Origin of the sequence: Bradyrhizobium sp. IC4060, assembly GCF_020193715.1 — a bacterium.
Lineage (GTDB): Bacteria > Pseudomonadota > Alphaproteobacteria > Rhizobiales > Xanthobacteraceae > Bradyrhizobium > Bradyrhizobium yuanmingense.
This window is the reverse complement of the sequence record NZ_JADYVJ010000002.1, coordinates 282,107-397,449: the sequence shown is the minus strand read 5'-3', so window position 1 is coordinate 397,449 and position 115,343 is coordinate 282,107. Positions and strand designations below refer to the sequence as shown.

Here is a 115,343-nt window from a genome sequence, read left to right as displayed (position 1 = left end):
CGAGCGTGGTCTGGTCGGCGGCCGAGTCGGTCAGCGCGGAGATGTTGATCGTGTCGACCGAGGCGCTGCCGGCCACGGTATCCAGAATGCCGGTCTGCGTCGTCGAGTAGAGCGTGTAATTGGCGGTTGTCACCGTGATCGAGCCGATGGTGGGCGTACCGCCGACGCGGGAGTAGGACGACACGAGGTTGAAGCTCGTCGGGGTGGTACCCGTCGTCGTGCTCAGCCAGTTGATGCCGTTGAAGGTCGCCGAGTTGGCCTTCAGCTTCATGTCCTGCTGGATCTGGGTGATGTCCGCCTGGATCTTGGTGCGGTCGATACCCGCGGTCTTGGCTTCGACCAGCAGCGCCTGGAGCTTGGTCAGACCGGATTCCTTGTCGCCGATCACCGAGGTCAGAGCGGTATATTCGGTGTCCACGGTGGCAGCCGACAGGCCGAGCGAGTCGGAGACAGCGGACAGCGCGGCGTTGTCGGAGCGCATCGAGGTCGCAATCGACCAATAGGCGGCGTTGTCCGAGGCGGTGGACACGCGCTGACCGGTGGAAATCCGGTTCTGCGTGGTGGCGAGTTGCGTGCTGACAGACCGCAGGGTCTGCAACGCGGTCATGGCCGAGGAGTTGGTGAGAAGACTAGAACCCATTTTGATGTCCCTTTGAAGATTGACTTGAGTTGGGGACATACCGGGCTTGCACCGGTACGACAGGGCGGCGTCATGCCTTTGGGCGTGCCGCAAACGCGGGTTCAAGGCCCAATCTGTCGTAGCGGCGAGGTTAGCGAGCGAAGCTTGTGCGGGGCTTGTGGCCCTGTGTTCCGGCCGCAACAGTCGGCCGGACTTGGGCGCGCGTGGCCATGCCCAAACGAAAGGGCCGCGCTTCGCGAGAAGCGCGGCCCTCCTCCGATGACTTCCGCCTTAGCGGAACAGCGACAGGATGCTCTGGCTGCTGTTGTTGGCGATCGAGAGCGCCTGCACGCCGAGCTGCTGCTGGACCTGAAGGGCGGCCAGGCGGGTGGATTCCGCGTTCATGTCGGCGTCGACGAGCTGACCGACACCGCGGTCAACCGAGTCCATCAGCGACTTCACGAAGTTCGTGTTGGTCGAGATACGGTTCTTGACGGCACCGAGATTGGCGGCGGCCGAGGCCACCGAGTTGATCGCAGTCGTGACCTGCGCGATGTAGCCATCGAGCGTGGTCTGGTCGGCCGCCGAGTCGGTCAGCGCGGCGATGTTGATCGTGTCGACCGACGCACTGCCGGCCACGGTATCCAGAATGCCGGTCTGCGTGGTCGAGTAGAGCGTGTAGTTGGCGGTCGTCACCGTGATCGAGCCGATGGTGGGCGTGCCGCCGACGCGAGAGTAGGATGACACGAGGCTGAAGCTCGTCGGGGTGGTACCCGTCGTGGTGCTCAGCCAGTTGATGCCGTTGAAAGTCGCCGAGTTGGCCTTCAGCTTCATGTCCTGCTGGATCTGGGTGATGTCCGCCTGGATCTTGGTGCGATCGATACCTGCGGTCTTGGACTGGACCAGCAGCGCCTGGAGCTTGGTCAGACCCGAGTCCTTGTCGCCGATCACCGAGGTCAGAGCGGTATATTCGGTGTCGACGGTCGCGGCCGACAGGCCGAGCGAGTCGGACACCGCCGAGAGCGCAGCGTTGTCGGAGCGCATCGACGTTGCGATCGACCAATAGGCGGCGTTGTCCGACGCGGTGGACACGCGCTGGCCGGTCGAGATCCGGTTCTGCGTGGTGGAGAGTTGCGAACCCACAGACCGCAGGGTCTGGAGTGCGGTCATGGCAGTCGAGTTCGTAAGCAGGCTTGACATTGCGAATGTCCCTTTATGTACGCGTTTACATTTTCACGAGGGGACATACCGGGCTTGCACCGGTACGGAAGGGCGGCATCATGCCTTTGGACCGATCTGTGTGGGTCCAACCCGCCGTATCGTGTTGCTAGCACGCCGAATCTTGCTTCCGCATTAAGACGAGCTTGAATTCCGCAGCAAAATCATATGGTTAAAATTACGCGCCGCTAACCATATCCAGCGCGTTTCGTTTAACCATAATCGGCCGGCGGGCGCTCGCGGCGCTCACGAGAACGAGCGGACCAGCCCGGAGGCCAGCAGATTCCAGCCGTCGATCAGCACGAAGAACAGCATCTTGAACGGCAGCGCGAGGATCGTCGGCGGCATCATCATCATGCCCATCGACATGGTCAGCGTCGCCACGATCATGTCGATCACCAGGAACGGCAGGATGATGAGGAATCCGATCTCGAACGAGCGCCGGAGCTCGGAGATCATGAAGGCCGGAATGATGACGCGCAGATCGACCCGCTTGTCGTCGAACTTCCTGCGGAAGCTTTCGGCGGCGAGCGCTTCGAAGGTCTGGAGATCCTTGTCGCGGACATGGGCCAGCATGAACTCGCGGAACGGATCGGTGATCTTCAGATAGGCTTCCTCTTCCGAGATCTCGTTCTTCATCAGCGGCTGGACGCCGGTTTCCCAGGCCCGGTCGAAGGTCGGCGCCATGACATAGAAGGTCATGAACAGCGCGAGACTGATCAGCACCAGGTTGGCAGGCGTGGTCTGGAGGCCGAGACCTGCGCGCAGGAACGACAACGCCACCGCAAATCGCGTGAAGCTCGTCACCATGATCAGCAGCCCCGGCGCCACCGACAGCACCGTGATCAGCGCCATCAGTTGGATGATCCGGCCGCTGGTCGAGCCGTTTCCGGGCGGCAGCAGGGAATTCAGATCCGGAATCTGGGCCAGCGCCGCTTCGGGCAGCACGACCAGAACCAGCGCGAGCAGCAGGACTTTCACCCTCACTGTATCACCAGCGTCTCGATGATCAATTCGCGGACCTTGCCTGACGAGCGGATATTGGCGCGCTCGGTCAGATCGTCGCGCAGATGCTGGAGCCCACGCGATCCTTCGAACTGCGCGACCGTCGCCGACCGCAGATAGGTCACGATGTCCTCGCTGATGTGGGCGGCCAGAATGCCGGCATCCTCGTCGCTCATGCTGTCGGTCACCATCGAGGCTTCTATGCGCGCCCAATTGTTCGCCGGCGCGGCGAGATTGGTCACGATCGGAGACAATTTCCTGAGCCGCGCGCTGCCGGCGTAGCTCGACGCCATCGGCGGCGATGTGGCGCTCTTCTTGGCGTCGGCAACGCGTTCGGCGGTCGCGATCAGATGCAAACCGGCAATCGCGCCCGCGCCGATTGCGATCAGGGTCAGCACGACGATGGCGGCGATCAGGCGCATGGCGTCGCCCGCCATCGCGGCGCGATCCGGCCGGCTCGGGCCTCAGAATGGTGCCACGGCGTCATAGATCCGGTGTCCCCATCCAGGCTGCTGCACGTCCGACAGATTTCCGCGCCCGCCGTAGGACACGCGCGCCTCGGCGATCTTGTCGTAGGAGATGGTGTTGGCCCGGGAGATGTCACGCGGACGCACGATGCCGCCGACCTTGAGCACGCGCATCTCCGTGTTGACTCGAAATTCCTGCGAGCCGCTGATCATCATGTTGCCGTTGGGCAGCACGTCGGTGACGACGGCCGCTATCGAGAGCCTGATGTCCTCGGTGCGGTCGATCTGGCCGTTGCCCTTGATCTGGGTATTGGTGCTGAGATTGGCGTTGGCCGAACCCGTGTCGTTCCATCCGGCGATGTCCATCAGCCAGTCGAGACCGAACTTGACCTGCGAATCGCGCGAGCGGCCGGTCTTGTTGTCGAGCTTGGCCTTGTCCTGCATCGAGATGATCACCGTCACGACGTCGCCGGTGCGGCGGGCGCGCGGATCGCGGTAGAGATCGGTGCCGTCGTCCCAGGTCGAGCGATAGCTGACGGGCGTGCGCATGCGCGGCGTCACCGGGATCGGATCGGCCTGCATCCGCAGGCCGCTGCCGACAGGCGACATCTGCGGACCGGTCAGGACTTCGGCCGGATCATGGTAGCACCCGGCCACGAGCACGGAGGCCGCGAGCAGCGAGAGGATGAGGATCGGCTTGGTCATCTATTTGCTCTTTCCGTCGTCCACGCGACGCATGCCGCCGAGCAGGTCTGCGAGGTGCGCCGCGCGTGCCGTGTCCATCTCGTTGAAGATCGCGCTCGAGCTGCGCGGGCTGAGCTTGGCGAGCACAGCGGCGGCGGTCTCGTCAGCCATGCCGGCGATCTGCGTCGCCGCAGCTTCGGGCTTCATGCGCGAATAGATCTCGACGACGCTCGCTTCGGCCTTCTTCAGGAAGTCGTCGCGCAGCGCCATCCACTTCTCGTATTCGGCGCGCTTGGCCTCGACCTCGGCGATGCGCTCGCGCAGCAGGCTCTCGGCCTTCTCGAGCTCCTTGAGCTGCCAGGCCAGCCTGGCATCGACGGCGGGATCGGCGACGTTGCTGCAGAACAGCGCGATTTCGTTGTCCGGGGGCGGCGCAGCCTGCGGCGGTGCAGGCTTCGGCGGCGCCGTGACGCTGCCAGGCTTGGCCGGACGGGCAGGCGCCGGTGTCTCCGGCACCGCACCGGTGACCGCGGGGCCCGAATCTTCGGCCGCCCATGCCGTGGCCCGGACCGACGCATTGTCGACAGGTGTCGCGGTGGCCGACGGCTGCGGCTTCTGCGGTCCGCCAGCGCGGGCGCGGGCGAAGGAGAGCAGGTTGAGCGGTTTCGACGGCTTGGCCTCGTCCAAGGCGAGCGCGGGCGAGGCGCTCGCGAGCATTGCTGCCGCGGCCAGCAGGAGGAGTTTGCCTTTGTGATCCAGCTTCAGCATCGGGCCGCGTGCGATTCTCGCTTCAGACCTGAGCATTGAGCGACCAAGCTTGCACGACGCTTGCGCATCATTGCACGATAACGTCGGCCTGGAGCGCGCCTGCCGTCTTGATCGCCTGCAGGATCGCGATGATCCCCGACGGCTTCAGGCCGATCTGGTTCAGGCCACGCACCAGGCGCTGGAGATCGACCCCGCTCAGGATCGCCACCTGCGATCCGGCCTCGTTGGCTTCGACCACCGTCTGCGGGACGACCACCGTCTGTCCTCGCGAGAACGGCGCCGGCTGCGACACCACCGGCATCTCCGTGACGCGAACCGTCAGATTGCCGTGGGTCACGGCAACGGTCGATATCCGCACGTCGCGCCCGATCACGACCGTGCCGGTGCGCTCGTTGATCACGACCCGCGCCGGCGTATCCGGCTCGACCACCAATTCGCCAATCTCGGCGAGGAAGCGAACAGGGCCGACATGACGCGGCTTCGACAGCACGATGGTGCGGTAGTCGCGCTCGAAGGCGATCTGCGCGCGGTAGCGACCGCCGGCGTAGCGGTTGACAGCGTCGAGGATGCGCGTTGCGGTGACGAAGTCCGGGTTCTTCAGCTGTAGCACCAGGAACTCCATCTCGTGGAGACTTCCCTGCACCTCGCGTTCGACCAGCGCACCGTTCGGGATGCGCCCGGCCGTCGGCGTGCCCTGGCTGACGTTCTGCGCCTGGCCTCCGACGCTGTAGCCGGCAACCGTGATCGCGCCCTGTGCCACCGCATAGACGGCGCCGTCCGCCGCGCGCAGCGACGTCATCACCAATGTGCCGCCGAGCAGCGACGTCGCATCGCCGAGCGAGGACACGGTGACGTCCATGCGCTCGCCGGGCCCGATCGAAGGCGGCAGGTCCGCCGTCACCATCACCGCTGCGACGTTGCGCGTGCGCAGCGTGGTCGGACGCGGGGGATTGTTGGTGCTCGTGGTCTCGTTCCTGACGTTGATGCCCATGTTCTCGAGCATCGACTGCAGGGACTGTTCGGTGAACGGAGCGTTGCGCAGCGTATCGCCGGTACCGTTGAGGCCGATGACGAGGCCGTAGCCGACGATCTGGTTCTCACGCAAACCCTTGATGTCCGCGATGTCCTTGATGCGGACGGCGGCCTGGGCGCCGGCGGCCGACACCAGCAGCATGAGCGCAAGCAGGAGCCTGGTCATGACCCGTCCATGACCTTGACGCTGCCGTCCGGCTGGACGACGCCCCTGATGATCACGCCGGTGTCCGTATTGCGCACGGGGATCAGCGCGCCGGCCGCACCCGACTGCATGGCCGAGCCGTAAGTGACGATGGAGAGGCCGCTGTCCTCGACCACGACCTTGACCATGGCGCCGCGCGCGACGGTCCAGGGGTCCTCCACCGCGTTCGTCGGAATGGGCTGGCCCGGCAACAGCGCGCGCCGCGCCATGCGGCCGACCAGGATCTGACGCGCCTCGATGAACATGGCGACGCCGAGCAGGCCCGGCGCGAAGGCGCGCTCGGTGATCATCTCCTCGCGGATCAGCTCGCCGGCGCGGATCGAGACGGCCGGCACGGGAAGCCGCTTCTCCTCGGCCGCGGCGACCCGCGCCGTTACGAGAACCAGCAGCACGGCGGCCAACCCGCGCACGATCAGGCCCACCCTGTTCAACATCGAGACACCGGAACTAGCGCATGCCCTTCGAGACCGTCTGGGCCATTTCATCCGAGGCCTGGATGACCTTGGCATTCATTTCGTAGGCACGCTGTGCCGAGATCAACTCGGTGATTTCCTTGACCGGGTCGACGTTCGAGGCTTCGAGCCATTTCTGGTTGATCTTGCCATAGCCGGCATCGCCCGGCAGACCGACGACCGGCGTGCCGGACGCCGTGGTCTCCTTGTAGAGATTGCTGCCCAGCGGCTCGAGACCCGCTTCGTTAGCGAAGTTGGCGAGGTTGAGCTGGCCGATCTGCCGCGGATTCACTTCCGTGTCGAGTTTGGCAAACACCTGGCCGGTCTGGTTGACCGTGACCTCGACCGTCCCCTGCGGGATGGTGATCGCGGGATCCAGCAGGTAACCGTCGATCGTGACCAGCTGAGCGTTGGCGTTGACGTTGAACGAGCCCGCACGGGTGTATTGCACCTCGTTGTTGGGGCCGAGCACCTGAAACCAGCCACGTCCGTTGATCGCGAGATCATAGGGATTGCCGGTCTGCGTCAGCGCGCCCTGGATGTGCAGCTTGCGGATCGCCGCCGACTTGACGCCGAGGCCGAGATTGGCACCTTCCGGAATCGGCGAGGAGCCGTTGGTGTTCGCGACGCCCTGCATGCGGTCCATCTGGTAGAACAGATCGGTGAACTCCGCGCGCGCCCGCTTGTAGGAGGTCGAGTTGATGTTGGCGATGTTGTTCGCGATGACTTCGATGTTGGTCTGCTGGGCGTTCATGCCCGTGGCCGCAATGGCGAGCGATTTCACTGGTCCCACTCCTTCAGATCAAATCGACATCCGAACGACTTCCTGGTAGGCCTGGACGACCTTGTCGCGAACCGCGACCGCCGTCTGCAGGGCCTGCTCGGCCGACATCAGCGCCTCCACGACGCGGCGCGTCGATTCCTTGCCCTGCATTGCCGAGATCGATGCCGCCTCGCCCGCCTTCAGCGTCCCGATCGCATCCGACGTCACCTGCTTCATCACCGATTCGAAGCCGACGTCGTCACTGGTCTGGATCGCGGTGGTCGCCGCCGGCGAGACGGCCTGCGTCTCGGTCGCACGGCCCGCGGCTTGCCCTGCGGAAATCGCGGTGGATGAAATCGCCTCAAGCATGGTCAGCTCCTCAAGAGATCGATGGTCATGCCGAGCATGGACCTCACCTGCTTCACGACCTGGAGATTGGCCTCATAGGAGCGGTTGACCTCCCGCATGTCGGCCATCTCGATCATCATGTTCACGTTCGGCAGCTTGACGTAGCCCGCCTTGTCGGCGGCGGGATGCCCCGGATCGTATTCCACCCGGTAAGGCGTGGTGTCGACCCCGATCTCCTTGACCTTCGCGAGCTGCGCGCCCGAGGCGCGATCCATCGCCGCATCGAAGGTGATGGTCTTGCGCTGATACGGATCGGCGCCGGCGGCGCGCCCCGTCGAGGTGGCGTTCGCGAGATTCTCCGAGACGATGCGCATGCGCGTCGACTGCGCTTCGAGCCCGGAGCTTGCGACCGTCAGCGAGGCGCTCAATGAGTCCAGCATGTCAATTCACCTCAGGCCTTTGCACTCGACAGCACCATGCGGTGAAACGACCGCACGATCGCCGCGTTCATCGAATAGTCGCGATTGACGTCGCTGCCCTTGATCATTTCCTGCTCGAGGCTGACGGAGTTGCCGGAGTGAACCACTTCCCAGCTGTCCTTCTTCGCGGTCGCCCGCGTGTCGGTCTCGGCTGCGGCCAATTGCATGTGCGAAGGCGACGTCGTCGCAAGCCTCACCGGCATGCCATCGAGCACCTTGTTGAACGGCTCGACGTCGCGCGCCCGAAAGCCCGGCGTGTTGGCGTTGGCGACGTTGGTGGCGATGGTCGACTGACGCAGCTCGAGATAGCGCGCCTGCGACGATGCGAGTTCGAAGAGAAAAAGCGGTCCCACGACGGCCCCATTCTGATCCATTCGGGACGAGCCTAGGGCGTTAAGCTTTCGTCAAGCTGTTGCGCGAAGCACCATCCTCGGAAATCTATCGAACGTTCTCGGGCCGCGGCGCCTGCTTGGATTGGAGGAAGTAGATGATCTCGGCAACGGGTCGGAAGAATTCCGCCGGAATCACCTGATCGACCTGGACTGCCTCGTAGAGCGCGCGCGCCAGCGCCTTGTTTTCGATGACTGGGATTCGGTTCTGCTCGGCAATCTCGCGGATCTTCAGCGCGATCACGTCCATGCCCTTGGCCACGACCAGCGGCGCGGCGTTTTCCTCGCGCTTGTAGCGCAGCGCGATCGCGAAGTGCGTCGGATTGGCAATCACCAGCGTCGCGCGCGAGGCCGAGGCGATCATGCGCTGGCGCGAACGGTCGCGCGCCAGCGAGCGCAGGCGCGCCTTGATCAGGGGATCGCCTTCCGCCTGCTTGTGCTCGTCCTTGATCTCCTGCTTGGTCATGCGCAGCTCGCGCCGCCAGTGGAAGCGCGCCCAGGCGAGATCGATCGCCACCAGCACGATGGTGGCGATGCAGATCGCCGAGACGATGCGCATCGCGATGTTGAGGATCATCTCCGGCAGCGCGACCGGGTCGGTGTACATGGCCTCGAACGCCCTCGCTTCGGACGCGCGCAGCACGAAGGCGACCACGGCGGTCACCGCGGCGAGCTTGAACAACGACTTGGCGAACTCGATCAGGCCCTGCGTCCCGAACAACCGCTTCCAGCCGCTGACGGGAGAGATTCGCGACATGTCAGGCTTGATCCGCTCGAGCACCAGGCGCGGCGCGTTCTGCAGCAGCGAGGCCGCGAGCCCGAACACCACCAGGATGACCACCAAGGGCACCAGGAACCGCAGCGCCTGCAGGCCGACCACGGTGAGCAGGTTCTGCGCGTCCGCACCGGTCGAGAGCGGGAAGCCCTCGGGATCGTCGAGCAGGCTCTTCAGCGTCGGCGTCAATTGCTGCACGCCCTGGCCGATCAGGAATGCCTGGATCACCATCAGCGCGGCCATCGAGGCGAAAATGGAGGCCTCCCGAGAGACCGGAATCTTGCCCTGTTCGAGCGCATCGCGGACTTTCTTCTCGGTCGGCTCTTCTGTCTTGCTCTCCTGATCGGATGTTTCTGCCATGCCCGTTCAGCGGTCAGCGGAAGACCAGCCCATCCTCCTGCTCGGGGTTGAGCTCGATTTCGCCCTTCTCCGCGAGGTCGAGTGCAAGGTCGGTGATCACACGGCGCGCCTCGAGCACGTCGCGCTGGTTCGACGGCTCGCCGATCGCGAGCTCGGCCTCGACGACGCGGCGGACGCGCGAGGCGACCGCGGACAGGATCACCTCGCGGAAATGCTTGTCGGTGCCCTTCAGTGCGACCACGATGCGGTCGGTCGGAACCTGGTCGAAGATCATGGTGCGCGCCTTCGGCGCCAGGTTGATGACGTCGTCGAAGGTGAACAACAGCTCCTTTAGCACCTCGGCCGACTTCGGACGCTTCTCCGACAGGCTCTTCAGGATGTCCTCGATGTGGCCGCGCTCCATCTTGTTGATGATGTCGGCGACGCGGGCGTAGGTGTCGGCGCCGAGGTTGCGGGCGAAATTCAGCGTCAGATCTTCGTGCAGCGTCTTCTCGAGGACCTTCATCGCGTCATCAACGATCGGCTTGAGGCTGAGCACGCGCCGCATCAACTCGTTGCGCAGACTCGACGGCAGCTGGCTCATGACCTTGGCGGCGCAGGACGGCTTGACTTTGGACAGGATGAGCGCCGCGGTCTGCGGATGCTCCTTGGACAGGTAGGTGGCCAGCGAATTTTCCGACACCGACGAGACGCGGTCCCACACAGAGCGGCTCGAATTGCCGAGTAGGTCCGTCATGATCGCCGAAACCTGATCGGCCGGAAGCACGTCGCCGAGCACCGCTTCCAGGCCACCGAGGGTGCCGAGAATGTTCGCGCCCATCGAGAACTGCTGGGCGAACTCCTCGACGATCCCCTCGAGCTCCTGCGCGGTGATCGGCCGCAGCTCCGCCGCCGCCTTGGTGACGATGCGGATCTCCTGCGGCTCGAACTGCTGAAGCACGCTCGCCGCCGCCTGCCGGCCCATGGCCAGCAGGAGCGCGGCGACCTTTTCCGTGCCGCCCAGCGTGGTAACGCCTCGCTGCTTGACGGGAGCGATGCCGACCGGTGCCGCCATGGTCAGGTATCACCCTGCCCCAGCGGTCCGACGATCTCCGTGAGTGAGACGCCGAAGCGGGAATTGTCCTCTTCGACGACGACCACCTCGCCGCGGGCGACGATGCGGCCGTTGACGACGACGTCGACGGGCTCCCCGACCCGGTGATCGAGCGGAACCACCGCGCCGCGTCCGAGCTTCATCAGGTTCGCCACCGGAATGGTCGCCGATCCCAGCACCACCTGCATGGTGACGGGAATGCGCAAGATGGCGTCGACATTGGCGAACTTGCCGGTCTCCTCGGCCGTGCGCTGGGCGATCTCGGCCAGGCGTTCCAGCGGTGACGTCTCGGTCTCAGCCGATGCAGGTGCAGACTCGTAGTCGAATGATTGCGCCATATGGTATCGCCTCTTGGTACTTCCGCTGCCGGAGCGCCGTGGCGTTCCGGCCGTATTGCTCTGCCGGTGCCGGCATTCAGTGCTTGTTCAGCTCGGCGGTCGCGGCCGTCGCCGCGGGTGCGAGCCCGCTGCGCGCATCGAGCGCTGCGATCGCCTCGTGAGCCTGGTCGATCTTCGTGCTCAGCACGTTGGCGAGGCGTCCGAGATTCGCCGTGGAATCGTGCGCCGCGGTGATGACCGTGTCGAAGGCACCCGCGGTCTCGTGCATGATGGTTGAGAATTCGCCCTGATAGCTGCGCAGCCGCGCCAGCTCGCGATGCATCCTGGTCACCCGCAGGCTGGTGAAGGCGAGCGCAACCAGCAGCACGATATCAACGAGATAGGATATCATCGACGAACTCCCGCTTCTGATCGACGGGATCTGCCACCTGCATGGCGTAATAGCCGTCGAGCTGGCCGATCTGACACCAGAACAACACCTGATTGTTGCTTTCGAGACGGGCCAGCGTGCGCGGCGTGGCCTCGAGCTCGAGCACCTGCCCGACCTCGAACTTCACGACGTCGCCGAGCGTCACCATCTTCTCGTCGAGGACGGCGCTGAGGGTCACCTCGGTCCGCTGCACCTCGCTTTCCATCTGTTCGCGCCAGCGTGGGTCGGCGGCGCGACCGTCGCTGACGACCACGTGAGCGAGCTTCTGACGCAGCGGGTTGAGCGCGGAGTGCGGAATGATCAGGAACATCTGACCGCCGCGGTAGAGTGCCTGCACCATCATGTTCGCGCAGATCGACATGTTGCTGGCGCGTCCGATCGCCAGCGACGCCATCGCGGTCTCGACACGCTCGACGCGGAAGGTGACGTTGGACGTTCCGGCGAAGGCGCCTTGCAGCGCCTTGGCGAACCGCTCGAACAGCGCCTGGACCAGCCGTATCTCAATGTTCGAGAACGTCCGTTCGACGTCAAGCGGCGGTTCCGCTCCGTCAGAGCCGAACATCGCCTCGACCATCGTGAATACGAAGTCGCGGTCGAGCATGATAATGACGCGCGAATCCCACTGCTCGGCATAGAGCACGGCCGCGACCGCGTTGCCTTCGTAGTCCTTGATGATGTCGCCGAGCGGATCGTTGGTGATGCCGTTGACCGAGAAATAGCAGGGCGTTCCGGCCATCGGCTGCAGGCTGTCGGTGCACGATGCCGCCATGCGATCGAAGATCACATTGAGCATCGGCATACGCTCGATCGATATGCCGGCAGCGTCCAGCAGGTAGTTCGGCAGCTGCTTGCGCTGGTCGACTTCTGCGTCTTCCATCATCATGCGCGCGCCGCCTTGGGTTCAGCGTCGGCAGCGATGGGCTTGGGACCTGCGATCGTCTCGTTTTCGACGACGTCGATCGAGGGACGCTCGCTGCTGGAGATCATCTTGCGGCCGTGCTCGACGGCGATCTGCGGCATGGCACCGTTCATGAATGCCAGCAGCGTCTGCTTGACGATGATGTAGGGCCGACACTTCTTCTCGCGCGTCATCTTGATCTTGATCGCGAAGGGCGAAAGCACGCCATAGGACAGGAAGATGCCTGCGAAGGTGCCTACCAGGGCTGCACCGATAAAGCCGCCCAATAGCTTCGGCGACTGGTCGAGCGCGCCCATCGCCTTGATGACGCCAAGCACGGCGGCGACGATGCCGAGCGCCGGCAGCGCCTCGGACACCGTCACCAGCGCATGATAGGGCGCCAGCTTGCCTTTCACGATGGTATGGATCTCCTCGTCCATCAGCGCCTCGATCTCGTGCGTGCGCGCATTGCCCATGATGATCAGGCGGACATAGTCGCAGATGAACTGGAGCAGCGAGGGATCTCCGAGCACGCTGGGGAACGCCTTGAAGATCTCGGAGTTCGAGGGGTCGTCGATATGCGCCTCGACTTCGTTGCGCCCCTTGCCCCGCAGCTCGCGCATCAGAGCGTGGAGCGCGCCGAGCAAGTCAAGGTAGTAGCGCTGGCCGGGCACCGCGCCGGTGATGGCCTGCATACAGGCGACGCCCGTGTCCACCACCGTCTTCCATGGATTGGCCACGATGAAGGTCCCGACCGCGGTTCCCATGATGATCACGAACTCCCACGGCTGCATGAGCACGGCCAGGTGCCCGCCCATGGCGGCAAAGCCGCCGAGCAGCGCCGCTACCGTGATGAAAATCCCCACGAAACTGCCCAACGCGCCGCTCCATCGCCGATCCCACCTGGAATACCTAGTCGGCGACGCTTGCGCGAAGCTGGCTTCGAGGTCGCCAGCCCCGCGCAAGCAATTGGCGGCAGCTTGAAGCGGGGTCGCGACCTGCGGCCAGAGGGGCGCGTGTCATGCTATCCACCATCGCGGACTACACCAGGCTGACCAAGGACATGGGCAAGTCGCTGACGCAGGTCGCGAAGCAGCCGGACGTCAGCCGCGACACCGACTATTTCCTCGGCCATATCGGCAAAGTGAAGACCATCGACGATTTCCTGAAGGACTATCGTCTCTATTCCTATGCGATGAAGGCCTATGGCCTCAGCGACATGACCTACGCCAAGGCCTTCATGCGCAAGGTGCTGACCGAGGGGGTCACGAGCAAGGACGCCTTCGCCAACAAGCTGACCGACACCCGCTACCGGCAATTCGCGACCGCCTTCAATTTCGCCGCACTCGGCGACAAGGCGACCCAGACCGCCGCGGCCACGACCGGCACCGCGACCCAGTACGTCACGCAGACGATGGAGGAGAAGGCCGGCGATCAGAACGAAGGCCTGCGTTTGGCGCTGTATTTCACTCGCAAGGCTTCCACGATCACGACCGCCTACCAGATCCTGGCCGACAAGGCGCTGACGCAGGTGGTGCAGACCGCGCTCGGCCTGCCGTCGACGATCAGCGCAGCCAACATCGACGCCCAGGCCAAGATGATCGCGGACAAGGTCAAGCTCACCGACTTCCAGGATCCGGCCAAGGTGACCAAGTTCGTGCAGCGCTTTGCGGCGATGTGGGATGCGACCCAGGCCCGGAACGACAGCTCGACCAATCCCGCGCTGGTCCTGATCGCCGGCGCCGCGACGTCGGTCAGCATGGATACCAACGTGCTCACGACGCTTCAGAACATCAAGTTCAACAGGTAAGTCATGCAATCGGCTCTCTATGTGGGATTGTCGGCGCAGGTCGCCCTCGAAAAGCGCCTCCAGACGATCGCCAACAACGTCGCCAACGTCAACACGGCCGCGTTCCGCACCGACGTGGTGAAGTTCGAGACCGTGCTGTCCAAGGCCGGTCCGACGCCGGTGGCGTTCTCCTCGCCCGGCGACAACATCATCTCGCGCGAGATGGGCAACATCACCGAGAGCGGCAACCCGCTGGACGTCGCCGTGGTCGGCCAGGGCTGGATCGCCTTCGCCGGTCCGAACGGCACCGTCTACACGCGCGACGGCCGGCTCCAGATCGCCCCAAACGGCGATCTTCAGACCGTGAGCGGCTTTCCGATCGTCGATTCCGGCGGCGCGCAGATCACGCTCGACCCGAACGGCGGACCGATCTCGATCGCGCGCAGCGGCGCGATCATCCAGGACAACAACGAGATCGGCACCATCGGCCTGTTCAGCATTCCGGCCGACGCCAATCTCGAACGCTACGGCAATTCAGGCGTGACGCCCGACCGGCCTGCGACCGCCATCGCGGACTTCTCCCGGGACGGCTTCAAGCAGGGCTATGTCGAAGGCTCCGGCGCCAATCCGATGCTCGAACTGACGCGGCTGATCTCGGCATCGCGCGCTTTCGATGGCACCAACTCGATGATCGAGGGCACCGAGAGCTCGCTGCAGAACGCGATCCGGACCCTCGGCGAACCCGGCAAGTAGATTGCGCGCCAAGCGCGCAGGATGAGGTTGGACGGTTTCCTTGAACGCTCTTCGGCAACTCGAGTGGGCGCTGCTGGAGCTTCAGCAGAGCACTCCCCTGGCAAGCGTCAGTGGCGCGATCTCCGAGATCGCGCCGACGCATTTCCGCGTCTGCGGCCTGTCGCGCTTCGTCAGGCTCGGCGAGCTCATCGGCGTCGATTGCGGCGGTAAGCGCCAGATCGGCGAGGTGGTGCGGATCGACAGCGACGGCATCATCGCCAAGCCGTTCGACCGGCAATTTGGCGGCGGGCTCGGCTCGGCGGCCTACCGGATGCCGCCGCTGTCCTTCGCGCCCGATCCGAGCTGGAAGGGCCGCGTCATCAACGCCCTCGGCGCGCCGCTGGACGGACAGGGGCCGCTCACGCAAGGGTCGCAGGCGGTCTCGGCGGAGGCGGAGGCGCCGTCGGCCATGAAGCGTGCGCGCGTGCACAAGCCGCTGCGCACCGGCGTACGCGTCATCGACCTGTTCGCGCCGGTCTGCGCCGGCCAGCGCGTCGGCATCTTTGCCGGATCGGGCGTCGGCAAATCGACGCTGCTCGCGATGCTCGCCCGCAGCCAGGGCTTCGACACCGTCGTGCTGGCCCTGGTCGGCGAGCGCGGCCGCGAGGTGCGCGAGTTCATCGAGGACGTGCTGGGCAACGACCGTCATCGCGCTGTCACAATCGTCTCGACGGGCGACGAAAGCCCGATGATGCGGCGACTGGCGCCGAAGACGGCGATGGCGGTCGCCGAATATTTCCGCGACCGCGGCGAATCGGTCCTGCTGATGGTGGATTCGATCACCCGTTTTGCCCACGCCGCCCGCGAGGTCGCGCTCTCCGCCGGCGAGCCCGCGGTGGCGCGCGGCTACGCGCCGACGGTCTTCACCGATCTGCCGCGCCTGCTCGAGCGCGCCGGTCCGGGCGAGGAGGGATCCGGCACCATCACCGGGATCTTCTCCGTGCTGGTCGACGGCGACGATCACAACGAGCCGATCGCCGACACCATCCGCGGCACGCTCGATGGGCACATCGTGCTCTCAAGGCACATCGCCGACCAGGCGCGCTATCCGGCCGTCGATGTTCTGGCCTCGGTCTCCCGCCTCGCCCACAACGTCTGGGACCCCGAGGAGCGCGAATTGGTGAGCAAGCTGCGCGCCATGATCGCGAAATACGAGGACACGCGCGACCTTCGCCTGATGGGCGGCTATCAGCCGGGACGTGATTCGGGCCTCGACCAGGCGGTCGAGATGGTTCCGCGAATCTACAACGCGATGCGACAGGGCGCATCGGCCCCGCCGAGCGCCGATCCGTTCCGCGAGCTTCGGGACATGCTCAAGGGCGACTGACGGGTGGAGAGGGTGAGGCGCCTGCCGTCCGCCCTGCCCGTGGTTTTCGACAAGAGATTGCGCATGTCGCTACGCTTCCAGCGCATGCGCGTGCACACCGGCTCACCCATTTTCGTCGTGAGCGAATTCGCCGTTCGCGGTGTGCACGAGCTGGCAAGCGCTGTGCAAGCGATCGAAGAGTCTATTCTGCAAGCACGACGGGAACAACCGCCGCGTGCAATTCCAATGAGTTCTCTCGACGATTCCGCGGCAGAACGCACAAGTTGTGGATGACGTGCCGCCAAACGTCATCGTGATGCACAAGCTTCGATCAGTTTGCATCAACGCAAGACAACAACGCGCGTGCAATCAAACTCTCACAATATCGAGTGCATATTACTCGCCGCGCCATGTATTGCGTTCACCATCATGTGTCCCGAACAACGAGATTGCCCTTGAACGTTACATTCGCCTGCGACGACATCCAGCCTGTGAGAGGGTCTCTACTTGATTTTGTTGAGAAGCTCATCCATCGTTTTGGATGAGTATAAGAAACGTCTGCTTGTGACTTGAACTTTGGGGGCTTCGGTTGAGCCACTCCGATCCACCGTTTGCCGGCGACGGCAACCCGAGCTCCGCCGCGAAGACCACGCCGTTGGCATGCCATCAGCGATACGGCTTCTCGCTGCGGACGATGCGACGCTCCTCGGCCGAGGTCGGGCGCGGTGCGATCCGCGCCATTGTGCGAGAGTTCGACAGGGCATGCTCGTCTGACACTCAGGGCGCAAAGCGGCTTCGGGACGCCGCAGACGAAGTTCCGGGGACGAGGTAGATTCATGCCATTGGCGCGGGAAGCCGTCGAGCTGCTGGTTCAGGCGGCGCGGGCTTGGTATTTCGAAGGCAATCAGCATGGATTGCGCGATCGGGAATGGATGGCGCTGCGCTTTCTCGGGCGCGCCAACAGGTTTTCGCGCACGCCGTCCGCACTGGCCGGCTTCATCGGCGCCACACGCGCGACGGCGTCGCAGATCGTGAAGACTCTGGAGAGCAAGTCGTTCCTGGTGCGAAAGCCGTCGCATGAGGACAAGCGTTCCGTCGTCCTGCACGTCACGCCGCAGGGCGAGAAATGCCTGAGCCAGCACGACCCGATCAATCACGTGGTCAACGCGGTGACGTCGCTCGGGACCGAGGAGTGCATCAGGCTGCGCGACTCTCTCCGCGAGATCCTCAATCACCTCGATGCTGCCCATCAGCGGCTCGAAGCGAGCATCTGCCGGGACTGCATGTTTCTCGCAGAGCGCGGGCCGGGCACCGGCAAGGGGCGTGGAAACGCCGAATTCATGTGCCGGCTCTATCGTGCTCCGATCTCGCTCGAGGAGACCGAGCTGCTCTGCACCAGCTTCGAGCGCACGCGTGACCGCCCCAAGATCGAGCAGCATCTCGACCGCGAGCGCATGGCGAGCCAGGGCTGAGGCCGCCAAGAAGCGGCGCTCCATCAACGTCATTGCGAGCGAAGCGAAGCAATGACGGAGTATGAGGCGATAGCTCGCTCTCCGAGTGACGGCTGTCATTCCCCGCGAAGGCGGGGAATCCAGTACGCCGCGGCCTCTGCATTGAACAACTGTCGCCTCGGAGTACTGGATCGCCCGGTCAAGCCGGGCGATGACAGCGAGTGTGTGGTCGCAGACGTGCATATTCATTCTCGCGACTGATTTCGCCCGAGCTTTGCTTCGTCTCGCCGCCCTCATCGGCAAGAGGGCGCAGGGAAGACCGGGTGCTGACCTCGCACCCGCGGTCCGCTGCGCAAAACGCACACGCAGAAAACCGCACAGCAGCATACAGGTGGTGCCAATCACTCGGCCTTCCCTGCGCGATGGTCGGACGGCTTATGCCGTGCTCTCCCGGGAGCCGAGTTCGTTCTGGCCTCCCTCACCCTCGCAAAACTCACCGGCACCGCGCCGGTTGACGCCAAAGCCGCCTCCGCAAGAGCTTGACCGTAGCAACGACGGCCAGGACCACACGGTTTTGCCGTACGCACGGCCCGCCATTTCGCCGCAGTTTTCCCTGGCACCGTCGACAGCGCCGGAAACTTGCAAGACGAGACGAGACCTAGCAGCGCCGTTCGTCCGCGCGCGGCCGCGAGCTCACCGGGGACTACCCTCCCTGCCCGCACCTTTCGCGCCCGACGCTGCCGCGTCCACCGCAAGCCCGGCTCGCGACAATGACGACCTCATGATCGCCCCTCGAGATTGAGCCGGGATGACCGACAGATACGACAAATCCGAATTTCGGTAAAGAAGAATATCTTTGCTTCACTGGGTTGACACGAGACCGAAACAGGCCGCCAGGCTGGCCCTCGAACCCGCGGGGACCAGACGCACCCTTGTATGCATTATCCCAGTTGCCATTCCCCTGCGCTTCGCTTTACATGCCCTCAACTGCCCCGCGGAACGGCCGGGGCCGGAAAAATCACACAGATTTCCAGGGGACGGAGCATGGCGCGCAACATATTGATTCTTGGGGCTTCTTACGGCTCCCTGCTGGGCACGAAGCTGCTGATGGCCGGGCACAACGTGACCCTGGTCTGCCGCGCAAAGACTGCGGAGCTGATCAACCGCGACGGTACCGAGGTGCGCATTAAGCTACGCGACGAGGCGGTGCACCGGGCGATCTTCTCCCGCAACCTCCCTGGCAAGCTCGACGCGGTGACGCCGGCCAATGTCGACCTCTCCCGCTACGATCTGGTCGGCCTCGCGATGCAGGAGCCGCAATACACCAACCACACGGTGCGCGTCCTCATGGTCAAGATTGCCGCGGCGAAGCTGCCGTGCCTGTCGATCATGAACATGCCGCCCCTGCCCTACCTGAAGCGGATTCCGGCACTCGCCGACATGGATCTCGAGGAGGCCTACACCAATGCGCAGGTGTGGGAGCGGTTTGAGCCCGGGCTGGTGACGCTGTGCTCGCCCGACCCGCAGGCCTTCCGGCCGCCGGAAGAGGCCGCCAACGTGCTGCATGTCGGCCTGCCCACCAACTTCAAGGCGTCGGTCTTCGCCGACGAGAAGCACAACAAGCTGCTGCGCGAGCTGGAGGCCGACATCGACGCAGTGACGCTCGACGGCCACGACGTGCCGGTGAAGCTGAAAGTGTTCGATTCCCTGTTCGTGCCGCTGGCGAAATGGTCGATGCTGCTGACCGGCAATTACCGCTGCATCACGCCGAACGAGCCGCAGTCGATCCGCGACGCCGTGCACGGCGATCTCAATCGTTCGCAGACGATCTACGACCATGTCGATGCGATCGCCCGCCGCCTCGGCGCCGATCCGCAGGACCAGGTGCCGTTCGCGAAGTACGCCAAGGCCGCGGAGAGCCTGCTCAAGCCGTCATCGGCGGCGCGCGCGGTCGCGAGCGGTGCGCCCTTCATCGAACGCGTCGACCTGCTGGTGAAGCTGATCTCGCATCAGCTCGGCGTGCCCAACGCCGAGATCGACCGCACCGTCGACACCGTGGACCAGAAGCTGAACGAGAAGATCGTGCAGGGCGGCTCCGGCGCGCAGTAGCGCCGCTCCCACCGAGGTCCGCTCAGGCAACCAGGAAGGATTGCAGCCAGATCAGGCCGGTCACGGCGACCAGCGTAACCGCGCCGGTGCGCGTGACGAGGTCAGGGCGCCCGAGGCGACGGGCGCCCCGGCCGAGCGTTGCGCCGAGAATGATCCACGCGGCGCCGGCGGTGAGAATCTGCAGCACGATCACGCCGAGCCACGGCAGCAGTTCGAGCGGCCCGGCCCCAAGCGGCAGCAGCAGGAACGCGAAGACCAGTGCTTTCGGGTTGAGCAGCGTCGTCAGCAGCACCTGGCCGAACGTCACCGCAGCGCCGTCGCGCAGCTCGCGCGTATTGACGCGCCAGAGCATGACCGCGAGGCACAGGATGTAGATGGTCACGGCGACGCGGAGCAGCAGCGCCGCAATCGGGATGTCGCTGATGACCGGACCGAGCGCCAGCCGCAGCACCGCGATCGCCAGCAGATAGCCGCACAGCTCCGCCGCAAGCAGATGAAGGGAGCGCGAGATGCCCGCTCCGGCCCCCGATGTCGCCAGCAGGGTGTTGGTCGGCCCCGGCACCGCCAGCAGGAAATAGGTCGCCGTGAAGAAGGTCAGAAAGGTCATACGGCCGGATAGCAGGTCTCGGGCCGGTCGATCTTGATCTGCATCATTTCGGGCCGAGCGATGGCGATCTGCACCATCTTCCCCGAGCCGAGGCCGTTCGGCACCGGGTTCCTGCCGCTCACGGCGAATGCTTTCCGTTTTGGCGTGGGCAACACCGCCTGATTCGCGCTGGAGCGCTCGACGCGCCGCGGCTGGATTGATAAGCCGCTGTCCGCGAATGACGGGACTTTGAGTCGGGGACATGACGGTTGCGATCGAGATGGGGCAGACCACGGCAGGCGCCGCGGCCGCCATGGACCTCGAGGAACTGCTGGCGACCCGTCTCCTGGTGCAGGGCAATTCGGGCTCCGGCAAGTCGCATCTCTTGCGGCGGCTGCTGGAACAGAGCGCACCCTGGGTGCAGCAGGCCATCATCGATCCCGAGGGCGACTTCGTCACGCTGGCCGAGCGCTTCGGCCATCTGGTGATCGAGGCGGAGGATCACACCGAGCGCGGCCTCCAGGTCGCGGGCGAGCGCGCGCGGCTGCATCGCGTCTCCACCGTGCTCAATCTCGAAGGGCTGGATGCCGAGAACCAGATGCGGCGCGCGGCTGCCTTCCTCGGCGGGATGTTCGACGTCGACCGCGATCATTGGTACCCGATGCTGGTGGTCGTGGACGAGGCGCAGCTGTTTGCGCCGGCGGTGGCGGGCGAAGTCTCGGACGAAGCACGCAAGCTCTCGCTCGGCGCCATGACCAATCTGATGTGCCGCGGCCGCAAGCGCGGGCTTGCCGGCATCATCGCGACCCAGCGCCTGGCCAAGCTCGCCAAGAACGTCGCGGCCGAAGCCTCGAACTTCCTGATGGGCCGCACCTTCCTCGACATCGACATGGCGCGCGCCGCCGACCTGCTCGGCATGGAGCGGCGGCAGGCGGAAGCCTTCCGCGATCTCGAGCGCGGCCAGTTCATGGCACTGGGACCTGCGCTGTCGCGCCGGCCGCTGCGCCTCAACATCGGCCCGACCGAGACCAGCCCGCGCAATTCGACACCGCGGCTGATGCCGCTGCCGGAAGCCACGCTTGAAGATGCCCGCGCGGTCATCCTCGCCGCACCGCCGCCCGATGCCAGCCGGCCGCAGCGACGGCCGGCTCCGGATCTGCTCGAGCAGCTTCGCGCGGCGAAGGCCGCCGCGGTGCCGGAGATTCGGCTAGAGGCGGTCGAGGCTCCCGTCAGTGCCGAAGAGCTCGCCGAGCGGCGCGAGCGCGTGGATCGCACGCTGCGTGCCGTGATGGCCGAGCCCGATGCCGGCTTCCGTGCCATCGGCGTGCTCTATCAGGAGTTCGTGGTCCGCTGCCGCATCGAGGGCTTAGGGGCGGCGGTGCCCGATCTCTACGAATTCCGGCGCATGCTGACGCATGCGCGCGCCGGGCTCGGGACGGATCTCACCGAAGACGACGCCTGGCAGGACGTGGCGCTGCGCGCCTCGATCCTGCCCGACGACATGCAGGGCGTGTTCATGATGATCGCGCGCGCGGCGAAGGAAGGCTGGCCGTGCCCCGGCGATGCCGCGATCGCCCGCGCCTACGGCTCGCACTCGCTGCGCCGCGCGCAGCGCCTGCTCAGCTACATGGAGGAGCAGGGCCTGATCGTCGTCCAGCTCGACGGTGGCGGCCGCCGGATCGTGACGCTGGTGGAGCTCGCCTGGGCGACCGCGCCGGGCGATCCCAACGGCGATGATCAGCCGGCGGAGCAGGTCGCGAGCGCGGCGTCGGCTTGATTGTCAGGCCGCCTCGGAGCCGCCGAGATAGGCGTCGCGGATGCGGGGGTCGTCCTTCAGCGCGCGCGCGGGGCCCGACAGCACGATCTTGCCGGTCTGGAGCACATAGGCCTCGTGCGCGATCTCGAGCGCGAGGCTGGCGTTCTGCTCGACCATGAAAACCGAGACGCCCGCCTGGTTGATGCTACGGATCAGCTCCAGCACGCGATCGACATAAAGCGGTGACAGGCCCATGGTCGGCTCGTCCATCACGATCATGCGCGGGCGGCTCATCAGCGCGCGCGCCATCGCCACCATCTGCTGCTCGCCGCCGGAGAGCGAGCCGGCGCGCTGCGACAGCCGCTGGCCGAGCTTCGGGAACAGCGTCAACATCCTGTCGAGATCCTGCGCAATGGCGTCGCGGTCGTTGCGCACGAACGCGCCAATCAGGATGTTCTCGCGCACGCTCATGTCGGCGAACAGCCGCCGCGCCTCCGGCACCGAGGCGATGCCGCGGCGGACGATCTGCGGCGTGGTGAGCCCGATCAGCGAAGCGCCGTCGAACGTCACCTCGCCCGAGCGCGGCTTCACTAGGCCTAAGATGATCTTCATCGTCGTCGACTTGCCGCTCGCGTTGCCACCGAGCAGGCAGACGATGTGGCCGCGCGCGACCGTGATCGACAGGTCGAAATGCACCTGGGCCTGACCGTAGAAGGTGTTGACATCAGACAAAGCCAGCAGCGCTTCGGGTGCGCTCGTCATGCCGCGCTCTCCTGTTCCGCCGTCCCTGACAGGCCGTGACCGAGATAGGCCTCGATCACCTTGGGATCGGTCCGCACCTGCTCGCCCGGCCCTTCCGCGATCTTCTTGCCCTCGTCCATGACGATGACGCGGTCGGACAGGCGCATCACCATCTCCAGCTTGTGCTCGATCAGCAGGATGGTCAGCCCTTCGGCTTTCAATTCGGCGACGAGCCCCTGCATCTCCGCGGTCTCGGTCGGATTCATGCCGGCGGTGGGCTCGTCGAGCAGCAGCAGCCGCGGCTTCAGCGCGAGCGCACGCGCGATCTCGACGCGGCGGCGGTTGGCGTAGGAGAGGCTATAGGCGGGCTGGTCGATGCGCGGCAGCAGCCGTTCGCCGAAACGCGCGAGGATCGCCTTCACCTCCTCACGCAGCCGCTCCTCCTCGGCCCTGACGCGTGAGGGACGCAGCAGGGCCAGACCCAATTCCAGCAGCGGACCGATCACCGGCACGGCCGGCTTCACGGCGCGCAGCCGCGTGTGCGCGCCGATCAGGACATTGTCCATGACGCTGAGATTGCCGAACACGCGGCCGAGCTGGAAGGTGCGCGCGATGCCTTCGGCCGCGAGCCGCTCCGGGGACAGGCCGGTGATGTCCTGCCCTTCGAAGCTGACGGTGCCGGCATCCGGCCGGTCAAGCCCGGTGACGAGATTGAACAGCGTCGTCTTGCCGGCACCATTCGGGCCGATGATGCTGATCAGCTCGCCCTTGGCGAGATCGAGGTCGATCGTATCGACCGCGGTGAGGCCGCCGAAACGGCGCGTCAGGCCGCGCAGGGACAGCATGGCGTGAAGCTGCTTCTCCATCAGACCGTTCCCAACAGGCCCTGCGGCCTGAACCGCACCAGCAGCAAGAGAACGATGCCGTAGATCAGGATGCGGTACTCGGCCGCGATCCGGAACACCTCGGGCAGGCCGACCAGCGCCACCGCCCCGACGATCGCGCCGACGACGTTGCCGAGGCCGCCGAGGATGACGACGGTCAGCGCCAGGATGGATTGCTGCGTGTTGAAGGTCTCGTGGTTGATGTAGGAATAAAGATGCGCGGCGATGCCGCCGCTGACGCCGGCGGCGAAGCCGCCGAAGATGAAGGCGATCGACTTGTAGCGGTTCAGGCTGAGGCCATAGGCGCGCGCGGCGATGTCGTCGTCGCGGATGGCGCGAAAGCTGCGGCCAAGATGCGAGGTAAGCAGCCGTCCCTGCAGCAGCGCCAGCACGACCATCACCGCAAGGCTGAACCAATAGACCGAGGTCGGGCTGATCAGGTCATAGCCGAATAGAGCCAGCGGCGGGATGCCGGAGATGCCGATCGGACCGCGTGTCACGCTTTCCCAATTCAGGATCACCAGCGCCACGATCTCGCCGATCGCAAGCGTCGCGATCGACACATAATGCCCGCGCAGGCGGAAGGACGGCGAGATCAGGAGCGTGCCGAGCGCGGCGCTCATCAGGCCACCGCCGATGACGGCAAGTCCGGCCGGAACGGCCAGCACCAGCGACAGCAATGCGGAGGTGTAGGCGCCGATCGCAAGCAGCGCGGCATGACCGAGCGACACCTGCCCCATCGTGCCCGCAACCAGCGTCAGGCTGAGCCCGAGCATGCCGAGCAACCAGGCATTGACCAGGGTCTGGAGCACGTAGAAGGACACCGGAAACAGCGGCAGGATCGCAAAGCCGGCAACCGCGACCAACAGCGCCCAGCGGGGAATATTCACCGGGCGGCTCGGCGCGATGAACGTGCCGGTGAGCGGCTCGGGCGGCGCCTGCCGTGCGCTGACGAACAGGCCGTTCGGCCGCAGCACGAGCACGACGACGAGCAGCAGGAACGCGAACAAATTGCGGTAGCTGGTGCCGAGCACGGCGACGCCGTAGCTCTCGACGAGGCCCAGCAGCAGGCTGCCGATCACCGCGCCCGGCACGTTGCCGGCGCCGCCGACGACTTCCGCGACGACGCCCTTGAGCGTCGCCTGAAGGCTCATCGCCGTGTCGATCTGGTTGTAGTACATGCCGACCAGCATGCCGGAGACGCCGCCGAGCGCCGCCGCGATACCGAACACGGCCTGATTGACCCGGTTGACGTCGACGCCCATCTGCATGGCGGCGTCGCGGTCCTGCGCGGTGGCACGCACGGCCCAGCCGAGCTTGGTGTAACGCAGGAACACGAACAGCAGCAGCGCACTGGTGAGGCCGACGCCGGCAATGAGCAGATCAAGCGGCCCGATCGTCCCGCCACCGACCTGGAAGCGGACATCGGGCAACTGGCTCGGCAGCGCGCGCGGATTGGGCGAGAAGATCAGCATCACCAGTTGGTCGAGCACGAAGCTGATGCCGATGGTCGCGAGCAGCGGCGCGATGCGCACCGAGTTTTGCAGCGGCCGCAGACCGAACCGCTCGATGATCAGACCGACGATCGCCGCGGCCGCGGCGACCACGATGATGGTAAGAGGCAGCGGCGTGTGCAGCTGCACCACCGCGATCCAGCCTATATAGGCGCCGACCAGATAGATCGAGCCTTGCGCGAAGTTGATCAGCCGGCTGACGCCGAAGATCAGCGCGAGCCCGACTGCAACGAGCGCGTAGACATTGCCGACGATCAGCCCGTTGATGGTGTGGTCGAGCCAGGAGGACACGCAGCATTCCTAATCAGGGAGAAGCGGCCGGAGCGATCGCTTCGGCCATCACATCAGGTCGGCTTGCCGTCCCAGAGCGCGAACTGGCCCTTGCGCACGACGAGTTCGGCGTTCATGGCGCCCTTGACGCGGCGGCTCTCGACGTCGAACGTGGCCTGACCGAAGATGACGCTGGAGACGTCCTTCACCTTGGCGAAGGCATCGCGGATGGCGCGGCGGTCGGTGCCGCCGATCTTCACCACGGCAGCGGCCATGTTCATCGCGTCATAGGAGTATGCATTGAAGGCGTCGGGCTCCTGCCCGTTGTACTTGGCCTTGAAGCCGTCGATGAACTTCCTCACCTCGGGCCGCGGATCTTGCGGGAAATAGCGCGTGCCGAGATGGACGTCCTCGACCGCCTCGCCCCCGAGCTCGATGAATTTCGGCGAATACACCGAGCTGGCCGCGCAGATCGTCTGCTTCAGGCCGACCTGGCGGGCCTGGCGCGCGATCAGCGCGCCGTCGGAATAATAGGAGATCAGGATCAGCCCGTCCGGGCTGGCGTCGCGCACGCGCACCAAGGTGGAGCGGAAGTCGCGCTCCTCGGCGATGTAGCCCTCGGTGATCGCGACCTCGGCGCCGTATTCCTTGGCCGCCTTGACGAAATGGTCGCGGCTGGTGCGGCCCCAATCGGTGTTGAGGTGCAGCACCGCAAGCTTCTTCAGGCCGAGCCGCCTGACGGCGTAGGACGCCAGCAGCGGCTGCTCGTCGGCCTGGCTCACGGACGTGCTCCACATGAAGTCACCGCCTTTGGTGAAGTCGGGGTGCGAATTGGTGAAGCCGAACTGCACCAGACCGCCGCGCTGATAGATCGGGGAGGCCGCCATCGAGGCGGGACTGGAGAAATCGCCGAGCTCCATGACGATGCGGGGATCGGAGACGAATTTCTGGGCGATCGCGACCGACTGGCGCGGATCGCTCTGGCTGTCCTCGAACTGGTAGGCGAGCTTGCGGCCGTTGATGCCGCCGGCGGCGTGAATCTCGTCGAGCGCGAGATCAAAGCCCTGCTTCCACTGCGCGCCATATTGCGCGTTCGGTCCCGTGAGCGGGCCGCTGACGCCGAGCAGGATCGGCTCGGCGGATTGCGCCAGTGCGGCGCGCGAGAAGGCTGTGCCAGCCATCATGGCGGCGAGCGAGCCTTTGACCAGGGTACGGCGATCGATGTTGCTCATTCACGGCTCCATCCATTCAATGTTGATACAGCAGCAATTCTCGTGCCGGTGAGATTGCCTATTTCGAGGGCTCGCCGAGCGACAGCATCAGCCGGTTCGCCCAGTTGAAGAACGCGGCGCCGTTGATGACGTCGACGATCTCGGCGTCGTCGAGACCGGCGCGGCGCAGCTCGGCGATATTGTCAGGCCCGAATGCGATCGGCGTTGCGGCCAACGCCACCGAGGCCTTGACCACCGCATTCCAGCGCTCACCGAGATCGGCCCCAACGCCCTCGTCAAGCAGACGCTGCACGTCGTCGCGGCGCTTGGAATAGGTGCTGGCGAAGCGCGCATGCACGGAGGCGCAATAGATGCAGCCGTTGTAGCGCGAGGTCGCCGCAGCTGCGAGCTCGCGCTCGGCGCGCGGCAGGCCGTCGGCGACGTTGTAGAAGATGTCCTTGTCGGTCTTGGTGCGGGCCTCCAGAACTTCGGGATCGCGCACCAAGAGACGAAAATATTCCGACTCGGCGCGGGCGCGGTCGACGAGGCCGGCGTAGTGCCGCTCGGTCAGCTCGGCCTCGGGCAGAGGGTCGATCCACGAGACCCAGCCGAGCTCGTCCTGGGTGAAGGCGACGGGCGGATTGACGGTGCTCATGATTGGACCTCCTACGCGTTCGCTGCGGCGAGCGTGCGCAGGCCGCTGACGACGCGCACCTGGAACGACAGGAACGCAACGAGCTGGGACAACGTGACGATGCCGGTGGATGACCAGCCGGCAGCCAGCAGCGCCTTCATGTCGGCGGACGCGGCATCGCGCGGGTGGAAGAGAAGCAGATGCGCGTGCTCCAATGCTGCGACCAGCCTGGCGCCGAGGACAGGCTTGCGCTCCGCGCTGACGCGATAGATCAAGCCGGCCTTGTTCTCGATCGACAACGGACCGGCCGGATAGGCGCCGTATGGGCCGGAGGTCTTGCCGCGCTCGATCTCGGCGTTGATCGCATCGAGCAGAGGCGCGCCATCCGCAGTCGCGGCAAGCTTGTCGCGATAGAAGGCGGCGACGGGGGACTCGCCATGGAGCCCGGTCGCGAAGGCCGCGACCACCGCGCGCTCGGCAAGCGAAAAATCGCCGGCCTCGATCGGCTCGAACAAAGCGAGATAGCTCTTCTGCGCATTCTCGCGCGCCTGCAGGCGGCGCGCGCGGATGGCGTCGAGCGTGGAGCCGGGCTCGATGCCGGCGAGCGTGTCGATGATGTCTTGCGTTCCCATCATTCAGCCTCGTGCAACGCGTTTTTCGTTCATTCCGGCTAGCCTGCGAGGGCAATGTCTTTGGCGGCCGTCCGGGTCCAGCCCAGCACTGGGGCGACCTTGTCGGCGACGAGCTCGATGGAGCGCAGGACGTCAGCATGCGGCGCATCGACCGAATGCACCTGGAAGACGAGATCGGTCACCCGTTCCAGCGTGGCGTCGGCGCGGAGCGAGGCAATGACGTGGTCGGCATCGCCGACATGGGTGTCGAACGCGGTGATCATCTCCTCCAGCGTCTCGCCCGGAGGGGGATGTCCGCCCTTCATGAATTGCGGCAGCGCGCGACGCAGTCCGATATCGGCGAGGCGCAGCGCCTCGCGATGGTCGTCGGCGACGAAGACGCTGCGCGAGGCCATGATGCGCGGCTCGCAGCCCGGCGGCAGCGCGGCGAGATAGGCATCGATGATCGGGTTCTGGATCTCGGCGAGCGTCGCGTTCGGCGCGTCCTTGGCCCGTGGCTGCGTGCGCGAGAGCAGGAGGCCGTCGCCGGCCTTGCCGGCCCGGGCGCCGCCGGCAACGGAGAATGTCGCCTGCCAGATGCGCTTATCCAGTTGCGGCCGCTGCGGATAGAGCGTGTCGCCGCCATTGAGCGGCTCGCCGGTCAGGGCCTTGCGGACGATGTCCAAATTGCGGGCAAAGATCTCGTTGCGCTGGGCGCTGTCGAGGCCGAAAGCGGCGAAGGCCGACGGGTTGCCGCCGGTGCCGACGCCGAGCTCGAAGCGGCCGTTGCAAAGGAGATCGAGCACCGCGGCGTCCTCCGCCACCCGCACTGCGTTCTCCAGCGGCAGTGTGACGATGCCGGTGCCGAGGCGGATGCGCGAGGTCTGCGCGGCCGCATAACCCAGGAACGTGAAGGGCGACGGCAGGCCGCCCTCGCGCTCATGGAAATGATGCTGAGCGATCCACGCGGAATCGAGCCCGGCCTTCTCGGCGCGCACGATCTGCTCGGCGGCGAAGCGATAGCGGTCCGCCGCCGGCGCCTCGTCGAGCAGCCGCGTGAAGAAGCCCAGACGTTTCAGGTTGGCAAAGCGTTTCATACGATCCCTGTCGGGCGAGGATGGGCCCCGATGATGTCGGTTGCCGCAGTTCCCGACAAGCGGGCATTACGCAGGGCACATACGCAAGATTCCTGCGCAAGGCTGATCGCAAGGCTGCCCGCCGGATCGCCTTCATGTGGACTCTGGGCGGGCAGATTGCCTACCAGCTCGGCAGCACCGCGCCCTTGAACTTGGTCAGGACGAACTCCTTGACCTCAGGCGTGTGGTAACTGTCCACGAGGATCTTGACCCAAGGCTTGTCCTTGTCGGCGCTGCGCACCGCGATCAGGTTGACATAGGGCCCCTTCGGGTCCTCGCGCAGGATCGGATCCTTGACCGGATCGAGGCCCGCCTGGGTTGCATAGTTGGTGTTGATCGCGGCGGCATCGACGTCGTCGAGCGCGCGCGGTGCCTGCGCCGCGTCGACCTCGATGAACTTCAGCTTCTTGGGATTGTCGGTGATGTCGAGCACGGTCGGCTTGAAGCCGGTGCCGTCCTTCAGCTTGATCACGCCCTTGTCGCGCAGCAGCAGCAGCACGCGGCCGCCATTGGTCGGGTCGTTCGGGATCGAGACCTTGCCGCCCGCGGGGATGTCGCCGAAGGCCTTGTGCTTCTTCGAATAGACGCCGATCGGGAAGTTCACGGTCAGGCCGACGGATTCGATCTTGTAGCCGCGGTCGGCCTTCTGGTTGTCCAGGTAAGGCTGGTTCTGAAACGAATTGGCCTGGATCTCGCCGGCATCGAGCGCGGCGTTCGGCACCACGTAATCGGAGAACTCCAGGAGCTGGATGTCGAGGCCCTGCTTGGCGGCGATCGGCTTCACGGCTTCGAGGATCTGCGCATGCGGCCCCGGCGTCACGCCGATCTTGATGGTCTCGGCCGCGGCTGCGGCGGACCATGCGGCCAGCACGGCAGAGAGAATCAGGGGAAGGCGAAACGGCATCTTGGTCTCCTTGGGTCTTGCGGCAACGGACCCGTATTCCCTTTTCTGCGGTGCGAAATCAATGAAATGGAAATCCATATTGTCCGCGGCTCGGGGCCAGCCTTTCTCCATTCGGCCGCAAACGGAAAACGAATGCAGAGTGCGACAAAGTGCGCGCGCGTAACCCGGATGAAGCGCCGCGCAAGCAGGGCTGCTGCCGCTCGTGGCAAGAATCCCGGATTGCACTTTCGTTCCATCCGCAGCCGGGCCGGCGTCCTTCTCTTTGACTCCACCACGCCCGACGTGCTGAGTTAGCGCGCACTGAGCCGGTGGCGACGAAGTGGGGATCATCCAATGAACGAGAACGAAATCCGCAATCTGGTCGCAGAGGTGAAGCAAGGCACGCTGTCTCGGCGCTCATTCATCAGGACAATGGCCGCGGTCGGAATCGCAGCGCCGATCGCGAGCCAGATCCTGGTCTGGCACGACGTCGCGATGGCTGACGCCACGCTGCCGTACAAGCCGGCCAAGGCCGGCGGCGGCGGCACGCTCAAGATGCTGCTCTGGCAGGCGCCCACCCTGCTCAATCCGCACTTCGCGCTCGGCACCAAGGACCAGATCGCCTCGCGCATCTTCTTCGAGCCGCTCGCCGGCTGGGACAAGGAGGGCAACCTCATTCCCTGCCTCGCCGCCGAGGCGCCGACCAAGGCGAACGGCGGCCTTGCGGCCGACGGCATGAGCGTGATCTGGAAGCTGAAGCGGGGCGTGACCTGGCATGACGGCAAGCCCTTCACCGCCGACGACGTCGTCTTCACCTGGCAATACGCCGCGGATCTCGCCACCGCGGCCTACACCACGGGCTCCTACAAGGACATCAAGGTCGAGAAGATCGACGACCACGCCGTCAAGGTGATCTTCCGGGCGCCGACGCCGTTCTGGGCGGATCCGTTCGTCGGCTCGGTCGGGATGATCCTGCCGAAGCATCATTTCGGCGAGTATGTCGGGGCCAAGTCGCGCGAAGCGCCGGGCAATCTGAAGCCGGTCGGCACCGGCCCGTACAAATTCGTCGAGTTCAAGCCGGGCGACATGATCCGCGCCGAGCGCAATCCCGACTATCACATCAAGAACCAGCCGCATTTCGACATGGTCGAGATCAAGGGCGGCGGCGACGCGGTGTCCGCGGCGCGCGCCGTGCTGCAAACCGGCGAGTACGACTTCGCCTGGAACATGCAGGTGGAGGAGGAGGTCCTCAAGCGCATGGAGGCCGGCGGCAAGGGCAAGCTCGAGATCACGCCTTCAGGCAATGTCGAGTTCATCATCCTCAACACGACAGACCCCTGGACCGAGGTCGACGGCGAGCGCTCCAGCGTCAAGACCAAGCATCCGACGCTGTCCGATCCCGCCGTTCGCCGCGCGATCAACTTCCTGATCGACCGCGATTCGATCCAGAAGTTCATCTACGGCCGCGGCGCCATCGCCACCGCGAGCTTCGTCAACGCGCCCAAGCAGTTCAAGTCGCCGAAGCTGAAATACGAGTTCGACATCGACAAGGCCAACAAGATCCTCGACGAGGCCGGCTGGACCAAGGGCGCGGACGGCATCCGGGAGAAGGACGGCAAGAAGCTCAAATACGTATTCCAGACCTCGACCAACGCGCCGCGGCAGAAGACGCAGGCCATCATCAAGCAGGCGTGCCAGAAGGCCGGCATCGACATCGAGATCAAGGCGGTCACCGCCTCCGTGTTCTTCTCCTCCGACGTCGGCAATCCCGACACCTACTCGAAATTCTATGCCGACATGGAGATGTACAACACCACGCAGCCGCAGCCCGATCCGGAGCGTCTGCTGAACCAGTGCGTGTCTTGGGAGATCGCCACCAAGGACAACAAATGGCTCGGCCGCAACAATTCGCGCTATTCCGATCCCGAAGCCGACAAGGCCTACAAGGCCGCGCAGAACGAGCTCGATCCGGTCAAGCGCGCCGCGCTGCTGATGAAGGTCGACGAGATCTTCTGCGAGGCCAACGTATTCCTGCCCCTGCTCTCGCGCCACGTCGTCAACGCCGGCGCCAACAATTTGATGATCGACATCTCCGGCTGGGACACCATCACGTGGAACCTGGCGGCGTGGTATCGGACCTGAGGAGCCCGTGAGCGCGCTGATGGTTGCAGCGCAGCGCGGGATTCAGAACGTGACACCGAATCCTTTCCACTGTGTGCTCCAGATCACAGCGGAATCGCGCAACCTCGCCTACAAGGATCAGGCATGGCCGCAAACAAGGTAACGGCGGTACGCACGAGGCTGGGAAGACCATCAACAGCTACGGACTTTGTGACGCCGCCAGGGTGAACAACCCGGCGGCTTTTTCCTTGCTCGCGCGACCGGAACCTACGGTCCGCGCGCAGAGGACGGAGATACCGCCCGGCGCTATGAAGCGCCCGAGCTCTTTCGCTCCTCGCGTTCATCTTCGATCTGACGTTCGGCTTCCAGCCAGAACTCCAACTCGCGATTGCTCGGCCGTCCCGCCTGCTCCCAGAGCTCATAGGCGCGTGTGCGCACCTTGCCACGGCGCATTATGCGAAGCAGCTTTCGTTTCAGTTCCTCCGCGAAGCTCCTGAAGCGTTGTCCGGTGGTTTCATCCCTGACGAGCGAGGCCGCTCGCGTTGCGAGTTCGATCTGGTGCTCTAGCTTCTTCTGCTCGTCCACCACCGAAACTGCCGCGGAAAGAATTGTTGTCGGAGCCGTGCGGACACTAAATTCCTTTCCGGGATGGTCCGTTCCCTGAGGTGCAGCGTTTCGGAAGTGACCAGCCGAGCAGGCATCGGTTGGGCGCCGCTAGTGCCACGTCGTGTCGGCTTCGACGATCACCACCCTGATTTCAGGGTCCTCAGTCGTGTTGCAGGAGCAGGGCATGCCCTCGCCACAGCGGCAGCCGCCGAGCTTCTCGCTCCAGACCCGGAGCGGATGGTTTTCGCAGACCCATCCAAGACCCTGGCAGAATGGGCAGGTCTTGTCGGTCACAGCGTATCCGGCGTCCGCAGCGTGCTCGACCTGTCCTCGTTGCGCAGCTCCTGCTCCGCCGCGTGCCAAAATTCCTCCTCGCGCCCTTCGGGCTTGCCCGCCTGCTCCCACAATTGGTGCGCGCGTTCTCTGATCTCTTGCTCGGTCGGCTCGGACAATTGCACCTCCTGCTTGGAAGCACGGCCCCACCCAGGGGGGTATGGGGGGCTTGGAGGCGGGGCCGTGCAGGCCAGCGATCGGCGGCGATGCTGACCCGCGGAGTCAAGTTTCGATCGGGCGCGAGAGTTCCAAGCTGCGCCTGTGCGGCACGACGCCGCGAAGGAAAATCCAGGACGCGGCAAACAATCCACCATGTTCCCAAGGCGAGCGGCCGCAGCAATTGCCTCAAGGCAGTCGGCACTCGGGGCACAGCTGCTGCTGTGCCCCTTTCTGAGATGCCAAGGACGCGCGTTAGAGCAATCCCACCCTGTGCATGATTTCCCGGATCTGCGCCGGATTCGGATCCACCATCATGGGCGCGACTGCCGCGCCTGCGGTCTGTGCGGGACCGTGAGCGACGGAGCTCGATCCGTTCTTGATCGGATCGACGGACTGCAGATTCATTGCGGCCGCCGTTTGTGCCGGACCGCGCGCCACGTGGATCGCACTGCCGTGCACGGGATCGGCGGATGGCGGCGGCGACCCCACGGGAACCATGCTCGGCGCTTCGACCGACTGCAATCCAAGCAGACGCCGCAACGTTGCCAGCGCAGGGTCGGTTGCGGTAGCGGCGGCGATCACCGGGGCGACGCCGGTTTCCAGGCCGAGTGCCCGCATCACGTTCGGCAATCCCGCGCCGGTCCGATTTGGGTCGCCAAACTGCAGCGGCGTCGCGGTTTCCTTCAGAATTTGGAACAGCCGCTCGACACGGCGTGCGTCGCGATTCTGAAAGTTGCCTTTGGTGAAGTCCGGATGATGCGCCAGCACCAGCGCGGCCAGGCCCGTGACATGGGGAGTCGCCATCGAGGTGCCGTCCCATGCTCCGAAGCCATCGGCGGGAAGCGACGAGACGATCGCCACACCAGGCGCGCAGACGTCGACCTCCGGACCGAAGCAGGAGAACTTTGCCGGAAAATATCCGTCGCGGCTCTGGAAGCCGTCGAGGGCCTGCTGCGAATGATAGCTGTCGTTGGGGAATTCGCCCCACTTGCCGATCGCGGCAACCGCCAGGCAATGCGGCGTCGACGCGGGAAACTGCACCGGCCCCGAGGAATTGCCCGCGGCGATGATGCAGGCCATACCCATTTGCTTGGCCCGGATGATGCGTTCCTCGATAATGCGCGAAGGCTCGCCGCCGCCCAGGCTCATATTGGCAACATCGATGCCATGCTCCATGCAGTAATCGAGCGCGGAGACGAGATCGCTGAACCGGCCGCCGGGGAAGATGCGGCAGACGTGGATTTCCGCCGCGGGAGCGAAGCCGCGGATGCCGCCACCGGCGCCGACGGGTCCGCCAGCGATGATTCCAGCGCAATGCGATCCGTGGCCGATCGTATCGACGGTCCAGGCCGCCTTGTCGGTCCCGACGATACTGGTGCCTGCCGTGATGCCGTGCAGATTGCGATGGGTCGGCGCCAGGCCGGAATCGATGACTGCGATCTTCATGCCGGCGCCATCGAAGGACGGAGGCAGACGATCAAGGCCCATCGCGCGCTCACCCCATCCCATCAATTGCTGGCCGGGGAAATTCCGCAACACCGCGCCGAGCGCCCTGGCAACGATCCGGTTGACGCTGTTAGGAACGAGCTGCGGACGATCGAGCCAGAAGGTCCAGTAGTCGATCTTCGGTTTGACCAGGATCGAGCGGATGGTCTCGGGTCTTTCGCCTTGCAGGGTCACTGTGGCGCGGCCGGTGGCGTCGGTGATGCCTTGGGCCGGCCACATGCTGCCGAACACATAAACCTCGGCTTCAGGCAGCGGACCATCCTGGCCCAGCACTTCGATCGTGGTCGTGAAGCCGTCGGCCAGCGGTGTCAGCACCCCCGGATTGGGCAGCTGCGGCGTGGTCGGATCGAGCATGTAGCTCAGCCGCTCGTCGCGCTCCACCGCGCAACGCTGTCCCGCCTGGGTCTGCAGCAACTTGGCCTTGTCAGGAGTCATCTTGGCGAGGACCAGCGGGCTGAGCGGCACTTGTCCGAGCTCTGCGCTCTGAAATCCGAACAGGCGCGGCGGAGAGACCGTTTTCACCACTTCGATGTCGGGACTGTTGCTGAGCTGCTGAGTCAGGAAATCGACGCTGAAGGTCGCAAGCCCGGGCTGCTGCTGCGGCGCGATCATGAATTGCGCCGGGCGCGCTGCGATCGTTGCGGGCTCCTGCCCCCTTGACGATGATGGAGCGGTGCCCTGGTCCGGAACGGACCCATTGCCGTTCATCGCGGCTTCGGTCGCGTCGTGCTCGCCCTGCGTGGAAGTTCCTGATTTGCCTTTCGTGGCCATCTGCGGCCTCCTTGATGTTTTGCGTGTCCAATGTTTGCCCACCGACGTCAGTCGGCATCGAATGGCTTCAGCGCTGAATCCGGTTCGACCACCAGCGTGGCAAACGTCGATTTCAGGCGATCGGCCTGTGTCGTCGTCATCGACAGGATGACGACATCGGGTGCGACTTGCGCGACTCGCTTCACGCCGGGTTCACGCTGCAAGTGTTCGTTGAGCTCACCGGATTGGACCGGGCCTCCCTGCACGATGAATTGCTGCGACGCGGTTGAATCGGCCATCTGGTTTCCATTCACGTCTAAGCGCAGAGGGCGGGCTTGCGCCCGCCCCCACGCGTTGGGTCTAGTGCATCGTGCCAGCGGGCTGGCCGGCGTTGAAGACTCCGAGCTGACGGCCGATATCGAGGCCGGTCTGGGCGCCCTGGCCGATCTTCTTCAGCACGCTCCAGAAGCCCTGCAGCTCGATGTCGGAGACCTGCGCCGCCGCGGGCTGCAGGCCGGGCTGGGCGCTGAACACGCCGAGCTGCTTGCCCACATCCAAGCCGGTCTGCACGCCCTGGCCGATCTTCTTCAGCACGCTCCAGAAGCTCTGCAGCTCCATGTCGGAGACTTGCGCCGCCGCGGGTTGCAGGCCGGGCTGGGCGCTGAACACGCCGAGCTGCTTGCCCACATCCAAGCCGGTCTGCACGCCGTGCCCGATCTTCTTCAGCACGCTCCAGAAGCCCTGCAGCTCCATGTCGGAGACCTCCGCCGCCGCGGGCTGCAGGCCGGGCTGGGCGCTGAACACGCCGAGCTGCTTGCCGACGTCCAAGCCGGTCTGCACGCCCTGGCCGATCTTCTTCAGCACGCTCCAGAAGCTCTGCAGCTCCATGTCGGAGACTTGCGCCGCGGCAGGCTGACCGCCGGGGCCGGCACTGAACACGCCGAGCTGGCGACCGATATCGAGGCCGGTCTGGGCACCCTGGCCGATCTTCTTCAGCACGCTCCAGAAGCTCTGCAGCTCGATGTCGGAAACCTGCGCCGCGGCGGGCTCCAAGCCGGGCTGGGCGCTGAACACGCCAAGCTGCTTGCCGACATTCACGCCGGTCTGCACGCCCTGGCCGATCTTCTTCAGCACGCTCCAGAAGCTCTGCAGCTCCATGTCGGAAACCTGCGCCGCCGCGGGCTCCAGGCCAGGCTGGGCGCTGAACACGCCGAGCTGCTTGCCGACATTCACGCCGGTCTGCACGCCCTGGCCGATCTTCTTCAGCACGCTCCAGAAGCCCTGCAACTCCATGTCGGAGACCTGCACGGTACCTTGCATGTCCGGACCGGCCGAGAACGGCAGGAAGCCACCACCGATGTTGCCGATCGCGCCGCCGATCTGCTTCCCCTTCTTGCCGCCGAGCAGGTTGCCGATAACGCGTCCGGCCGCGCCGCCGAGGATCGAGCCGAAGATCCCCTGCGGGTCCAATTGGCCGTAGTCCTCAGTCTGTTGCTGAAATCCAGTCATGTTCAAAATCTCCTGATGAAGTGCTTGAGCCGTGAGCGACACGCGCTCCCCACAGGGAGGCGGGATCACTGCGCACGATTGTGCGAGCGGCTGAAGGCTACGACAGGGATCGTGATGCAGGCGTCACGTCGAGCGTGAAAGTTGCGTCAGAATTCTTATCGCGAGGCAATTTGAGTGAAGTAGATCTCACAGCGGCTCGGAACGTGTGCCGGATTTCGAGCTGCAGCCGTTCCGTCTCTCGCTCCGGCGCTGCGCCAACCTCGCGCCACAGTACGGAGCGGCAGAGATCGTACTGACGGAGCGCATCGGTCCGGCGGCCTTGCTGCGCGTAACAGCGCATCAAGATGCGATGAATCTCTTCCTGCAACGGGTCGATTGCGAGGATCCGTAGCGCGAGTGCGATCGCGATATCCATGTGTTCGCGCCCGCCGGAGTCGAGCAGGCCCGCAAGCGCCCGCATCGCCTGGGTCCGCAGTCGCTGGCGCTCGGCAGACAGCCAGGCCTCGAATTGGCATGATGTCGAGCCGATGCCCTCGAGAAGGTCGCCGCGATAAAGCACCGCCGCGCGGGCCAGACGTTCGGGATCCCCTCCCGTCAAAAGCCGCTCGAACTCCCCGACATCGGTGCTGATGCTGTTCGGACAGATGCGTATATCATCGCGATCGGCCAGGATCACATCCGAATATCGCGGCAGCTCACGCCGCAACGTGAGCAGGGCTTGTCGAAGACTGGCGCGCGCGCGATCGCCGAAATGACCGTCCCACAACAGCGTCGCGAGCTTGCCGCGCGAAATGGCGCGAGGGGAACTGAGCGCCACGTAGCCCAGGAGAGTTGCAGCCTTGCGACTGGGGATCAACACCGACTCGCCGGTCGCACACACGACCTCGACACCGCCGAAGAGATTGATCTGGAGCAGCGACATTGTCCTTTTCCTTCGGTCATTGTCTTCTGTCCCTCATTCTATCCAGGGGCGAACATTCTTCTTATGATCATGATCACTAGGACACGGACAGCGCCGATTGGCCGCACATCGTCGATCAGACCGGATGCTCTTACGGGCACCATACAATCTAGGTTAGACAAAGCAATGGAACTCGCCTTGGCTCCGCGTCAGCAATTTGTGAGAGCGGAAATTTCAGATGTGTGAGGTAGCCCATAGTCAGCATGCAAATTGCAGGCGCCACAATTGCTCGCATTTGATGCATCTTTCGTGCGGACGCCGGACGCCGCAAGCTGTCGCATGACGTGACGCACCGAATGCCGTGCAAGTTGTCCCACTCGACGGTACTCGACAAAGCGAAGTCATGGGTCATGATTGCATCCATATAGAGCAGATCCGTCGACAACGGGTTCGCGGCTTCGCGACCGCCTTACGTCATCCGAACCCAGACGCCATTACCCGCCGACGACTTCACCGCAGCATCGATCAACTTCACGCCGGCGAGGCCATCCTCGACCGTCGGGAAGACGACGTCGGGATGCGGCTTTTCACCGGCCGCTGCCGCGCGGATGGCGCGCGCCGCCTCGGCATAGATCGTTGCGAAGCCTTCAAGGTAGCCCTCAGGGTGGCCTGATGGGATGCGGCTAACGCGGGCGGCCTCGCCCATTGCGCCGGCTCCGCCGCGGGTCAGGAGCTGCCTGGGCTTGCCGTAGCGTGTGAACCAGAGATGGTTCGGATTCTCCTGCGCCCATTCGAGGCCGCCTTTGCTGCCGTAGACGCGCAGCGTGAGCCCGTTCTCGTTGCCGACGGCAACCTGACTCGCCCACAGCATGCCCTTGGCGCCGCCCTTCCACTTCAGGAGGATCTGGACATCATCGTCGAGCCGCCGCCCCTCGACGAAGATCGACAATTGGGCGAGCAATTCGTCGAGCTCGAGCCCGCTGACGAAGCAGGCAAGATTGTAAGCATGGGTGCCGATGTCGCCGATGCACCCGCCGGCGCCGGACCGGAACGGGTCGGTGCGCCACGCCGCCTGCTTCTGGCCGGTGGTTTCCAATGGCTCAGTCAGCCAATCCTGCAGATACTCGGCCTTGACGAGACGGATCTCGCCGAGATCGCCATTCGCGACCATGGCGCGCGCTTGCCGGATCATGGGATAGCCGGTGTAATTGTGCGTGACGACGAAGATCCTGCCCGTCTTCCTGACCAGCGCCACCAGTTCCTCGGCCTCTGCAACGGTCGTCGTCAGCGGCTTGTCGCAGATGACGTGGATGCCGGCTTCAAGGAAAGCTTTCGCGACCGGGCTGTGCAGGTGATTGGGTGTCACGATCGAGACCGCCTCGATGCCATCCGCCCTCGCCGCTTCAGCCCGCGCCATCTCCTCGAAGGAGCCATAGGCCCGGCCGTCAGCGATACCGAGCTCCTTTGCGGACGTCTTGGCGCGAACCGGATCCGACGCGAGCGCGCCGGCGACCAGCTCGAACTGGTCGTCGATGCGCGCGGCAATGCGGTGGACGGCACCGATGAAGGCGCCCTGGCCACCGCCGACCATGCCGAGCCGGATACGACGATGGCCGCCGGTTTCGTTGCTTGCTTCGATCGCCATGTTGCACCCTCTCTTTTAGGAGATGCCGAGCATCTTGCGGTTGGCAGCCGCGTCAGCGCCGCTGCCTGCGAAATCGTCGAAGGCTTTCTCCGTCACCCGGATGATATGGTTTCGGATGAACTCGGCGCCCTCGGCCGCGCCTTGCTCGGGATGTTTCAGGGCACACTCCCACTCGAGCACCGCCCAGCTGTCGTAATCGTATTGCGTGAGCTTGGAGAAAATGGCGCCGAAATCGACCTGACCGTCGCCGAGTGAGCGGAAGCGGCCGGCACGGTCGACCCAGCTCTGGAAACCGCCATAGACGCCCTGGCGACCGGTCGGATTGAATTCGGCGTCCTTGACGTGAAACGCCTTAATGCGCTGGTGGTAGATGTCGATGTAGTCGAGATAGTCGAGCTGTTGCAGCACGAAGTGCGAGGGATCGTAGAGCAGGTTCGCGCGCGGATGATTGTTCACCCGCTCGAGAAACATTTCGTAGGAGACACCGTCGTGGAGGTCCTCGCCAGGATGGATCTCATAGGCGAGATCGACACCGTGCTCGTCGGCATAGTCGAGGATCGGCCGCCAGCGCTTGGCGAGTTCGTCGAAGGCGGTCTCGATCAGGCCGGCGGGGCGCTGCGGCCAGGGATAGACATAGGGCCAGGCAAGCGCGCCGGAAAACGTTGCCTGGGCCGTCAGCCCGAGCCGCCGGGACGCCAGGATGGCGCGCTTGACCTGATCGACGGCCCATTCCGTGCGGGCCTTGGAATTGCCACGCACGTCCGGCGCGGCGAAGCCGTCGAACGGCGCATCATAGGCCGGGTGAACGGCGACGAGCTGGCCTTGCAGATGGGTCGAAAGCTCGGTGATGGAAAGCCCGTGCCGAGCCGCAACACCCTTCACCTCGTCGGCATAGGCCTGGGACTCCGAGGCCTTGTTGAGGTCGAAGAGCCGCCCATCCCAACTCGGAATCTGGATTCCCTTGTAGCCAAGCGAGGCGGCCCATCCGCATATGGCATCGAGCGAATTGAACGGCGCCGCATCGCCAGCGAACTGAGCGAGGAATATCGCAGGCCCTTTGATCATCTTCATCGCGTGCTTCCTTCCTTGGACGTTTTTGGGCGCTTTCCGCGCACTTGGTTCGAGGATGCCGGCCATCAAGGGAGAGAGCAATACCGGACTATGCAACGAGAAAAGCTTCAAACGGCCGCAGGACAGATCCAGGCCGCAGCTTCATCGCTTCTGCAACACGCTGGAAAGCGCCGGACCGTCGTTCAAGATCGAGAAGATTTCTCGCGAGGATAGATGCTCTGCGGCCTCCTCGAAAGTTTCGCTTGCATCGACCTTGGCACGGCCGACCGCCAGGTTGGCGTCGACCGTGTCGGGCCTGGTGGCGCGAGGAGGCAGCAACTGCGCGAGGTGGAAGGCCAGGAGCGCGGAGTCTTGGCGCAGCTCCACCAAGGCGGGGCTGCCCCCTACGTCTGCCGACGCGCTGAGTTCGTTCGCTCGCCGCAGCACGGAAGGCGGCTCTCGTTCTTCGGGAGTAACAAACAATCTTCCGAAGGCGGGCATGGCGGTCAGCGCGCCTATGGGAACGGCGAACAGCAGCCCAACGATGACCGGCGACATCCAAAGCAGAAGGGGCACCGAAACCGCGTAGGCGCTTGCGGCCATCGCAACGCCGCACAGGGTTGGAATGCCGTACTTCCGGTAGAGTTCGCGGCGCTCCACTGTGCCGTCGTCGCGCCTCTGCGTCTGCCAGCCGGCATCGCGGCCGGCCAGAATCTCGATCACCGCGATCGACTGAAAGATCATCATCACCGGCGCCATCAGCGCGGATACGACGATCTCTGCGAGAACTCCGGCCGAAGCACGCAACGCGCCGCCGAACTGGCGTCTCACCGAGCCGCGCATCCAAACGAGCACGAGGCTGAGCAGCTTCGGCAACAGCAGCAGACCCATCGTGGCGACGAACACCCAGATGGCGAGCACGGGATCCTGGGCTGGCCACGTCGGAAACAACGAGAAACCCTTCGGAAAATACTCCGGCCGCACGAAGCGGGCCTGCAGCGAGATCAACATTCCCAGCAAGAGGAACAGCAGCCAGAGGGGCGCCGTCAGATATGCCCCTATCCCCACCATGAAATGCACGCGCGATACCCAGTGGAGACCCCGCGCTGGCACGACAGCCAGATGCTGAAGATTGCCCTGACACCAGCGTCGGTCGCGCGCCGCAAAATCGAGCAGCGAAGGCGGCACCTCTTCGTAGCTCCCGCCGAGCGTCGGCAGCATGTAGATGCCCCACCCGGCCCGCCGCATCAAGGCACCCTCGACGAAATCGTGGCTCAGGATGTGCCCGCCGAATGGCTTGCGTCCGCGCAACTGCGGCAGCGCGGCCGATTCCGCGAACGCCTTCACCCGGATGATCGCGTTGTGGCCCCAGTAATTACCTTCCGAGCCGTGCCACCAGGCGACGCCGGCGGCGATCATCGGTCCGTAGAGGCGGCCTGCGAATTGCTGGACTCGGCTGAACAGGCTTCGCGCGTTGACGACCATGGGGAGCGTCTGGACGAGGCCGGCGCTCGGATTGCTCTCCATGGCATGGACCAGTCGGACGATGGTCTGCCCGCTCATGAGACTGTCGGCGTCGAGCACGATCATGAAGTCGTAGGCGCCGCCGAACCGCGTGATCCACTCGGAGATGTTGCCGGCTTTCCGAGCCGTGTTGTCGGCTCGATGGCGATAGTACAGCCTTGGCGTTCCGACGGCTTGTCGCAGCGCGAGGAGCGCTTTTTCCTCGGCGACCCAGATGTCGGGATCGGTGCTGTCGCTCAGAACGTACCAGTCGAACAGCTTTCCTTGCGAGGTCGTCTCCAGGGATTCGATGATCGCGCGAAGCCGCGCCGTCAATCGGTGCGGATCTTCATTGTAGGTGGGAAGCAGCATGGCGGTGCGGCTTGCGATCGCAGGCAGCTCCTCGTCCGGCGCAAAGGCGCCTGGACGATGGGCCAGCAGCACGAAGAAGCCGGCCAGCGCGGAGGCGAAGGAGAAGGCGACCCAGGCGAGCAGGACCAGGAAGAGCGCCAGCACCATGGCTTCAAGGACGGTGACGCCGCCGACCTGCAGCACGCGATACATCTCATATCCGCCGGCCCCCGTGAGCGCCGCCGTCGAGAGCAGAATGAGGCCGCGCCGCCAGGCCATTGCGGGGGCAACCGGCGCAGGAATACGGTCGGGTACCAGGCTTTTTCCGAGGTCGCCAGGAGCCATCGGAAGGGGGGCCTCCGTCGGCAGCAGGCGCTGGGTCGCGATATCGCCGGCAATCGGCCGCGGTGCAGTGCTCAGGGTGCCCATCGGTAGACCCAGATTTCCGACAAGGGCTTGTCGCCTTCTGCCAGAAATGCCCGCAGCTCGATCGGCTCGCTTTTCACCTGGCACTGGAAGCTGAGCCGCCACCCACCGGTGTAGGGATTAGGCTGCGTGACGATGTTCTTCACCTCAGACTTCCCCGCCGACACCGCGCCTTTGACAGCGGCAGGATCGACGCCCTTGAGGTTGTCGCCATGCAGATCGAGCACGAACAGGCGCGCATCTCCGCCCCTCGCCCCTATCCCGCTTCGCGTGAATCTGGCCAGGGAATGCGGCTTCGGGCTATCCGGCCCCCAATGCAGCCGATAGGTGTAGTTGTGTTCGCCCTTGGCCTGGAGCGGGCTTTTCGGGCGCCAGAATGCGGCAATGTTGTCGTGGATCTCCTCCTTGGTCGGGATCTCGAACAGCACGACGCCGCCCTCGCCCCAATCGCCGATCGGCTCCATCCAGAGACTTGGACGTTTTTCGAAACTGGATTCGATGTCCTGGTAGGCGAAGAAGTTTCTCTCCCGCTGCATCAGCCCGAAGCCACGCGGATTGAGATCCTGGAAGGTGCTGATCTGGAGATCGCGGGGATTGCTGAGCGGCCGCCAGAGGCTTTCGCCCTTCCCGTTGAAGATCGCAAGGCCATCGGAATCGTGGACGGAGGGGCGGAAATCGTCGATGTCGTTGCGGTCGTTCGGACCGTAGAAGAACATGCTGGTCATGGGCGCGAGACCGGCGCGCGGCATCTCGACGCGCGGGTAGACCGACATCTCGACGTCGAAGACCGTCGTCTCCCCGGGGCGCACGGTGAACCGGTAGCTCGCGGTGCAGCTCCTGCTGTCGAGCAGAGCATGAATCACCAACGAGGTCGCACCCGGCGCCGGCCGTTCGAGCCAGAACGTCTTGAAGAGCGGAAATTCCTCGCCCTTGGCTTCGCCCGTATCGATCGAAAGTCCCCGGGCGGAGAGCCCGTACGTCTGCCCCTTGGCCACGGCGCGGAAATAGCTCGCCCCTAGGAAGACGCAGACCTCGTCGTAATAGTCGGGACGGTTCATCGGCGCATGGATGCGGAAGCCTGCGAACCCGAGATCGCTGTCCTCGAACGCAGGGACCTTCTCGCCGAAGGAAAAGTCCGCCTTGCGGTACTTGAGCTCGGATGCCTTTCCGTCCGCGACCTCGAAGATGTTCACTCTGTTCTTGTAGAAGAAGCCGCGGTGGAAAAACTGCGCTTCGAACGGAAGATTCTTGCCGCGCCAGAGCGCCCGCTCGGGCAAAAAGCGGATCGAACGATACTGATCGTAGTCCAGGTCCTTCAATCCGCCCGGGAGCTTCTCGTCGGGCGCCTCGTAGGGCTTGCCCGCCAGCCTCCGCGCCAGGTCCCTCACGGTGGACGGCCCGAACATGTCATCCGAAGGGGCGGCCAGACTGCATCGGGAAGCAAGCAGCAACGCCGGCAGCACTGCCGACCCTTGAACAAGCTGGCGTCGGTTCACGTGCTCTCCCCGATCGTTACTGCTGCCCCGGCCAAGCAAACGACCATCACGCCCACGAGTTCCAGCCCGTCCGGCGCCCAACTCGAGGAGCGGCCAAATAGAGGTAAGCTAAATGCCCAAACCGGATGAAATTCGCCGTCCGGCAGTGTCTCTGTGCGAACGCGTGCCATCGAGGGCGCCAGCGCCGTCTTCAAGATCCAGGACATGCCCAAGCCGGTGCTCCGCACGGGGGTGGCGCCGATGTGCCTGGTGCAAGCGCTGGCGATCGGCTTCAATGTCGCAGCGGAGTGACATTTCATAGCAGGAAGAGGATCATGGCATCGCCTGACAGGACGAGGATTTTGGCTGGGCAGGTGGCCCTGGTGACCGGCGCAGGGCGAGGGCTCGGCCGCGCCTTTGCGGAAAAGCTCGCCGCGCTCGGTGCCAGCGTCGCGATACACGGCATGCGCGAGAACGGACCGGCGGAATATGGCGAGGGCACCACGCTCACTGCCGTTGCCGCGGAGATCAGCCGAGAATTCGGCGTGCGCACCCTGCGCGTGCTGGGTGATCTCACCCGCAGCGACGCAATTTCGCGGGTGATTGCCGAAACCGAGGCCGCTCTCGGGCCGATCGACATCCTTGTGCACAATGCGGGCGGCGATATCGCCGCTGCGGGTGGCAAGCCTGATCCGAACGACGCCGTGAACATCAAGGAAGCCGACATACGGGCCGTGCTGGAGCGGAACCTGCTCTCGACCATCCTGACCTGCCAGGCGGTCGCGAAGGGCATGATGGAGCGGCGGCGCGGCCGCATCGTCACGCTCGGCTCGGTCGCCGCCTTCAAGGGCCGCACCAACGGCTCGATCTATGCGGTGGCGAAGGCCGGCGTGACGCATTACACGCGTTGTCTTGCCGACCAGCTCCGTGCCTACGACATCGCCGTCAACTGCATCGCGCCCGGTGACACCCGCACCGGCCGATTTCTTGGCACCCGAGCGGTCGACCCCAACCGGATGGTCGAGACCGGGACGCTCGACCGCATCGCCACCGTCGACGAGGTCGCGCGCGTGGTCGAGTTTTTTGCAGGACCCATGGGTGCCTTCGTCTCGGGCCAGGTGTTGCGGATCGACGGCGGTGGACAGGCGTGGCCGGCGTGAGCGGCCGAAAATGTCACCATGTCGCAAGTCCGATTGTCGGGCACGATGCGTGACCCGCGGACAGGACCCTTGCGCCGATGGACCAAGGGGCAACATGCCTCCGACAGGCGCCACTCATTGCAGGCGACCTAGCAGCGCCGTTCGTCCGCGCAAGGATGAGCCGGGATGGGCGGGTTTTCTGCGGTATTTTCCGAATTTCGGCTCAATACCGTGAATTTTGGCCCGCGCGACAGCCAAAGCCTTGCGTCTCATTTCCCGGCAACGAAGTAAAAATCCTGCCGGCCCGAGACCGATCCGTAGCTGAACGGTTTTTGTGCACGATTGGTCGCCTCCATGACGTCGTCACGCACGACGTCGAACAGCCGGCGCACCTCGAGACCGGGCTTGCGCATGTTGTTGACGAACGCCGTGGCGAACGGGCTGTTCCTGCCCTCTCCGTCGAGCGCCATCTCTCCGTCCTTTGCGGCATACACCACCAGCGTGCCCGCCTCGGGCTCGATCGCCGCAAGGCCGCGCGACACCGAACGCGACGCCAGCGTCATGGTGCGCTTCATCTGGTTGGCGAAGGGATTGTCGCGGCAGGCATCGAGGACGATGAGGCGCAGCCGCTTGGCGCGTTCCGCCGCGTTCAACACCTGGTCCAGCGCCACGGCTTCGAAGCTGACGTCGCGGTCGGAGGCGATCTTCGCGTCGATCGGGATCAGGTAGTTGACGCCGCCGACCTCCATGCCGTGACCGGCGTAATACACCATCGCCCAGTCGGCGATTTCCGCCTGCCTTGCAAAGTCGCGCAGCGCCGCGGTCAACGCATCCTTGCGCAGATCGGTCAGCAGCGTGACGGATTCGAATCCGGTGAGCTTGAGCGTTTCGGCGACGAGCGCCGCATCGCGCGCCGGATTGGCGAGCGCTGCGACATTCTCATAAGCGGAGTTTCCGACCACGAGCGCGATGCGCCTGTCATTTCTGCTTGACGGTCCCGGCAGCGCGATGACCGACGTGGTGGTGGCGGGAACGGTCTTGATGGACGTATCGTCCAGCGCGGCGAGGCGTTCGCGCGCCTTGTCCATCGACCATTTCGCGCTGTCGTACTTCTGCGGAGCAGCCAGAGCTGCGTTGAAGTCGGCGCGGGCCTTTGCGACCTCGCCCAGCTTCTCGAACACCATTCCGCGGTTTACCAGCGCGCTCTGATGTTGCGGATCATTGCGCAGCGACTCATTGAAATCGGCGAGGGCTTGATCGTACCTGCCCTGAAGGAGATAGATGTCGCCGCGGTTGTTGTAGGCCAGCGTCGTCCTCGGCAAAAGCCGGATCGCCTCGCTGAAATCGGCCACGGCACGCTCGGACTGGCCGGTGTCCCGATAGGACAGTCCGCGATTGTTGAACGCATAGCCGTAGGTCGGGTCAATGCGAATGACCTCGGAGTATTCGGCGATCGCCCGGGTGTGGTTGCCCTTGCCGGCATAGAGCCGCCCTCGATTGAAGTAGGCGAACTTGAACCTCGGATTGATGCGGATCGCTGCGTTGTAATCCGAAAGCGCGCGCTCGGAATCACCTGCAGCGGCATAGGCCATGCCGCGGTCGTTCAAGGCGTTCAGATTGTTTGCATCGAGCCGGATCGACTGGGTCAGGTCGGCGATGGCCCGATCCACCTCGTTCCGGCGAAGCAGGGCGGCGCCGCGATGCTGCCAGGCAAGCGCGTATTTCGGATCGATGCGGACGGCCTCGCTGAAATCGGAGATTGCGCGATCGTAGTCGCCCTTGTCGCCATATTCGGCACCGCGATTGTCGAACGCCACGGCGTCGCGCCCGCCGCTCTTTGCGATCAGCCGCGAGCACGCGGCGATGCGGTCTTCATGGCCGCGCTGCGCGCAGATGGTCCGATCGTCTGCGGCCGCACGATCAGCGGCTGCCAGAGACGTGAAGAAAAAGAAACTGAAAACCAGTGCAATCCGATACCGCATGGTCGCCACCCTGCCTCCGAGCCGGCAGTATAGACGGGAAAGGCGGCCACGCCTGTGATGGTGATCACAGAACCGTCGGTGCCAAAGCTCGGAGCGGGGCATCAACATCACGCAGATGCGGCGGCGCGCCGCGGTCACCCCAGCCCACACTGGCCATTCGCCAATCAGCCTCGATTCCAAATGCGGGACGCAGCTCCGCGTTCTCGCGGCTGAATTCGCCCGAGCTTTGCCTTGTCACTCCACCCTCTTGAGCCAAGAGGGCGCAGGGAAGACCGGGTGCTGACATCGCACCCGCGGTCCGCTGCGCAAAACGCACACGCAGAAAACCGCACAGCAGCATACAGGTGGTGCCAATCACTCGGCCTTCCCTGCGCGATGGTCGGACGGCTTATGCCGTGCTCTCCCGGGAGCCGAGTTCCTTCTGGCCTCCCTCACCCTCGCAAAAGTCACCGGCACCGCGCCGGTTGACGCCAATGCCGCATTCGCGAGAGCTTGACCGTAGCAACGACGGCCAGGACCACACGCACGGCCCGCCATTTCGCCGCAGTTTTCCCAGCTCCGTCGACAGCGCCGGAAACTTACAGACGAGACGAAACCTAGCAGCGCCGTTCGTCCGCGCGCGGCCGCGAGCTCACCGGGGACTACCCCTCCCTGCCCGCACCCTTCGCGCCCGACGCTGCCGCGTCCACCGCAAGCCCGGCTCGCGATCAAGACGACGACGCGATCGCCCCTCAAGATGAGCCGGATGGGCAGGGTGTACGATATTTCCGAATTTCGGTAAATTGGAATATTTTGTTGGGGAGGGGTTGACAGGGTGCGAAACGGCACCCTGCGCCTCCGATGAGACTTGCTGATCTACCAGAACTCGGCTCGCGTGGACACCTTGCAGTTCATCACAGAATTAACAAGATAGCACTACCATGCGCAGGCCTTGGACATTCCAATCGTCAAACGGCGCAAGCCACTCGCTCATTGGCTTTTTACATCACGTGTCGAGCATGTCCCACTCGTCGCCGAGCACCCAGCGTAGAGCTGAAAGCTTCCCGTTGATCATCCCCCACTCGAAATCATCCCAAGGACCAAGCTCTTCTAAGCCGTACTTTTGCTCGACACGCTTTGCTGCTTTGCGAGCCCCTTCATAGACGCTCCGGTGTGTCCGCAGCCCGAATGGATCTTTTCCGCGTTCCTCACCATCCTCGATGATCACGGCTTCACCTGAAGCCACCTTCTCTAACCACACCTGATGCCGGTTGTACCAGACTTTATCGAGCAGCTTACTGACAGCTTCTTGAATTTCGGCATAGCGCCGTGGCGGGTCGAACCAGGTTTGCTCAATCATGATGTCATTGAACTCATCCGGCCTGAATTTGTTCAGTGCGTCTCCTAGCTTGGTGAAGTAGTGAGACTTGCTAGAGAAGAACTTGGCAATGTCCGGATGGGGCTTTAGCTCATCGACACCCATGTTGCTGAAGTCTTTGATGTTGTGCGTGACGAATACGAATTGGCCGCCGCGTCCCTTCTGGAGTGCCCCATATATCTCAATGAGCAGGGCGTCGTTCATGCTGTTGCGCTGGCGGTGAAATGGCGCTTTGTTCTTTATGGCCCGTTCCGCTGCCGCAAGCTTGAACTCGGATGCGGTTCTGATTTGGACCGACCGCTTGAACAGCTTTTCAATGCGCTTCACGCCTTCTGCCGCTGCATCGCGGTAGTTTATTGATTGCTGGTCTATCTCATTGAGCTGGCGAATGGCCTCAGCTTTGTCCTTTTCGTCTCCCAGCTTGGAGAGCATTTCTTTGGCGCGACGAAGAGTGCTGCCAATGCTTCGACCGCTCTCTTCGATGATCCGTTCCTTACTGCGCTCGAACTCCTCGGTAACAACGGCCGGCACAACAAGCGACAATTGCCCCATCCGGACCAACTCTTCCAAAGCCGAAAGCAACGAGCGCTGGCTATAGTCTTTAGCTAGATCGAGCCAAACGCATGTATCGATCAACAGAAAGACCTGAGGCTTCCGACGCGTCCTCGTAGCCATTTCTGCTCCTACGCTTGACCCGCGCACCATGCATTCTTGCCGACCTGCAAGACCGCCATCAAAGCTAGCGTAACGAGTGGTGCGATGACCGAGGCCGCAACGCCTATGTAAGCACCGATAGTTGCCGCTATGCTGGTTACGATAGCGAACTGCGTTGGCTTGCTTTCCTTGCCAACATATTTCCGAAGCTTTTCGTATTTTTTGTCGTCAGTGCAGATCAGCAGATGAACTTCTCGATTAACGCGCGTCCAATAGCTTGTTCGAACCGAAAGGGTGACGGACCGTCCAACTGACTTTGTCTTGGCCTTCCTCGCGCGCCTAACTCCGCCGTCAGCCTTTTTCTTTGAAGCCTTTTTTGCCTTCTTTGAGATGCCACGTCCCAGCCGTTGTCTCTCAATCATCCTGGCTACCTGCTCAGGCGACCGCTCCTTGAGCAGTCGAGGACTGACATCTTGACGCCCGAGCGCACGTGCGAGTCCATGCTCCGTCAATCGACCTTGTAATGCTAGCCCCGCCACTTTAGCCCTCCTGCTCCTGCGCCGCACAGTTCAACGAAGACGCATAGTTTGCCGAAGTTCGTAGGATGGGTAGAGCGAAGCGAAACCCATCGATACCACCCGATGTGAAGCGTGATGGGTTTCGCAAGAGCTCTACCCATCCTACGAGCTCGTTTGCTTCAATAGGCAGTGCTGGATCCACACCTCGATTTCCTGCCGCATAGTCGGGGCGCTCTAGCTTGTCAGCACGTCGTAAGGCCAGCTGTGGTGCGTGTGCAGGAACGGGCTACCGCCTTCCTTGTCCGTAAGTTTGGCGTAGATGCGAAAGCGAGTACCGACTGGGTATTTGCGTCGCATTTCTTTCGGAGATCGTATGCGAAGCGATTGGGAGAATTGCTGGCCCTTGACACAGTGCACATGAACATCACCGTGCAGTCCAGAGCCGGATTCATAGTATGACTCGACTATAAGTGTGTAGTACGGCTCGTCTGGCATTCCCATACAAACCTCCCCAGCTCGTTCAAGTCGTCTCCCCTAGCATTGCTCTTGCGACTGGGCGCTGTGGCAGACTTTGCGATTGTTTAGATTTAGTAGAGCCGCTCGGCTCGCGAGCCTTCTAAATCGAACTCCCAAACCTCGGTGTTCGGCGGGAAGAGATGGGCGTGATTTTTGATATAGTGAGCCGCTAAGCTCAGGCGTGTGCGTTGATGAAGATGCTTGAGGACAAGGAGAATTTTGCGATACCGCTCTGGTGCGGCACTGAACAGCAACATCGCTTCATTCAATCCCCTGATCTTGGCGCTAGGGGAGTTGCCGCCTGAGGTCCAAGTATACGATTTGCATTCGATCAATATCGGCGGCTCTTCGCTTCCAAAATCAAAGTTGTGATTTTTCTTTGCCTGAAATCCAACCTGGACCGGAAAGCCGCGCTTCAGCTTGATACCAGTCTTGTCGAAAAATATGTGAGCAGCAGCTTCAAAGTCCCGACCGACCTCTGTGTTGCTAGCGGCACCTATCCGTTGAAAATTGTTCATCTCCATCAAAAAACCTACGAAGGACTTCGAGTGCTTTGTGCCAATGGCGGGGAAGGTTAGCTGAGCGGCGATACCAAGCCATCACTGTCGGGAAATACCCAACGTGACTCACACGGCGCGAAAACACTCGCCGGGATTGTAGATTACCAAGGAAATCCAAAACTGGTAGCGGGGAATATTGGTAGCGGGGGAGCGCTACCGCCTACCCCCACACCGACCAAACCTACGATATCTTATCCAACCGTCCGCGTAGGACTTTTGCGGAGAGCTCCCAGCGCGGGCGTCGACGCCTCAACTGCGTCGTCACTCCGGCTCAGACCGGATGATCCGTGAATGATGGCTGAATGGGCCTGCCGCCGAATACCCGATGTCGCGGTGTCGCCTTCACACGACGCGGACGAGGTTCCGCCAACAGTGCGAGGACACCCCCAAGCCGGCTGTGCGAGGATCTCCGCCCTGGCACGCTGCGTGGCATTCATAAATGACGACGACGCTTGAAAGGCCAGTGATGTACGCCAAAACGATCGAGCAGGGCCGTTTTCCCGCGAGTAAGGCGCGCCCTCGTGCGCGAAACGTCTCGAACTCAAAATGGAGCCGTTGACCTCGCCTGAATGCCAAGGCGATCGAGCAGAAATACCGCAGATCAAGGACCCTCTATGCTGATTATCATCATGACTACCATGCTAACGTAGCCTTGCTACTTGCTTGGGGCCAACATTGTCATCGCAGGAAATTTCCTTCCAGTCGACTGCTGCAGCCGATCGGGATCTAATCTTCGCAATAATCGAGCGTCATCGCGAGCTGTTGGCGCATTACGATGCGGCCCTGTCCGTATCGGCGAAGCTCGATTCGGGACCCGAGTTTGTTGCCGCCGAGGAAATCAGCTGTCAAAGGAACCATGCTCTCGCGGAGCATGGGAACGTGCTCATCCGTTCAACCCCAACCACGATCGCGGGCGTGATTGCTCTGACGCGTTACGTCGGCAGCCTACAAGAGTGGGATCTTCCCGATGATGACGCGTGGTATCGGACTTTCTTGGAAGCGCTGGCAGACGCGATCGATGGAATCACCATGGCGCAGCGGCTTGGGCAAGATGGCAATTAAAATGGCGCTCGCTTTCATCTTCCGCGGCATACTTTTCTGGGTGGCAATCGCTGCGCTTCTCTATTTCGTGTGGAAGTTGCCCTTCTGAAGTCTGGACGATTGGGGGCTCGCCCGAGCCAGTATCGAGGCAATGAGGAGGGGCGGCTCTTGAACCACGATACTCGCCGGATCCCTGGAAGATGGATGCGAATTATGGCCTTGCCCGAAGCTGATCCTTCTTAGAATCGTCGACCACGACGCCTTTGCCACCGCTGCGCGGCAGGCGCGCCTGCTCCACTGCTGCAGAAGGGGCACCGCTTGAGAAAGATCAAGAGAACTGCGCCCAATTGAGGCAGCAATGTGCCAGGGGGCCGTGCCCATAGCCTCACGAATAGCTGCACGGTCGTTCCGCTAACAGCGCTGAAGTGCCCGAGAAAGCATCCGTTTCCTGGAAATTGGGATACTTCCGGACCTTGCGGAACAAACGACCACAGGAGCCGCTTTGGACCAGCCCCTACCGCCGGTGCTGCGACGTTCTGCACCATGGCGGCGGCTCAGTCTGTTGTCCAGTAGATAAAGACGCTGGGCAGGCCGCCGGCGAAGTGAACTTAGCTATCCGCAATCGCGCATCAATCGGACCGCTCTGCCGATCTTCACTGGCGCAGAGGCTTGCGAGACGTCATCCTGGTCTCCCAGCAAACCACAAGCCGAACATATGCTGCCGACATGGAATTACATCGCGGTCCACGCCCATGGGCGATTGAATTCTTCGAGTATCTCAATCGCCTGCTTCAGATCGTGACGCGATTGACGAACCTCCATGAGACGTGACGTGCGACGCCGTGGGCGGTCAGCGATGCTCCCGCGGATTTCATCCCGATCACCATGATCGGACATGAACCACCGCCCGCGCCTGATCGCATTGGTTTCGCCACCGGCCTAAGCGGCGAGCAAACTGGCACAGGACCAGTATATTGCAGCTTTGTCCTACTTCAGGACGAGACGATAATGTGCATGACCGTCGCCAAGAACGCCGCTCGAGAGAATGATCGTACATCTGCAACTCTCACAGCTCTCCAGCGACGTAGGGAGATTAACCCGGGCCGTCAATTAACTCACGAATTTGCCAATGGAACAGTCAGCTTGAGCTTACTACACTATGTGGAGAGTTGTCGGTTTTCCGACAGGGGCCAAATCCCGTGTCAGGTCGAGTACAGCGGGCATAGTACGCGAACTCTCGAAAAGCCCATTCGCGTTGTGGCTTGCCCAGCGCCGCCTGGCATGGTCACTGCCTAAAACGAATCGATCAAGAAGCAGAGCCACAAAGCAGCAATGCTCACGCTTTCCACCGCATCTCACCCTCGAGGACCGGTCAGCTGATTCAGCTCACTTAACCGGACATTACCCGCTATAAGCATCCGAGACATGTAGACCAGCAAATACTCTCGAACCCGTTGATATGGCACGATGACGTTCGATGACTCGCAGCAAATACCACGATTCGTTCAGTGCCTATTGTCGAGGACATGTTGGTCTTTCGATTGGCACGATGCTTGCTGAAGATCATTCGCTCCAAGGGGTGCGGGAGACCTGCCAGGGCCTGGAAAAGCGAGATCAGCGCAATGACTTTGATAGGTGGCGTCATTCCGAGCGCGGATATTGTGAAACGAGCAGCGCGCATCGGTGCCGAAGTCAAAAATATCAAGCTGTCAGGCGATCTACCGGATCACGCGATAGCTGCGATCAACAGCTTATTGCTAGAGCACAAGGTGATCTTCTTCCGCAATCAAGGACATCTCAATGACGCTGAGCAGGAGCGCTTTTCCGCTCGTCTGGGAAAGGTAGTGCCACATCCGATACTCGGCGCTACCAAGGGGGCGTCGCTCCTCGAACTGGACTCCACTCGCGGTGGCGGTCGCGCCGACGTTTGGCATGCGGATGGGACCTTTGCCGACGCCTATCCAAAGATCTTGGTCCTGCGGGCCGTGGTAATGCCAACGTTCGGAGGCGACACCGTGTGGTCTAACACAGCTGCCGCTTATCTTGGTTTGCCGTCGCCACTACAACGGCTCGCCGAGGGCCTATGGGCCGTTCACAGCAACGTTTTCGATTACGCCGGGATCGCGCGTCTCCGCGAGGTCGACAAGAAGCACTTTGAGGAGGTGTTCACCAAAGCGGTTTTTGAGACGGAGCATCCCGTCGTGCGCGTCCACCCCGAAACAGGCGAGCGGACGCTAGTGCTCGGCGCCTTGGTGAAGCAGTTTGTTGATGTCCCCAAATACGACGGACAAAAGCTGTTCGACCTATTTCAATCTCACATCACCGCGCCCGAAAACACTGTGCGCTGGAACTGGTTAGAGGGGGATATTGCGATATGGGATAACCGCGCAACGCAGCATTACGCCGTCAACGATTACGGGGACCAGCATCGCGTCGTACGTCGGGCCACGATCGAGGGTGAGGTGCCTGTCAGCGTCGATGGCCGGAGCAGTGTAACGCGCCTGAAGGTGACCGAATGACTGCACGACGACGCGCAGCGCTCTCGGGCTGAAATCGAGAAAACCTGGCAATCTGACTTCTTTAAGGCAAACGCGAAAACACACTCTCCAACGCGATATCTCAGCTCTTAGCGCCAACGCGGCAGCGGCTAGCTTGATGCACGCAAACCATTTAGCGTCGACCGACGGCTTCGAGGAAACTTGAGCATCACTGTCCTTCGCCAGCGGTTTCCCGTTTCAGCTTAGAAAATCCTCGATCAGTGGCCATAAAGCGCGCCAACATAGGGGCGATGAGTTTAGTCGGATCGACCACTTGACCACCCTGGCGAGTAAGGGCTTCTGCATATGCAATGAGATCACGATGCACCGCCGCAGGCAGCTCCACACTTACTTTGACCGGCTTGTCGTCTGGAAGCTCTCCTATTTTTAGTTTTGGCATGTTGTCACCCTCTATACGGTGTAAGTATCAGGTCATGATTGACAAGAACACGTATTGGGAAGCCAGGTCGCACGGTTAGAGTGGGCTGAAGGCTGAGGCTGCGGCGAACCACCTGCTGCCCCGTCTGGTTTAGTGAGTCCGAGGCGCCGTGTCGCAATGCCTGGATGATTGCACTGTCGTTGCTATTGGAGTCCGAGCCGGCGCCCAATTCGGTCCCAATCGCCAGAAGCGTCGATAGTGCCGCAGCATTGAACAACTCGCCCCAGTGATTGTCGACCTGACCTTCGAGACCTGCGTATCCGGCAGTGTCAGCGCCAGACTGCCGCTCGAGAACGATCGACCGTCCATTCGGCATGATCAGCCGTGTCCAGACGAGCAGGACGCGGGACTGGCCGAAAGTGACCTGGCTATCGTATACCCCGATCAGGCGCGCGCCCTGCGGTACCAACAAGAACCGACCGGTGGGCGTATCGTATACGTTTTCCGTCACCTGCGCGGTGATTTGGCCTGGAAGATCTGATCTAATCCCTGTGATCAGCGCTCCCGGAATGACCGTCCCGGCCTGCACGATGTATGAGGCAGGCCTGGTGACGCGGTCAGCGCTGACCGTACGGCGATCCACGGAGGCGTTCACGAAGGCAAGCTTTCGGTCCTGACCGCTTTGTGCAGATGCGTCATCCCCGGTCCCCGTTGGATTCGATGGCACGACGCGATCGCTTCCAACAAGCGCCGCGGTGGGCGGACGTACTTCACGTCCGTTCGTCGAAGCGAATAGATGACTGATGCGGGCTGCCTCGGTCTCTTGATCCCGGCGCTGCTGGTCCGGATGAGCGCCAATCGCCGGCGACTGGCCTTGAGCGGCAAGGATCGGTCGACCGAGGTCCCCGGGGAGCGGCGGACCAAGCTGCGGGATTGGCTGGCGCGGAACGCCAGCATAATCCTTCGGCAGGGTCGTAATACCGTCGGCAACATTGTGATGGTCTGTGCTATAAAGCTCCTCCGCCGCCTGATTTCGGGAGCGATTATGCTGCAGCGACCACAGCACAGCCCCACCGATGACAAGCAGGACGACCGCGCTCCCGCCGGCCAAGAGCTTCCGCGACAACCGCGTCACGCGCGGATGCTCTGCTCTCAAGCGGAAGCTTTCCGACCGCTCCACTTGTGTCTCCGTTGGAACTGTTTTCTCGTGATCATTTCCATTGCGGGTGTTCATGACGACGGCCTCCCGTCGGTCCGGACAATACGGACCTTCTGCTGGTGCTCACCGCCGAGCCGGAGTTCGGCGGCTGCAAACAGCCGATCGACGATCAATACGTTACCGTAGGCGCGATAATTGACGAGCTCGGTCTTGCCCTCCGGGCCGATGACAAAGAGCGGTGGCATCTCGCCCTGCACGATGCCTTGCGGGAATTCGACATAGACCTTGCGGCCATCGTCATATGCGGCGATCGGCCGCCAGGGTGGACTGTCCCCTTCGATGACATAGCGGGAGATGCGCCGCGCCGGCTCCGGAAGAACGGGTTTCAGAGCAACTGAACGCGACTGCTCGCGCACTGCTTCCGGATAGTACCAGGCAACGGATGGCATATATGGCCGCTCGCGGGAGCGCAGTTCGATCAGGTAGGTCCGCCGATCGGTATTGACGACCAGGTTAGTCTCGATCGAAGCTCGGGTTGGCTTGACGAGGATATGGACGCGCCGTGTGTCGCCGCTCCCGCTCTCGGTATCGCCCACGACCCAGCGTACGGTATCTCCGGCCGCGATCGGCCCTGATCCCGTCAACTGTTCTCCCTCCTCTAGCGCGATATCCGTGATCTGCCCCGGTGCGGCGTAAATTTGATAAAGCGCCCCGGGACTGTAGGCGTAGATTTGCGCCGCGTTGAAATACCCCCGCTTGCGCGGTTCAACACGGGCCGCACTGTTTGCCATCTCAACCCGGCTCACCGGCTCTATGTTTTCCTTCCCTCCTGACTTACCGCCGAAAGCTGGCTTCCAGAGGGGTGGAACGTGAAGCGGTCTCGGTTTGTCGTCGAGAGCCACCGGTGGTGCCGGCAGCGGAGGAACTTCAGCGTCATAGCTGATCTCCGGCGGAATGTAGGTCGCGCATCCACCAAGCATCGACGAACAAAGCAGGAGAGCGTGGAAACTTGCTCGCTTCGCGAACACGAACTTGGGCCGAGTCGAATTGAGCCCGCTTTGCGCACCTGGATGCTTCGAATGAACGTCAGACGGCGTCTTGGTCACTGACTCAACTCCTTTGACCAGTTGATGGCGCGGACGTAGACGCCAAGGGGATTCTTGCGCAGGCGTTCGGCATCGCGCGGCGACTCGATTGCGATCGTGAGAATTGCTGACCAGCGTTCGGTCGAACTCAGCGAACCGTTGTCGTAACTGCGTTCAGTCCATGCGACCCGAAAGCTCTCCGAAGACGCGCGAATGACGCTCGAGACGTCTACGGAGATTTGAGCCTTGCCCAGTTTGGCAAAGGGGTCATTGTTGCGTGCATAATCGTTGAGCGCAGCCGCGCCACGATCCGTCGTAAAATCATAGGCCCGGAGCCAATTCTGGCGCAGAACGATACCGTCGGCCGGCAAGCCTCTGACATCCTCGATGAACCGCGCCAGATGGTAGGCGATCTGAGCGTCAGTAGGTTGATAGTCGATGTTGGCCGGCGCAACCCTTTGGGCTTGGCCGAGATGATCGACTTCTACTACCCAAGGCGTGATCGATCCCTGTCTCGATTGCCAGACAAGGCTGCCAGCGAGACCGGCTGAAAGCATCAGGCAGCCGAACGCCATTAGGCGCCAGTTCTTGGCCTGCACGCGGGCAGATCCAATGCGTTCGTCCCAAACCTGCGCTGCCTTTTGGTACGGCGTAATCGGCTCGGGCATGCGCCCGTAGTGAACTGATGGTCGTTTGAACATCGCTGGTTGCCCCCTGATATCGAGTGATTGGTTTCAAGTCTTGCGATAGAAGGTTTGAGGCGCTGCTGTGCGGCGGAGGTGCAGTGGTGCGTCTCAGCGTTCTCCTTCGGACAAATCGACGGAGGAGCCGCTGCCACCATGATCGCCGGAGCGGACGGCGTGGCCAGCGGCGGAGGCACCATGCCGAATCATCTGAACACGTTTCATGCGGCGAGCCCAATCAGGCTGCCCTTCGGCCGGAGCGCTCGCGCTCTGGTCGCCCGCTTGGCTACCTCCGAAGGCAGCCGCTGCTCGACGCAATGGACTCGTCGCAGCCGAAGCGCCAGCCTCCGCGACGCCGGCAAGGCCGCCGCTTCGATAGGCGGCTGTTGCTCCGGTTATGACAGCGCCGCCACCGCGCGCGGCGCCTGCAACCGCACCGCCAGCGAGACCGGCACCGCCAGCAGCAAGTCCCGCACCTGCCGCAACAATGCCGCCAGCAGCAAGGCCTGTTCCAATCGCGGCGCCGGCGCCGAGTTGAGGTCCGCCCGACACTAGGCCGTTTGCGATACCCGGACCGAAGATGCCGAGGCCCAGCAAGGAAAGCGCCGCGAGCACCAGCGTCATTGCGTCTTCGATGGTCGGCTGTGCACCGCCGAAACCTGCGGTGAACTGCGAGAACAGGGTGGAGCCGATGCCGACGATGACGGCCAGGACCAGGATCTTGATGCCGGAAGATATGACGTTGCCCAGAACGCGCTCCGCCGCGAAAGCGGTCTTGCCAAACAAGCCAAAGGGAATGAGCACGAAGCCGGCCAGTGTCGTGAGCTTGAACTCGATCAGGGTGACGAAGAGCTGGATCGCCAGAATGAAGAAGGCGAGCAGCACCACGACCCATGCGAACAGGAGAACGACGATCTGGACGAAATTCTCGAAAAAGCTGATGTAGCCCATCAGGTTGGAGATCGACTCGAGGAGCGGCCGACCGGCATCGAGACCGACTTGAGCGATCTTGCCCGGTCGCAGGAAATCCCCCGCCGCCAGGCTTGTGCCGGACGCTTTCAACCCAAGGCCCGCAAAGCTTTCGAAGACGATGCGCGCCAGGCTGTTCCAATTGCTGATCAGGTAGGCAAAGACGCCGACAAAGAGCGTCTTCTTGACGAGGCGTGCGATGATGTCCTCGTCCGGCCCCCAGCTCCAGAACAACGCGGCAAGCGTGATGTCGATCGCGGCAAGCGTAGTTGCGAGATATCCCACGTCGCCACCCAGCAGCCCGAAGCCGTTGTCGATATAACGCGTGAACGTTTCCAGGAATTGGTCAATGATCCCCGTACCAGTCATGGCTTGATCGCCTCAGGGGCCGCCAGGTTCGGATATCCGTGCGGGATCCGGCTTTGATCCTTTGGAGCGAGCGCCACGCCGGCGGCGGAATCGTCGCGGCCTGGAACTGCGCCACCGTCTTTCTTGCCAAAGAAGCGACGGCGGTTTTCGGCCCAAACCTGCTTGCAACGCTCATAACCCGCTGGGTGGTCCGCAGTGACGTTGCGGCAGCGCGCGAGGTCTGAGCTGGTTGCGTCTGCCGTCTGCTCCGCCTTCGGCGGCGGAGGAGAACGATCTCCGCCACGAAGTTGAATCGTGCAAGCAGCGACGGCCACTACGCCGATTGTCGTAAGCAGCGACAATGCCTTGAATGCCCGGATGTCGGTCATCAGTGGAACATCTGCACGTTGAATGATTGATAGCCCTGCCCCGCCGTCAGGAAGCGCCGAAGCTGTTCTCGTCCCTGATCCTGGGCCGAGGCGCGCTGAGCCGCTTCAAGGCTTTGCGCTCGCCCCTGCGCCGTCATGACGGCTGTGAGGTCGGCGAGCTGCTGCGCGTTCAGCGCGAGAATCTGATTGCCCGCCTGCGTTGCCTGCAGCGCACCGCTCGCGCCTTGGCTTGAGGTTACGAGCGCGGACGTCTGGATACGGTTGGTGTCGAGGTTGCCAACGATGCCAGCCTGGACACGAAGCGCATCTTGCGTTGCCGCATAAGTGTTTTGCCACCGCGATTGAGCGTTGGTGACCAGCAACTGGCTGGATTGGTTGCCAGTGGCCGGCGCGTAGCTCGTCGAAAACGCGCGATCGATCTGTTGGACGTCGTAGGCGATACGCTGGGCCTGGGCCAGCAATTGTTGAGTACGCTGGATCGAGGATTGCAGTTGCTGCAGAGATGAGTACGGCAGGTTTGCCAGATTCTTCGCCTGGTTGTTGAGCATCTGCGCCTCGTTCTGCAACGAGGTGATCTGATTGTTGATCTGCTGGAGTTCCCGCGCAGCCGTCAAGACATTCTGGACGTAGTTGTTGGGATCAAAGACGATCCACTGGGCTCGCGCGGGCGCTGTGATGCCCAGGATCAGCGCGACCGTGCCAGCGGCCGCCAACAGGCCAAGACGCCTCATAGTGATTTCTCCAGATTGACGAGATTGGGGAGCAGGTCGAGGGTCCAGGCCAAACCGCGGTGCTGGAGCCAGGCCGGTACGAAGCCGTCAGGTCCATGTTCGGCCAGGAGCTGCGTGATGGCAGCCTGGTCGGTCTTGGCAGAGGCCGCAGTGAATGCGAGCGCAATCTCACCAAGGTCAAGTTCGAACATCCGGTTGCCGCGACGGGACTGGCAGTAGTAGTCGCGCTTGGGCGTTGCCCGGCTCAGTAGCTCAATCTGCCGGTCGTTGAGGCCGAAGCGTCTGTAGATGGCTGCGATCTGGGGTTCGATCGCCCTCTCGTTCGGCAGCAACAGCCGCGTTGGACAGCTTTCGATGATAGCAGGCGCGATTGCAGAGCCATCGATGTCCGAGAGCGACTGGGTCGCGAAGATGACGGAGGCGTTTTTCTTCCGAAGGGTCTTCAGCCACTCCCGGAGCTGTCCGGAAAAATCATCGTCGTCGAGGGCAAGCCACCCCTCATCGACAATAAGAAGAGTCGGCCGGCCGTCCAGATGGTCTCCAATCCGATGAAAGAGATAGGCCAACACGGCAGGTGCCGCGCTCGTTCCAATCAACCCTTCGGTCTCAAACGCCTGGACGGAGGCCTCGCCAAGGCGCTCAAATTCGGCATCGAGCAGGCGCCCGGAAGGACCGCCGAGGCAATATGGTTGCAAGGCGCGTTTCAGAGAGTTCGATTGGAGCAGGACTGACAGGCCCGTCAGGGTACGCTCCACCCTCGGCGCCGAAGCGAGAGATGTTAGCGCCGACCACAGATGAGCCTTGACCTCCGGGGTGATCTCGACCTTTTCCCGGGCGAGGATCGCGCCGATCCATTCGGTCGCCCATCCGCGCTCGGCGGGATCGTCAATCCACGCCAACGGCTGGAGGGCGACTGGCTTTTCGCTCTCGTCGGACAGTGCGCCGCCGAGATCGTGCCAATCACCACCCATCGCGAGCGCGGCCGCCCGGATCGAACCACCGAAGTCGAACGCAAAGACCTGAGAGTTCGGATAACGCCTGAACTGCAACGCCATCAGAGCGAGCAGCACCGACTTGCCAGCGCCTGTCGGTCCTACCAGGAGGGTATGCCCGACGTCGCCGACATGGAGCGAAAACCGGAACGGGGTTGATCCCTCAGTCTTGCCGAACAGAAGCGGCGGACCTTTGAAATGCAGATCCCCCGCTTCGCCCGCCCACACGGCCGACATCGGAATCATATGGGCGAGATTGAGGGTGGACACCGGTGGTTGCCGCACATTCGCATAGACATGCCCTGGCAGACTGCCGAGCCAGGCTTCGACGGCGTTCACCGTCTCAATCATGCAGGTGAAATCGCGGCCTTGAATGACCTTCTCGACCAGGCGGAGCTTTTCATCGGCAGCATTGGGATCCTGGTCCCAGACCGTAATGGTCGCCGTGACAAAGGCTTGTCCGATCTGATCGGACCCCAGTTCCTGTAACGCCGCGTCGGCATCAAGCGCCTTGTTGTGGGCGTCGGTATCGAGCAGCGTCGAAGCCTCGTTTGTCATGACTTCCTTGAGAACGGCACCAATCGATTTTCGCTTGGCGAACCACTGGCGGCGGATCCTGGTCAACAGCTTGGTGGCGTCGGTCTTGTCGAGCATGATCGCGCGGGTCGACCACCGATATGAAAACCGCAGGCGATTCAGGTCGTCCAGAATTCCCGGGGTCGTCGCCCCAGGAAAGCCCACGATCGTCAGAACCCTCAAGTTGGCTGAGCCCAACATCGGCTCGAGCCCGCCAGTCAGCGGTTGGTCGGCCAACAGCGCATCGATGTACATGGGGATTTCAGGAACCCGAACGCGATGACGCTTGGTCGAGATCGTCGAGTGCAGATAGGTCAGCGTGTCCTGATCATCGAGCCAGGCGCATTCCGGCATGAACCCTTCGACGAGTTGAAGCACGCGGTTGGTTTGGTCGATAAATCCGCGAAGAACCTCGCGCGCGTCTGCTCCAACGGTGCGATCCCGGCCCTCATAGAGAAGTCGTTCTGCCTTGGCAGCCCCCTCCTCCGGTGGCAAATAGAGGAAGGTCAGGAAATAACTCGACTCATAGTGGGTGCCAGCCTCTTCAAACTGAGCTCTGCGCTCCGCGTCGACCAACGCGGATGCGACATCCGGAAAGGTGCTCGGAGGATAGGCTCCTGCAAAATGGCGCTGCGCCTCAACGAACACGGCCCAGCCGGATCCCAGCCGGCGGAGGGCATTGTTCAGACGGCCGGCGACCGCGACAAGTTCAGCCGGCACTGCGCTATCGAGGTCAGGCCCCCGGAACTTCGCCGTCCGCTGGAACGAGCCGTCCTTGTTCAGGATGATTCCCTCGTCGACCAGGGCTGCCCAGGGCAGGAAGTCGGCGAGCCGCGCATTGGAATGGCGATATTCGGCAAGGTTCATCATGACCGAGAGCTCAGGTGTTGAGATGACCGGGGATGCGCAGATGTCGGCGCACCACATCGACAAAAGCGGGGTCGCGCTTGGCGGCCCAGACAGCGGCCATGTGGCCGATGAACCAGAGAACAAGACCCGCGATCCAGAGCCGAAGTCCGAGCCCTAAGGCTGCCGCAAGCGTGCCGTTGACGATTGCGACCGAGCGTGGCGCACCGCCCATCAGGATGGGCTCGGTGAGTGCGCGATGAACAGGCACAACAAAGCCTGTGACAGGTTCATCCATCAGATCACCACGCCACCGCCGAAGGAGAAGAACGACAGGAAGAAGCTTGAGGCCGCAAACGCGATCGACAGACCGAACACGATCTGGATCAGTCTGCGGAAACCGCCCGAGGAATCCCCGAATGCGAGCGTTAGGCCGGTCACGACGATGATGATGACCGCGATGATCTTTGCGACCGGCCCCTCCACAGACTGCAAGATCTGATTGAGCGGCTGCTCCCACGGCATGTTCGAGCCAGCCGCCCATGCCGGCCCCGCTCCCAAAACAACGATGCCGAACAGTCCCGGCGATGCACCTCGAAGAAAGCGAAATTGCTGACGCATGTCAGTCTCCTGCTGTTGAAAGGCTGTAGTCGCCGGTAGCACCCAGCCCTGAGACGGCCGCGAGCTCAGCGAGGCGGCGGTCAGCGCCGCGTCCCACCAGCACGGCGACGAGGTCGATGGTCTCGGCGATCAGGGCGCGCGGAACCGTGATGACAGCTTCCTGGATGAGCTGCTCGAGCCGGCGCAGCGCGCCGAGCGCAGTCCCAGCATGGATGGTACCGATGCCGCCGGGATGACCGGTGCCCCAGGCCTTGAGGAGGTCGAGTGCTTCGGCACCTCGGACTTCGCCGATCGGGATGCGGTCAGGCCGCAGTCGGAGGGACGAGCGGACAAGATCCGACAGCGTCGCCACACCGTCCTTGGTCCGGAGCGCAACGAGATTGGGCGCCCTGCACTGCAGCTCGCGGGTGTCCTCGATCAGCACGACCCGATCGGAGGTCTTCGCCACCTCGTCCAGGAGTGCATTTGTCAATGTTGTCTTGCCGGTCGATGTCCCACCGGCGACGAGGATGTTCTTCCGTGCTCCGACCGCGTTCTTCAGGATCCTGGCCTGCTCTGAGGTCATGATCTTCTTGGCGGCGTACTCGTCTAGCGTAAACACGGCGACAGCGGGTTTGCGGATAGCAAAGGCCGGTGCTGCAACGACCGGAGGCAAGAGACCTTCGAAGCGCTCGCCTGTCCCAGGCAGTTCGGCCGAAACCCGTGGCGCGCCGGCGTGCACTTCGGCGCCCACATGATGCGCAACCAGACGAACGATCCGTTCGCCATCCGCGGCCGACAGGATTTCGCCAGTGTCGATCAGGCCGGTCGACAACCGGTCGATCCACAGCCGCCCATCGGGATTGAGCATCACCTCGATGATCGCTTCGTCTTCGAGGTAGCCGGCAATCGCGGAGCCGAGCGCGCTGCGCAGCATTCGCGCACCGCGCGAACTCGCTTCCGATTGAATGGAATGGATTACCACTATTCGCTCCCACCGAATGAGGACGTCCAACGAGCGTCCTCATGTGGGGATGATTAGAAAAGGCACCGACGGACTTGGCGCAACAAGCGAGTTCGGTGATCGTAGACTGGCGTAGAAAAAGAAAGACTGAAAACTGGTATTTGACGGCTACTCAGTCGCATTGGCTCAGCGCGAGCTGCTGTTCACCACTCCGCATCGTCATCAGCAGGCAGGAGGACGACCGAATCCTCATACAGGCCAACTGACTCAACAGCGTCGGAGATATTAGCAGGCATGAAGAAAGAAATTGAACTCATCCATGAGGCGACGGATCGGCGCCAAGGCAGCACGAACCAGGTCAAGGCCGCGATCTGCAGTGCGACGTTGAGGCCGAACGCGACTTGATAGGCCTGGACCGGCCGATGACCATCGATCGCGATCCATTGCTCAAGGATCAGGCCTGTCACGTATTGCGCCAGGAACGCCCAAGCAAAGTGCAAGACGTTTAGGGCGCCGTTGGCACGACCGGCAAGCTCCGGCGGAAAGTAATCTGCTATTACCGCGAAGCTGACCACCGTTGCCGTTCCGGCAATTGCGACAACGGACCAGGGCAAGATGGACGGCAGAGGCACTCGCAGGATCAAAGCTAGCTCGGCTGAGACAAACAGCACCGCAACCGTCGCTAATACCGTCTCCGCCCCGATGCCCCTTCGTTTGACGTAATGGACGGTCATCCCGAACAACAAGGCGCCGCAGCTCAAAACGATCGACATTATGAACAGCTGTCTTACGAGACTTGCGCGATCAAGCCCCTCCACGTCGGTCAGCCATGGTGATGCCCACAGTCCTTGCAGAGACCAAGCTGATCCAATGCAAGTCGCCGAAAATGGGGCCACTCGCCAGAAGCGACGATCGGCAAAAACGGAGCCAAGGGTGGCGCGCGTTGTTGATGGCACAATGCCTCGTTCGGGCACCACGACATAGATGAGAATGGCCGTCGCACCGGTGGCGGCCGCCAGAATATCAAAGAGCTGCCGCCACCCCATCCAAGCGAGTAGGTGTTCGACGGGAGCCGTAGCAGTCACCGCTCCAAGTGATCCCAGCATGATCATGCAGCCGTTTAGCAAGGCAACTCGTTCCTTAGGAAACCAAAGGACGATGGACTTCAGCCCTGCCGTCAGCGCCGCGGCCACGCCAAGCCCGATCATTGCACGCGCGATCAAAAGAGACAGGAAGCCGGTTGATACTGCGAACAATCCGGCGCCCGTGGCCGCGAGCAAGAGCAGAACACTCTGGACGCGACGCGGACCAAAGCGGTCCAACAAGATGCCGACGGGTATCTGAGCCGCCGCAAAAACAAGGAAATAGACCGACGTAAGCAACCCGAGATCGGCAGTCCCAAGCCCAGCATCCGAGCTGAGATGACTGGCGATCAAAGCGTTGATCGTTCGAAACAGATACGAAAAATAGTATCCAACCGCAAACGGGAGAAATACGCGCGCGGTGAGACGCCATGCCCCTGAAACTTGCATGATGGCCCTTCTTGCTCCTCAGCTCATTGGAGCCGATAGCGCGTCCAGCTTTTTGTGGGCTTGGCCAAATTGCTGCGAACGTAGGCTAGCGTAGAAAAAAGAAGGACCGGCGAAATGGTCTGCCTACATGATTCAATCAGGTTTCTTCGACCGGTTCCTGACGGCGGATATCTTCCGGAATCTCGCGGAGAAAGCTTTGCCCCTTTTGCAAGCGGCGCCCGAGCGCCTGGACAAATCCTTCGAAGCGCTCCCGGCCTTTTGCTTGCGCGGCCGCCTGCGCGTCATTGGGCAGTGGCGGCGTGATCGTCAGCCAGAACCGTATGAAGAGCGCCAAGCTTTCGGCCGTCAAACCTACGTCGCGCTCCAACCTCTGCATCTGACGCGACAGCCGATCGAGGCGCCGGGTGAACGCCGCCTCCCGCCTATCCGCTCCGTCGGGTGAAAGAAAGGAGGCGACCGCAGCTTCCACGATCGCAGACCGGGAAAGCTTCTTGCGATCGGCGAGCTCCGAGATCTGTTTCAGCAGCTCTGGCGGGAAATAGACATTCATCCGGTCGCGCATATTACCTCAGAGCTCCATACCGTCGTTCGGGTCCAAGGCGACTTGACGGGCAACACCGCGCATCTGTTGGCGTATGAGCCGGGACTGGCGGACCGCATCTTCGTCGTCGTCAAGCACGGCGGCAAATTCCTCTGTCGGCGTTGGTTCGGTCGTCTCCTTGGCGATCGCGACGTGATCGGGGAGTTCCGGCTCACGACGGAGCCCGCTATTCGCGGTGTCTTCCTCGGCCTCCGCGGCTCTGTCAGTTGGAACTGCCCTCGGCTTCAACGGTCCGAGCGCTGACCATCCGTCCGTTCGCGATGACCGGCCGGCGTTCGCCGGATCGGGCGGTGACAAAACCCGCTCGGTGAACCGGCGATCTTCGTAGTAGCGGACCTTCTTCGCCCGGATCGGCGGCGTGCCCGCCACCATGACGATCTCGTTCATCGGCGGAAGCTGCATGACTTCGCCAGGGGTCAGCAGCGGCCTTGCCGTCTCCTGGCGGGAGACCATCAGGTGCCCCAGCCACGGGTTCAATCTATGACCGGCATAGTTCTTCATCGCGCGCATCTCGGTCGCCGTGCCCAACGCGTCGGACACCCGCTTGGCGGTCCGCTCGTCATTTGTCGCGAAGCTGACTCGGACATGGCAGTTATCGAGGATCGCGTTGTTAGGCCCGTAGGCCTTTTCGATCTGATTGAGCGACTGCGCGATCAAGAAGCTCTTGATGCCGTAGCCGGCCATGAAGGCGAGCGCGGACTCAAAGAAATCAAGCCGCCCCAGCGTCGGGAACTCGTCAAGCATCATCAGGACTCGATGCCGGCGGTCACTGGCGTGCAGATCCTCGGTCAAGCGCCGGCCGATCTGATTCAGCACAAGCCGGATCAGCGGCTTGGTCCGTGAGATATCGGAGGGCGGCACCACGAGATAAAGCGTCGTAGGGTGGCTGTCTGCGATCAGATCGGCTATCCGCCAGTCACAGCAGCAGGTCACCTGGGCCACGACGGGGTCGCGGTACAGCCCCAGGAACGACATTGCGGTAGACAGGACGCCGGAGCGTTCATTCTCGGATTTGTTGAGGAGTTCCCGCGCGGTTGAGGCAACCACAGGATGGGCACCCTGCTCGCCAAGGTGCGCAGTGGTCATCATTGCCTTCAGCGTCGCCTCGATGGGCCGCTTCGGATCGGACAGGAACGCCGCGACGCCGGCCAAGGTCTTGTCCGCCTCGGCATAGAGAACATGGAGTATGGCGCCGACCAGAAGCGAATGACTGGTCTTCTCCCAATGGTTCCGCTTGTCGAGCGAGCCTTCGGGGTCGACCAGGACGTCGGCGACATTCTGGACGTCGCGGACCTCCCACTCCCCGCGCCGGACCTCCAGCAGCGGGTTGTAAGCTGAAGACTTTGGGTTGGTTGGATCGAACAACAGGACGCGGCCGTGCCGCGAGCGGAAACCCGCGGTCAGCTGCCAGTTTTCGCCCTTGATGTCATGCACGATGGCGGAGCCTGGCCAAGCCAGCAGGGACGGGACGACAAGACCGACGCCTTTGCCGGACCGGGTTGGTGCAAAACACAACACGTGCTCCGGCCCGTCATGGCGGAGGTAGTCGCAATCGAGCTTGCCCAGCACCACGCCATCCGGACCAAGAAGTCCGGCCGCTCGGACCTCTTCCGCACCAGCCCAACGCGCTGAACCATAGGTCTCGACATTCTTGGCTTCACGCGCGCGCCACACCGACATGCCGATCGCTACCGCGATCGAAACGACGGTCCCTGATGCTGCGATGAAGGCGCCCTCGACAAAGACCTGTGGCGCGTAGGCATCGTAGACGAACCACCACCAGAAGAAGATCGGCGGATAGTAGATCTTGAAGCCGAACAGCTCGAACCAAGGCCGCCCAAGCTCCGGTTGATAGGCGAGCCGCCAGGCCGTCCACTCGGTTGCTCCCCAGATGGCCAGCAGAACGATCAGGCCGACAACGATCACCTGCCCCCAGAGGATTTTGGTTCCGGACATCCCGAACGCCCTTCCGCAACTGAATTAGCGAGATACCTAGAGGCCGAGGTCTCGCTTGCGACCCAAACCCCATTCGATGCCACCGCCGTCCTTCGCAACTCCGGTGACGTGTTGGCCGAGCCTCTTTTCGAGCTCGCGCGACCAGGGCACGAGCTGGAAGCCGAGCCCGTTGTCGATCATGGCGAACCGACCCGAGGTCAGCGTCAGCCGCTGGCGATACGTGCCCGCCACATGCTCCCCGGATGCGGCATTCACGTGAGCCAACCCGGTGCTGGCCGAGACCTTTGCTGCCACATCGTCCAGTTCACGTCGTCGCAACGTATTCAGGAGATCGCGCTGCAGGATGACGCGTTGGCCCTGCCGCCGCGCCAGGCCCTGCTGGATCAGATGCTCGGTACGGGCTTCCATGGCGTCGCGAGTCTCGCGGCCGAAGCCGCCCATGGCGAGCGGCATGGGGTCCCGTTCGACCAGCCTGTGGTCGAGCCAGGTGGCTCCTTTTGCAGTGATCTGCCCACCGAGGTCGAGATCGGAACGGGTCGCTAGCACCACGGTCGGTGGCGGATCGCCGGCTTGACCCAAGCGTCGGACCTCGACGATGCCGCCCACTGGCGGTGCATGTTCAAAAGCCTCGAGCCCTCGGAAGCGCACGTGGTGCGCCCGTCCGTCGGTTCCGTCGATCAGGGCATAGGCCTCGCCTGTCAGCTCGTCATGCAGTCCCCGGTCGACCAGTCGTCCGACAAGCTGGGATGTCGGCTGGCCGCCCTGGATGACGAAATCAGCAACGCCGCGCGATTCCCCACGCTCGGTAAAGGCGCGGTGCATGGTCTTGATGATGTCGCCGCGCATGCCGAGGTCGCGCAAGCTACGCTCCGCCTCAAGTCCGACCATCCATTCCCCTGATGCGGCGGGTGCGGCAAGGCCCATTTTCTCCAAGTGCTGAAGGCGGCCGACCATCAGCCGCCTGATCTCGGGATCGGACTTGCCGCGATTCTCCGGCCGAAGATCGATGTAGCCAGTCTCATCTGCCGCCAACCGGATCTCCCGGTCGAGCCGCGTCCAGCGGTCTGCCGTGACTTCCCGCTCCAGCGAATTGCGGATCTCGTGCTCCGGTCTCGGACCCAGTTCGATGGCGACCAGTTCCTCAGCGCGTGAACGCAGACCTTGGCTGATATAGTCGCGGGAGATCACGAGGTCCGCTCCTTCCTGATCTACTCCCCGAACGAGAAGGTGGACGTGAGGGTTGTCGGTGTTCCAATGATCGACAGCCACCCAATCGAGCCGCGTGCCGAGATCGGTCTCCATCTGCCTGGCGAGATCGCGGGTGAAGGCCTTCAGATCGGTCATGTCGCCGGCATCCTCGGGCGAGATGATGAACCGGAAATGATGCCGGTCGTCCTTGCACCGTTCTGCGAAAGCCGCGCTATCGGCTCGGTCGCTGTCGGCATCGAACATCTCGGCACGCTCGCCGCTCCGGGTCACGCCATCGCGCTTCAGATATGAGAGGTGGGCGGTCAGTGGCGCTGAACGGAAGGCTCGCCCGTTGTGCCGGACCACGCGCGCTTTCACCACCACACGCCGCGTCGGGCTGAACAATCTGGCGCGGCTAAAGGCGAGGCGCCCGCGGCCAAACGTGGAGCGCCCATAGGCCGCCGAACGCCTGCCCGACCCTGTCTGACCCGAGGTGTGTCCTGCTTTCTTCGCCTCCCGCAGCACCTGGTTGATGAAGCTCTTGGGCTTCGGAGCGCGGGTACTGCGGATGCGCCCAGGCCGGATACGCAGATCGCTGTCGCCCACGCTCACGGCAGCGCCTCCCAACGATCAAAATCGCACATGGTGCCGAAGACGCGTTTGATTGCATTCGTAGAAATGCAAGGCGCGGCACGCGCCCCGACCGACCGGCACGCCAGAACGCAAGCCATGTCAGTGGCTTGCGGTTCGACAGGCGAGCCCCTTTTATCTCGCCGTCCTGCCGTCGTGGTCTCCCGGTCGCCGATTCCCCAAAGAGCCGCCGCGACTCGGCAGCCAACTCGCGAAGCCCCCAGTCCTTCCGCGCGCGTGCGATAGCGATCGTTACCCGAAGGGCCGAGACACCCGTAGGGTGGCTCGGTGAGGAGCGAAGCGACGAGTAGAGCGCGGGCCGAAGGCATCGCCCATACGCCATCACCTTGCGAACCAGCACACTTGGTCATTGCGATGCTCCCGAATCTGATCGATGGACGAACACGCCAATAGGCCGGGGGACCAAGGGCGAAACATCGGGCGCCGAGATTGCGGTCGCGACTCTGCCGGACGGCATGAGCGCCAGCAGCCGATCGCGCGTTTTCATGAGATCGGATCGCGTGACGAACAGCGTCGTAGCTGCTGATGACTGTCCACTGGATGTCCACTTCGGCGGCAGTTCGATGGCGAGCAGATTTGCAAGTTTCGCGACGTATGCTCGCGTCTCCTCCGGCAGAGAGCCGCCTGCGAGATGCTCTTCATAGCGAGATGGTCCCGCGTTGTACGCGGCAAACACGCCAGGCGAGCCATACCGATCGAGCAGTTCGCGCAAGTACGCCGTGCCGGCCAGAATGTTGTCGTGCGGGTCGTAGGGGTCGTTCCCGAGATTGTAGCGCTCGCGAAGTTCCGCCCAAGTCGCCGGCATGATTTGCATCAGGCCCATTGCGCCTTTTGGCGATCTGGCGTGCACGTCACCAGCACTCTCGATGCTTTGAACTGACCGGATCCAGTTCGGCGCAATCGCAAAGCGTTGCGAGGCTTCATTGATGAAGCCGGCAAATGAGTGAGCGGTCTGATTGATCGCCGGCTGGGCGGCTGATCCGCTCTGGGCCCAAGCAGCACTGTCGCACGCGGTCAGAAGAAGCACCAGAGGCACGACAGCACAAACGCGCTTGCTTAACCGACTCAAGCACGCGGTCGGGCTCGCAACGTCGTTGCCGGCATCGATCGAGACGGACGAATGATCCCGCAATCGATCGAACACGGGAATGGCGAGGAGAACACGTTGAATACGCACCATCACTCCTCCCACGTCCACTCCGGTATCGCACGGCCGATCACGCTAGATGCCGGAAGACATCCAAAATACCGGCCATCAAAAGAGTCGTCCGACTGCCAGTTCATCAGAAACAGCTCACCGTCGCCGACGACGCGGCAGCCCTGCCATTTCGGCAGCGGCCGGCCTCGTCTGTCCCGATCCTTTGCCTCGCCCATTGCAATGTCGTCGACCGAAATCGTGAGGCCGGTTCTGCAAACACTCTGCCCCGGAAGGGCGAGCACGCGCTTCAGCATGGGGACGCCAATGGGCAAATAGCCATTCAGGTCGAAGAAGGTCGCGAGCGGTTCCGGCGGCTGCACGGCGACCAATTCAGTGACTTGGAACTGGTCCGCCGGCCGGAGGCGGTAGAGACCGATCGGCACGCTCGCGGATGCGTTCCAGACGTAAAGCGGAAGCGGCTCCAGGACGATCGTCGCGGTGAGCGCAGCAGGGATCCCAATCGTCACGGCCAGCATCATCAGGCGGCCCGTCATCGCACTACCCTTTGACGATGGAGCCAAGCCAGATGGCGCGCTTTCGTATACGGGCGCGGGTTTTCGTTGACGGACAGGCGGTTATGAACGTGATGCCAGTGATCAGGAGCGACGTCAGCTGGATCGATGCCGAGTGCCTCAACGGCATCGGTCATTTGCAGCACGCGCTCGACCTTCGGCCAGCCGGACAGACGCAGCAAAATCTCTCCGCCGGGTGTCACATAAGGGACGGTCGAGCAGCGCTGTCCCGGAGCGACCGCGCGCAAGATGTCGATCCGCGAAATGATTGTGCCAAAGTCGTTGGAGGTCCATCGAACGAAGGCAAAGATGCTGCCGGGAGCAAATGACAGGACCCGCCGATGGCGATCGAGCTCCCTTTCTTTGACAATGCGACCGAACCGAACGCGGTTTTCAATGCGCTTCTCGAGCCACAGAACTTCCACTTCCGTGAGATCGCTCATGCCGCGGCTCCCTGACGCTGGAGTTGGCAGCCGTGAGCATTGGGTTCGGCGAAAAGCGTATGCGACTTGCAGAGCCAAACAGGACTGGCGGCCTGCGGCTGCCAATCGCCTCGAACGAGGTTTTCGGCCTGGTGCGTTAGAAGAAACCCGAAGGATTTCTGGTTAGTAGAGTTAGAGCGGCCGGAAAGCGCGAAGAAACAGCCTCTTAAGCTCGATTCCGGTCCCTGATAGCACGAGGATCGGGTCCCCGATAGCACGAGAGTTGCGGTCCCCGATAGCATGAGCTGATTCACAGGTTGTCCTCCGAATTTCGAATGAGACCGCGCCGGCGCAGTGCGTGCCGTCAAGGGATCGACAGGCTTAGGCGCGAAGTTCAGCCGCTCGGTGCCATCAGGATCGCGCGTGAGCACGAGCTGATAGCCGGGCTGTGTCTGGCGCTGGGCGATCTGACGAACGTCGTAAGCAAAATGCTTGAGCTGCGAGAGGATGCCGGACTTGGCATGGAGATGCACAAGGTCAAAGCTCCAGCCGCCATCCTGGTGGCCGCCGTGCTTGCGCACGAGGCGGTAAAGCCACCGCTCAAGTTCGCCCGTCAGATCGAAATAGGCGCGATCGATCGTCAGCACGAGCGCTTCATCGATGACGCCAGCATAGAACCAATCCGGCAGGATCAGCTCGATCCCAAATGGACGACCGTTTGCATCGGCCCTCTCCTTCCATTCGTTGATCCAGGAGAAGCGGTGTCGCCGTCGTTCTGCCGGCTGACGGATCGACGTCAGCACGGTCGTTGACTGAAGTCTGCCAAGACCACCCTTCAGGCGGTCATAGTCACGTGCGCTGGTGCCGCGGCCCACTAACGTCAAAATCTCGTAAGGCGTTGCAGCCATCAGGCGCGAGGTCTGCAAGCTTGCGTCACGGGCTTCGATGATCTGAGATGCTGCCCAAATCAGAACGTCTGCATCCCAAATGGTCGCCATGCCGTGTTCCGGAACAGCTTCGACACGAATTGAGATCGCACCGGTACGAAAATCGATCGGCACAATCCGCTTGGTCTTTGCGAGCGAGAAGAACGGATAGGCCATCAGATCCTGCGCATCGCGCGGCGCGAGATCACCGGGTAGCGCCCGAAAGAGCTCAAGCTGCTCGCGCTCTGAATGGTGTTTGCGCCGCATAGTCACTGCTCTCACGCTGATATCAGCGACGTTCCTGACCCGCGTAGGGACGCAGGGCCGGATGCTTCTTGGCCGGCAGCACAGTGCCCTTCCCAGGGTCTGACGTTGACTTTTTGGAGCCAAGATCGGCCCACGCTTTCAGGTCATCGACGGCGTAGACAACACGTCCGCCGATCTTCCGATACGTCGGTCCAGTACCGTACGTGCGGTGCTTCTCGAGCGTGCGACCGGACAGGCCAAGATAGCGCGCGGCCTCAGGTGTACGCAGGAATCGCGGGGGAAGACCGGCCATCGGATCGGGCATTTGAGAACTCCAAGAGGACAGCGCACTACGCTTGGCTAGGCCGGCGTGTGTGCGGTCATCATGGAGGAGCAAGACCTCGGAGGGGATGCCGAATGTTGGGGGTACGATTTTCGGCACCCTCGGGGCCTGCGCTACTCCCTGCGCCGGGACCGCAGGAGCAGCAGCTGCTTCTGTTTTTGCCTCGAGGATTGGAGAAGCGAGTTCGAGAACTACTCGGCAAGGAAATCGTGCAGGAAAATTTGCGCGGATTTGCAATTGGTAACACGAAGTTCGCCGAACTTGAGCCTATCCTGAAGCCCATTTCATCGAGAGTAAACGGCGGGACTGATCGCCAGGCTTCTCTTTTGGTTCATCTTCACGATCTTGGAGGTAACTACGCGGCGGGGACTCGACATTCCCGCGTTGCCGACTTGCCGATTGAGAATTGAGCGAAGCGACAATGGATTGCCTCTATGTGGCAATGCCGGCGGATCCGTCGCTGAAGCGGATCGCCTACATCATGCTCGAAGAACCCGGAAACCGATGAACACACGCCGATTGAGCAGAGGTCGTCGTGATGAGCAAACAAAGTTTGCGTCGCCAGGTTGAACGTGAGAGAGGAATGACGTTCGGCAGACGGGTCCAACAGTTCCAGTTGGTGTGGCGTTGAAGGAAGTGCGATCCTGCGTCCCTATCAATGCGTTGGCCGAAAAATTCGGATATGAATCCCTCGCTGCCTTCTCGGCAATGTTCAAGAAGTATATGGGGCAGCCGCCGGGGCGACATTTGAGTACCTTGAGATTCCCGTCTAAAATCGACAGTAAACAAACTCATACCCGCTGGATTCGGGCTCGCCTCCGGGGAGCCGGCTGGTGATCGCGGAGGGACAAGTCGCCGTTGCGGCGGGACCAAATCAGGGTGAAGCCCTCGCCGCCTTCGATCTTCACGAGCGAGGCGTTAGATCGGGGCCGGTAAGTTCGGATCGTCGAGCTTGACCGAGAGGTAAATCGCAAGCTGCCTCAGGCCAGCCGCGAAGGCCCCGCCCGGCGGACCGGACGGGGCTTGGTGGGGCGCTCCTAGTCGCCGTTCTTTCGCGGCCGCGACCAGAGGAGGGTGTAGCCTTCACCGCCCTCGTCATCGAACAGGTTCGCATAGATCGGAGCGTTGAAGGAAGGATCGTCGAGCTTGAGCGAGAGGTAGTCGCGCCCCTCCTCGGAGCGCTTCGACCAGGCGGCCCCGATCTCGGCTCGGCCCACGTAGATGCGGTGGCTGGGAGCGTTGTCGTTGGAGCGGTTGGTCTCTGCGACGATGCGGACGCCCTTGGCCTGCAGGCTCAGGGTGACGATCTCGCCCTGGAAATCGTTGCCGACCTTCTTGAAGGAACCGATGTTAGCCATGTCACTTCTCCTGTTGTGTTTCGAGCCCGCGACCACCGCGGCCTCGATGGCGATCTGCAGGCCGAAGACGATCGGCGACGCACCCGCCCGCGGGCCGGAGCGCAGCGGAGGACGTCGTCGTGGCGACTTTCTTGTCTCGCGAGGAATGGGCGAAGCCCAGGGGAAGAAAGTCGCATCAACGGCGTTGCGGCTCAGACGATCGAGGCGAAGCCGGTCTTCGGCCAGATCAAGCCATCAACGAGGCCACGTGCGTCGCGTGCTGAACCACAATCTCTGGAGAAGCGTTGGCGATCTCGGGCTTGATGAACAAGAGGTCGAAACGGTTCAGCGCAGAAAGAGAAACAATCTGCTGCAAAGGGCGGTATCGTCTCCCAAGAACGAATCGAGGCAACCCCGCTCCGCCGCGGCTGCGTGGGCAGACCGAAATGCCGACGGCTTCATCGAGGAGCTCCGAGAAGGGCTGCCTCTCCCGCGTCAGATCTCGATCGTCCCCCGTTCATCGCGCCGATCCACGCCAACCTGTTCGACTTAAGGCGGTAAACGGACATCGGGCCTTCCGGCCGTAAGAACTGGTTAGGACGGACTTTCCACCACCCCATCCGGCTCGAACGGGCGGGCCTCCACCAGAACGATCAAGCGCGTCCATGACGTGACGGCAATGCAAACCGCGCCCAGGCAAGCGAAGAGCTCACGCCAAGCCAACGAAGGCACCCCGATCTGGGACCCGGCGAACACCACATGATAGCCGGCAACGGCGGCGGGAATAGCAAATGCCGTCGCGATGGCTATGCGCAAGGTCAAGGACCCAGTAATGGCGACGGCGGCCTGACCGAACGCAAGCGTCAACGCGCCACCGGCCGTTCCGGCAAGCAGCGCACCGACCACGCCGGCACCATTCTGAAACGCTGTCATCCCGATACTGAGAGCGACGAAAAACGGCAAGGCGTACACAGCGAGCACAAAGATCGCCCAGCAGAACAAGCCGATGCCGAATGTGTTGAGAACAAGCCCAAGGGCAAGCATGGTGGTGGCTCCATATGCATAGATCTGACGGTCGCGCCTTCCACCACCACCACGGCGCAGTTTTTCAATCTGGAGCCGAAACGAGGCGGAGTTGCGGCGCATGCAACTCCGCTTTAGCGTCTGGAGACGAGAAGACGGCGCTCACGCGCCGCCGAACCTCCAGACGGGAATGCCGAGGCGCTTCGCTTTGTCCACCAGGTTGTCCTGGATTCCCGTGCCCGGGAAGTGCATGACGCCGATCGGCAGGAGTTCGAGCATGGCGTCGTTGCGCTTGAACGGTGCTGCCTTGGCGTGCTTTGTCCAGTCAGGCTTGAATGCGATCTGAGGCACTCTGCGATTGGTCGCCCATTTGGAGGCGATAAGCTCCGCACCTTTGGGCGAGCCGCCATGGATTAGCACCATGTCGGAATGCTTGGCGTGGACCTTGTCGAGGCGGTCCCAGATGAGATGGTGATCATTGAAGTCGAGCCCGCCGGTGAGTGCAATCTTCGGTCCTGGCGGCAACAAGACCTCAGTTTCAGCGCGACGCTTGGCTGCGATGAAGTCGCGAGAATCGATCATTGCTGCGGTCAGCGTGCGGTGGTTCACGAGCGATCCCGATCGAGGGCGCCAGGGCGAGCCGGTGTGCGTCTCGAAGCGTTCGATGGCCTGCTCGCGGAAGAGCTCCAGGCAGTTGCGGCGCTCGATCAAAGTGATACCTTCGGACGTCAAGCGCTCGAGTTCGACCGATCGAACCTCAGACCCATTCTGCTCGCGCTGGCTCTTTTGCTGCGCTTGTTCGTTCTCGTCGAGATGGCGTTGGATGCGGTCAACGGCGCGATGGAACAGGTTGACGGTCGACCAGAGCAGATCATTAAGGTCCGGCTCGAGCCGCGTGTCGCTCAACGTCGCGACCAGGGCGTCGAAGACATCAGCAACGGTGCCAGCGATCATCTTGCCCTCGGGAAGCGGTCGTGGGTCAGGCTGCTCGTCGAAGGGACGGTAGCCGAAGAGCTGTAGTTCAGTGAGGACATGGTCAGTTGGAGAGGAGGTGTGCGCCGCTTCGATGTCGTCGTGGTCGGTCATTGGAAGACCCTTTGCCGGTTCGGCCGCGCCCATCGCGGCCTTCGTGGCGATCACTCAGACGGCGGGCGGAGCGGGCCAGAACCCGCAAGGGCCGAAGCGGCAGCGGAGGATGGCGGAGGCCGGCTATTTTGCTTCGCGATGCAAAGCGCGCCGGTTTGATGGCTGTTGTGTCTGCTCATCGTCGGCGCGCGGCGGAAAATAGCCGGACGTAGCCATTGCCGGCCCGGTCCGGTTGCCGTTCGATCGCCCTCTAGAAGGCCGAGGTCGCGTCCTCATCCGGCAATGGCCTCGTGGTGACCGACCTATCAACGTCGATCGAAGCACCGGCCTATTCTGCGGCCACCGTCGACAAGTGCAGGAAACGGACGACGTCCTCTGGTACGAGTTGAAGCCGCAACTCTGCTCGGAGCGTCTCAAGACCAAAGATGTGCAGGTCTTCGTTGAAATCACCTAGCCGGGGCGACAGCGCGATCGCTTCAATGCCGGCGTCTGCCGCGCGCTGGCTGAGGGTCGCCAGTACGGCATCTCCGGCTGCATCGTCGTCCCGGGCGATATAGAGCCGACGCAGGCCAGCCGGCAGCACCATGGCCGAAAGGTGATTTGCGGAAAGAGCAGCCGCCATAGGCATAGTCGGCAGCACGCAGCGCAATGACAGCATGGTCTCGATCCCCTCGCCCGCGGCGAGCACGTCGTCCGCTACGCCGAAGCGAACGGCGTTGCCGAGCAGGTCGCCCATGGCCCGTCGTGGCGTGTCGATGGGAGCCTTGCCGAGACGAATGCGATCAAAGCCGTCTGGGTCGAGCCAAGTTCGGTGCACGCCGGTGATCCGCCCCTCGAGGTCCGTGACGCCGGCAATCATCGCCGGCCAGGTTTCGGTCGGCGAATGTTCATTCGGTCGATAGTAGCAACGAGGGTGGAAGCGCAGGCTGCCACCATGGTAGATGCGGGCTATGCCGCGGCGCTGCAAATACGTCTCGGCTACCGTCCCCTCGATCGGGCTGGATATCGCAAAGAGCCGACGCGCGGCTTGCTGCGATCCGGCGGGCACCACCGAACGAACAGGTTTCGAGACCAGCTGCGGCTCAGGACGAGGCAGCTTCAGAAACCGCCTCGCTTCCCCGGTGACCTCGCTGAAATCGCGCAAACCCCGGCATTCGCGGATGATGTCGAGGAGGTCACCATGTTCGCCGGTCGCAGCGTCAGTCCACTTGCCGGCGGGGCCCTTCGGTGATTCCTGAAGCCGCACGAACATCGAGCGGCCCGGCGTGTTGCGGACGTCTCCGACCACCCAGTATCGCCCCGCCCGCTTACCATTGGAGAGATAGTATCGGCACACGGCCTCGGCCTCGCGCGCGAGGCGGCGTGCCAGTTCGGCGGTGTCGGGGAACATCACGCGACTTCCCGCTCACTGACGCGCGCGACCGGATAGGTGTCGAGTACCTTTGTCAGAATCCCGATGCCGTTTGCGTCCGTGGGCACGAACATCCGCAGCTTCCAGGAGATGATCTCTCCAAAAAGACCGTAAGCGCGGAGGCGATCACGCATCGTGTCGTTGAATCCCGACAGCTCGATGCGGCATGCGCCCATCACCCGGGCGCGGCGAAGCTGGAGCCCCTCCGCGAGGTCGAGGACGGTACGTCCCTCCATCACCGCGGCAAAGGCAGCGTCCGGCGACAGCGTGGGCGCGTCCGCCGAGATGGCGTTCGCGACCCACGCGACAGAAACCTTGCGGCCAATGACGCGTTCGCCCGCGTCGGTCTGGAGCCGATAAACACGAGTCGATTCGTTCGGCAACCGTTTCCAGATCGGTAGCAGCAATCCCGCAACGACGTGGATCGCGCTTTCCGTGAACTCAGGCACCTCGGCAAGCTCAGCCATCCAGGCCGCAGCAAAACCTTCGCGATCCGCTTCGACCCAATGGCTCTCCAGCATCATGTTCAAGGGGACGTGGTGCTGCTCCATAGGCCGGATCAGGCGGACGCGGCGCTCGATCTCGCCGTCGTCGAGCATGATGCTCGAGGCCGGAACCTGCACGGCGGCCCGACCCGAGCGCTCGTTGATCAGCAGGACCGCATGATCGGAAAGACGAGCAAGGGCGTCGTCCAAACCAACAGGATGGTTACGCTGGCGCTGGACGATGGTGAGTAGCCGCGTCTCGGCGCCTGTGCGCGGATGGACATAGATCGTTCGCCGTTCGCTGACGACAAAGCTTTCGGCGCGGAGCGTTTCCAGCCCGAGGTCATAGGTGCCCGACGCAACAGCGCCCTCGATCCGAGCGGTCAAGAGCTGCTCGAAGGCAGTGAACAGGACATTCTGCAGGTCGATGGTGAGCGCCAACAACCTGTTCAGGAAAGTCGTGATTGGCGGCAGGTCGTCCCTGAGCCCATTGGCATCTGTCAGCTTCAGGCCGGTTGCATCCTCGAACTTCTCGAGCGAGCAGCTGCCGACCTTGCCTCGCACCAGCAGCATGTAGAGTTGACGCAAAGCATCGCGCCCGTACTGACTTTCGAGATTGTCCTCGGGCCGGAACAGCCCCTGCCCTCCGGTCTGGCGCTGGCCGCGCGTGATGGCCCCCAATGTGTCGAGCCGCCGGGCAATGGTGCTGAGAAAGCGCTTTTCGGCCTTTACGTCGGTCGCGATGGGCCGGAACAGGGGCGGCTGTGCCTGGTGGGTACGGTTGGTCCGGCCGAGCCCCTGGATCGCAGCATCCGCCTTCCATCCGGGCTCGAACAGGTAATGAACCCGCAAGCGGCGATTCCGGGCCGAGAGTTCGGCGTGGTAGCTCCTGCCCGTGCCGCCTGCGTCGGAGAACACGAGGATGCGCTTGACGTCGTCCATGAAGACCGAGGTCTCAGCGAGATTGACCGAACCGGCGCGGTTTTCGACCACCAGGCGGTCGCCCCTGCGGACGACGCGGCGCGAGCGGCCGGTCACTTCGGCGACCATGTCGGTGCCGAAGCGCTGGACGATTTGATCCAGCGGGCCAGGTACCGGAGGCAGCGAGGCTAGTTTGTCGATGAGGCGGTCGCGCCGCGCGACGGCTTCCCGGCTCTCGACCGGCTGGCCGTCGCGATAGACAGGCCGGGAGCAGAGATTGCCTTCGGAGTCGGTGAAGGGCTCATAGAGCTGGACCGGGAAGGAATGGGCGAGATAGTCGAGCACATACTCGCGCGGGGTGATATCGACCTGGACGTCGCCCCAGTCTTCGGTCGGGATCTCGGCGAGCCGGCGCTCCATCAGCGCTTCGCCCGTTGAGACAATCTGGATGACAGCGGCATGGCCGGCGTCGAGATCGCGGTCGATCGATCGGATGAGCGACGGCGTCTTCATCGAGGTCAGCAGATGGCTGAAGAAGCGCTGTTTGGTGCTCTCGAAGGCGGATCGCGCCGCGGATTTTGCCTGCCCGTTCAGCGTTCCGGTTTCGCCGGTAATGTTGGCCGCCCGCATCGCGGCGTCGAGATTGTTGTGAATGATGCTGAACGCACCGGCATAGGCGTCGTAAATGCGAACCTGCTCCGGCGTAAGCTGGTGCTCCACCAAGTCGTACTCGACGCCCTCGTAAGACAGCGAGCGGGCCGCGTAGAGTCCGAGCGCCTTGAGGTCGCGCGCCAGCACCTCCATGGCCGCGACGCCGCCCTCCTCGATTGCTTCGACGAACTCGGCGCGGGTGGCGAACGGAAAGTCGGCGCCGCCCCAAAGGCCGAGGCGTTGGGCATAAGCGAGGTTATGAACCGTGGTGGCGCCCGTCGCCGACACATAAACCACGCGTGCATTCGGCAAGGCATGCTGAAGCCTCAAGCCCGCGCGCCCCTGCTGAGAGGCCGCCTGATCGCCGCGCTCGCCCTTGCCCCCGACCGCATTCTGCATGGCGTGGCTCTCGTCGAAGATGATCACTCCGTCGAAGTCCGAGCCCAACCATTCGACGATCTGCCTGACGCGCGAAAGCTTTCCGCCACGCTCGTCGGTCCGTAGCGTGGCGTAGGTGGTAAATAGGACGCCTTCCGAAAGCCGGATCGGGGTACCCTGACGAAACCGCGACAGAGGCGTAACAAGCAGCCGCTCCATGCCGAGCGCGGACCAATCGCGCTGCGCGTCCTCGATCAGCTTGTCGGACTTGCTGATCCAGACCGCACGACGACGGCCCTTGAGCCAGTTGTCGAGCAGGATCCCCGCGACCTGCCGCCCCTTGCCCGCGCCAGTGCCATCACCCAAGAACCAGCCGCGACGAAAGCGGACGGCATCCTCTGCGTCGTCGCGCGCGGCGGCCACAACATCAAACGTCGCGTCGACCGTCCAGAAGCCCGCTAGAAACTCGGAATGCGCCTCACCGGCATAGATCACGCTCTCCAGCTGAGCATCCGACAGAACACCGTCGTTCATGACATTGGCCGGCAGGTGCGGACAATAGGATGGCTTCGGTGGCGCAACGGACGCCATCGCCGCAGACTGCACGAGCTTGGTCGGATGTGCGCACGATCCGGGAATGCGGATCGACTGTAGTCCGTATTCCTCATAAAGCGCATCGGTCAGCCGGGCGCCTTCCGGCGCGGACCATTCGACCGTCTCATAGATCAGTTCTGTGCTTACTGGCGCGGCGTCTCTCGAAGTGGACGATATGCGTGGTGCAACGGCGCTGACCGATCGCGACATCGTAGGCCGCCCGATAACAACGATCTCCGATGGCGTGGCGACGGGCCGCCTTGGAGGCACATGCAGATTCACCCAGCCAAGCAAGGTAGCGACATCGGCCGCCATGCCTGGCGAGGCAGGAAAAGCCGTCGGATCGGCAGCGGGCAGCTTGTCGATCACAAGCAGCCTTGTGTCCGTCTGAGTACCGTGCTTGGCGTAAACGGCGCCATCGACGGCGGCGGAAAACACCACGCGCCCGCGTTCCTGGAGGCGAACAAAGGCATCTCGCCATGTCGGGTTATCCGGCGCGAAGCTTGCACCAGCGATGGCGACGAGGCGCCCACCGTCGCAGAGACGCGCGAGCGCTGAAGTGATGTGACGGAGAGCCGCATCCGTCATCCGTCGATCGACATTCGCGACCGCGGAGAACGGCGGGTTCATTAGGACGACGCTTGGTACGACACCCGCATCGAGGTGATCATCGATCTGAGCTGCGTCAAACCGCGTGACTTTAACGTTGGCGAAGAGCTGCTCGAGCAACCCCGCCCGGGTATGGGCCAACTCGTTCAACACCAAGGCACCCCCGGCGAGCTCTGCAAAGACCGCGAGCAAGCCCGTCCCCGCGGAAGGCTCCAGAACGCGATCGGCAGGAGTAATGCCGGCTGCCGTGCATGCGACCAGTCCGAGCGGGATCGGCGTCGAGAATTGCTGAAATGCCTGGCTGTCCTCCGACCGCCGCGTATGTGTCGGCAGAAGCCCAGCCACTCGCACGATCATCGGCAGCATGGCGGCCGTCGAGCCAGCCTTGGCACGCATCGCCGGGCCGAACTTGCGAAGGAACAGAACAGTTACCGCCTCGCAGACGTCATAGGCGGTCTTCCAGTTCCAGGCGCCGGCCGCGTCGGAGGCGCCGAAGGCAGCCTCCATGGCGCTACGCAGAACAGCTGCATCGATGCGCCGGCCGCGTTCGAGTTCGGTCAGCAGCTGTCGCGTGGCCCTGACGGCGGCGGAGGTAAGACTTGCAGCAGCACGCATCGAGAGCGGCGCGGCGACAGCGCCAGCAAGAGATTCGGTCATGGCAGGATTTCTTTCGGAGAGCAGGAACGGGTCGAACCATCAGGCGCTCTCCTTTGACCCCGACGGCTCAAACCCTTCCCGGCCCGACTCTCACTCTCAGCCGTTCCCCATAAAAATGGGGACCAGCGCTGCGCACCGGTCCCCAAGCAACCGCGCGACGGCCGGAGCCGTCCCGCTCTGTGATTTCACTCAGCCGCGTCGAGCTGCTGCGGATCTTCCTCGCCGCCGTTCTCCGGATCCTCGTCGTCGGCAAGGAATTCGGGCAGTGGGCCCGCCTCACCTTCCGGATCCACCGAAGACGGGCCGGGATCGACGAGACGCAGCGGCTCCGGTAACCAGCCCGAGCCATCCAGAAGGCGCTCGGCCTCCTTGGCCATATCGCCCTTCTTCAGATGATCGATCAGTTGCGCCGACGACTCGCCCTTGGCTTCCCGCACCGCCTCCAGAATATGGGGCTTGGTGACCCGGCCGAAATAGTTGGCGATGGTCGGTCGCCAGCCAGCCTGCACCATGTCAAGCCCGACCGCGCGCGCCAGCACATCAGCCTGGTCAAGACGCTTGCTGACACCGTGAGCGGAGACACGGCCCTGATTGTAGCGGTTGGCCGGTTCATAGACGGCGTTGACCGCGAATGACGCGCAGTGGGCGAACAGCGATGCCTGTGCACCACCATCGAGAGCCGTCAGTGCATCCCAGAGGTCGTTCTCGCTCTTCGGCAACCGTGCCTTCCAGGCCTCATGCCGCGCCTCGACAGCCTTGGCTGAGACGCTTTCTCGCAGCCCCGGAGCTTGAGCGGGAAAATTCGGCGTGCGAAGGCCGATCTCAAGACAGCTCCCGGACGATGCAAACCGGTAAAAGGCCGTCAGGACGAAGTTATGCAGCACTGCCTGGAACGCGACCGCAGGATTTTCGGCGAGCGCATCCCGCAATGCCAACGTACGATGCGCCGTCAGCTCGATGATCAGCCGATCCGGCAGAGGTCTGGCCGCGTCCTCGTCGTCTTCTTCAGCATCAGGGGCACTGCCCGAGACCGCGATGACCGTGCGCTGGACGGAAGAGCCCTCTTCTTGGCCTTCGGTCGACGACGCATCGACGCCCCGCACGACGTCACAATCGGTTGCCGGCACCTCATCCTCTGGCCGGACGTAACCCCGGTCCACCGAGAGGCGTCCTTCGGAATCGATGCTGATGAAGACACCCGCTCGGGCGATCTCCGTCGGTTCGTAAAGCATCGGCCGGTCTTCGAATGCCGCCAGTGCCACCTCGATTTCGCCGAGACGCTGATCGACCTCGTCGGGCAACTCGTCCGCATCCTGATAATCGGCTTCAAGCTTGGCTTGCTCGATATTCAGGGCATCGATAGTGGCCTGCTCCTCAGGCGCGAGATCCACAGGTTTTCCTTCGATTTCTCGTAGGCCTTGAGTGTGACCGTACGGGAACTCTACGGCTATTGAGATCCACTTCCAGCCTTCGGCGGCTATGGTCTCAGCTTCGGCCTTGAGCTTTTCGGTTACGAGGCGGTCGAGCAACACGGCGTCCTGGAGCCAGCCGCCGCCGTCGGGCTCGAACAGGTCCCGCAGAACGCCGCCACCCGCGTGCTGATAGGCATCGAGGCCCACAAACTGGGCCCGGCGATCGGACCCGCGTACGGTATTCTCGGTGAGCTTGCGGCGGATCTGGTATGGCTCGTCATAACCGGAACGGCTGACGTTCTCCCAGACTTGCTCCTGGCGGGCGTGGTCGGCCGTGACCGAAAACGCCATGAGCTGCTCGAGCGTCATGCCGTCTTCGGCATAGACGTCATGCAGCTTCGGCGACACCGACGCCAGCCGCAGCCGCTGCTTCACGATCGCAGGGTTCACGAAGTGCCGGGCGGCAATGTCTTCCTCGCTCATGCCGAGATCGCGGAGGGTCTGGAAAGCCCGAAACTGATCGAGCGGATGCAGACCACCCGCTCATCGTTCTCCGCCACCGAATCGTCCGCGGCAATGCCCCCTTCACGCACGACGCACGGCACCGCCTGCGTTTTTGACATGCGTTTTTGTTTCACCAGGACCTCGAGAGCGCGATAGCGCCTGCCGCCCGCTGGCACCTCGAACATGCGGGTCTCGTTGCCATCTGCATCAACAACGGCCCGGACACTCAGACTTTGCAGAAGCGTACGCTGCGCGATGCTCTCGGCTAGCTGCTCGATCGAGACACCGGCCTTGACGCGGCGAACGTTCGACTGGCTGAGCACGAGCTTGTTGAAGGGGATGTCCCGGGAAGGCGACAGCGTGATCTTTTGTACGGCTTTCGTCATTTTGGCTCTCCACGACGGGCGGCCGTGAGACTCTCTCTCGGCTTCCAACCCGTCGCGAACAGCCTCCCCTCCTCTCACTCTCGCGCGGCCACACGAGGCGAAGCATCACGCCGCATCGTGATCGGCGACAACCGAGTCCAGCACCGCGGGCTCAATGGACCCGGGAACGAAGCCGAGCAAATAATCGGCGGCCTTGCTTGCCTGTGAGGCGGCACGCACGATGGCCCTGATGTCTTCGCGCAGGACTTCAAGCCAGAAGCCGATATAATCGGCATGACGCACGGTCGGGACGATCCCGAGCGACGCGCAGCTGAACGCGGAACTCAACTCGGCGACCAGCTCTTCGAAGGCATATTTCTTGGTACCGTAGGATCCGCTCTGGTCCCGATTAAGACGCGAGAGGTGCCCGGTCGCATGACCGAGTTCATGCAAGGCGGTACGGTGCCAGTTGATGGGTTCGAAATAGGCCTGCGGCGGCGGGACCTGAACGTAGTCTTCGGCCGTTGCGTAGAACGCGCGATCTCCACCAATCCGAAATGGAATTCCGCTGGCCTTGATCAGGGCGTCGACCGTGGGTTTGATGAGGCCAGCCGGCGGTGGCGGCGCAGCGGTGGCAATACCATCAGGCAGATCTTCGCACTGATCCGTGTTGAAAACGGTAAATCGTTTGAGGAATGGAATTGCCTGCGCGTCTTCGCCGGTTTCGGCGGCGTGTCGCTTTTCGTCATTCGGCACGAAACGATCAGCGTACACGACTGTGGTGCCGCGCTCTCCTTTGCGAACGTGGCCGCCGAGCGAGAGGGCCTGACGAAAGGTGAGCCAACTTTGACCGGCAAATCCGCGTTCGATCACGGCTCCCCAGAGGATGAGGATGTTAACGCCACTGTATTGCCGGTTGGTCGACGCGTTTTTCGGCAGGGCCAGTGGCGCTTTCGCCGCGGCTGTACCCCAGGGCTGAACCCAGGGGACACGGCCGGCCTCGAGCTCGGCAATGATCCTGTCGGTGATTTCGCTATAGAGGTTCGCCCGGTCCTGGCCGGCGCGCGCGCAAGCAATAGGGTTTGACATCGCGGGTCTCCGCGACGGGCACCGCGAGCCTCTCTCGCAGCTTGTAACCCGTCACGGAAAAACCAGCCTGCACTCTTACTCTCAGCCCTTGCGCCATCTACCGAGGGCCGCAGGCCCGATCAGGCGTGCGCCCAAGGACGCATCGCCTCAACGGAAAATGGGCCCCGGAGAGCGTGAGCATAGCGACCCGAAGAGGCACGCGGGTCCGAGTGCAGCGACGAGACCGGTTCAATAGCGGCACCCGGGAACGGGGCAGTGATAGCGATCGCCGCAGGCGAGCCCCTTTCCCGAGTGCCCCCGGCGAGGAGCACCAAAGCCCTAGCGCGAGGGATCGAAGCCGCAAGGCCGAGACGCTGCGCGCCTCGGTTCACGAGAGCCCGGTGCGGCTCTTGCCGCACGCGCCAAAACCTGAGCGAACAGGATGCAGGCAATGATCCGAGAACCGCCGCGCATTTTCACAGAGGTCTTACCATTGTCGAAGAGAGGTCTGCGGGCGGAGCGAAAGCGAAGACCCACTGGCGGACGCGGCGAAAGAGGCACCCGCAGGAGGATCAGCATAGCGCCGACGCGCAGCGGCGGGACCCGGGATCGAGTGCCGTCGCGAGACCGGTTAAGAAGGCACCCGACCCGAGGGCAGCGATAGCGACGCCATGCAATGACTGCGGGCCCGAGGGCGAGTGCCTCCGGCGAGCCACTCAATGCGGCTTCACGTCAGCTTGGTATCAATTTTTCTTTTGTGATAACGTCTCACTCGCGCGCATGTCTGTCCACACATCGGCAAGCCAAGGGCAGCAGTCGTAGGACTTCGATGTGTATTGATCGCGCGCCCGCTTCAGTCCGGAGCTACGACGCTCGGCGTGTCCGCCCGGATTGAGTGCATGAATGCAGCCGGATCGACTTTCTTTCGCGCGGCCCATTCAACGACGGTAGGTGGCCGGTACTCACTCGATTGACGCCAGCGATTAAACACGGAGGCATCGATGGTCTCGTTGACTGTCGTGTGGATGCCGCCCTCAAGCGTTTTCGGCTCTCCGCCCAGCTCGCGGTAAGACCGTGAATACACTTTCGAGTACATGCCTTTGGCAAACTCGCTGTAGGAGTCCGATATGGGAGCAGTGAGCAGATCGCCGTCAATCTCGACATCCTGACGGAATGCCAGACCATGGCCCGACGCCTTCTTCATCATCCAACGCAGGGGAGCTTGCGCAAGGATATCGCTTTCGCACCCGCCGCCAACATTGGCGTGGGCCCCGGCGAACCATCTCTGCTCCACGCTCTCAATAGCGCGCGGCTTGGCCACGACCGCACCTGGTTCGAGGGGCTTTCGCACCGTCCAAAGCGTGGGCGCGAAGTCCTTCCGGTGCTCATCGATGGCGAGGGCGTGATAGCCATTGTCGATCGATATGCGGAGCCCTGTGTGCAGAAAGCCAAAGGTTGACCTGCTGATGCCCTCGAAGCTGAAAAGCGGAACTCCCACGGTCCCGACGGTATCCCAAACGCCGACCATTTTGATGTGAACGGGCTGCGAATACTTCATGAGCCACCGCTCCTCCAGCGTGGCGTCATTGAGGGTACCGGCGTCCCGAAGCTCCAGAAGCTTCCAAAGCGTCCGGTCATCCGAGCGCTTGTAACGCGCGAACAGCTGGCCTGTGCCCAAGGGCGACCCTGGCCTCAGCAATCCGTGCTTAGCAACGAGACCCGCTACGCTTCGAGCTGTATACGCTCCGCGGCTGAAGCCGAAGACGAAGATGTCATCGCCCTCGTCATAGTTGTCCATCAGCCACTCGTAGGCCTCCCGGACGTTGTCACTTAGCCCTTTGCCGACGGTACCGCCCCAGAATCCGTTGACGCCTATATCGTAATAGACGCGCTGTTCTTCGCCTTGCGTTCCCGCGCGGGCGCAAAGAGATTTCATACGCCAGACATTCGTATTGCTGCCAACAGCGTTCCAGGTGCCGTCAAGGAAGACGAGCAGGCGCTTTTTGGCCGGCGCTGCAGTGACCGTCGGAGCTGAAACTGACATTTCAAACCACCTTGCTAAATGCCAGCAAGCTATCCGATTCGCGCCGTGGTCGCCAGGGCGGACGGCTTCATCTCCAAGTTGCTAACAGTACGGAGCTCTCCCGGTTCTTTCGGCGCTATACTCCGGACATGCAAGCCGCCGCGCAAGATCGTACCGATTTCGACAGACAACGAAGAACTGACGAAAGCCCAGGAAGAGGCCGAAGCCACTCGTTTGAGCAATCTCGGAGTTTTGGGTGACATCAGTCGCTGCTGGGGCCGGAAGTACACCCGCAGAGACTCGGGCAGGCGCCCCCATCTACCAACCGCAAGGCGCGTTCTGGTATCAGAACAGAAGCGCATTTGTTTTTAGCGGATTTCTCTCGTTCGGTCAGCAGTCCATTCTGGACGAAGTCGGCTGAACGGCGCGCTTGGACATCGGCTTTTTTGCTTGCCGCCGTTTTTGATATCTGCCCCTAATCTGTTGGTGACCAGGTCAGGTCCGAGCCGAGTGCATGGGCACCGATTACCGATTGCCGTCTAGGGCAGCGCAAACTTTCTGATCTATGTTCACTCCTGACTGATAAGCTTTCGTATGTTTTCTTATCAGTTGGCAACTGAGCCGTTCTGGGGCTCGGGTGATCGACGAAGCGATTTTCAACTAAAATCCTCGACCAACTGCCGAGTTTTCCGCGTTGGCTCATTGTAGCTTACAAGCTTCACGTCAAGCTCGAAACGCGACATCGCCGTCAGCGCTCGCCGGATGGCAGCGTCAATCCACTCGCCCTCGTTGCCAAACGCACTCCCGTATAAGCAAGACGACGCTCGACATGCCCCGCTGCTCGTTCAGGACGGCAGCCAACAAGGTGGCCTCATAGGCTGCCTCCAGAACAAGCGACGCGAAGGGCTTCCAGTGCGCCGACGGAACACGCGAATAAGCGACCGGAAGCCCCGAGCAAAACACCTGCGAAACCCGCGGTCGATGCGTTCCCTCGGCGTCAGTGACCTCCACGTCGCTATGCACGCCGACCCGCAGCCTTTCGCGCAGCGCATCGAGCCGGTCCGGCGTCATCCCTTTCACGTGCTCCGCAATGGCATCAAGTCCGACGCGGGTGCACAGGGCGTAGCCGTTGGCCATCTGCCATGAAGCCTCGACCGGCCTGTTCAGGTCCTTGCCAGGGCTTCACCAACGTCGGCCAGTCCGTCGAGCTGGCGCCTTGCTGTCTGTCCGTAACTGTCCCCAACTGGAGCAAAGTAGTTCCTGTAGATCGTCGCCGTCCCGGCAGCGATTCGCGCAGGCCGGCCCCTGGGTCGGGTCACCTTGATAGCGGGTGACCCCCTCCTCAGGGGTCACGGCGGGACCGGTCATCTCCAGCAGGTTGAATTGGGAGGCAACCTGAAACAAGGCACCGGCGTTCGCGGGCTGTCGATTCATCTGTCGGACATCGCCGCAAACCACTTCCAGTCTCAGGCGCCCTTCCGGACGACTGAGGCCCGCTCACGCAACGACTGCAACGACTGCAACGACACCAGCTCGAGTTCGCCGATACCGTAGCTCTTTCCGTTAACGAGAGACCGGAGCTCTCGGTCCTCGACCTTGACCCTGGCACGCGTGTCGGCGTAGCTGCTCTCGCGAAAACCCGTCAGTCGCTCGAACCAGTCCATTTCGCATTCTCGCTCAAGATGTCATTGGCCAACTGAAAGTCCCCGGGCTTGCCCTTAGCGATGGTTCTGACGCCTTCCTTTTTCAGCTCCTGCCGCTTTCTCTTGATACGGCCCTCCTTCTCGTCCTGGCCGAAATCGTAGATTAGGAGATAAACGCGGGGATGAATCGACAGCTCGACCCTCCCCTCGGCAACCTGTCTGACGAGATCATCGACCCGTCTGCCCCTACTTTGAGCGCTGATCTCCATCAGATTCCTGCAGGTGCTGACGTAGCCCCCAATCAGGCTTTCCTGCGTTTCCTTGGCCTGAATGAACTGCTCATACTTTCTGATTTGAGCTATCACGGCCGTGGAGCGCTCCGGAAGTGGCAGGCTCTTTGCTCCCTTGAGAAGCTTTTCCAGGTCCCACAGCTCGCGATTATCCGCGCATTTTGCTTCGCAAAAGACCAACTCGGCCTTGCCCAGTTTCCCCGGGACCAGCACTGCGATGTCCATCCGCGGCGCGGATAGATCGCCGTTCTCTCCAGCCTTCGTGAAGGCAATTTCGAGATCAACGACCTTCGGCTCTTTCCTGGCGATCTTGTGCACCCCGCTTTTTTCAGGCCCGGCAAATCGCGCGGCCGTCTTGATCAATTGCGGCAAGGTGAGCTTGGACTGATAATCGGTGTTCACGATGTCGGCGGGGTTGAGATCGAACGCCTTGCCATCGAACGACACATGTGGGTCCTTTTTCTCAAGCTCCGGCTTCACCAAATACTTGTAATGGATCGCAAGACGGGGCTCGCTGCCATTGCTGCCGCCTTTCGCGAACGCAATCTTGAAAACGCTCTGACCTTTGACATAGGCGTTCAGGTATCCGTTCCGGACCGCAAGCAACAGGTCCTTGCTCTCCAGCACCTCCTTCCACCAATTGCCGATCGAGCTCTCCGCGAGCACCTTCAAACCTTCGATTTGCGAGCCTGAAAGTCCGCGCTTGAGAAAGTTTAGTTCAGAAGTCAATCCATTCACCATCATCCACCAATTCCAGGTTGCTAAAGAGATCCGGAAACCGAAGCCGTTCAAACGTATGTATCGGGACCAGGCGCTTCGCGGCCACGGCGGCGGCAAGGCGCTTTAGGTCGGTCGGGCTGGCGTGTCCCGAGGTGTGTACCGTTTCGAATGGGATACCGCGGCGTTCGCAGTCGGCCTTCAAGGCTGCCCCCGCCTGGCCGTCGGCCAGATAGCCGTCCCATTGCGACCAGAACACTCTCGCGCCCGTGAGCGCGTCGGCCTGCGCTAGATCGGACATCATCCAGCTCCGAAACAGCATGACCGAGCGCGGGGCGCTTCCGGCGAGTTGCCCAGGCCAGATCCGGAAGCCGCGATAACCATCGACCAGCGCCGCAATCCCCCTGGCCTTCAATTGAACGCGCTGTCTTTGCGGGATGTAGACTGCGAGATTCGACCACCCCGCCGCGGGCTGAGGAATGCTGTCGCGCCCCGTGGCCTTCAACACTTCGGCGGCGTAGGCATCGATGACGAGGCTGCGGCCCGTTCGTTTCGCCGCGCGATAGATCGTGACCACCCGGTCGATGTTCTGGGCCGAGTAGGCGACCAAGGCGAAGCCTTCGGTCTGCTCGAAGCGAGTGACGAACGTCTCCTCTAGGTCCGCCTCGGACGGAAACGTCTCATCGTCAGCCAGGCGGCCGAGGCTCGATCCTTCCATCAGCATGAGGTCGATGTCGCGGGGCGGATCGCCGATCAGCGCGTCGAACAGTTTACCCTTGCGGCCGTGGGCGCGCAGATCGCCGGAATAGAACACGCGCTTGTCGCCGGACGAAATTTCCATGGCATAGGCATCGAAGCCCGAATGATCTACGAGGCGCGGCACGGTGGTGAAGGGGCCAAGCTGGATCGGCTTGCGATGCTTGAGGTGATAACTTGCATTCAGAGCCACGGCATCGGGAACGAAATCGGCGGCTGCCTGGATGATGCTCTCTGTCGCCTGCCCCATAATGAGCGGAATCGCAGGATTCGCCTTCGGCACCAGGCCCCAATGGTCGCGATGACCATGAGACAGGACGATACCGAGAAGGCTGGCGCTGGGGAGGGAAAGCCCTTCCACCTCAGGCAGCGGTGTCGAAGCAAGGTCCTTGGCGTTCAGCGGAAGACCGAGATCGAGCAAGATTCGGGCCCCCTCGCTCTCCAACTCGATACAGCTGCCGCCAATCTCCCGCGTTCCCCGATGGATTCGCAATCTCACGACGCAACCTCGCCCCGCTCATTTCAATCTTCCTATATTCAATCGAGGCCCCGAGAAATTTACGCATTATGGAACATTTGGAAGAAATATTTGGCTGGCGCAGCACGCCAGCTGATGTCAGCTAGATTGACTTGCAATGGGCGGTCAATATGAACGAACGCATGACTTTCGCGATTGGAGACATCCACGGATGCTTCGAGGAGCTCAGGTCTCTGCTCGGAATCTGCCGAAGCAACGCGGGCGCCATCGCGCACGATTTCCTGTTCTGGGCGACTATGTCGACAGGGGGCCCGCTTCCGACCAGGTGATTGCCTATCTGATGCGAGAACAGGCCAGCGCCCCGTCGCGATTCCGCTGCATCATGGGGAATCACGACCATATGCTTTGCCGCGCCGCGGATCGGAGTCGCTCTGATGCCGAGCTCATTCAGTGGTGGACGAATGGCAGCGAGCAGACACTGGATGCCTACGGCAGGGAGGATCCCTCCGATCTGCCGGCGGAGCACCTCGCGTGGATGAGAGCGTTGCCCCTTCAAGTTCGCGACGAGCACAGGTTGTTCGTTCATGCCGGAGTAAGACCCGGCGTTGCCTTGGAGGCCCAGTCCAAGGACGACATGTTGTGGATACGTGAGCCGTTCCTGTCCTCGAGGCTGTGGCATGGCGCTCTCTGGTGCACGGCCATACGCCAACGGCAACGCGTGCTCCCGACGTTCAAGCCAATCGCGTCGACATCAATACGGGAGCCTGCTTCGGTGGACCTCTCACAGCAGCGGCCTTTGGTTCGGTCCAGTCAGGCCCCCTGTTTTTCATCAACAGCGACGGATTGAAGTTTCAACTGAAGCTCGAGCCTGCAACCCAGCGAAATCCCAAGAGCTTCCCCTAGTTCTTCTACTACCCAATCGGCTACCTTCCATCGTATGTCGGAGAGTGCCTAAACGGTTCAACTCATAAGCTTCTGCGAATTTGCTTATCAGATCGTTGGTCAGTTTTGCCCGGGCACAAGCCGAAACGAAGCGCCCGGACCACAAAACCAACACCGGCCTTCGTTGGAGACCTATCGCAATGTAAACGTTGCCACGACCGGACGGTGATCAGAGTACCCTTGCGTGTCACGTTCGCAGTAGGCCGCAGTGGTGAATAATATCTCTGCAGTCTCCGATTCTACCGGAATGTTTCGGGTTCGATAGACCTGATCAAGCATTGAATTGAACTGCGGATCGCACTGAGTCTTGGTTGGGTTTGACGGTTTCAACCAAGTGAGTCCGCCATCATCGATCAACTTCCGAAACGCCGGTGTAGTTATCTGCGCTTCGACAGCATCAGGTTCGATCGGAATATTCGTGTCGCCCAAGAGAATAACGGGCACATCTTGCTTCTTGATCCAGTTTGCAAGAAGGCTAGCCTGGTGCGTGCGCTGGTCCGCGCCTTCCCCGCAGCATTTGAGGTGAACGGTGCCAACATAGAACTCCTGCCTCGAAGGGATATGTTGAAGTCGGAGAAACAGTGCGCCACGGAGCCTCCAGTCTGTACGTCCATACTTGCTGCCGTCCTCGCGGGAGCGGATGGCATGAAACTCAACAGTCTCAAGTTGGCGAAAAATATCCGTACGGTAGAGGATCCCAAGATGATCTGATTGTCGGTCGGTATTTACACCACTTTCGCTAATGATGTACCGCCATTGTTCAGGCCGCATGCCCCGCGCAGCATCACGGTAAAGACCGATGGCCTCCGTGCTTTCGACTTCTTGCAGAACCCAGATGTCGACATTTGTGACTTGCCCGATCGTCTCAGCGACTCTTCCAGGCTGAGTATCATCATCAGATTCGGTATTGAAGGTCGCAATACGGATGTCCGCCGCGTGATCAGTGGAGACGAAAAGAGCGGTGAGCAGTATGACAGCGCATCTCATAGGCAGACTCCGCATTTTCCAATCTCGATGCAACCTAGTTTCTGAACTCCGGCTCAATCCCCAGTACCGTGTTGTGGCGTTGGTGCCGCCCTTGAACTGTAACCTCGCCCATTCGTTCGGCGTCCCCAAGAGCTCGTCGTCGTTGAGACGCCTGCGAAGGGATAGGCATAATTACGACCGCTCGTGCTCCAGCCTACTGGACGCGAAATAACCGGGCCGGCTAGAGAATGAGCTCGCCGAATTTGCACGAAAACGCATTCTTGAGGGTTTGCCCCAGGCCTGCACTGCCGACAACCGAATTGCTGCGCCCTGGCTTGGCGAAGTCAGGTTTTCGGCTTTAGCCTCAGCGTGCCCGTCATCATGAAGAAGTGCTCGGTGCACCAGAAATTGACATCATTTGTGAAGGTACTCAGCACCTCGAGCTTCATCGAACCGGTGAAGTTCTGGCCAAAATTGGATTTTCCACCACATTCGGTCTCGCGCAGCACGGCATTCGGTTTTTTTGTTCTATCTTCGCCGCAGGCCAAGACAGGCTCGGTCGTCTGGTTATCGTTCACGTCCGCGAGCTGCTTGATAGTAATGAGGCCGTGCGGAACGCCGACGCCGATCTGGACGTCAATGATATCGCCGACCTGCAGATTGTCGACGACAAGCGGCGTGCCGTCCGTTTTCGACTCCTTGCCGCTGGAGGCCCACGTGAATTGCGGAGTCGTCGTGACAATCCGGGTCTCCGCTAAAACCTGCGTGCTCACGCTCGCCATCGCAGAGGCGAAGATCAATGAACCAACCGAGTTTCGCATGTCATCCCCCATGCTTGAAATCACCTTTGTACCGCAAGCGCTGTCGGCTCCCACACTTCGATCGGTGCCATCAAGCCGCTATCCTCGTGCTTGAGGATATGGCAGTGGAATACAAACCGACCGATCTGCTGTTTGGCGACGAAGCTCATCATCACGAACACCGCATTGAGGGGTGGCACCGGGATGGTGTCGTGCCAACGACGCGTCGCGCCAGGATCGAGGTCTTGCGGGCTATCGTCATAGAGTTCGTAGTTTGGTCCCGCGCATGGATTGTCGCCGCAGGTGTGCGGCGATGCAGGCGGAAGGATGCTGTATTCATCCTGCAATTCCTGCCGTGTTGCGAGACGGAATTTCATCTGGTGAATGTGAAAATTGTGCAGCGTCGACGTTCCATTGACGAGCACCCACAGCTGCTTGTGGTTGTCCAGGGTTGCGCCACGATTAACCTTGATGCAGACGCGCTTCTTTTCCTTGTTGTCCCAGTCGACCAGGCCGTTCGGGAGCAGATATTCTTCAAATGGTATCGGCGTGCCATCCTTCTTGGCTACGCTGAGGTTTGCGGGATCGACGGCCGTGTACAACGACTGATCCTTCGGACCTGTGCCGTCCCGTCTAACGATTTCGGTCAACACGCCCCAATCAAATTTCCTCCCGTCGGAGGTCGTACTTTGCCCAACGAATGTGACGCGGCGGAATTCACGATCGGCGCGATTCAAGTCGCGAACACAGCCCGGCGGAAGTGATTCGCCCTCTTGGACATGGGCTGGCGCAGGCAATCCAATGCGCTCTCGCGCCTGCGCAACATTGAGGGCGACCACGGTTTTACTGGCGTCCGCGTTTGGCTGCAGCACGATCCTTGCGAGCTGGATTTCGGGCCACTCCTCCGGTCCTACCCTATGCTTTTTAGTGCGGAGAACAAGAGTTCTCACCGTGTCGTGCGGCCGCTCATCGTTGCGGACATAAATCTCGGCCCGGGCAGCGGGCATCAACAGAAGATCGTTGTTGTTAAGCGCTTGCACAGGCTTGACTGCGTGGTCGGGCTGCGCCGGCAATGCCGGCACTACGCCGTCGAGACTAAGCAACGTCAGTGGGAAGACGGTGCCATCGGCCTCATCGGTCATCTCCAACCAATAGGGAACGTTGGCACTGAGATTGCCGAGCCTCAGCAGCAGATTGCGGCCACCCGCCACCGTAATCGTGGGAAACCGCTGTCCGTTCAGCGTGAACAGCAGTGTAGGTCCTGGATTGCGCTGGCAGAAGCCGGTGCGCAATTTCACATCGTCATCCAGACCCGAGCCATCTGCCTTAAGCACGCCGCAGGGCGTGTTCCGCGGGAATGTTAGCGACGCGAAATTCGGGTCCAGCGTAGCCGCATCGCCATCCGCCTGATCGGGACGTTTAGTGACTTGAAGTGCGATGTCGCGCAATAGTGCATAGCGGACATTGGTCCGTGCTTTCAAGTCCCGCGTATCTCTGTCGACGTCGTTGAGGCATTTGTTAGGATCATTCGGATCCTTCACGCAGGCCGCCTTGACGTTTGCATCGGCTTCGCCGACGGAGAGAAGACCACTCATTCCGCCTGCCACTTGCCCGGCCGAGATCCCGTGCATATGCGAATGATACCAGTTCAGCCCGAGTGGATGCGCGATATCGCCCTTCCCTTCGAGCACACGGGCATCGAGCTCCATCTCGCCCGGAATCGGCACCCTGTAGTCAAAACTGTTTGGATTGCCGTTGGCGTCGCGGCCTGACTGAAGCAGAACGTAGACGTTGTCGCCGTCGCCCTTCTCCGCTTCTTTTGGCCGTGCATTATTGGGCGTAACGATGCCACCGTGGAAGTAGTGGAGGTTGGTGGGATTACCAGCCATTGCGGCATGCATACTGCTGTGATGTGCCCCCGTATCGCCGGGCTTCGGCGTCAGCATATTGACGAGATGCGCTAACACGGTGTCGCCAGGCATCGCTTCGACGATCGGGGCAAGATAATTGCCGTTGTAATTCTCGGTGACGACCTTGTACCCGCCGATGGAAATCGTCGCACTCGCCGCCGTCAGGTTGAGCTTGATTTCGTTTTTGCCGCCACCACTCGGCTTGACTTCGCAAACCTCCTTCAGTTGTCCCGTCCTCGCCGCAGAGCAGACTGGAGGCTGAAGCAGCTCAACGTCGGCTGCAATCGCCGGGGAAAGAAGCATCGCGCCGGCGCCCAAAGCCGATACGGCCAGCATGCGCATCGCCACGCCCCGAACTCCCCTTTGAATTTCAATTATCCGCTGAGTCCGCCGGGCACCGTCCCCATGCGCGACCCATTCAAATGCATATTCGAACGCAACGGCCTGCATCGAATATTCCCTAGCGGGCTGTCACACCGATAAATAGATAATCTTCGCCAATGATTGTGAAAATCTATACATCTTTTCGTTGTGCATGACAATACGTTCTCGTCACCAGGAGGTCAACGCAAATGTCACCTGCGCATCGCTCGCAGGAGTTATGGTCTGTGCTCTTTCTCCAACTAAACACGCCGGTAGTCGATCGCGCCCCTTGTCGGATGTGGTCTAGCGCGCGGCCGCAGGGTTGTGCGGCCGAAAGACGCACGTCCGCACGCGATGCAACGCAGGATAGAACCTTGCTGAGAAGGCTCAATTCACTCTAAGATTGCAATCAATTTGATGCATGTAATTCTTTTTATCGTGTGCACTAGAGGCCGCAAGACGGACTTCACACTGCGCGCTTGGGAGTGCCGTCTAGCCAGATTTCAGATTGTATATTTTGGGGAGGCCTCAAATGAAGTCAAACAGCAACGCGACACGGTCGCTTTCGTTGGTACTCGCGGGATTATTCGGTGCGTTCCTTGCGGCATCTCCAACACTCGCACGGGCTCAGGCGGTCGATTTCAAGCTCAATAGCCCCGGCTTCCGCCTGAATGCACCGGAGGTCGGCGCGTTCGGTCTGCAGATCAAGAAACAACTCGAAGGCAGGCAGCTCAGGGCACAGCCGCAGCCCGCCATCGCGCCGATCATCGACGTTCGCAAGTCAATTTTCGTCACCGACGAAAACATAATGGAGAAGCTGACATTCGCCGAGGTGATGGACCAATTGGCCAAGCAGGGCGGTGACCCCAAGACAGACAAGCTCGCCCTGTTCCAGCAGTGGTGGGACACCCAAGCTGCGGCGCCAGGCAAGGTAACGGGGCCACATTGCGAGCCTTCGCTGAACGGCTTTCCGTTCATTTGCCCACGTTTGGAAGCAAACGAAGCCAATAGCGATCCCTTCACCAATCCCAACGGAGAGCAGGGGTACAGCGCAATCGCCTACAGCAACCGCCCCGACCTTGCTGATCCCGCGAATCCGGTTGACTGTGGCGAGGCGCGCGTCGTGTTCGCTCGTAACTCGGGCAAGAGCTCCGCCACCAACCGTAATCTCATCATCTTCGAGGCGCGGTTGCCCAATCCAAAGCCGAACCTTGGTATGGACGGCTGCTTCGAAATCCAGCAATTCTGGCGGGAATTGTCCAACATTAATCAAGACGAGCGCGGCACCCGCCTCAAAGACTTTTATTTGAATGGAATTCCATCCAAGGGAATTGCGCCTGTCATCCATGTCGATCATTACGCAGCCGGCACCGGACAGATCAGGACCAATCAGTTCATGAATCCGAATGGTCCCTTCATCTGGACGCTCCGCGAATTCAAGCTTCAACAGCTGCAGCCGGGACTTCGCGTCGTGCCCGTGACTGTCAAGACAAATCCCGATCCAAGCCTATTCTCTGGCAACGCGCCGATCGACCTACAGGCCGCCTTTCTCGCCCGGCTAGCGGAACAGTTCGACAACCTGAGAGGGAACGGCGTCGAGAGCTCTGCGGCGGCATTTGGCCTACGTCTCCCTGAAGCTTCGGACGACCAGTTCAATCCGTTTGAAGGCAACGAGGGGCAGGACGTTGTCGGCAGCGTCACCAAGGCTTTTAACTCTTCAAGCCTGATCGGGAGCTTTATCACCGCCAAGCTAAGCGAATTGAAGAGACCCGGCTCGCCGGGTACGGCACTGACGACCGCCGATATCGTTCAGCGTATCCAAACGCAGACCTGTGCCGGATGCCACCACTTCAGCAATGGACAACCGTTGGGTGGCGGTGCCGGAAACTGGCCGAGCTCTCTTGGCCCCCCGGGTTTGGCCTTCGTCCATCAGAGCGAAATGCCCGGCGACATGGACGACAGCCCAGAAGCGAAGGGGGGCAAGCGGTTCGGCATTTCCGAGGCGCTGAAGTCCAACGGCTTTCTGCCGCTGCGATGCGTAGCGATGTCGCGCATCCTCAATATCAATGAGGCGCCCTGCGGATTCCTCCCGTAGGAGCACGGCGTGGTTGTCACCTCGTACACAAGGCAAACGCGAGTGGCCTCTGCATAGCATCCGTAGAACGGAAAATCATCGAGGTTGACCGAGTTCAATACGATAAGACCGACGCTTAACGCTTGGAATCTCGGCGCCTGCCACTCATGAAACGGGCCATTTCGCGTATCGGAAACGGCCGAAAGTACAGCGTCCCCATTTGTTCGTATAACCAATTCACCCGGAGGGTGATCAAATTTCAGGCGGAACGAATGAGATCACTATCATTCCTTCGATTGAGCGGGTTTGGGCGTCGGATCGCGAAATCTGAAAAAGCTAATTGGGAGCTCCCGACGGGTCTCGCGAGCACCTCTTGCTCCTCTCAAAGCGGGCAAACAACTGTGCGGATTAGATCTCGACAAAAGCACGCCAAGCGGCTGTGGGAACACTTGAAACCGAACCTTGTCCCTCGCTCATTGTAGACTCGAATTGGCTATAACACCTACTTTGAAAATGTCGAGTACGCACCACTGTCTTTGCTGATCTGATTTAGCTTTAGTGCCTCGTTGATGATTAAGAGTTGCTCTTTACGGATGGGCTCGGGGAGCGCTGCCGCGGCGGTCCCTGCCTGCTTTTCTTCAAGCTTACTGCGCACTTCCGGAGACCCAGAGATCGCATACCCACGAGTGGATTGGATGGCCAAGTCACGACTGAGACCCCGAACATCATCATCGTCCAGTCCCCTGGACCCGGCAGCCGGGTTTTTCGCGGATGTCAACCGCTGCTCCCAAAACGCGGCTTGGGAGGCGTCCCTAAGGATAGCGATATCTTTCTCCGAGAGACCGTAGCGATTGGCGATGGTTCCCATCGCCAAGGGTGCCGCGAGACGCGCAGCAACGTCAGCTTCGCTATTTTCGGGCGAGACATTCGCATCGATGATCTTAGTCAAGAGCGGGATGGTTTCTTTGTTTCCGATCGCGCCAAGCAGCACGATGATATTATTTCGATAGGCAGAAAAGTGAGGGTCAAGCAGCATTCCCTCGACTTTCTTGAGATCCCCTTCATACCGCCTCAGAACCTCAAGTGGAGGATTATGAAGAAAGGTCTGCTTGACGAAATCCTCTACCGGCACGCGCGATGTATCGAGGGAATTGGATTTAAGACCGGTCACCTGCGCCATTTGGCGCGTTGCCTCGGCCGGCATAGGCGTAGCCGCCGCCAGCGGTGCTGCTCCGGCCGCTGGCACAGCGCTGGCATAAACCGTGCATTCGTTGTCATTGATAGAGCGATTGGTCGGACTTAATCCGGGAGCCATGACAGAGAGATTATCCTGCATATTGTGCTGCAATCCGCGGGTGTGACCTAATTCGTGTAGCCAAGTAATAGGTTCGACATCGCGGTTGAAGTTTTCAGCCAAGCCAAGAACGCGACGAACCACGACAAGGCCTTGACCAGGCACCGGGGCGCAACCGAGAGCCCCTGGCACAAGTCCTCCACACCATATAATTCGTTCAACAACCTTCACGCAGGCATCGGCGGTGAACTTTGCGAAATCGCTTTCGAGCGACAGCGACCTCGGAAGGACCGTTTCGTCGTACGGCGCGACATTGCCCTGCCGCGACAGCCGGACCCCTTGGCATTGCAACCTTGCTGCGCCCGCATCGTTTAGTATTGCGGAGGCGCGCGCCAATATATCGTCCACGTCGGCGTCGGTGAGCGGGACTTTGTTGAAACTGCGCACGCAGAGCGGATGATTGATGCCCTGTGCATCCGCTATTCGAATACTGAAGAGGATCATCGTCGCAAGGCCGGCAACCGCGAGGCGTCCGACGATACCAGCGAGTGTATATCGCATTCCGCTACCCTCGATTTGAACGAAGCCGACCGGCCGCGATACGCTCCTTCCAGGGCGCCGCTTCAACATTTTGCGCCTCAAGCGACACCGCGTCAATCGTTCCACTTTCGGTTGCGATGCCTCTGCGGTAATATATCGCTGTCAATCGGCATTGGATCAACTTGGGATTAGGGGAGGGTTTAATGGCGGTCTCGCGCCGAACTTTTCTTTCAAGCTCATTGTTATCGATGGCGGGCACACTTCCCTTGGGTTTGGCCGACACCTTGCTGGCTCAAGCAGCGGTCCCAGTGAAGCGACGCGACGTAAACGGTACGGACGGGGCCTCTACCTCAGCGGTTAAGGCTTACCGTCGTGGCGTGCAGGTGATGAAGGCAAGGTCGCCTCACGATCCAACGAGTTGGACCTTCCAGGCCAATATCCACGCCTATCCGGGCAGCAAGGGAGTTATGAACAGCGATCCCGAAAAGGAGTTTCGCGACACTTTCCCGAATACGATCCCAGGAATCACGCCGGCGGAAAGAGCCAGGCGGCTTCAGTTGGCCCGACGGGTCTGGGATACCTGTCCACACGGCCCGACGAGCTTCCTCCCATGGCATCGCGTCTATCTATACTTTTTCGAGAGAATAGTCGCGTCGGCGGCGGGGGAGGCTACGTTGGGACTCCCCTATTGGAATTGGACGCGCGACAGGTCTTTGCCCAAATCCTTTTGGGAAAGCATCGACGGAAGCCAGGACAACAACGCACTGTTCTGGAGCAACCGCAATCAAGGGATTAACGGCGGCGCCGATGGATCACCGCCAACACGAGAGCTTACTCGATCCAATGTGAGGATCGAAATGCTGTCCGATCCGATCTTAGACGAGAGATTGCAAGGTGGAGACACGGTTGGATTTGGACGGAGGGTGGAGCAAAGGCCGCACGGCCCGGTGCATACGGCCATCGGCGACGATACCGGAATGGGTTTTTTCGAAGCTGCGGCCCGCGACCCGATCTTTTGGCTGCACCACGCTAATATCGATCGACTTTGGGAAAGCTGGTCCAAGATTACCGGACACGCAAATCCGGCCGACGGCAACTGGCGCGCCGGCACACATTCGTTTGTCGGTCCGGATGGGCAGCTTACGACGCTTACGACTGAACAGGTGCTTATTGCCGCTCAAATTTTGCAGCATGGCTATGAGTATGACCACGAGGAAACCCTGGTGATGGCCGCAGGCCCAGCCCCCACCCCGGAGTCCGCCGTGCAAACAGCTGCAGACGAGGCGCCGATCCCGCGCTCAGTTCCCCAACCCGGCGCGCCGGCTGCAGCGGCTCCGTCTCAACCTCCGATCGCGAAAGCAGACACCGTTGCGCTTTCAAATCAACTCAAGGAAGTGACTTTGGCGCCCTCGGGGCCAGCTGCAGCGCTGCCAGCGGGGCCGAATGAGCGATGGATACTGGTACTGAAAGATCTATCAGTGGCGCAAAGCCCTGCTGATAGTTTTGCTGTCTATCTTAATTTGCCGGATGGCCAAAGGACTCATCCGGACGTGTCCGAACCCGCGCAGTATTTTGTCGGTGAACTCGACTTTTTCTATGCTCCGCGCAAGGCAAGCTTGTCTTCTCGACAGCACGCGGGGCATGCTGTCGAGCCGCCGCGCTGGGAGCGGGATGTCACCGCCATTCTGCGTCGACAGAATTGGGCTGGAGGCCCTGTCAAGGTGACGATCGTGCCAACGGCCGGCAGCGTTGATCCGAAATCAGAGCCGATCGTCGGATCAATCGAACTGATACGACGACCGGGTGGATGAGAGCAGGCGCGCCCCTGTCTAGATTTACGCAGCCTCGGTGACGAACAGGGTTATCGCAACAAGGTACCCGGCAAGAGTCGAACTGGCGATTGTTGTTGCAGCAGCCTGTTTAAGTTGGGATCCTGAAGCGCAGGGTTCTGCGCCGGTGAAGGAGGGCGTGTTCCCACTGATGGCCGCGCGGGACTTGGTGGGGGCGCGGCTACCCCTGGCGCAGGAGCTCCAGCAGGTGCTCCTGGCTGTTCCGCCGCAGGCTTTGTTTCAACGACCCTGACCGGGCCGACAACACGCACCGCTAGAGGTGGCGGAGGCGGACTCGGTTCAGACATAGTAACCACAAGGTGATGCACTCCCTCGCGAGAATAGCCAAATCCCGCATCGACCGTGTTGACTACGCTAAAGACAAACCCGAACCGAGAACCAGCGCTGGCGGTAACGGCAACGTCAACGGTGTAGCTTAAACCACCGTGGTTTTGAGGTTCTATCTGATCCAGCGTGGCGGCAATCCAACCTGCCAATCCAAGGCGAGATTGCGACGGGTCAGGTCCTTGGCAGTCCTTTCCGAACTTCTCGATTGCCTTGGGGACTGACGTCGCAAAATCCACGTGCCCGTTGTTGGTGAACTTTCCGCTGATTGCGGCACTCGGCATAATCGTCGGAAGCGTGGGATGCGCAATGGGAACGGTTGCCTTTCCGTCCGCCCCAATCGTATCTACGATAGTTAGGTCGAGTCCAGTCTTCACGAGCCAAGTCGAGAGTTTGAAACGACTGTATCGAGGATCGGTTGCGACCGCAGCGATTTCACACTCGATGCTATTCTTGAAGAAATCGATCGTTGCGCCGCCATTTTTCCTATCGATCGGCAGCAAGGTGCATCCGGACAAATACAGCCCGGAGACAAAAATCAAACAAAGTCGCATGTATCGCCCCCCAAAATGAAAACAATGGATCAACAACTTTAGAATGTAAAGCGTTGACCTAGCCATTGGCCTCGACACGTGAATCTGAAATGAAACGCATATGCATACTTGCTGGCCGGATTGCTAGAGCGGGCGGGCTCCAGTGGTTCGCGCTTGATAGAGCTTCTCGGCCAATGGCCCCTAAGCCGCGCGCGCCAAGGCGCGCGGCACAATTCTCACACATGCGGAGCCGGGCCGCACGTGCTGTCCGATTCTCTGCCGTTGTCTACTCCGCCAGCGCATTAGCCAGCTGCCGTTTGGGCAATGCACAAGACCCGCAGCAGCCAGCCCGTATCGGCCAACACCCGCTCGGCGGCTTCCGCCATCGCAAGCTTCTTCAAATCGGCCAACTGCGCCTCAGCCTGCTCAGACGCGTCCTTACGAAACGTCTCGACGATCGCTACGTTGGCCACGTGCCCAAGATAGTTGGCAGCTGTGGGCTGCATGCCCGGCCATGTTCAACGAGACTCAGAGGCCTCGACGTGCTCCATAGTACGGGGTCACGCATCACCCGTTCGGGTGATGCCGTCGATCGTATGGGTCGCACAATGCGCCAGGAGCTGCAGCATCAGCTACTCCTGCGAGAACCCCGGCAACGTTTCCCAAATGTTTTGTGCGTCCATGGAAGCGACAAGGTCGGCGGCGGTGCAGACCAGCCCCAGCAGACTCTCGTCGATCCTCGCCGCTTAAGGTGACATGTGATGCGCGATGAGCGGGGCGGTCGGCATCTTAGATCAGATCGACCTCGAGACTAGTCCGAAAAATGGAAGCGCCGCCATGTAGAGACCGAAATATCCCGTGCAGAGATCGAACAGCGTCCGGCATCGCCGCTGCAGCCCGCCTGATACAAAAGCCCGAAAATTCTCAAACAGTAGTGGCTTGGCGTACGAAATCGAGGCCCCTTTTTTGTGGGGAGCGCGACTGCTTTTCCCCACACCGTACTGACCTGCGTTACCTTTTTCAATCATTCACATGGCGCAAGGCGAATAGTTGCTTGCAAACCGGGCTTCTCATTGTGCCGCGTACTGCGTCTTTCTTCGCGATCGAAACCGCGCTGTAGTGCCAGCAGAACGTCGAGGGCTGAACGCCATCAAATGCGCCCAAACCCTCCCGTGCCTTGCGGGTGGGCTCACCTTGCTTCTGATTTGACGCAGGTAAGCAACGATTGAGTTTGTCCGCGTCTGCTACCTCGTCAGCTCTTGCGTGACGCCGTTGCCCGCCTATTCCAGATCGCGGAGACGCCATCAAGGATTGCAAGGACCGCTATTAGCGCGATTGCCGCGGGCAGCCTGATGTCAATTCCGGCAACTTTCACTGAATTCTGACGTAAGTTTGCGAAGAAGTAGTCCTTTAGAAATTGGCCCTTGTTCAAATCAGATGCCGGCGTGAAAGCCACGGAGCCATCGACTATCAAATTTGTCTGTTCAAATGCCATTTTGAGAGCAGCAGCATACCGATCGCTAATCGGCGCCGACGTCCGCAAAGTCACGGCATCAATACTGCTCGTTAAGTAGATATATAGGCGTGCCTCGTCCGGTCCCGCCATCTCAAGCGCCAAGACATTGCCCGAGTCCTTGTTGATTAAATTGCGGTCTATTTCTGCATTACCAGAGAGGGCTGGTATAGTTATCGCGCGACCGGGTGACACGATGATCGTTCCTGTGTAAACGGGCTGTGACGCTAGGAGAGCCTTCATTCGCGGATCGAAGAAGGTGCGGACAAGGTTGTTCAAGTTAGACGACACAGCTTCGTTCTTGATCGCGAAGATGTAGTAGGCATGGTCCTTCACGCGTAGCATGTCGAAGAACGTCACATTTCTAATTGTCTCTAGACCTGAAACCATCTCCTTCAAGCTCTTCGGTTTCGCAAGATTGAAGAGGGCGCAATTCGCCACAGGGTCCATGAGAGGGAAGTACTCATGAAACAATGATTTTGGTGCCCGTTTTCCAAAATAACTTTTCTCTGGCGTAATCTCTTCATTCCTTATCTGTATAAGGCATGGGTCAGTCGCCGCTTTCAAAAAGGAATAGTTGGCCCGGTCAATTGTGATCCCCTTCTTCGCATTGGGGTAGTCACGGCTGGAAATCAGAAGACGATCGCCATTGTTCGCATCTAGAATGTAATCAAGGCGAATGAAACGGCTTAAGCCTAAGAGACGAAGCTTTTCTTCTTGCTTAAGGCCGCGACCAGGGTAAAGGCCCGACAGCTTGTCCTCAAGTGCCACCCTAAACAGGTCGTCAAAACTATAGTGATAAACGGCATTTGCTTGGGTATTGGAGAAGATCAATTCATCTTGAAACAGGAGATCCGTCGTCCTCCTCACATCAAGATACATGAGCATTATAAAAACGACTATTCCAACAGCCGAAACGCCGTAAATCCCGCGAAGAAACTTCTGCATCGCAGCCCCTGACTTAATCCACGCCGCATGCATGGAGTTGATATACTTTTACGGTAACGCTTTCTGACCTAGGCAATGACGCCGACAGCCCGCAGCCGAAGCTCTCCTCTCTTTTGGCGTAGCGGACGTTGAGACCCCGCCGTTGTAGATCGGAGCATCCCCTTCTGGGGCGACGGCGCAACCCCTCCGCCTGATACCCTCAGGCTCGTCGCGGCATACCATCCTGCAGTCGCAAGAAGACCCGCAACTTGGGTTCTCTAGCAGATCCAAGTCGAAGACGGCGCTTGATGCAAGCTTCGCGGAAGCTCTGGGTGCGGACCGGACCCTGTCCCATTGGGCGGTTCAGGATCTTCGGAGATCAGCGTCCAAGGTGATGGCCGAGACCGGCTCTGCCGTGTTGCCACACATCGTGCGCAGCGATCCTGAACCACGTCAGCGGCCATGGTACTGAACGCTGGCCAGACGTCGCAGGCCTGCCAGCGTAAAGGCCGGGACGTGCTAGCATTGTCATAGCGGTAGATGGAGTGTCGCATCTTGGTTTCTCCCACGAGGCGCCGGGCCACTCCTAGCAAGGAGTAGCCCCACGAGTGGTGTTCGATTCAAGAGCTGGGCTCGCCCTCGACCCCAGCATTGTGTTCATTAGTGAAGTGGGATGAATCCTGACATTCGGCGACCATCTCACCGAGAGAGACCTGCTCACGCCGCATTCGCCACCGAAACTACCCTCCCTGCAGCGATCGGGCAAACACCAAGAGACCTGGGCCAAGCAAGCTAGTTATGGCATCAAGGTAGAGGATTGCGGCCGAATTCGCGTACCAATCGTATCATGGACGCGGTATGCGACATCGCGCATCTCGTCGACAAAAGCCTGCCCCATGGCACTGTCCGTGAGAGCAGGCAGCGGACGGTGCCTCTCGCGGTCCTCTCGCATAGAGCATTAGACTGCCGAAGGCAGGTGAGAACTGCGAAGTCAAACCCCAGAATCATATTTCATAACAATATCAAAAGCTTGAAGGTCCAATAGAGCACACCTCTCTCCGATATTTGGGAGCGCCGTCCGCCTCTGCGGCGTCAGCGCGGATTGCTGCTAGCTGCCCTTGCAGCCCACTGTTCACGCCAAAGATGTTTATGCACACCATTTAGTTGCTTTTCTTCAATTGCAGCCAATTAAACTTGGAAGTCTAATTTCGCTGCGGTCGGCATCGATTCGACTTGCGGGTCTTTTCCCCTTTCGTCGCGTTTCCCGCCTGTTCGTTTTTTGATTGCCGACAGACCATATGACTGGCGCTACGATACGCCGGAAATCACCGAACTAAGTCTTCGCACGTGCCGCGTACCTGACTGCACTGATATCTACTCTCTTGCCCCGCGCGGCTACCGAGTGGGATTCTATTTTCCAACAACGCAGAGCGGCATTGTTGGCAGCAGCGATAAGCAACCGTCACGGACGCGATCGTCTTGAGACGACCCGCATCGCAGTCGGCGGAGACGCAACCGGCCTCTCTTTCCTATTGGCGATCCGGAGTCGAGGCGCTACACAGGCTCGTGCTTTACGAAGCGACCAATGAACTCCTCAACAGAGGGGAGCACGCTTCACATCGATTGGTGCATCCGAATTAAAATAGGTGGCCTCTTCTGGGATAATGAATGTCTTCACCAGTTTACCCGTCATGAAGCCTCGCTCGTTGAGCCACGAAGTCGCGGCCTTCCCGCCCAACGGGCCGGATGTACCATCGCCCTGCAGAAACAGCATGAACATCAGCCGCACAACTTCTGCTTCGACGGGATCAGATGGCGGGGCGCTTCTTCGTTTTGGCACCATCTGCTCGGCGGCGACAACGGATTGGCCATACGGCGCCCTCGATACTCCAAACGGCGACTCTCAGTATAAGTCTTCAGGCTTTTACGCTGTCGTTCGGGAGCGACGGGTGAAAATGACCTGAGAAGCTCGCCGCACTGCGCGCAGAACACGGATACTTCTCATTCCTCAAGCGATCGCAGAAGTTCGTTCTTAAACGACACGCCGTTCGACGGCTCTGTTAAAGCTAGGAACCAGTTTCCAGTCTTCGCATCTTTTCCTATCGTGAATTTGCCCAGGGAACGTCGACTTTGAATTAGCTTTTCGGCTTTGGCCTCTTGGCTCGAACTCAGGCTAACCCGAGGGCATCGGCAATAGCACGACCCATCTTGGTCAAATCCGAATTCACACGGTTCTGAACATACCGCGAGACAGAAGTCGCGTGACGCTGCTGGCAGGGAAGACAAAAAAATGATGCCGGGACAGTAACCGCCAAGCCCAATCTGGTATGCATTGACACCTCCAACACTAGGACCGTTGCAGGAAGATGTGACGGGAGACAACGATATCATCAGATCAGGCATTTAAAATCGAAAAATCGCCGCCTTTCAACTGGCGTTTGTGCCAAAAAGAAAAACTTCCAAACGCTTCGAAGAAACCCTCACCGTCCACCAAGAGCGCTCTGCTCAAAGCGCAGCCGGCTTCAAATACTCAGCGCGCCAGAACCTCAACGCTCTGTGCGATCTTGCCAAAAATCTCTATCTCGAAGATGATGTGGCGCCCAGAGTGCACCTCCGCCGGCTCTAAAAAAGCTAGCCTGCGCCGCTACCTGTGTGCCAAGAAATGTAGAGCGCAAAGCAAACCAAAATTAGCCGAGAGCCAACGAGCAAGGGCCGGGAAGTCAGATTCCGTTTATTCTCTTCGAATTAAGGGAACTTCCAATGCCAGAAAGCTTATCGGGCACTGACTTTTTCAGCCGCAAACCGGTTTTTACCGTCGTCGCATTTGTCAAGAAAGTTAGAGGAGATACTCCTCTTCTGAAGATCCTTCCCTACGTTCGAGGACGTGGCGGTCAACACCGATATTCTTTCGAGGTTACTCCTGATAGCGTGCGTTCAATTAATCCAATCCGTCACGTGCTCGTTGACGGATCGACTTTTCTCACCCTCTATTCCGTCGAATTTCACGATACCCTGAACGAAACCGCGAAAGAAATCATTTCTCAGTTTTATGCCGCGTTGGCCCAATTGAGTCTTGGGGCAAGGTATACATTGTCGCGGCGCCCACGGAGATACAGGCCGTTGATACAACGCGCGCGCCTCTTGAGCTGCGAACAGTGCGATACTTGCGAGCAATGCGATACTTGCGAACAATGCGATACTTGCGAACAATGCGACACGTGCGAGCAATGCGATACGTGCGAACAATGCGACACTTGCGAGCAATGCGATACGTGCGAACAATGTGATACCTGTGAACAGTGCGATACGTGTGAACAGTGCGATACCTGTGAACAGTGCGACACGTGCCAACAATGCGATACGTGCCAACAATGCGATCAATGCAGAGATTTTTGTCGTTGATCTCACTTTTCCAGCAATTGGAATTCCGGTTATTCGTGCGCTCATGACAAACGTGCAGCCTAATTTTGATTTGATAGGGCTTGGGCCGTTTCATTTTCGTGCGCGAGTATCCCCGCATCTCCCATTTTACCGCGAGGCGATCAGTCGCGCCGAGAAAGGCGAGCTTTCCACACCAGAACTCGTTAGTCGTGTGGTGACTTCCGCTTTCTCCATCGATCAACACCAATACGATTTACTGCTCGACGCAGGCAGCAGTGTAAAGGGCCCGCCCTTGAATGTGGTACTTGAACGCCGCCGCAGCAGGCGCGATTTTTGTGGCAGTTTGTCACTCGCCTCCCTGTCAAAGCTGTTGGTGGAGGGCTTGGGGTTGCCGCGTTTCCTGCGTGGAAGGCCTTATGCTTTTGAAGTCCGGTCCTATCCGTCCGGCGGCGCACTCTTCCCAATAGACGTGGTAGTAGAGGCGCGAAATGTAGCCGAGCTACCCGCGGGCTCCTATTTCTATGATCCTCGTCGAACGAGGCTAATCCAACTCGCTGACCACGTTTGGTCTGTAGGTCAAAGCCCGTTCTTCAAGGCCGCGGCCGTAATGTGGATGATCTATTCGCGGAGTGTGAACGCACAAAAATACGCGGAGAATGCGAAGCGACTGGCATTGATTGAGGCAGGACACATTGGTCAGAATCTACTTTTAGTAGCTGAGTCACTGGACCTAAGGGCCTGCCCCTTTCTTGGTCAGATAGACGCCCCAGTTGTGGACTTCTTCGAAAGTGACGCCGAGGCTGTGTATGCTATTGGGGTAGGGTAACGCTACGCATCGCGCATAGGTGCTTTAGAGCGATATTCGCACCACCTCCGCATTGTCCGGACACGTCCCCGCGGTTTCGATCGAGACGATTTTGCTAATTAACACGTACTTATCACGGGTCGCGCTTCTGCATGCGGCCGGAAGATCTACGGCCCAATTTCCAAAAAGCTGGTCTCCAGATTTCCGTAGGATTTCAGCGCGTGAGTACACCTCGGCGTCCTTTGCGGGGGTGCCAACTGAAATGGACTCGCTTGGTATGGTGTTGAGGAAATGTTCCTTGTCGAGCATATTAGCCTCCCTGCTCTGCGGTAACATTAAGCTGAAGCCTCTAGTCTGGGACGAGCGCGCACATCAGTCAACCAAAGGTCGCCGTTTGAGATGATGTAACCACGGCGGCGTTCGCAATTTTTGGCTGGCCGCGTCAATCTCTCCGAGAGCATCGCGAACAAGGGTTTTAGAGTAAGGCTGGGCTGGAAAGGCCGAGCCTGAACGGCACGACTACCTCGATCTGGTCGCCACTGGCCCGATGACCCGGAACGCCAACTTAGCTTTCCGCGGGGGCCGAACTTACCTTGTCACGAAAGTCGGCGTGTTGTTCGATGGCTTAGATCTGAGAAATTCATTTGGCACCGCGGCGCGTAGAAAGCCTGCGAAAGGTCGAAGGCGCAAGGGGCAGAAGGGTGCGAACGATTGCAGAGAAGACCCGCACGTTACTCCTGCCCTTTGCTGCATTTTGCTTCTATTTCTTGCCCTGCCCCCCAAGGCGAAATCAATCGCCGAACGTTCTCAGGAGGATAGGAAAGATGCGTTATCTCCACACCACGTTGCGCGTATGGCTCCAGATGAACTGATCGCAAATCGCCAACTGATAAGCTTTTGTTAGAAACCTTATCGGTGCAATAACAGGTCCGTTGCGACCATTTATTGGTCACCCACAATCTGACGTCACGGTAGTTTCTGCCTGACCTAACATAGAAATCACTCCGCTGCTTCTACGGCCTGGCTCTTAAGCTCTGCGAACTTCGCTGCCATCGTGGGATTACCCCGCGTCAGCTTCTTGATGGTCACGTCCTGCGCCTTGTCGTTGGCCAGGCGCAGGTTGCGGTCCGCGCCAATCAACGCATCCTTGGTCTTCTGAAGGTGATCGATAGACTTGTCGATCTCGGCAATCGCCGTCTGGTAGTGCCTTGAGGCCAGATCGTAGTTCTTCGAGAACGCGGTCTTGAATGTATCGAGCTGGTTTTCAAATTGGGTGATGTCAATATTCTGCGCCTTCACAAGGGCTAGCTCGGTCTTGTACTCTAGCGAGTTGATGGCCGCGTTCCGCAAGAGCGTAATCATTGGCAGGAAGAACTGCGGGCGGATGACGTACATTTTCGGATAGCGGTGGAAGACATCGACGATGCCGGTATTGTAAAGTTCGTTATCTGGCTCAAGCAATGAGACCAGGATGGCATACTCGCAGCCCTTCTCGTTCCGGTCTCGATCAAGCTCCTTGAGGAAATCCTCGTTCTTGCTCTTCGTCGCGGTTCGATCGCTCTCGTTTTTCATCTCGAACATGATCGAGGTGATCTCGGTGCCGGCCTCGTCCGCGTCGCGGAAGATGTAATCACCCTTACTGCCGGTCCTCGCGTCGTTGTCCTTCTCGAAATACGCGCGCGGGAAGGCCATCGAGCGGACGCGGTTGAATTCGGTCTCGCAATGCTGTTCAAGGGTCTCGCCGACCATCTTGGTCGACAGTCGCGCCTTCATATCCTTAAGGCGCTCGATCGCATCATCGCGATCCTTGATCTGGGTTTCATACTTGTCCTTGAGAGATTGCTCGGAGAGCTGCTTTTCAAGCTGAACCTGCTTAATCCCGTTCTTCAGCTCATCGCGCTCCTTCTCGATGACGCTAACCGCTTCGGTCACGGCCAGCTTCTTCTCAAGCTCGACGGCCTCAAGCTTCGCTTTCAGCTCCTGGATTTCCTTTTCCTTGGCAGCCCTGATTTTGTGCTGCTCGCTGGCAAGGAGCGCGTCAGCAAGCTCCGAAGCCGCCTTCTTTTCGCGCTCGGACTCGGCCAGCGCGCTCGCGAGCCGGTCCCGCTCCTTTTCGACGGCGCTAAGAGCTTCGCTAACCGCGAGCTTCTGGGCAACGCCGCTCCCCTCGAGCGTGGCCTTCAACTCCTGGATTTGGGCATCCTTGGCGGCAGCGGTCTTCTGCAGATCGCTGGTGAGCTGGGCCTTGGCCAGCTCCACCGCGTTCTGCTTGTCGCGTTCGGCCAATTCCAACCGCTCGTGGAGTTGTTGTGCGAAATCGGCGTCACGGACCTGCTTCAGGATCTCGGCATAGCTGGACTCATCGACTTTGAAGGCCTTGGCGCAGTGAGGGCAGATGATCTCGTTCATTGTGCCCGCCCGACTCTTGGCAGCTGCTGTTGGTTCAAATGGCATGGGCCAAAGAATTAGCCTATATAAGAACAAAATTAGAACGAGCGAAGTGAAGGGTCAAGCTGGGCGCACTGGTTTTGCGCATTTTTCGCCTAGAATCCCCGGTTTCTCAATAACGGTCCGCAGCCGGCGGAGCTACTGCCTTGCCCGCACGCTCTGCGAGCCTCTCTGAAACGCGCCGCGGCTCGCCATATGCCGTGGCCAAGCGGTCGTTGGATAACAACAACCGTATGCCTATCCGGCAGAGCTGAAGTGTGCATCTCTGCCGTCGGGGTCGAACGTCACGCGGCCAATTGTACAGATCCCGGATTACAAGGCGGCCACGCAGGGCCGGAGATGACCGTACGAGCGCCCAAGTCCCGCAAATGACATGAGATGACCTCGTGCCGATGCAAGCCCATTGCGAGTCGGAGGAATTCCGCGATCACGAGGGCCGCGGCAACCGCGCCGACGAACGGTGCGCCGATGCTGCGCCCTGCAAGGCGTACAGTGCCACACGGGTCGCCGCGCTCCACGAGCAGCTGGCGATAGGCTGGCTGCGAGATTTCCGTCTCGCTTGCCGCTGTGTTATGCCAGATAATCCGTGCAGGGCGAGCGGCAGGAAAGGTGTGCAAGTCGATGCCGAGAAAATCCTGCGGCCCCTTGCCCAAGCCAGCCTCGATGACGCGCTCGAATCCCACATCCTCGATGGCCTGACGAGCCAGGGCGTTGTCGACGCCGATCAGCGCGACGGACGGCTCCTGGGCGCTCACGCGGAAGTCGTTCGTAAAGCGTCGCTCGAGGAGCACCGTGCGGAATCCTCTGGCCTCCGCCCACCCTGCCATCATGCGGGACTTGTGCTGGCCGACCAAGCCAGGTGTCGTGAGCAGTGACGTGCTGATGTTAGAGGTCGCTAGCTTGTCGAAGTCGTGCAGCACGAGGTCGAGCGCGTCGCGGCGATACGGCAAGAGTCCGAGAGTCCACAGATAGGCTTGACCAAGATTACCGAGGCCCACAAGCCATGCCGAGGACGGCAGGTGCGTGAGCGTCGGCCCGTCTTCGCCGCAGAGCCAACCTTGTTCCGGTCGCCAGAGACTGAGGCCCACCGCGCGGCGGCACGCCATCGCGTGGCCACGCAGGCGCTGGAAAACTTCTGAGACGGCGAGTGCACCCGCAAGAACGCCGGCGGTGGTGACCTCGTTGGCGCCGTCCGGCGCGATGTTTTGGGTGGCGGGCACAACCCCGCCGTTCCACCCGCGCACCACCGCGCGGATGGCAAGACGGTCGATGCCGTTGATGTCCACCGTGCCGAAGGCCACCGTTGGCACGCCCGCCTGCGGCTTGTCGCCTGCCTCGGCCCCGAGCGCTGTCAACGCCTCGATCAAGGTTTGAAACGGCGGCAGCGTGACGCGGAGCGGCACGTCCGCACCGACCACCCTCACGCCGCCGAGCAGGGTCCGCGCCGCGCAATTTACCGCCGTGAGCACGGCGGCCTGAAGGCTTGCGCTGTCGGCGACCTCCGGGCCCAGGACGAACTGCGCGCGGTATCCGGCGAAGATGCGCATGGCGTCGTCGATGGACGCCGCCTCGCCGGTATCGAGCGCGATCTTGGCGGTGCGATGCAATTCGTCAGCAATCTGTTCAAGGCTCGTCATGGCCTGTCTCCGATCTTCAATACGCGCGCCACATAGCGGCCTCCGTGCGATCGCCAGCGATGGTCCCCTAGATATTCGTAGAGACCGACCGACCAGCGGCGCACGGGCTGCCGGGCCATGAGCGGCAGGATAAGTGCGAGGTGGCCGGCACGCGCGATCATGGGGTTGTCGCGATCGGACAGGCTTTGCCAAGCACCGCCGGGATGAACGTGCGCGTCGGCGACCACCACGAGCGACATCTCGGCGCAGCGGTCCCAGAGCTTGCCAAAGGCGTCGGCGTGCAACACGCATACACCCGAGGCGAAGGCGCGCGGATCGAGCTCATCGTAGTAGACGATGGCGGTCGCTTCGCGGTCGGTCCCCCTCCGTGTGCCGAGAAGGAAGGCGCCAGACTCGTGGCGCCCTTCAGTACGCCGGTGCAGTTCTGCGCCGAGGCCGCGCCATAGGTCGTGGCCGATGCGGAGCGTCGGATCAGGCAGCACGGCGACCTCCATAATCACCCGAGTTCAGGAGATCGTGTACCACGCGCAGATAATGCACGATGCCGACCGATGGATTCCAAATGAGGCTTGGGTGCTGTTGATACCAGTTGGCATGTCCGTCGATCGAGATGCGGTCACAGGGAAGGTAGAGGCAAGCGCCATTCTGCCAGCCGGGGTTGAAGACCAGCGACACGCGGTTCTGCCCGGTGGGCCAC

At 61.6% G+C, this 115,343-nt stretch carries 102 protein-coding genes and 2 pseudogenes (2 of these 104 running past the window's edge); 16 read left to right on the top strand and 88 right to left on the bottom strand.

Annotated elements, in window-relative coordinates:
- The 18 genes from I6F16_RS08720 to motA form a co-directional block, all read right to left on the bottom strand.
- Positions 1 to 640, bottom strand: partial view of a flagellin gene (locus I6F16_RS08720; protein ID WP_057030126.1) — the 5' portion only. The gene continues 275 nt to the left of window position 1, outside the view; 640 of the gene's 915 nt are visible here — the first part of the coding sequence; the start codon lies at positions 638 to 640; its stop codon lies beyond the left edge, outside the window.
- 270 nt (positions 641 to 910) lie between these two features.
- On the bottom strand, positions 911 to 1,819 hold the full coding sequence (locus I6F16_RS08715) for a flagellin (protein WP_225134442.1): 909 nt from the start codon (positions 1,817 to 1,819) through the stop codon (positions 911 to 913).
- 264 nt (positions 1,820 to 2,083) lie between these two features.
- The gene (fliP, locus tag I6F16_RS08710) at positions 2,084 to 2,824 is read right to left on the bottom strand and encodes a flagellar type III secretion system pore protein FliP (protein WP_225112060.1); all 741 of its coding nucleotides are present in this window, start codon (positions 2,822 to 2,824) and stop codon (positions 2,084 to 2,086) included.
- On the bottom strand, positions 2,821 to 3,264 hold the full coding sequence (locus I6F16_RS08705) for a flagellar basal body-associated FliL family protein (protein ID WP_346656611.1): 444 nt from the start codon (positions 3,262 to 3,264) through the stop codon (positions 2,821 to 2,823). The genes fliP and I6F16_RS08705 overlap by 4 nt, the downstream gene beginning before the upstream one ends.
- A gap of 42 nt (positions 3,265 to 3,306) precedes the next feature.
- Positions 3,307 to 4,014: a flagellar basal body L-ring protein FlgH gene (flgH, locus tag I6F16_RS08700; RefSeq protein ID WP_225126168.1), complete on the bottom strand. Its 708-nt coding sequence runs from the start codon at positions 4,012 to 4,014 to the stop codon at positions 3,307 to 3,309.
- A complete protein-coding gene (locus tag I6F16_RS08695; protein ID WP_036027426.1) occupies positions 4,015 to 4,761 on the bottom strand; it encodes a MotE family protein in 747 nt (248 codons plus the stop codon).
- A 67-nt stretch (positions 4,762 to 4,828) separates the two neighbouring features.
- Entirely contained in the window at positions 4,829 to 5,959 is a 1,131-nt protein-coding gene (flgI, locus tag I6F16_RS08690; protein WP_036007006.1) for a flagellar basal body P-ring protein FlgI, read from the bottom strand.
- Positions 5,956 to 6,432 (bottom strand): flagellar basal body P-ring formation chaperone FlgA, encoded by a 477-nt coding sequence (gene flgA / locus I6F16_RS08685; protein WP_225173599.1) that lies wholly within the window; start codon positions 6,430 to 6,432, stop codon positions 5,956 to 5,958. The genes flgI and flgA overlap by 4 nt, the downstream gene beginning before the upstream one ends.
- Before the next feature lie 13 nt (positions 6,433 to 6,445).
- On the bottom strand, positions 6,446 to 7,234 hold the full coding sequence (gene flgG / locus I6F16_RS08680; protein ID WP_036006992.1) for a flagellar basal-body rod protein FlgG: 789 nt from the start codon (positions 7,232 to 7,234) through the stop codon (positions 6,446 to 6,448).
- 18 nt (positions 7,235 to 7,252) lie between these two features.
- Positions 7,253 to 7,582: a flagellar hook-basal body complex protein FliE gene (locus I6F16_RS08675; RefSeq protein WP_036037689.1), complete on the bottom strand. Its 330-nt coding sequence runs from the start codon at positions 7,580 to 7,582 to the stop codon at positions 7,253 to 7,255.
- Between the two features lie 2 nt (positions 7,583 to 7,584).
- On the bottom strand, positions 7,585 to 8,001 hold the full coding sequence (flgC, locus tag I6F16_RS08670) for a flagellar basal body rod protein FlgC (protein ID WP_036006988.1): 417 nt from the start codon (positions 7,999 to 8,001) through the stop codon (positions 7,585 to 7,587).
- Between the two features lie 11 nt (positions 8,002 to 8,012).
- Entirely contained in the window at positions 8,013 to 8,414 is a 402-nt protein-coding gene (flgB, locus tag I6F16_RS08665; RefSeq protein ID WP_036027427.1) for a flagellar basal body rod protein FlgB, read from the bottom strand.
- Positions 8,415 to 8,478: 64 nt separating this feature from the next.
- The gene (flhB, locus tag I6F16_RS08660; RefSeq protein WP_036027429.1) at positions 8,479 to 9,564 is read right to left on the bottom strand and encodes a flagellar biosynthesis protein FlhB; all 1,086 of its coding nucleotides are present in this window, start codon (positions 9,562 to 9,564) and stop codon (positions 8,479 to 8,481) included.
- A 13-nt stretch (positions 9,565 to 9,577) separates the two neighbouring features.
- On the bottom strand, positions 9,578 to 10,618 hold the full coding sequence (locus I6F16_RS08655; protein ID WP_036027431.1) for a flagellar motor switch protein FliG: 1,041 nt from the start codon (positions 10,616 to 10,618) through the stop codon (positions 9,578 to 9,580).
- A 2-nt stretch (positions 10,619 to 10,620) separates the two neighbouring features.
- A complete protein-coding gene (gene fliN / locus I6F16_RS08650) occupies positions 10,621 to 10,995 on the bottom strand; it encodes a flagellar motor switch protein FliN (protein WP_036006979.1) in 375 nt (124 codons plus the stop codon).
- A gap of 76 nt (positions 10,996 to 11,071) precedes the next feature.
- Positions 11,072 to 11,386, bottom strand: coding sequence for a hypothetical protein (locus I6F16_RS08645; protein WP_036006976.1), 315 nt, complete (start codon positions 11,384 to 11,386; stop codon positions 11,072 to 11,074).
- On the bottom strand, positions 11,367 to 12,308 hold the full coding sequence (locus I6F16_RS08640; protein WP_036006973.1) for a FliM/FliN family flagellar motor switch protein: 942 nt from the start codon (positions 12,306 to 12,308) through the stop codon (positions 11,367 to 11,369). Before I6F16_RS08640 ends, I6F16_RS08645 begins: the two co-directional genes overlap by 20 nt.
- Positions 12,305 to 13,201, bottom strand: a complete 897-nt coding sequence (motA, locus tag I6F16_RS08635; RefSeq protein ID WP_225112058.1) for a flagellar motor stator protein MotA — start codon at positions 13,199 to 13,201, stop codon at positions 12,305 to 12,307. The genes I6F16_RS08640 and motA overlap by 4 nt, the downstream gene beginning before the upstream one ends.
- A gap of 143 nt (positions 13,202 to 13,344) precedes the next feature.
- Here motA and I6F16_RS08630 point away from each other — a divergent pair, with 143 nt between their 5' ends.
- The 5 genes from I6F16_RS08630 to I6F16_RS08610 all read left to right on the top strand — a co-directional run bounded on the left by I6F16_RS08630 (position 13,345) and on the right by I6F16_RS08610 (position 19,770).
- Positions 13,345 to 14,133, top strand: a complete 789-nt coding sequence (locus I6F16_RS08630) for a DUF1217 domain-containing protein (RefSeq protein ID WP_225112057.1) — start codon at positions 13,345 to 13,347, stop codon at positions 14,131 to 14,133.
- A gap of 3 nt (positions 14,134 to 14,136) precedes the next feature.
- Positions 14,137 to 14,865 carry a flagellar basal-body rod protein FlgF gene (flgF, locus tag I6F16_RS08625; protein WP_036027436.1) on the top strand — a complete coding sequence of 243 codons (729 nt, stop codon included), beginning with the start codon at positions 14,137 to 14,139 and terminating at the stop codon, positions 14,863 to 14,865.
- Between the two features lie 40 nt (positions 14,866 to 14,905).
- On the top strand, positions 14,906 to 16,231 hold the full coding sequence (fliI, locus tag I6F16_RS08620; RefSeq protein ID WP_225112056.1) for a flagellar protein export ATPase FliI: 1,326 nt from the start codon (positions 14,906 to 14,908) through the stop codon (positions 16,229 to 16,231).
- Positions 16,232 to 17,046: 815 nt separating this feature from the next.
- Entirely contained in the window at positions 17,047 to 17,682 is a 636-nt protein-coding gene (locus I6F16_RS08615; RefSeq protein ID WP_036006959.1) for a MarR family transcriptional regulator, read from the top strand.
- A gap of 1,023 nt (positions 17,683 to 18,705) precedes the next feature.
- Positions 18,706 to 19,770: a 2-dehydropantoate 2-reductase N-terminal domain-containing protein gene (locus tag I6F16_RS08610; protein ID WP_036006955.1), complete on the top strand. Its 1,065-nt coding sequence runs from the start codon at positions 18,706 to 18,708 to the stop codon at positions 19,768 to 19,770.
- Positions 19,771 to 19,792: 22 nt separating this feature from the next.
- Here I6F16_RS08610 and I6F16_RS08605 read toward each other — a convergent pair whose 3' ends face one another.
- Positions 19,793 to 20,377 (bottom strand): LysE family transporter, encoded by a 585-nt coding sequence (locus I6F16_RS08605; RefSeq protein WP_036027459.1) that lies wholly within the window; start codon positions 20,375 to 20,377, stop codon positions 19,793 to 19,795.
- Positions 20,374 to 20,499 carry a hypothetical protein gene (locus tag I6F16_RS37970; RefSeq protein ID WP_275970722.1) on the bottom strand — a complete coding sequence of 42 codons (126 nt, stop codon included), beginning with the start codon at positions 20,497 to 20,499 and terminating at the stop codon, positions 20,374 to 20,376. The genes I6F16_RS08605 and I6F16_RS37970 overlap by 4 nt, the downstream gene beginning before the upstream one ends.
- Before the next feature lie 119 nt (positions 20,500 to 20,618).
- Between I6F16_RS37970 and I6F16_RS08600 the strand changes: the two genes are divergently transcribed.
- Positions 20,619 to 22,133 carry an ATP-binding protein gene (locus tag I6F16_RS08600; protein WP_225112055.1) on the top strand — a complete coding sequence of 505 codons (1,515 nt, stop codon included), beginning with the start codon at positions 20,619 to 20,621 and terminating at the stop codon, positions 22,131 to 22,133.
- Positions 22,134 to 22,136: 3 nt separating this feature from the next.
- On the opposite strand, the gene I6F16_RS08595 is transcribed toward I6F16_RS08600, so the two are convergent.
- The 8 genes from I6F16_RS08595 to I6F16_RS08560 form a co-directional block, all read right to left on the bottom strand.
- Positions 22,137 to 22,874, bottom strand: a complete 738-nt coding sequence (locus I6F16_RS08595; RefSeq protein WP_225112054.1) for an ABC transporter ATP-binding protein — start codon at positions 22,872 to 22,874, stop codon at positions 22,137 to 22,139.
- Complete coding sequence (locus I6F16_RS08590; protein ID WP_225112053.1) at positions 22,871 to 23,719, bottom strand: ABC transporter ATP-binding protein; 849 nt, start codon at positions 23,717 to 23,719, stop codon at positions 22,871 to 22,873. The genes I6F16_RS08595 and I6F16_RS08590 overlap by 4 nt, the downstream gene beginning before the upstream one ends.
- Complete coding sequence (locus tag I6F16_RS08585; protein WP_225112052.1) at positions 23,719 to 25,542, bottom strand: ABC transporter permease; 1,824 nt, start codon at positions 25,540 to 25,542, stop codon at positions 23,719 to 23,721. Before I6F16_RS08585 ends, I6F16_RS08590 begins: the two co-directional genes overlap by 1 nt.
- 53 nt (positions 25,543 to 25,595) lie before the next feature.
- A complete protein-coding gene (locus I6F16_RS08580) occupies positions 25,596 to 26,753 on the bottom strand; it encodes an ABC transporter substrate-binding protein (RefSeq protein ID WP_036027466.1) in 1,158 nt (385 codons plus the stop codon).
- A gap of 58 nt (positions 26,754 to 26,811) precedes the next feature.
- On the bottom strand, positions 26,812 to 27,387 hold the full coding sequence (locus I6F16_RS08575) for an alkylhydroperoxidase domain protein (RefSeq protein ID WP_225112051.1): 576 nt from the start codon (positions 27,385 to 27,387) through the stop codon (positions 26,812 to 26,814).
- Positions 27,388 to 27,398: 11 nt separating this feature from the next.
- On the bottom strand, positions 27,399 to 27,998 hold the full coding sequence (locus I6F16_RS08570; RefSeq protein WP_225112161.1) for a CMD domain protein: 600 nt from the start codon (positions 27,996 to 27,998) through the stop codon (positions 27,399 to 27,401).
- Between the two features lie 38 nt (positions 27,999 to 28,036).
- A complete protein-coding gene (locus I6F16_RS08565) occupies positions 28,037 to 29,074 on the bottom strand; it encodes a putative FMN-dependent luciferase-like monooxygenase (protein WP_225112050.1) in 1,038 nt (345 codons plus the stop codon).
- A 160-nt stretch (positions 29,075 to 29,234) separates the two neighbouring features.
- Entirely contained in the window at positions 29,235 to 30,017 is a 783-nt protein-coding gene (locus I6F16_RS08560) for a MetQ/NlpA family ABC transporter substrate-binding protein (RefSeq protein ID WP_036027487.1), read from the bottom strand.
- 333 nt (positions 30,018 to 30,350) lie between these two features.
- On the opposite strand from I6F16_RS08560, the gene I6F16_RS08555 reads away from it, so the two are divergent.
- Positions 30,351 to 32,138, top strand: coding sequence for a peptide ABC transporter substrate-binding protein (locus I6F16_RS08555; RefSeq protein ID WP_057026455.1), 1,788 nt, complete (start codon positions 30,351 to 30,353; stop codon positions 32,136 to 32,138).
- Positions 32,139 to 32,423: 285 nt separating this feature from the next.
- On the opposite strand, the gene I6F16_RS38165 is transcribed toward I6F16_RS08555, so the two are convergent.
- From I6F16_RS38165 to I6F16_RS08500, 11 genes are all read right to left on the bottom strand, one after another.
- The gene (locus I6F16_RS38165; protein ID WP_036006918.1) at positions 32,424 to 32,702 is read right to left on the bottom strand and encodes a DUF2934 domain-containing protein; all 279 of its coding nucleotides are present in this window, start codon (positions 32,700 to 32,702) and stop codon (positions 32,424 to 32,426) included.
- Between the two features lie 129 nt (positions 32,703 to 32,831).
- Positions 32,832 to 33,017 carry a hypothetical protein gene (locus I6F16_RS08545; protein WP_074447556.1) on the bottom strand — a complete coding sequence of 62 codons (186 nt, stop codon included), beginning with the start codon at positions 33,015 to 33,017 and terminating at the stop codon, positions 32,832 to 32,834.
- Positions 33,014 to 33,175 (bottom strand): DUF2934 domain-containing protein, encoded by a 162-nt coding sequence (locus I6F16_RS08540; protein WP_074447557.1) that lies wholly within the window; start codon positions 33,173 to 33,175, stop codon positions 33,014 to 33,016. The genes I6F16_RS08545 and I6F16_RS08540 overlap by 4 nt, the downstream gene beginning before the upstream one ends.
- Before the next feature lie 292 nt (positions 33,176 to 33,467).
- On the bottom strand, positions 33,468 to 35,492 hold the full coding sequence (locus I6F16_RS08535; protein ID WP_050996019.1) for a S8 family serine peptidase: 2,025 nt from the start codon (positions 35,490 to 35,492) through the stop codon (positions 33,468 to 33,470).
- A 47-nt stretch (positions 35,493 to 35,539) separates the two neighbouring features.
- Positions 35,540 to 35,770, bottom strand: a complete 231-nt coding sequence (locus tag I6F16_RS08530) for a hypothetical protein (RefSeq protein WP_036006916.1) — start codon at positions 35,768 to 35,770, stop codon at positions 35,540 to 35,542.
- A 61-nt stretch (positions 35,771 to 35,831) separates the two neighbouring features.
- Positions 35,832 to 36,980, bottom strand: coding sequence for a hypothetical protein (locus tag I6F16_RS08525; RefSeq protein ID WP_225112049.1), 1,149 nt, complete (start codon positions 36,978 to 36,980; stop codon positions 35,832 to 35,834).
- Between the two features lie 97 nt (positions 36,981 to 37,077).
- Positions 37,078 to 37,902, bottom strand: a complete 825-nt coding sequence (locus I6F16_RS08520) for a BTAD domain-containing putative transcriptional regulator (protein ID WP_225173598.1) — start codon at positions 37,900 to 37,902, stop codon at positions 37,078 to 37,080.
- A 448-nt stretch (positions 37,903 to 38,350) separates the two neighbouring features.
- Positions 38,351 to 39,526, bottom strand: coding sequence for a Gfo/Idh/MocA family oxidoreductase (locus tag I6F16_RS08515; protein ID WP_225112048.1), 1,176 nt, complete (start codon positions 39,524 to 39,526; stop codon positions 38,351 to 38,353).
- 15 nt (positions 39,527 to 39,541) lie between these two features.
- The gene (locus I6F16_RS08510; protein ID WP_225112047.1) at positions 39,542 to 40,597 is read right to left on the bottom strand and encodes a sugar phosphate isomerase/epimerase family protein; all 1,056 of its coding nucleotides are present in this window, start codon (positions 40,595 to 40,597) and stop codon (positions 39,542 to 39,544) included.
- A 141-nt stretch (positions 40,598 to 40,738) separates the two neighbouring features.
- A complete protein-coding gene (gene mdoH / locus I6F16_RS08505; protein WP_225173597.1) occupies positions 40,739 to 42,859 on the bottom strand; it encodes a glucans biosynthesis glucosyltransferase MdoH in 2,121 nt (706 codons plus the stop codon).
- Positions 42,847 to 44,352: a glucan biosynthesis protein G gene (locus I6F16_RS08500; RefSeq protein ID WP_225112160.1), complete on the bottom strand. Its 1,506-nt coding sequence runs from the start codon at positions 44,350 to 44,352 to the stop codon at positions 42,847 to 42,849. The genes mdoH and I6F16_RS08500 overlap by 13 nt, the downstream gene beginning before the upstream one ends.
- Before the next feature lie 153 nt (positions 44,353 to 44,505).
- Here I6F16_RS08500 and I6F16_RS08495 point away from each other — a divergent pair, with 153 nt between their 5' ends.
- Both I6F16_RS08495 and I6F16_RS08490 read left to right on the top strand, forming a co-directional pair.
- Positions 44,506 to 44,643, top strand: a complete 138-nt coding sequence (locus I6F16_RS08495) for a hypothetical protein (RefSeq protein WP_225112045.1) — start codon at positions 44,506 to 44,508, stop codon at positions 44,641 to 44,643.
- Between the two features lie 23 nt (positions 44,644 to 44,666).
- Entirely contained in the window at positions 44,667 to 45,491 is an 825-nt protein-coding gene (locus tag I6F16_RS08490; protein ID WP_109144841.1) for an SDR family NAD(P)-dependent oxidoreductase, read from the top strand.
- A 248-nt stretch (positions 45,492 to 45,739) separates the two neighbouring features.
- On the opposite strand, the gene I6F16_RS08485 is transcribed toward I6F16_RS08490, so the two are convergent.
- The 4 genes from I6F16_RS08485 to I6F16_RS08470 all read right to left on the bottom strand — a co-directional run bounded on the left by I6F16_RS08485 (position 45,740) and on the right by I6F16_RS08470 (position 51,021).
- Complete coding sequence (locus I6F16_RS08485) at positions 45,740 to 47,452, bottom strand: tetratricopeptide repeat protein (protein ID WP_225173596.1); 1,713 nt, start codon at positions 47,450 to 47,452, stop codon at positions 45,740 to 45,742.
- A 985-nt stretch (positions 47,453 to 48,437) separates the two neighbouring features.
- Entirely contained in the window at positions 48,438 to 49,484 is a 1,047-nt protein-coding gene (locus tag I6F16_RS08480) for a PIN domain-containing protein (protein WP_225173595.1), read from the bottom strand.
- 8 nt (positions 49,485 to 49,492) lie between these two features.
- A complete protein-coding gene (locus I6F16_RS08475; RefSeq protein WP_225173594.1) occupies positions 49,493 to 49,885 on the bottom strand; it encodes a hypothetical protein in 393 nt (130 codons plus the stop codon).
- A gap of 683 nt (positions 49,886 to 50,568) precedes the next feature.
- Positions 50,569 to 51,021, bottom strand: coding sequence for a hypothetical protein (locus I6F16_RS08470; protein ID WP_225173593.1), 453 nt, complete (start codon positions 51,019 to 51,021; stop codon positions 50,569 to 50,571).
- Positions 51,022 to 51,732: 711 nt separating this feature from the next.
- Between I6F16_RS08470 and I6F16_RS08465 the strand changes: the two genes are divergently transcribed.
- From I6F16_RS08465 to I6F16_RS08455, 3 genes are all read left to right on the top strand, one after another.
- Positions 51,733 to 52,119, top strand: coding sequence for a hypothetical protein (locus I6F16_RS08465; protein WP_225173592.1), 387 nt, complete (start codon positions 51,733 to 51,735; stop codon positions 52,117 to 52,119).
- Between the two features lie 607 nt (positions 52,120 to 52,726).
- The gene (locus I6F16_RS08460; RefSeq protein ID WP_225173723.1) at positions 52,727 to 52,900 is read left to right on the top strand and encodes an FMN-binding negative transcriptional regulator; all 174 of its coding nucleotides are present in this window, start codon (positions 52,727 to 52,729) and stop codon (positions 52,898 to 52,900) included.
- An 811-nt stretch (positions 52,901 to 53,711) separates the two neighbouring features.
- Positions 53,712 to 54,617 carry a TauD/TfdA family dioxygenase gene (locus tag I6F16_RS08455; RefSeq protein WP_346656602.1) on the top strand — a complete coding sequence of 302 codons (906 nt, stop codon included), beginning with the start codon at positions 53,712 to 53,714 and terminating at the stop codon, positions 54,615 to 54,617.
- A gap of 187 nt (positions 54,618 to 54,804) precedes the next feature.
- On the opposite strand, the gene I6F16_RS08450 is transcribed toward I6F16_RS08455, so the two are convergent.
- The 34 genes and pseudogenes from I6F16_RS08450 to I6F16_RS08290 form a co-directional block, all read right to left on the bottom strand.
- Positions 54,805 to 55,035 (bottom strand): DUF2274 domain-containing protein, encoded by a 231-nt coding sequence (locus tag I6F16_RS08450; RefSeq protein ID WP_036006848.1) that lies wholly within the window; start codon positions 55,033 to 55,035, stop codon positions 54,805 to 54,807.
- Positions 55,036 to 55,039: 4 nt separating this feature from the next.
- Positions 55,040 to 56,248, bottom strand: a complete 1,209-nt coding sequence (locus I6F16_RS08445; protein WP_225173591.1) for a TrbI/VirB10 family protein — start codon at positions 56,246 to 56,248, stop codon at positions 55,040 to 55,042.
- Complete coding sequence (trbG, locus tag I6F16_RS08440) at positions 56,245 to 57,279, bottom strand: P-type conjugative transfer protein TrbG (RefSeq protein ID WP_225123874.1); 1,035 nt, start codon at positions 57,277 to 57,279, stop codon at positions 56,245 to 56,247. Before trbG ends, I6F16_RS08445 begins: the two co-directional genes overlap by 4 nt.
- Complete coding sequence (gene trbF, locus I6F16_RS08435; protein ID WP_225173590.1) at positions 57,276 to 57,959, bottom strand: conjugal transfer protein TrbF; 684 nt, start codon at positions 57,957 to 57,959, stop codon at positions 57,276 to 57,278. Before trbF ends, trbG begins: the two co-directional genes overlap by 4 nt.
- A 93-nt stretch (positions 57,960 to 58,052) precedes the next feature.
- Entirely contained in the window at positions 58,053 to 59,279 is a 1,227-nt protein-coding gene (gene trbL / locus I6F16_RS08430) for a P-type conjugative transfer protein TrbL (RefSeq protein ID WP_225123872.1), read from the bottom strand.
- Complete coding sequence (gene trbK-alt / locus I6F16_RS08425) at positions 59,276 to 59,647, bottom strand: putative entry exclusion protein TrbK-alt (RefSeq protein WP_225173589.1); 372 nt, start codon at positions 59,645 to 59,647, stop codon at positions 59,276 to 59,278. The genes trbL and trbK-alt overlap by 4 nt, the downstream gene beginning before the upstream one ends.
- Positions 59,647 to 60,378, bottom strand: a complete 732-nt coding sequence (gene trbJ / locus I6F16_RS08420; protein ID WP_225123871.1) for a P-type conjugative transfer protein TrbJ — start codon at positions 60,376 to 60,378, stop codon at positions 59,647 to 59,649. Before trbJ ends, trbK-alt begins: the two co-directional genes overlap by 1 nt.
- Complete coding sequence (gene trbE, locus I6F16_RS08415; RefSeq protein WP_225173588.1) at positions 60,375 to 62,816, bottom strand: conjugal transfer protein TrbE; 2,442 nt, start codon at positions 62,814 to 62,816, stop codon at positions 60,375 to 60,377. The genes trbJ and trbE overlap by 4 nt, the downstream gene beginning before the upstream one ends.
- Positions 62,817 to 62,826: 10 nt before the next feature.
- Positions 62,827 to 63,090, bottom strand: a complete 264-nt coding sequence (locus I6F16_RS08410; protein ID WP_092295110.1) for a VirB3 family type IV secretion system protein — start codon at positions 63,088 to 63,090, stop codon at positions 62,827 to 62,829.
- Positions 63,090 to 63,413 (bottom strand): TrbC/VirB2 family protein, encoded by a 324-nt coding sequence (locus tag I6F16_RS08405; protein WP_225173587.1) that lies wholly within the window; start codon positions 63,411 to 63,413, stop codon positions 63,090 to 63,092. The genes I6F16_RS08410 and I6F16_RS08405 overlap by 1 nt, the downstream gene beginning before the upstream one ends.
- 1 nt (position 63,414) lies before the next feature.
- Positions 63,415 to 64,329 (bottom strand): P-type conjugative transfer ATPase TrbB, encoded by a 915-nt coding sequence (gene trbB, locus I6F16_RS08400; RefSeq protein ID WP_225123868.1) that lies wholly within the window; start codon positions 64,327 to 64,329, stop codon positions 63,415 to 63,417.
- Positions 64,330 to 64,559: 230 nt separating this feature from the next.
- The gene (locus tag I6F16_RS08395) at positions 64,560 to 65,888 is read right to left on the bottom strand and encodes an MFS transporter (RefSeq protein ID WP_225173586.1); all 1,329 of its coding nucleotides are present in this window, start codon (positions 65,886 to 65,888) and stop codon (positions 64,560 to 64,562) included.
- 136 nt (positions 65,889 to 66,024) lie between these two features.
- Positions 66,025 to 66,450: a CopG family transcriptional regulator gene (locus I6F16_RS08390; protein WP_225123866.1), complete on the bottom strand. Its 426-nt coding sequence runs from the start codon at positions 66,448 to 66,450 to the stop codon at positions 66,025 to 66,027.
- Positions 66,451 to 66,456: 6 nt separating this feature from the next.
- Positions 66,457 to 68,445 carry a conjugal transfer protein TraG gene (locus I6F16_RS08385; protein ID WP_225173585.1) on the bottom strand — a complete coding sequence of 663 codons (1,989 nt, stop codon included), beginning with the start codon at positions 68,443 to 68,445 and terminating at the stop codon, positions 66,457 to 66,459.
- 36 nt (positions 68,446 to 68,481) lie between these two features.
- Positions 68,482 to 70,245 (bottom strand): DUF3363 domain-containing protein, encoded by a 1,764-nt coding sequence (locus tag I6F16_RS08380; protein WP_225173584.1) that lies wholly within the window; start codon positions 70,243 to 70,245, stop codon positions 68,482 to 68,484.
- Positions 70,246 to 70,630: 385 nt separating this feature from the next.
- Complete coding sequence (locus I6F16_RS08375; protein WP_225173722.1) at positions 70,631 to 71,461, bottom strand: lytic transglycosylase domain-containing protein; 831 nt, start codon at positions 71,459 to 71,461, stop codon at positions 70,631 to 70,633.
- A 2-nt stretch (positions 71,462 to 71,463) separates the two neighbouring features.
- A complete protein-coding gene (locus I6F16_RS08370; RefSeq protein ID WP_225123863.1) occupies positions 71,464 to 71,976 on the bottom strand; it encodes a S26 family signal peptidase in 513 nt (170 codons plus the stop codon).
- Positions 71,973 to 72,437: a DUF2840 domain-containing protein gene (locus I6F16_RS08365; RefSeq protein ID WP_225173583.1), complete on the bottom strand. Its 465-nt coding sequence runs from the start codon at positions 72,435 to 72,437 to the stop codon at positions 71,973 to 71,975. Before I6F16_RS08365 ends, I6F16_RS08370 begins: the two co-directional genes overlap by 4 nt.
- Positions 72,434 to 73,609: a replication initiator protein A gene (locus I6F16_RS08360; protein ID WP_225173582.1), complete on the bottom strand. Its 1,176-nt coding sequence runs from the start codon at positions 73,607 to 73,609 to the stop codon at positions 72,434 to 72,436. The genes I6F16_RS08365 and I6F16_RS08360 overlap by 4 nt, the downstream gene beginning before the upstream one ends.
- Positions 73,610 to 73,631: 22 nt before the next feature.
- Complete coding sequence (locus tag I6F16_RS08355) at positions 73,632 to 73,913, bottom strand: helix-turn-helix domain-containing protein (protein WP_225123860.1); 282 nt, start codon at positions 73,911 to 73,913, stop codon at positions 73,632 to 73,634.
- 869 nt (positions 73,914 to 74,782) lie between these two features.
- Positions 74,783 to 74,897: pseudogene (locus I6F16_RS08350) on the bottom strand (DUF736 family protein); the annotation flags it as partial.
- A gap of 71 nt (positions 74,898 to 74,968) precedes the next feature.
- Positions 74,969 to 75,289: a DUF736 domain-containing protein gene (locus tag I6F16_RS08345; protein WP_225123859.1), complete on the bottom strand. Its 321-nt coding sequence runs from the start codon at positions 75,287 to 75,289 to the stop codon at positions 74,969 to 74,971.
- A 226-nt stretch (positions 75,290 to 75,515) separates the two neighbouring features.
- Positions 75,516 to 75,644, bottom strand: a complete 129-nt coding sequence (locus tag I6F16_RS37965; protein ID WP_276573232.1) for a hypothetical protein — start codon at positions 75,642 to 75,644, stop codon at positions 75,516 to 75,518.
- Positions 75,645 to 75,862: 218 nt separating this feature from the next.
- Positions 75,863 to 76,414 (bottom strand): hypothetical protein, encoded by a 552-nt coding sequence (locus I6F16_RS08340; RefSeq protein ID WP_225173581.1) that lies wholly within the window; start codon positions 76,412 to 76,414, stop codon positions 75,863 to 75,865.
- A gap of 39 nt (positions 76,415 to 76,453) precedes the next feature.
- On the bottom strand, positions 76,454 to 77,377 hold the full coding sequence (locus I6F16_RS08335) for a DUF2493 domain-containing protein (RefSeq protein WP_225173580.1): 924 nt from the start codon (positions 77,375 to 77,377) through the stop codon (positions 76,454 to 76,456).
- A 328-nt stretch (positions 77,378 to 77,705) separates the two neighbouring features.
- Positions 77,706 to 78,767 (bottom strand): toprim domain-containing protein, encoded by a 1,062-nt coding sequence (locus I6F16_RS08330; RefSeq protein ID WP_225173579.1) that lies wholly within the window; start codon positions 78,765 to 78,767, stop codon positions 77,706 to 77,708.
- Complete coding sequence (locus I6F16_RS08325; RefSeq protein ID WP_225173578.1) at positions 78,767 to 83,083, bottom strand: strawberry notch-like NTP hydrolase domain-containing protein; 4,317 nt, start codon at positions 83,081 to 83,083, stop codon at positions 78,767 to 78,769. The genes I6F16_RS08330 and I6F16_RS08325 overlap by 1 nt, the downstream gene beginning before the upstream one ends.
- Before the next feature lie 185 nt (positions 83,084 to 83,268).
- Positions 83,269 to 85,385, bottom strand: a pseudogene (locus I6F16_RS08320) (ParB/RepB/Spo0J family partition protein).
- Positions 85,386 to 85,490: 105 nt separating this feature from the next.
- On the bottom strand, positions 85,491 to 86,453 hold the full coding sequence (locus I6F16_RS08315; RefSeq protein WP_225123854.1) for a zincin-like metallopeptidase domain-containing protein: 963 nt from the start codon (positions 86,451 to 86,453) through the stop codon (positions 85,491 to 85,493).
- An 832-nt stretch (positions 86,454 to 87,285) separates the two neighbouring features.
- A complete protein-coding gene (locus I6F16_RS08310) occupies positions 87,286 to 88,476 on the bottom strand; it encodes a DUF2235 domain-containing protein (protein ID WP_225173577.1) in 1,191 nt (396 codons plus the stop codon).
- 750 nt (positions 88,477 to 89,226) lie between these two features.
- Complete coding sequence (locus I6F16_RS08305) at positions 89,227 to 89,592, bottom strand: hypothetical protein (RefSeq protein WP_225173576.1); 366 nt, start codon at positions 89,590 to 89,592, stop codon at positions 89,227 to 89,229.
- A gap of 329 nt (positions 89,593 to 89,921) precedes the next feature.
- Positions 89,922 to 90,119, bottom strand: a complete 198-nt coding sequence (locus tag I6F16_RS08300; RefSeq protein ID WP_225173575.1) for a hypothetical protein — start codon at positions 90,117 to 90,119, stop codon at positions 89,922 to 89,924.
- Positions 90,098 to 91,132: a hypothetical protein gene (locus tag I6F16_RS08295; protein WP_225173574.1), complete on the bottom strand. Its 1,035-nt coding sequence runs from the start codon at positions 91,130 to 91,132 to the stop codon at positions 90,098 to 90,100. The genes I6F16_RS08300 and I6F16_RS08295 overlap by 22 nt, the downstream gene beginning before the upstream one ends.
- Entirely contained in the window at positions 91,107 to 92,282 is a 1,176-nt protein-coding gene (locus I6F16_RS08290; RefSeq protein WP_249785461.1) for an MBL fold metallo-hydrolase, read from the bottom strand. The genes I6F16_RS08295 and I6F16_RS08290 overlap by 26 nt, the downstream gene beginning before the upstream one ends.
- Positions 92,283 to 92,496: 214 nt before the next feature.
- On the opposite strand from I6F16_RS08290, the gene I6F16_RS08285 reads away from it, so the two are divergent.
- Positions 92,497 to 93,186, top strand: coding sequence for a metallophosphoesterase (locus I6F16_RS08285; RefSeq protein WP_346656601.1), 690 nt, complete (start codon positions 92,497 to 92,499; stop codon positions 93,184 to 93,186).
- Positions 93,187 to 93,413: 227 nt separating this feature from the next.
- Here I6F16_RS08285 and I6F16_RS08280 read toward each other — a convergent pair whose 3' ends face one another.
- From I6F16_RS08280 to I6F16_RS08270, 3 genes are all read right to left on the bottom strand, one after another.
- Complete coding sequence (locus I6F16_RS08280; RefSeq protein WP_225173571.1) at positions 93,414 to 94,268, bottom strand: endonuclease/exonuclease/phosphatase family protein; 855 nt, start codon at positions 94,266 to 94,268, stop codon at positions 93,414 to 93,416.
- Positions 94,269 to 94,591: 323 nt separating this feature from the next.
- A complete protein-coding gene (locus I6F16_RS08275) occupies positions 94,592 to 95,080 on the bottom strand; it encodes a hypothetical protein (protein WP_225173570.1) in 489 nt (162 codons plus the stop codon).
- An 8-nt stretch (positions 95,081 to 95,088) separates the two neighbouring features.
- Positions 95,089 to 97,407 (bottom strand): multicopper oxidase domain-containing protein, encoded by a 2,319-nt coding sequence (locus tag I6F16_RS08270; RefSeq protein WP_225173569.1) that lies wholly within the window; start codon positions 97,405 to 97,407, stop codon positions 95,089 to 95,091.
- 445 nt (positions 97,408 to 97,852) lie between these two features.
- On the opposite strand from I6F16_RS08270, the gene I6F16_RS08265 reads away from it, so the two are divergent.
- Positions 97,853 to 99,415 (top strand): hypothetical protein, encoded by a 1,563-nt coding sequence (locus tag I6F16_RS08265; RefSeq protein ID WP_225173568.1) that lies wholly within the window; start codon positions 97,853 to 97,855, stop codon positions 99,413 to 99,415.
- Positions 99,416 to 99,896: 481 nt separating this feature from the next.
- Here the strand turns inward: I6F16_RS08265 and I6F16_RS08260 are convergent, their stop codons facing one another.
- Entirely contained in the window at positions 99,897 to 101,249 is a 1,353-nt protein-coding gene (locus I6F16_RS08260) for a hypothetical protein (RefSeq protein ID WP_225173567.1), read from the bottom strand.
- Between the two features lie 182 nt (positions 101,250 to 101,431).
- Between I6F16_RS08260 and I6F16_RS08255 the strand changes: the two genes are divergently transcribed.
- A complete protein-coding gene (locus tag I6F16_RS08255) occupies positions 101,432 to 103,039 on the top strand; it encodes a tyrosinase family protein (protein ID WP_225173566.1) in 1,608 nt (535 codons plus the stop codon).
- Positions 103,040 to 104,237: 1,198 nt separating this feature from the next.
- Here the strand turns inward: I6F16_RS08255 and I6F16_RS08250 are convergent.
- The 3 genes from I6F16_RS08250 to I6F16_RS08240 form a co-directional block, all read right to left on the bottom strand.
- Positions 104,238 to 104,441, bottom strand: a complete 204-nt coding sequence (locus I6F16_RS08250) for a hypothetical protein (protein WP_225173565.1) — start codon at positions 104,439 to 104,441, stop codon at positions 104,238 to 104,240.
- A 746-nt stretch (positions 104,442 to 105,187) separates the two neighbouring features.
- Positions 105,188 to 106,396: a hypothetical protein gene (locus I6F16_RS08245; RefSeq protein ID WP_225173564.1), complete on the bottom strand. Its 1,209-nt coding sequence runs from the start codon at positions 106,394 to 106,396 to the stop codon at positions 105,188 to 105,190.
- 1,573 nt (positions 106,397 to 107,969) lie between these two features.
- On the bottom strand, positions 107,970 to 108,155 hold the full coding sequence (locus I6F16_RS08240; RefSeq protein ID WP_225173563.1) for a hypothetical protein: 186 nt from the start codon (positions 108,153 to 108,155) through the stop codon (positions 107,970 to 107,972).
- 1,548 nt (positions 108,156 to 109,703) lie between these two features.
- On the opposite strand from I6F16_RS08240, the gene I6F16_RS08235 reads away from it, so the two are divergent.
- Positions 109,704 to 110,582, top strand: coding sequence for a SagB/ThcOx family dehydrogenase (locus tag I6F16_RS08235; protein WP_225173562.1), 879 nt, complete (start codon positions 109,704 to 109,706; stop codon positions 110,580 to 110,582).
- A gap of 978 nt (positions 110,583 to 111,560) precedes the next feature.
- Here I6F16_RS08235 and I6F16_RS08230 read toward each other — a convergent pair.
- From I6F16_RS08230 to I6F16_RS08215, 4 genes are all read right to left on the bottom strand, one after another.
- Positions 111,561 to 112,970 (bottom strand): DUF2130 domain-containing protein, encoded by a 1,410-nt coding sequence (locus I6F16_RS08230; protein WP_225173561.1) that lies wholly within the window; start codon positions 112,968 to 112,970, stop codon positions 111,561 to 111,563.
- 323 nt (positions 112,971 to 113,293) lie between these two features.
- Positions 113,294 to 114,646, bottom strand: coding sequence for a hypothetical protein (locus I6F16_RS08225; RefSeq protein ID WP_225173560.1), 1,353 nt, complete (start codon positions 114,644 to 114,646; stop codon positions 113,294 to 113,296).
- Entirely contained in the window at positions 114,643 to 115,128 is a 486-nt protein-coding gene (locus I6F16_RS08220; RefSeq protein WP_225173559.1) for a hypothetical protein, read from the bottom strand. The genes I6F16_RS08225 and I6F16_RS08220 overlap by 4 nt, the downstream gene beginning before the upstream one ends.
- Positions 115,118 to 115,343 carry the end of a hypothetical protein gene (locus I6F16_RS08215; protein ID WP_225173558.1) on the bottom strand. 248 nt of this gene lie beyond the right edge of the window, so 226 of the gene's 474 nt are visible here — the last part of the coding sequence; the start codon falls outside the window, past its right edge — the gene reads right to left on this strand; its stop codon occupies positions 115,118 to 115,120. Before I6F16_RS08215 ends, I6F16_RS08220 begins: the two co-directional genes overlap by 11 nt.

Bases quoted from the DNA above. Each gene is read 5' to 3' on its own strand.
- I6F16_RS08715 (WP_225134442.1), bottom strand. From the start codon at position 1,819: ATGTCAAGCCTGCTTACGAACTCGACTGCCATGACCGCACTCCAGACC.
- I6F16_RS08705 (WP_346656611.1), bottom strand. From the start codon at position 3,264: ATGCGCCTGATCGCCGCCATCGTCGTGCTGACCCTGATCGCAATCGGC.
- flgH (WP_225126168.1), bottom strand. From the start codon at position 4,014: ATGACCAAGCCGATCCTCATCCTCTCGCTGCTCGCGGCCTCCGTGCTC.
- I6F16_RS08695 (WP_036027426.1), bottom strand. From the start codon at position 4,761: ATGCTGAAGCTGGATCACAAAGGCAAACTCCTCCTGCTGGCCGCGGCA.
- flgI (WP_036007006.1), bottom strand. From the start codon at position 5,959: ATGACCAGGCTCCTGCTTGCGCTCATGCTGCTGGTGTCGGCCGCCGGC.
- flgA (WP_225173599.1), bottom strand. From the start codon at position 6,432: ATGTTGAACAGGGTGGGCCTGATCGTGCGCGGGTTGGCCGCCGTGCTG.
- I6F16_RS08675 (WP_036037689.1), bottom strand. From the start codon at position 7,582: ATGCTTGAGGCGATTTCATCCACCGCGATTTCCGCAGGGCAAGCCGCG.
- flgC (WP_036006988.1), bottom strand. From the start codon at position 8,001: ATGCTGGACTCATTGAGCGCCTCGCTGACGGTCGCAAGCTCCGGGCTC.
- flgB (WP_036027427.1), bottom strand. From the start codon at position 8,414: ATGGATCAGAATGGGGCCGTCGTGGGACCGCTTTTTCTCTTCGAACTC.
- flhB (WP_036027429.1), bottom strand. From the start codon at position 9,564: ATGGCAGAAACATCCGATCAGGAGAGCAAGACAGAAGAGCCGACCGAG.
- I6F16_RS08655 (WP_036027431.1), bottom strand. From the start codon at position 10,618: ATGGCGGCACCGGTCGGCATCGCTCCCGTCAAGCAGCGAGGCGTTACC.
- fliN (WP_036006979.1), bottom strand. From the start codon at position 10,995: ATGGCGCAATCATTCGACTACGAGTCTGCACCTGCATCGGCTGAGACC.
- I6F16_RS08645 (WP_036006976.1), bottom strand. From the start codon at position 11,386: ATGATATCCTATCTCGTTGATATCGTGCTGCTGGTTGCGCTCGCCTTC.
- I6F16_RS08640 (WP_036006973.1), bottom strand. From the start codon at position 12,308: ATGATGATGGAAGACGCAGAAGTCGACCAGCGCAAGCAGCTGCCGAAC.
- I6F16_RS08630 (WP_225112057.1), top strand. From the start codon at position 13,345: ATGCTATCCACCATCGCGGACTACACCAGGCTGACCAAGGACATGGGC.
- flgF (WP_036027436.1), top strand. From the start codon at position 14,137: ATGCAATCGGCTCTCTATGTGGGATTGTCGGCGCAGGTCGCCCTCGAA.
- I6F16_RS08615 (WP_036006959.1), top strand. From the start codon at position 17,047: ATGCCATTGGCGCGGGAAGCCGTCGAGCTGCTGGTTCAGGCGGCGCGG.
- I6F16_RS08610 (WP_036006955.1), top strand. From the start codon at position 18,706: ATGGCGCGCAACATATTGATTCTTGGGGCTTCTTACGGCTCCCTGCTG.
- I6F16_RS08605 (WP_036027459.1), bottom strand. From the start codon at position 20,377: ATGACCTTTCTGACCTTCTTCACGGCGACCTATTTCCTGCTGGCGGTG.
- I6F16_RS08600 (WP_225112055.1), top strand. From the start codon at position 20,619: ATGACGGTTGCGATCGAGATGGGGCAGACCACGGCAGGCGCCGCGGCC.
- I6F16_RS08595 (WP_225112054.1), bottom strand. From the start codon at position 22,874: ATGACGAGCGCACCCGAAGCGCTGCTGGCTTTGTCTGATGTCAACACC.
- I6F16_RS08590 (WP_225112053.1), bottom strand. From the start codon at position 23,719: ATGGAGAAGCAGCTTCACGCCATGCTGTCCCTGCGCGGCCTGACGCGC.
- I6F16_RS08580 (WP_036027466.1), bottom strand. From the start codon at position 26,753: ATGAGCAACATCGATCGCCGTACCCTGGTCAAAGGCTCGCTCGCCGCC.
- I6F16_RS08575 (WP_225112051.1), bottom strand. From the start codon at position 27,387: ATGAGCACCGTCAATCCGCCCGTCGCCTTCACCCAGGACGAGCTCGGC.
- I6F16_RS08570 (WP_225112161.1), bottom strand. From the start codon at position 27,998: ATGGGAACGCAAGACATCATCGACACGCTCGCCGGCATCGAGCCCGGC.
- I6F16_RS08565 (WP_225112050.1), bottom strand. From the start codon at position 29,074: ATGAAACGCTTTGCCAACCTGAAACGTCTGGGCTTCTTCACGCGGCTG.
- I6F16_RS08560 (WP_036027487.1), bottom strand. From the start codon at position 30,017: ATGCCGTTTCGCCTTCCCCTGATTCTCTCTGCCGTGCTGGCCGCATGG.
- I6F16_RS08555 (WP_057026455.1), top strand. From the start codon at position 30,351: ATGAACGAGAACGAAATCCGCAATCTGGTCGCAGAGGTGAAGCAAGGC.
- I6F16_RS08535 (WP_050996019.1), bottom strand. From the start codon at position 35,492: ATGGCCACGAAAGGCAAATCAGGAACTTCCACGCAGGGCGAGCACGAC.
- I6F16_RS08530 (WP_036006916.1), bottom strand. From the start codon at position 35,770: ATGGCCGATTCAACCGCGTCGCAGCAATTCATCGTGCAGGGAGGCCCG.
- I6F16_RS08525 (WP_225112049.1), bottom strand. From the start codon at position 36,980: ATGACTGGATTTCAGCAACAGACTGAGGACTACGGCCAATTGGACCCG.
- I6F16_RS08520 (WP_225173598.1), bottom strand. From the start codon at position 37,902: ATGTCGCTGCTCCAGATCAATCTCTTCGGCGGTGTCGAGGTCGTGTGT.
- I6F16_RS08515 (WP_225112048.1), bottom strand. From the start codon at position 39,526: ATGGCGATCGAAGCAAGCAACGAAACCGGCGGCCATCGTCGTATCCGG.
- I6F16_RS08510 (WP_225112047.1), bottom strand. From the start codon at position 40,597: ATGAAGATGATCAAAGGGCCTGCGATATTCCTCGCTCAGTTCGCTGGC.
- mdoH (WP_225173597.1), bottom strand. From the start codon at position 42,859: ATGGGCACCCTGAGCACTGCACCGCGGCCGATTGCCGGCGATATCGCG.
- I6F16_RS08490 (WP_109144841.1), top strand. From the start codon at position 44,667: ATGGCATCGCCTGACAGGACGAGGATTTTGGCTGGGCAGGTGGCCCTG.
- I6F16_RS08485 (WP_225173596.1), bottom strand. From the start codon at position 47,452: ATGCGGTATCGGATTGCACTGGTTTTCAGTTTCTTTTTCTTCACGTCT.
- I6F16_RS08480 (WP_225173595.1), bottom strand. From the start codon at position 49,484: ATGGCTACGAGGACGCGTCGGAAGCCTCAGGTCTTTCTGTTGATCGAT.
- I6F16_RS08475 (WP_225173594.1), bottom strand. From the start codon at position 49,885: ATGATTGAGAGACAACGGCTGGGACGTGGCATCTCAAAGAAGGCAAAA.
- I6F16_RS08470 (WP_225173593.1), bottom strand. From the start codon at position 51,021: ATGGAGATGAACAATTTTCAACGGATAGGTGCCGCTAGCAACACAGAG.
- I6F16_RS08450 (WP_036006848.1), bottom strand. From the start codon at position 55,035: ATGCCAAAACTAAAAATAGGAGAGCTTCCAGACGACAAGCCGGTCAAA.
- I6F16_RS08445 (WP_225173591.1), bottom strand. From the start codon at position 56,248: ATGAACACCCGCAATGGAAATGATCACGAGAAAACAGTTCCAACGGAG.
- trbF (WP_225173590.1), bottom strand. From the start codon at position 57,959: ATGTTCAAACGACCATCAGTTCACTACGGGCGCATGCCCGAGCCGATT.
- trbL (WP_225123872.1), bottom strand. From the start codon at position 59,279: ATGACTGGTACGGGGATCATTGACCAATTCCTGGAAACGTTCACGCGT.
- trbK-alt (WP_225173589.1), bottom strand. From the start codon at position 59,647: ATGACCGACATCCGGGCATTCAAGGCATTGTCGCTGCTTACGACAATC.
- trbJ (WP_225123871.1), bottom strand. From the start codon at position 60,378: ATGAGGCGTCTTGGCCTGTTGGCGGCCGCTGGCACGGTCGCGCTGATC.
- trbE (WP_225173588.1), bottom strand. From the start codon at position 62,816: ATGATGAACCTTGCCGAATATCGCCATTCCAATGCGCGGCTCGCCGAC.
- I6F16_RS08410 (WP_092295110.1), bottom strand. From the start codon at position 63,090: ATGGATGAACCTGTCACAGGCTTTGTTGTGCCTGTTCATCGCGCACTC.
- I6F16_RS08405 (WP_225173587.1), bottom strand. From the start codon at position 63,413: ATGCGTCAGCAATTTCGCTTTCTTCGAGGTGCATCGCCGGGACTGTTC.
- trbB (WP_225123868.1), bottom strand. From the start codon at position 64,329: ATGCTGCGCAGCGCGCTCGGCTCCGCGATTGCCGGCTACCTCGAAGAC.
- I6F16_RS08395 (WP_225173586.1), bottom strand. From the start codon at position 65,888: ATGCAAGTTTCAGGGGCATGGCGTCTCACCGCGCGCGTATTTCTCCCG.
- I6F16_RS08390 (WP_225123866.1), bottom strand. From the start codon at position 66,450: ATGCGCGACCGGATGAATGTCTATTTCCCGCCAGAGCTGCTGAAACAG.
- I6F16_RS08385 (WP_225173585.1), bottom strand. From the start codon at position 68,445: ATGTCCGGAACCAAAATCCTCTGGGGGCAGGTGATCGTTGTCGGCCTG.
- I6F16_RS08370 (WP_225123863.1), bottom strand. From the start codon at position 71,976: ATGACGGGCCGCCTGATGATGCTGGCCGTGACGATTGGGATCCCTGCT.
- I6F16_RS08365 (WP_225173583.1), bottom strand. From the start codon at position 72,437: ATGAGCGATCTCACGGAAGTGGAAGTTCTGTGGCTCGAGAAGCGCATT.
- I6F16_RS08360 (WP_225173582.1), bottom strand. From the start codon at position 73,609: ATGCGGCGCAAACACCATTCAGAGCGCGAGCAGCTTGAGCTCTTTCGG.
- I6F16_RS08355 (WP_225123860.1), bottom strand. From the start codon at position 73,913: ATGCCCGATCCGATGGCCGGTCTTCCCCCGCGATTCCTGCGTACACCT.
- I6F16_RS08345 (WP_225123859.1), bottom strand. From the start codon at position 75,289: ATGGCTAACATCGGTTCCTTCAAGAAGGTCGGCAACGATTTCCAGGGC.
- I6F16_RS08340 (WP_225173581.1), bottom strand. From the start codon at position 76,414: ATGCGCCGCAACTCCGCCTCGTTTCGGCTCCAGATTGAAAAACTGCGC.
- I6F16_RS08335 (WP_225173580.1), bottom strand. From the start codon at position 77,377: ATGACCGACCACGACGACATCGAAGCGGCGCACACCTCCTCTCCAACT.
- I6F16_RS08330 (WP_225173579.1), bottom strand. From the start codon at position 78,767: ATGTTCCCCGACACCGCCGAACTGGCACGCCGCCTCGCGCGCGAGGCC.
- I6F16_RS08325 (WP_225173578.1), bottom strand. From the start codon at position 83,083: ATGACCGAATCTCTTGCTGGCGCTGTCGCCGCGCCGCTCTCGATGCGT.
- I6F16_RS08315 (WP_225123854.1), bottom strand. From the start codon at position 86,453: ATGTCAAACCCTATTGCTTGCGCGCGCGCCGGCCAGGACCGGGCGAAC.
- I6F16_RS08310 (WP_225173577.1), bottom strand. From the start codon at position 88,476: ATGTCAGTTTCAGCTCCGACGGTCACTGCAGCGCCGGCCAAAAAGCGC.
- I6F16_RS08305 (WP_225173576.1), bottom strand. From the start codon at position 89,592: ATGGCCAACGGCTACGCCCTGTGCACCCGCGTCGGACTTGATGCCATT.
- I6F16_RS08300 (WP_225173575.1), bottom strand. From the start codon at position 90,119: ATGGACTGGTTCGAGCGACTGACGGGTTTTCGCGAGAGCAGCTACGCC.
- I6F16_RS08295 (WP_225173574.1), bottom strand. From the start codon at position 91,132: ATGATGGTGAATGGATTGACTTCTGAACTAAACTTTCTCAAGCGCGGA.
- I6F16_RS08285 (WP_346656601.1), top strand. From the start codon at position 92,497: ATGGGCGGTCAATATGAACGAACGCATGACTTTCGCGATTGGAGACAT.
- I6F16_RS08280 (WP_225173571.1), bottom strand. From the start codon at position 94,268: ATGAGATGCGCTGTCATACTGCTCACCGCTCTTTTCGTCTCCACTGAT.
- I6F16_RS08275 (WP_225173570.1), bottom strand. From the start codon at position 95,080: ATGGGGGATGACATGCGAAACTCGGTTGGTTCATTGATCTTCGCCTCT.
- I6F16_RS08270 (WP_225173569.1), bottom strand. From the start codon at position 97,407: ATGCAGGCCGTTGCGTTCGAATATGCATTTGAATGGGTCGCGCATGGG.
- I6F16_RS08265 (WP_225173568.1), top strand. From the start codon at position 97,853: ATGAAGTCAAACAGCAACGCGACACGGTCGCTTTCGTTGGTACTCGCG.
- I6F16_RS08260 (WP_225173567.1), bottom strand. From the start codon at position 101,249: ATGCGATATACACTCGCTGGTATCGTCGGACGCCTCGCGGTTGCCGGC.
- I6F16_RS08255 (WP_225173566.1), top strand. From the start codon at position 101,432: ATGGCGGTCTCGCGCCGAACTTTTCTTTCAAGCTCATTGTTATCGATG.
- I6F16_RS08250 (WP_225173565.1), bottom strand. From the start codon at position 104,441: ATGCAGCCCACAGCTGCCAACTATCTTGGGCACGTGGCCAACGTAGCG.
- I6F16_RS08245 (WP_225173564.1), bottom strand. From the start codon at position 106,396: ATGCAGAAGTTTCTTCGCGGGATTTACGGCGTTTCGGCTGTTGGAATA.
- I6F16_RS08240 (WP_225173563.1), bottom strand. From the start codon at position 108,155: ATGTTCATGCTGTTTCTGCAGGGCGATGGTACATCCGGCCCGTTGGGC.
- I6F16_RS08230 (WP_225173561.1), bottom strand. From the start codon at position 112,970: ATGAACGAGATCATCTGCCCTCACTGCGCCAAGGCCTTCAAAGTCGAT.
- I6F16_RS08225 (WP_225173560.1), bottom strand. From the start codon at position 114,646: ATGACGAGCCTTGAACAGATTGCTGACGAATTGCATCGCACCGCCAAG.